The 115,343-nt window shown below is 41.2% G+C and carries 89 protein-coding genes, 14 pseudogenes and 1 riboswitch (2 of these 104 cut by a window edge); of the genes and pseudogenes, 6 read left to right on the top strand and 97 right to left on the bottom strand.

The annotated features are described in order from the left end of the window. Positions 1 to 1,247, bottom strand: the 5' end (the start) of a protein-coding gene (locus NQ503_RS05805) for a DUF3849 domain-containing protein (protein WP_242650176.1). The gene continues 1,921 nt to the left of window position 1, outside the view; 1,247 of the gene's 3,168 nt are visible here — the first part of the coding sequence; the start codon lies at positions 1,245 to 1,247; its stop codon lies beyond the left edge, outside the window. A 150-nt stretch (positions 1,248 to 1,397) separates the two neighbouring features. Here NQ503_RS05805 and NQ503_RS05800 point away from each other — a divergent pair, with 150 nt between their 5' ends. Genes NQ503_RS05800 through NQ503_RS05790 form a run of 3 tightly spaced genes read left to right on the top strand, consistent with a single transcriptional unit; the run spans position 1,398 to position 5,291 of the window. Further along, complete coding sequence (locus NQ503_RS05800) at positions 1,398 to 3,299, top strand: tyrosine-type recombinase/integrase (protein ID WP_005421650.1); 1,902 nt, start codon at positions 1,398 to 1,400, stop codon at positions 3,297 to 3,299. After that, entirely contained in the window at positions 3,296 to 4,264 is a 969-nt protein-coding gene (locus tag NQ503_RS05795; protein ID WP_005421651.1) for a tyrosine-type recombinase/integrase, read from the top strand. Before NQ503_RS05800 ends, NQ503_RS05795 begins: the two co-directional genes overlap by 4 nt. Beyond that, a complete protein-coding gene (locus NQ503_RS05790; protein ID WP_005421652.1) occupies positions 4,254 to 5,291 on the top strand; it encodes a tyrosine-type recombinase/integrase in 1,038 nt (345 codons plus the stop codon). Before NQ503_RS05795 ends, NQ503_RS05790 begins: the two co-directional genes overlap by 11 nt. A gap of 52 nt (positions 5,292 to 5,343) precedes the next feature. On the opposite strand, the pseudogene NQ503_RS05785 reads toward NQ503_RS05790, so the two are convergent. From NQ503_RS05785 to NQ503_RS05635, 28 genes and pseudogenes are all read right to left on the bottom strand, one after another. After that, positions 5,344 to 6,087: pseudogene (locus NQ503_RS05785) on the bottom strand (ArdC family protein); the annotation flags it as partial. 54 nt (positions 6,088 to 6,141) lie between these two features. Continuing rightward, a pseudogene (locus NQ503_RS05780) lies at positions 6,142 to 7,230 on the bottom strand (DNA methylase); the annotation flags it as partial. After that, positions 7,223 to 9,079, bottom strand: a complete 1,857-nt coding sequence (locus NQ503_RS05775; protein ID WP_001820670.1) for a recombinase family protein — start codon at positions 9,077 to 9,079, stop codon at positions 7,223 to 7,225. The pseudogene NQ503_RS05780 and the gene NQ503_RS05775, both read right to left, overlap by 8 nt. Before the next feature lie 54 nt (positions 9,080 to 9,133). Further along, positions 9,134 to 9,325, bottom strand: a complete 192-nt coding sequence (locus tag NQ503_RS05770) for a hypothetical protein (protein WP_001820669.1) — start codon at positions 9,323 to 9,325, stop codon at positions 9,134 to 9,136. Positions 9,326 to 9,396: 71 nt separating this feature from the next. After that, positions 9,397 to 9,627 (bottom strand): YdbC family protein, encoded by a 231-nt coding sequence (locus NQ503_RS05765; RefSeq protein ID WP_001206986.1) that lies wholly within the window; start codon positions 9,625 to 9,627, stop codon positions 9,397 to 9,399. A gap of 45 nt (positions 9,628 to 9,672) precedes the next feature. Continuing rightward, positions 9,673 to 10,527, bottom strand: a complete 855-nt coding sequence (locus NQ503_RS05760; protein WP_000743700.1) for a ParB/RepB/Spo0J family partition protein — start codon at positions 10,525 to 10,527, stop codon at positions 9,673 to 9,675. 8 nt (positions 10,528 to 10,535) lie between these two features. Next, positions 10,536 to 11,501, bottom strand: coding sequence for a MobV family relaxase (gene mobV / locus NQ503_RS05755; RefSeq protein WP_001820668.1), 966 nt, complete (start codon positions 11,499 to 11,501; stop codon positions 10,536 to 10,538). Positions 11,502 to 12,018: 517 nt separating this feature from the next. Continuing rightward, a pseudogene (locus NQ503_RS05750) lies at positions 12,019 to 13,051 on the bottom strand (AAA family ATPase). Between the two features lie 154 nt (positions 13,052 to 13,205). After that, positions 13,206 to 13,680, bottom strand: a pseudogene (locus NQ503_RS05745) (RNA polymerase sigma factor). An 83-nt stretch (positions 13,681 to 13,763) separates the two neighbouring features. Further along, entirely contained in the window at positions 13,764 to 14,189 is a 426-nt protein-coding gene (locus NQ503_RS05740; protein WP_000323895.1) for an RNA polymerase sigma factor, read from the bottom strand. Positions 14,190 to 14,283: 94 nt separating this feature from the next. Next, entirely contained in the window at positions 14,284 to 14,793 is a 510-nt protein-coding gene (locus tag NQ503_RS05735; protein ID WP_105116765.1) for a sigma-70 family RNA polymerase sigma factor, read from the bottom strand. 490 nt (positions 14,794 to 15,283) lie between these two features. Continuing rightward, positions 15,284 to 15,454 (bottom strand): cysteine-rich KTR domain-containing protein, encoded by a 171-nt coding sequence (locus NQ503_RS05730; protein WP_004614788.1) that lies wholly within the window; start codon positions 15,452 to 15,454, stop codon positions 15,284 to 15,286. Positions 15,455 to 15,508: 54 nt separating this feature from the next. Continuing rightward, entirely contained in the window at positions 15,509 to 17,428 is a 1,920-nt protein-coding gene (tet(O), locus tag NQ503_RS05725; protein ID WP_000691758.1) for a tetracycline resistance ribosomal protection protein Tet(O), read from the bottom strand. A 366-nt stretch (positions 17,429 to 17,794) separates the two neighbouring features. After that, positions 17,795 to 18,169, bottom strand: coding sequence for a TnpV protein (locus tag NQ503_RS05720; protein ID WP_001129922.1), 375 nt, complete (start codon positions 18,167 to 18,169; stop codon positions 17,795 to 17,797). Beyond that, positions 18,150 to 24,934, bottom strand: a pseudogene (locus NQ503_RS17880) (DEAD/DEAH box helicase family protein). Before NQ503_RS17880 ends, NQ503_RS05720 begins: the two are co-directional and overlap by 20 nt. 198 nt (positions 24,935 to 25,132) lie before the next feature. Continuing rightward, positions 25,133 to 25,234 carry a putative holin-like toxin gene (locus NQ503_RS05695; RefSeq protein ID WP_015524590.1) on the bottom strand — a complete coding sequence of 34 codons (102 nt, stop codon included), beginning with the start codon at positions 25,232 to 25,234 and terminating at the stop codon, positions 25,133 to 25,135. Between the two features lie 130 nt (positions 25,235 to 25,364). Beyond that, entirely contained in the window at positions 25,365 to 25,835 is a 471-nt protein-coding gene (locus NQ503_RS05690) for a helix-turn-helix domain-containing protein (protein WP_044925916.1), read from the bottom strand. 63 nt (positions 25,836 to 25,898) lie between these two features. Continuing rightward, entirely contained in the window at positions 25,899 to 32,636 is a 6,738-nt protein-coding gene (locus NQ503_RS05685; RefSeq protein WP_005426555.1) for a SpaA isopeptide-forming pilin-related protein, read from the bottom strand. Continuing rightward, positions 32,626 to 34,728, bottom strand: coding sequence for a DNA topoisomerase 3 (locus NQ503_RS05680; protein ID WP_044925917.1), 2,103 nt, complete (start codon positions 34,726 to 34,728; stop codon positions 32,626 to 32,628). The genes NQ503_RS05685 and NQ503_RS05680 overlap by 11 nt, the downstream gene beginning before the upstream one ends. Before the next feature lie 48 nt (positions 34,729 to 34,776). Beyond that, on the bottom strand, positions 34,777 to 36,276 hold the full coding sequence (locus NQ503_RS05675; protein ID WP_005426557.1) for a CD1107 family mobile element protein: 1,500 nt from the start codon (positions 36,274 to 36,276) through the stop codon (positions 34,777 to 34,779). Then, positions 36,260 to 36,508 (bottom strand): DUF4315 family protein, encoded by a 249-nt coding sequence (locus NQ503_RS05670; protein ID WP_021652602.1) that lies wholly within the window; start codon positions 36,506 to 36,508, stop codon positions 36,260 to 36,262. The genes NQ503_RS05675 and NQ503_RS05670 overlap by 17 nt, the downstream gene beginning before the upstream one ends. Before the next feature lie 12 nt (positions 36,509 to 36,520). Further along, positions 36,521 to 39,361: a CD1108 family mobile element protein gene (locus NQ503_RS05665; RefSeq protein WP_049940438.1), complete on the bottom strand. Its 2,841-nt coding sequence runs from the start codon at positions 39,359 to 39,361 to the stop codon at positions 36,521 to 36,523. 27 nt (positions 39,362 to 39,388) lie between these two features. Further along, positions 39,389 to 41,770, bottom strand: a complete 2,382-nt coding sequence (locus tag NQ503_RS05660; protein WP_005426561.1) for a VirB4-like conjugal transfer ATPase, CD1110 family — start codon at positions 41,768 to 41,770, stop codon at positions 39,389 to 39,391. Between the two features lie 55 nt (positions 41,771 to 41,825). Then, a complete protein-coding gene (locus tag NQ503_RS05655) occupies positions 41,826 to 42,254 on the bottom strand; it encodes a PrgI family protein (RefSeq protein ID WP_005426563.1) in 429 nt (142 codons plus the stop codon). Between the two features lie 14 nt (positions 42,255 to 42,268). Continuing rightward, positions 42,269 to 43,141, bottom strand: coding sequence for a VirB6/TrbL-like conjugal transfer protein, CD1112 family (locus tag NQ503_RS05650; RefSeq protein ID WP_005426566.1), 873 nt, complete (start codon positions 43,139 to 43,141; stop codon positions 42,269 to 42,271). Between the two features lie 4 nt (positions 43,142 to 43,145). Next, a pseudogene (locus tag NQ503_RS05645) lies at positions 43,146 to 43,229 on the bottom strand (Maff2 family mobile element protein); the annotation flags it as partial. A 90-nt stretch (positions 43,230 to 43,319) separates the two neighbouring features. Next, entirely contained in the window at positions 43,320 to 44,990 is a 1,671-nt protein-coding gene (locus NQ503_RS05640) for a recombinase family protein (RefSeq protein ID WP_005426567.1), read from the bottom strand. Continuing rightward, complete coding sequence (locus NQ503_RS05635; protein WP_003533377.1) at positions 44,991 to 45,188, bottom strand: hypothetical protein; 198 nt, start codon at positions 45,186 to 45,188, stop codon at positions 44,991 to 44,993. Between NQ503_RS05635 and NQ503_RS17605 the strand changes: the two genes are divergently transcribed. Then, complete coding sequence (locus NQ503_RS17605) at positions 45,162 to 45,401, top strand: hypothetical protein (RefSeq protein ID WP_021682886.1); 240 nt, start codon at positions 45,162 to 45,164, stop codon at positions 45,399 to 45,401. The two genes, NQ503_RS05635 and NQ503_RS17605, sit on opposite strands and share 27 nt — an antisense overlap. 28 nt (positions 45,402 to 45,429) lie before the next feature. Here the strand turns inward: NQ503_RS17605 and NQ503_RS05630 are convergent, their stop codons facing one another. The 7 genes from NQ503_RS05630 to NQ503_RS05600 all read right to left on the bottom strand — a co-directional run bounded on the left by NQ503_RS05630 (position 45,430) and on the right by NQ503_RS05600 (position 50,642). Next, a complete protein-coding gene (locus NQ503_RS05630) occupies positions 45,430 to 46,767 on the bottom strand; it encodes a virulence-associated E family protein (protein ID WP_044925918.1) in 1,338 nt (445 codons plus the stop codon). Beyond that, on the bottom strand, positions 46,736 to 47,380 hold the full coding sequence (locus NQ503_RS05625) for a CHC2 zinc finger domain-containing protein (protein WP_020994021.1): 645 nt from the start codon (positions 47,378 to 47,380) through the stop codon (positions 46,736 to 46,738). The genes NQ503_RS05630 and NQ503_RS05625 overlap by 32 nt, the downstream gene beginning before the upstream one ends. Before the next feature lie 66 nt (positions 47,381 to 47,446). Then, a complete protein-coding gene (gene mobQ, locus NQ503_RS05620) occupies positions 47,447 to 49,027 on the bottom strand; it encodes a MobQ family relaxase (protein WP_005426572.1) in 1,581 nt (526 codons plus the stop codon). Between the two features lie 184 nt (positions 49,028 to 49,211). Next, positions 49,212 to 49,433 carry a DUF4318 domain-containing protein gene (locus tag NQ503_RS05615; RefSeq protein ID WP_002596507.1) on the bottom strand — a complete coding sequence of 74 codons (222 nt, stop codon included), beginning with the start codon at positions 49,431 to 49,433 and terminating at the stop codon, positions 49,212 to 49,214. 393 nt (positions 49,434 to 49,826) lie between these two features. Next, a complete protein-coding gene (locus NQ503_RS05610) occupies positions 49,827 to 50,123 on the bottom strand; it encodes a DUF3847 domain-containing protein (RefSeq protein WP_002594808.1) in 297 nt (98 codons plus the stop codon). Then, complete coding sequence (locus NQ503_RS05605; RefSeq protein ID WP_003533392.1) at positions 50,116 to 50,457, bottom strand: DeoR family transcriptional regulator; 342 nt, start codon at positions 50,455 to 50,457, stop codon at positions 50,116 to 50,118. The genes NQ503_RS05610 and NQ503_RS05605 overlap by 8 nt, the downstream gene beginning before the upstream one ends. After that, positions 50,454 to 50,642 (bottom strand): hypothetical protein, encoded by a 189-nt coding sequence (locus NQ503_RS05600; RefSeq protein ID WP_025544156.1) that lies wholly within the window; start codon positions 50,640 to 50,642, stop codon positions 50,454 to 50,456. The genes NQ503_RS05605 and NQ503_RS05600 overlap by 4 nt, the downstream gene beginning before the upstream one ends. A gap of 483 nt (positions 50,643 to 51,125) precedes the next feature. Between NQ503_RS05600 and NQ503_RS05595 the strand changes: the two genes are divergently transcribed. Continuing rightward, positions 51,126 to 51,932, top strand: a complete 807-nt coding sequence (locus NQ503_RS05595; protein ID WP_005426578.1) for a helix-turn-helix domain-containing protein — start codon at positions 51,126 to 51,128, stop codon at positions 51,930 to 51,932. A 108-nt stretch (positions 51,933 to 52,040) separates the two neighbouring features. On the opposite strand, the gene NQ503_RS05590 is transcribed toward NQ503_RS05595, so the two are convergent. The 37 genes and pseudogenes from NQ503_RS05590 to NQ503_RS05405 all read right to left on the bottom strand — a co-directional run bounded on the left by NQ503_RS05590 (position 52,041) and on the right by NQ503_RS05405 (position 91,602). Further along, on the bottom strand, positions 52,041 to 52,658 hold the full coding sequence (locus NQ503_RS05590; protein ID WP_227116248.1) for a hypothetical protein: 618 nt from the start codon (positions 52,656 to 52,658) through the stop codon (positions 52,041 to 52,043). Between the two features lie 52 nt (positions 52,659 to 52,710). Continuing rightward, the gene (locus NQ503_RS05585; protein WP_005426580.1) at positions 52,711 to 53,088 is read right to left on the bottom strand and encodes a TnpV protein; all 378 of its coding nucleotides are present in this window, start codon (positions 53,086 to 53,088) and stop codon (positions 52,711 to 52,713) included. Further along, positions 53,048 to 53,320 (bottom strand): helix-turn-helix domain-containing protein, encoded by a 273-nt coding sequence (locus tag NQ503_RS05580; protein WP_002593556.1) that lies wholly within the window; start codon positions 53,318 to 53,320, stop codon positions 53,048 to 53,050. The genes NQ503_RS05585 and NQ503_RS05580 overlap by 41 nt, the downstream gene beginning before the upstream one ends. A gap of 154 nt (positions 53,321 to 53,474) precedes the next feature. Then, on the bottom strand, positions 53,475 to 53,633 hold the full coding sequence (locus tag NQ503_RS05575; protein WP_005426591.1) for a Maff2 family mobile element protein: 159 nt from the start codon (positions 53,631 to 53,633) through the stop codon (positions 53,475 to 53,477). A 241-nt stretch (positions 53,634 to 53,874) separates the two neighbouring features. Then, a pseudogene (locus tag NQ503_RS05570) lies at positions 53,875 to 54,675 on the bottom strand (VirD4-like conjugal transfer protein, CD1115 family); the annotation flags it as partial. A gap of 41 nt (positions 54,676 to 54,716) precedes the next feature. Next, the gene (locus NQ503_RS05565; RefSeq protein ID WP_004845310.1) at positions 54,717 to 54,875 is read right to left on the bottom strand and encodes a transposon-encoded TnpW family protein; all 159 of its coding nucleotides are present in this window, start codon (positions 54,873 to 54,875) and stop codon (positions 54,717 to 54,719) included. A gap of 142 nt (positions 54,876 to 55,017) precedes the next feature. Continuing rightward, positions 55,018 to 56,889 carry an AAA family ATPase gene (locus NQ503_RS05560; RefSeq protein WP_004845308.1) on the bottom strand — a complete coding sequence of 624 codons (1,872 nt, stop codon included), beginning with the start codon at positions 56,887 to 56,889 and terminating at the stop codon, positions 55,018 to 55,020. Then, positions 56,886 to 58,382, bottom strand: coding sequence for a MobQ family relaxase (gene mobQ / locus NQ503_RS05555; protein ID WP_004845307.1), 1,497 nt, complete (start codon positions 58,380 to 58,382; stop codon positions 56,886 to 56,888). The genes NQ503_RS05560 and mobQ (NQ503_RS05555) overlap by 4 nt, the downstream gene beginning before the upstream one ends. After that, positions 58,348 to 58,707: a DUF3847 domain-containing protein gene (locus tag NQ503_RS05550; RefSeq protein ID WP_004845305.1), complete on the bottom strand. Its 360-nt coding sequence runs from the start codon at positions 58,705 to 58,707 to the stop codon at positions 58,348 to 58,350. Before NQ503_RS05550 ends, mobQ (NQ503_RS05555) begins: the two co-directional genes overlap by 35 nt. A gap of 383 nt (positions 58,708 to 59,090) precedes the next feature. Continuing rightward, positions 59,091 to 59,699: an ATP-binding cassette domain-containing protein gene (locus tag NQ503_RS05545; protein WP_002593328.1), complete on the bottom strand. Its 609-nt coding sequence runs from the start codon at positions 59,697 to 59,699 to the stop codon at positions 59,091 to 59,093. Next, positions 59,696 to 61,660: a bacteriocin-associated integral membrane family protein gene (locus NQ503_RS05540; RefSeq protein ID WP_004845300.1), complete on the bottom strand. Its 1,965-nt coding sequence runs from the start codon at positions 61,658 to 61,660 to the stop codon at positions 59,696 to 59,698. The genes NQ503_RS05545 and NQ503_RS05540 overlap by 4 nt, the downstream gene beginning before the upstream one ends. Before the next feature lie 215 nt (positions 61,661 to 61,875). Next, a complete protein-coding gene (locus NQ503_RS05535) occupies positions 61,876 to 62,220 on the bottom strand; it encodes a TnpV protein (RefSeq protein WP_004845299.1) in 345 nt (114 codons plus the stop codon). Next, positions 62,217 to 65,255: a DUF4368 domain-containing protein gene (locus tag NQ503_RS05530; protein WP_044926015.1), complete on the bottom strand. Its 3,039-nt coding sequence runs from the start codon at positions 65,253 to 65,255 to the stop codon at positions 62,217 to 62,219. Before NQ503_RS05530 ends, NQ503_RS05535 begins: the two co-directional genes overlap by 4 nt. 119 nt (positions 65,256 to 65,374) lie before the next feature. Further along, entirely contained in the window at positions 65,375 to 65,857 is a 483-nt protein-coding gene (locus NQ503_RS05525) for a PcfB family protein (protein ID WP_044925928.1), read from the bottom strand. Between the two features lie 124 nt (positions 65,858 to 65,981). Further along, positions 65,982 to 66,788 carry a hypothetical protein gene (locus tag NQ503_RS05520; RefSeq protein ID WP_005426603.1) on the bottom strand — a complete coding sequence of 269 codons (807 nt, stop codon included), beginning with the start codon at positions 66,786 to 66,788 and terminating at the stop codon, positions 65,982 to 65,984. Then, a complete protein-coding gene (locus NQ503_RS05515) occupies positions 66,785 to 67,159 on the bottom strand; it encodes a helix-turn-helix domain-containing protein (protein ID WP_005426605.1) in 375 nt (124 codons plus the stop codon). Before NQ503_RS05515 ends, NQ503_RS05520 begins: the two co-directional genes overlap by 4 nt. Before the next feature lie 162 nt (positions 67,160 to 67,321). Further along, on the bottom strand, positions 67,322 to 67,609 hold the full coding sequence (locus NQ503_RS05510; RefSeq protein ID WP_015541255.1) for a DUF6809 family protein: 288 nt from the start codon (positions 67,607 to 67,609) through the stop codon (positions 67,322 to 67,324). Further along, positions 67,575 to 67,961 (bottom strand): DUF6050 family protein, encoded by a 387-nt coding sequence (locus NQ503_RS05505; protein ID WP_005426609.1) that lies wholly within the window; start codon positions 67,959 to 67,961, stop codon positions 67,575 to 67,577. The genes NQ503_RS05510 and NQ503_RS05505 overlap by 35 nt, the downstream gene beginning before the upstream one ends. After that, entirely contained in the window at positions 67,958 to 69,037 is a 1,080-nt protein-coding gene (locus NQ503_RS05500; protein ID WP_044925930.1) for a DUF6017 domain-containing protein, read from the bottom strand. The genes NQ503_RS05505 and NQ503_RS05500 overlap by 4 nt, the downstream gene beginning before the upstream one ends. 22 nt (positions 69,038 to 69,059) lie before the next feature. Continuing rightward, the gene (locus tag NQ503_RS05495; protein WP_259893452.1) at positions 69,060 to 69,626 is read right to left on the bottom strand and encodes a ParB/RepB/Spo0J family partition protein; all 567 of its coding nucleotides are present in this window, start codon (positions 69,624 to 69,626) and stop codon (positions 69,060 to 69,062) included. Between the two features lie 81 nt (positions 69,627 to 69,707). Further along, entirely contained in the window at positions 69,708 to 71,519 is a 1,812-nt protein-coding gene (locus tag NQ503_RS05490) for a reverse transcriptase/maturase family protein (protein ID WP_044924620.1), read from the bottom strand. A gap of 677 nt (positions 71,520 to 72,196) precedes the next feature. After that, positions 72,197 to 72,553, bottom strand: a pseudogene (locus NQ503_RS05485) (ParB/RepB/Spo0J family partition protein); the annotation flags it as partial. Next, positions 72,546 to 73,322: a ParA family protein gene (locus tag NQ503_RS05480; protein ID WP_005426615.1), complete on the bottom strand. Its 777-nt coding sequence runs from the start codon at positions 73,320 to 73,322 to the stop codon at positions 72,546 to 72,548. The pseudogene NQ503_RS05485 and the gene NQ503_RS05480, both read right to left, overlap by 8 nt. A 23-nt stretch (positions 73,323 to 73,345) precedes the next feature. After that, positions 73,346 to 73,522 carry a hypothetical protein gene (locus NQ503_RS05475; protein ID WP_005426617.1) on the bottom strand — a complete coding sequence of 59 codons (177 nt, stop codon included), beginning with the start codon at positions 73,520 to 73,522 and terminating at the stop codon, positions 73,346 to 73,348. Continuing rightward, a complete protein-coding gene (locus NQ503_RS05470; protein ID WP_005426619.1) occupies positions 73,522 to 73,980 on the bottom strand; it encodes a DUF6075 family protein in 459 nt (152 codons plus the stop codon). The genes NQ503_RS05475 and NQ503_RS05470 overlap by 1 nt, the downstream gene beginning before the upstream one ends. Positions 73,981 to 74,374: 394 nt before the next feature. Next, positions 74,375 to 75,281 (bottom strand): annotated as a pseudogene (locus NQ503_RS17740) (site-specific integrase). A gap of 135 nt (positions 75,282 to 75,416) precedes the next feature. Then, positions 75,417 to 75,626 (bottom strand): MerR family transcriptional regulator, encoded by a 210-nt coding sequence (locus tag NQ503_RS05460; RefSeq protein WP_044926021.1) that lies wholly within the window; start codon positions 75,624 to 75,626, stop codon positions 75,417 to 75,419. 5 nt (positions 75,627 to 75,631) lie between these two features. Then, positions 75,632 to 76,438, bottom strand: coding sequence for an ATP-binding protein (locus tag NQ503_RS05455; protein ID WP_005426633.1), 807 nt, complete (start codon positions 76,436 to 76,438; stop codon positions 75,632 to 75,634). Continuing rightward, positions 76,438 to 76,965 (bottom strand): replication initiator protein A, encoded by a 528-nt coding sequence (locus NQ503_RS05450; protein ID WP_005426635.1) that lies wholly within the window; start codon positions 76,963 to 76,965, stop codon positions 76,438 to 76,440. Before NQ503_RS05450 ends, NQ503_RS05455 begins: the two co-directional genes overlap by 1 nt. A gap of 944 nt (positions 76,966 to 77,909) precedes the next feature. Further along, positions 77,910 to 80,960: a DEAD/DEAH box helicase gene (locus NQ503_RS05445; protein WP_005426639.1), complete on the bottom strand. Its 3,051-nt coding sequence runs from the start codon at positions 80,958 to 80,960 to the stop codon at positions 77,910 to 77,912. Then, positions 80,957 to 81,763 (bottom strand): annotated as a pseudogene (locus NQ503_RS17925) (Hachiman antiphage defense system protein HamA). The gene NQ503_RS05445 and the pseudogene NQ503_RS17925 overlap by 4 nt, the downstream one beginning before the upstream one ends. Before the next feature lie 14 nt (positions 81,764 to 81,777). Further along, the gene (locus tag NQ503_RS05430) at positions 81,778 to 83,265 is read right to left on the bottom strand and encodes a hypothetical protein (protein WP_005426647.1); all 1,488 of its coding nucleotides are present in this window, start codon (positions 83,263 to 83,265) and stop codon (positions 81,778 to 81,780) included. Positions 83,266 to 83,268: 3 nt separating this feature from the next. Further along, on the bottom strand, positions 83,269 to 85,245 hold the full coding sequence (locus NQ503_RS05425) for a site-specific DNA-methyltransferase (protein ID WP_005426649.1): 1,977 nt from the start codon (positions 85,243 to 85,245) through the stop codon (positions 83,269 to 83,271). After that, positions 85,245 to 85,451, bottom strand: coding sequence for a hypothetical protein (locus tag NQ503_RS05420; RefSeq protein WP_005426651.1), 207 nt, complete (start codon positions 85,449 to 85,451; stop codon positions 85,245 to 85,247). Before NQ503_RS05420 ends, NQ503_RS05425 begins: the two co-directional genes overlap by 1 nt. Then, positions 85,451 to 88,321: a DEAD/DEAH box helicase family protein gene (locus tag NQ503_RS05415; protein WP_005426652.1), complete on the bottom strand. Its 2,871-nt coding sequence runs from the start codon at positions 88,319 to 88,321 to the stop codon at positions 85,451 to 85,453. Before NQ503_RS05415 ends, NQ503_RS05420 begins: the two co-directional genes overlap by 1 nt. A 73-nt stretch (positions 88,322 to 88,394) precedes the next feature. Then, positions 88,395 to 89,285, bottom strand: coding sequence for a Fic family protein (locus NQ503_RS05410; RefSeq protein WP_044925932.1), 891 nt, complete (start codon positions 89,283 to 89,285; stop codon positions 88,395 to 88,397). Between the two features lie 520 nt (positions 89,286 to 89,805). Continuing rightward, positions 89,806 to 91,602, bottom strand: coding sequence for a DUF4209 domain-containing protein (locus NQ503_RS05405; RefSeq protein WP_242999625.1), 1,797 nt, complete (start codon positions 91,600 to 91,602; stop codon positions 89,806 to 89,808). A 428-nt stretch (positions 91,603 to 92,030) separates the two neighbouring features. Here NQ503_RS05405 and NQ503_RS05400 point away from each other — a divergent pair, with 428 nt between their 5' ends. After that, the gene (locus NQ503_RS05400) at positions 92,031 to 92,252 is read left to right on the top strand and encodes a hypothetical protein (RefSeq protein ID WP_005426657.1); all 222 of its coding nucleotides are present in this window, start codon (positions 92,031 to 92,033) and stop codon (positions 92,250 to 92,252) included. Positions 92,253 to 92,696: 444 nt separating this feature from the next. On the opposite strand, the gene NQ503_RS05395 is transcribed toward NQ503_RS05400, so the two are convergent. The 24 genes and pseudogenes from NQ503_RS05395 to NQ503_RS05285 form a co-directional block, all read right to left on the bottom strand. Next, positions 92,697 to 93,938: an IS256 family transposase gene (locus NQ503_RS05395; RefSeq protein ID WP_118045231.1), complete on the bottom strand. Its 1,242-nt coding sequence runs from the start codon at positions 93,936 to 93,938 to the stop codon at positions 92,697 to 92,699. A 185-nt stretch (positions 93,939 to 94,123) separates the two neighbouring features. Further along, positions 94,124 to 95,371, bottom strand: coding sequence for an IS256 family transposase (locus NQ503_RS05390; RefSeq protein ID WP_005426662.1), 1,248 nt, complete (start codon positions 95,369 to 95,371; stop codon positions 94,124 to 94,126). 138 nt (positions 95,372 to 95,509) lie between these two features. Further along, positions 95,510 to 95,866 carry a CGGC domain-containing protein gene (locus NQ503_RS05385; RefSeq protein ID WP_005426663.1) on the bottom strand — a complete coding sequence of 119 codons (357 nt, stop codon included), beginning with the start codon at positions 95,864 to 95,866 and terminating at the stop codon, positions 95,510 to 95,512. After that, positions 95,863 to 96,651 carry a sirohydrochlorin cobaltochelatase gene (locus NQ503_RS05380; RefSeq protein WP_005426664.1) on the bottom strand — a complete coding sequence of 263 codons (789 nt, stop codon included), beginning with the start codon at positions 96,649 to 96,651 and terminating at the stop codon, positions 95,863 to 95,865. The genes NQ503_RS05385 and NQ503_RS05380 overlap by 4 nt, the downstream gene beginning before the upstream one ends. A gap of 22 nt (positions 96,652 to 96,673) precedes the next feature. Further along, positions 96,674 to 97,447 carry an ABC transporter ATP-binding protein gene (locus tag NQ503_RS05375; protein ID WP_005426665.1) on the bottom strand — a complete coding sequence of 258 codons (774 nt, stop codon included), beginning with the start codon at positions 97,445 to 97,447 and terminating at the stop codon, positions 96,674 to 96,676. Further along, positions 97,444 to 98,529: a FecCD family ABC transporter permease gene (locus NQ503_RS05370; RefSeq protein WP_005426666.1), complete on the bottom strand. Its 1,086-nt coding sequence runs from the start codon at positions 98,527 to 98,529 to the stop codon at positions 97,444 to 97,446. Before NQ503_RS05370 ends, NQ503_RS05375 begins: the two co-directional genes overlap by 4 nt. A 1-nt stretch (position 98,530) precedes the next feature. Next, a complete protein-coding gene (locus NQ503_RS05365) occupies positions 98,531 to 99,523 on the bottom strand; it encodes an ABC transporter substrate-binding protein (protein WP_005426667.1) in 993 nt (330 codons plus the stop codon). A gap of 118 nt (positions 99,524 to 99,641) precedes the next feature. Continuing rightward, positions 99,642 to 99,838, bottom strand: a riboswitch (cobalamin riboswitch). Positions 99,839 to 100,107: 269 nt separating this feature from the next. Further along, positions 100,108 to 100,384 (bottom strand): annotated as a pseudogene (locus tag NQ503_RS17735) (restriction endonuclease). Positions 100,385 to 101,841: 1,457 nt separating this feature from the next. Further along, positions 101,842 to 101,982: a helix-turn-helix domain-containing protein gene (locus tag NQ503_RS17730; RefSeq protein WP_242999629.1), complete on the bottom strand. Its 141-nt coding sequence runs from the start codon at positions 101,980 to 101,982 to the stop codon at positions 101,842 to 101,844. Next, a pseudogene (locus NQ503_RS05350) lies at positions 101,977 to 102,315 on the bottom strand (SDR family NAD(P)-dependent oxidoreductase); the annotation flags it as partial. The gene NQ503_RS17730 and the pseudogene NQ503_RS05350, both read right to left, overlap by 6 nt. A 154-nt stretch (positions 102,316 to 102,469) precedes the next feature. Then, on the bottom strand, positions 102,470 to 102,628 hold the full coding sequence (locus tag NQ503_RS05345; RefSeq protein ID WP_005426676.1) for a rubredoxin: 159 nt from the start codon (positions 102,626 to 102,628) through the stop codon (positions 102,470 to 102,472). A gap of 90 nt (positions 102,629 to 102,718) precedes the next feature. Next, positions 102,719 to 103,108 (bottom strand): annotated as a pseudogene (locus NQ503_RS17725) (desulfoferrodoxin family protein). A gap of 27 nt (positions 103,109 to 103,135) precedes the next feature. Beyond that, positions 103,136 to 104,092, bottom strand: a complete 957-nt coding sequence (locus NQ503_RS05335; protein WP_005426679.1) for an L-lactate dehydrogenase — start codon at positions 104,090 to 104,092, stop codon at positions 103,136 to 103,138. Between the two features lie 15 nt (positions 104,093 to 104,107). After that, entirely contained in the window at positions 104,108 to 104,650 is a 543-nt protein-coding gene (gene rbr, locus NQ503_RS05330; protein WP_005426680.1) for a rubrerythrin, read from the bottom strand. A 42-nt stretch (positions 104,651 to 104,692) separates the two neighbouring features. Continuing rightward, positions 104,693 to 104,764 (bottom strand): annotated as a pseudogene (locus tag NQ503_RS17720) (rubredoxin-like domain-containing protein); the annotation flags it as partial. Positions 104,765 to 104,872: 108 nt separating this feature from the next. Continuing rightward, positions 104,873 to 105,280, bottom strand: coding sequence for a Fur family transcriptional regulator (locus tag NQ503_RS05325; RefSeq protein ID WP_005426682.1), 408 nt, complete (start codon positions 105,278 to 105,280; stop codon positions 104,873 to 104,875). 285 nt (positions 105,281 to 105,565) lie between these two features. Beyond that, positions 105,566 to 107,488, bottom strand: a complete 1,923-nt coding sequence (locus tag NQ503_RS05320; RefSeq protein WP_005426684.1) for a hybrid sensor histidine kinase/response regulator — start codon at positions 107,486 to 107,488, stop codon at positions 105,566 to 105,568. 297 nt (positions 107,489 to 107,785) lie between these two features. Continuing rightward, positions 107,786 to 107,953 carry a hypothetical protein gene (locus NQ503_RS05315; protein ID WP_005426692.1) on the bottom strand — a complete coding sequence of 56 codons (168 nt, stop codon included), beginning with the start codon at positions 107,951 to 107,953 and terminating at the stop codon, positions 107,786 to 107,788. Further along, positions 107,937 to 109,214, bottom strand: coding sequence for a response regulator (locus NQ503_RS05310; protein ID WP_259893449.1), 1,278 nt, complete (start codon positions 109,212 to 109,214; stop codon positions 107,937 to 107,939). Before NQ503_RS05310 ends, NQ503_RS05315 begins: the two co-directional genes overlap by 17 nt. Before the next feature lie 11 nt (positions 109,215 to 109,225). Further along, positions 109,226 to 110,809, bottom strand: a complete 1,584-nt coding sequence (locus NQ503_RS05305; protein ID WP_259893448.1) for a transporter substrate-binding domain-containing protein — start codon at positions 110,807 to 110,809, stop codon at positions 109,226 to 109,228. A gap of 219 nt (positions 110,810 to 111,028) precedes the next feature. Then, a complete protein-coding gene (locus tag NQ503_RS05300) occupies positions 111,029 to 112,282 on the bottom strand; it encodes an RNA-binding domain-containing protein (protein ID WP_044925934.1) in 1,254 nt (417 codons plus the stop codon). Positions 112,283 to 113,476: 1,194 nt separating this feature from the next. After that, positions 113,477 to 114,244: a carboxymuconolactone decarboxylase family protein gene (locus NQ503_RS05295; RefSeq protein ID WP_005426701.1), complete on the bottom strand. Its 768-nt coding sequence runs from the start codon at positions 114,242 to 114,244 to the stop codon at positions 113,477 to 113,479. 28 nt (positions 114,245 to 114,272) lie between these two features. Then, entirely contained in the window at positions 114,273 to 114,743 is a 471-nt protein-coding gene (locus tag NQ503_RS05290; RefSeq protein WP_005426704.1) for a flavodoxin, read from the bottom strand. Positions 114,744 to 114,869: 126 nt separating this feature from the next. Continuing rightward, a protein-coding gene (locus NQ503_RS05285; protein ID WP_005426706.1) for a LysR family transcriptional regulator crosses the window boundary here: on the bottom strand, positions 114,870 to 115,343 show its 3' portion. Its footprint extends 405 nt past the window's final position; 474 of the gene's 879 nt are visible here — the last part of the coding sequence; the start codon falls outside the window, past its right edge; the stop codon is at positions 114,870 to 114,872.

Genomic DNA, 115,343 nt, shown 5'->3' with positions numbered 1-115,343 from the left:
TGTTCCGATACGATAATCCCTGCCACATCTGAACCATACTCATCATGTTCCATGAAGAAAAACTTCTCCCCTGCATACTCTCTTTCATCCACCGTATGCCAGGTTCCCGCATGTCCATCTGCTTCAAATCCTCTGGTATCTGCTGTAATGGTAACTTCCGCTTCATCTAACGCCTGTTCAATCTTCTGCATCCGGATCTCTGCCCTTGCCATATCAATAAAACCATCTAACACTGCTGGATGGCTTTCTATCACATAATCCTGATTCAGATTCTTCCCCTGATTGATATTTTCCGGGATTTCGATATGTTCTGCCCAGTCTTTGTTCTGCCTGGAAAATCTGCCGTCATAAGAAAGTTTCCGGAGCGTATTTGCCATAACAAACGTCATACGTTCTTCTCCAAACTGCTCTAACACTTGCGTTGCGGCATCTTCCTCTAAATGCAATCCGTCAAATTTTAATGCGATCGCTTCCTCGATTGCTTTCTTACAATCAATGTTTAACTTTCTGGAATCCAGATAGGCATCTACATCCCTTTCTTCCATTGCCTGAGCAAGTGTTCCTTTATAGACTGGGGGATAGGCTCTGGTATGATTATTTTCCAGCATCTCCATTCTCTGCTGTACAAAGTCCGGAAGTTCCTCAAAGCCGAAAGAATCCACATAATAAGCCTTTGTCTCCGCCGTCCGGTTTATAACTATGACGTCGCTTACCGATAAGGAATGTCCATGAAAATCGTTCGGGCGGTTGATATTAAATCTCTCAAAAATATCCTCTAATGTAATCGTTGGTGTCCACGGAGCCGCATACACCATCCTGTAGTCTTTCCCCTCAATGGTATAGCCTAATTTTTTAGCCGATTCAAACCCCATAAACTGATAAGTATGCTCTCCGCCCGTATCCATCTGATAGATTGCAAAACGACCGCTTTCTCCATGAAAAAGCAAAGTTTCATCAATCATTTCCGCACTGTCCTGTTCCAGTTTTTCTTGTCTGGTGGCAGATGCTTCTTTTTCTTCATATTGCATGGTATTTTCTCTTTCCAGCTCATGCATCTGCTCCTCAATGTTCCCAATGATCTCTGCAGATGTTTTTCGGATGGTATCCATTGATGCTTTCAACGCCTTCATATCCCTGCTCTCGCACCAGCTGGCGATATAGGTAAACGAATATTCTGAAGTATCCAGACCAAAATGGTTGCAGACTATGTAAGCGATACTTTCTGCTTCAAATGTTAATGTTTCCATTTGAAGCTTTATACCCATGTTTTTATAATGTTGATCTTTTAAATTATTTTCCATAAATCCTCACTTTCTTGTAAAAAAGATGAGCATTATCAGATATGCTATTATCAGGTTTTCCCCTCGAATGGGAAGCCGGAAAGGAGCGCATTTGATATGCAAATAAACTATTTAGATGCTATTTCATCAGTTCTCAATATGATGAAACAGCCAGACAGTGCATGTAAAAATATAGACATGCACAGAACCTGTTATACTACACTCTTCAAGTACCTGATGGATAAGGGCATTCCTTTTTCAATGGATGCCGCACTGGACTGGCTTGAGATTAAAAAACGGGAAATTTCCTATGAGACGTGTTCTCAATATAGAAATGCCCTGTTCCGCCTCGAGCATTACCTGCTCTTTGGAGATATCAAAAGTTCTTTCTGCCGCTCAGAAGACAGTTTTTTCTGCCGGAGCGGAATATCGGAATCCTTTTTTCGCCTGACATATGAGCTGGAAGAATACTATGCGACCACACAGAATCCCTGCTATTACCATACGTATTCTGTTGCCATCAAGGAGTTCTTCAGGCTTGCTACTTCCCTGGGAGTTACAGAGCCGGAAGCAATAACCATAGATACTCTTATCGAATACTGGAATACTTACTGCAAATCCTGTAAATCTCTTGCCAGACGTCAGAACGCCGTATGTGCCATGACAGCACTTATGAAATATCTTCACCGCAGAGGTGATGTGCCAGAGTGTTACCAGCGGGTTCTTTTTGGTGAGAACGTTGAAATACTGCTTGAGATGAGACTTTCTAAAATAGGTACCGCATTTCATCCGAGTATACCTCTCGCTCTTAAAGCTGATGAATATCTTGACGCTTTGGACGATTGGAAATACATGGAATCATCAAAAGCTGTTTATCGCAATGATTTCACATGGTATTTCATGTTCCTGGAACTTAACCATCTGGAACACTCGGCAGAAACTGTGACATCATGGATAGATATACTCCCGGATTGCCCGAATCAGATCAAAGCCAGCAGTTCCGGATCAGCTCGTCGTTCACACACTATCAGAATGTTTGAAAAGTATCTCCAGGGCATAATGGAATCCAATATAATCGCTGAGCCGATGCGTGCATCTGATCATCTTCCATCATGGAGCAAAAGCATCCTTGATGGTTTCATAGAAAGCCGCAGGCGGGATGGAATGACCGATAAGACACTTACCATGTGTAGGGCAGCCGGATGCAGTTTCTTCAAATATCTTGAAGATAATGGAATAGATAATCCAGTCTCCATAACACCCGATGTGGTTAAAGCATTTCATAACCATGATGTCCACTCGACCCCGGAAAGTAAAAATGCATATGGAACCAAGCTTCGTCAGCTTCTACGGTACATGGCTGACCAGGATCTGATTTCACCAACACTTTCTTTTGCAGTATCTGCAAGCTGTGCGCCTCATCGCAGCATAGTTGATGTTCTGAGCGATGCTATGGTCGAGAATATATATGAATATCGTGAGAAAGCTTCTACTCCCATGGAGCTCAGGGACACAGCCATGGTCATGCTTGGACTTCGAATGGGTATCAGGGGAGCAGACATCCTAAAGCTTCAGGTAAATGATTTTGACTGGAAAAACAAAACTGTTTCCTTCATTCAGCAGAAAACAAGCAAAGCAATAACGCTTCCAGTCCCAACGGATGTAGGTAATTCAGTATATAAATACATCATGAATGGACGTCCGGAATCGGCTGTCACAGGCAACGGTTATATATTTATCAGCCATCAGGCACCATATATTCCGCTTAAAGTTACAACGGCGTGCCGTGGAGCTTTAAAAAGAATACTTGCTGAATATGGATTTGAATTATCTACTGGTCAGGGCTTTCATATGACACGAAAAACATTTGCCACAAGAATGCTTCGGGCAGACAACAAACTTGACGATATTTCCAATGCTCTCGGACATGCACGTCAGGAAACAGCAGAGGTATATCTTGAACGTGACGAAGATAAAATGAGGCTCTGCCCTCTGGAATTTGGAGGTGTTTTATCATGACATACATTTTTGAGAGCGGTCTGGCACATCATATCGAAGGACTTATACAGCAAAAACGAGCTGATGGATATGCCTATAATTCCGAAGAAAAGCTATTAAAACGCTTTGATACCTTTTGCGTACAGAATTATCCGGAACTGACAACAGTCACCTATGAAATGGCAGCCAAATGGTCAGAAGCCAGACCGGGCGAAGGAGATGCCTATCATAATCGCCGTATGTCGATGGTGAAGGTGCTGAGTGAATATATCCTTTCCCTTGGTCAGGAAGCATACATTCCTAATTTTTTCTGCAAGGCTTACCGTCCGGTTCTTTACATTCCATCAAAAGAGGAAGTTAAGGAACTGCTACAGAAAATGGATATCCGCACGTCTCATAATTCAGAGCAATTTAGACTCGATAGAGAATGCAAGATTCTTTTTCTCCTATATTTTTGCTGCGGTCTGCGTCTGTCAGAAGGGCGATTGCTAAAATGGGAGCACATAGACCTGGATAAAGGAATCCTTACTGTCCTTGGCTCAAAGGGTAACAAAGATCGCCTTGTATATCTTCCGCAGGATAGCCTTCCGGTACTTAAAAACTATAAAGAACGTCAGGAAATGCTTTTCCCCGGAATTGACTGGGCTTTTCCGGGAAAAGATCCACATAAGCCTGTTTCGTGCTCTGGAGTAGAATCGAGTTTTAACCGCCATTGGGCCATGCTTCCGGTTGCCAGGACAGTTGATAAACATCCGACACCCCACTGTTTACGCCATGCTTTTGTAGTAGAGAGATTTAATGAGTGGATGCATCAGGGAATTGATACAAACACTATGCTCCCATATTTAAGCAGATACCTTGGACACAAAAGTCCTGATGAAACGTATTATTACTATCATCTTGTAGAAAAGGCATTTGATACTATCCGAGAGAAAGATTCAGTGTCTGGAAAGGTCATTCCGGAGGTGATTCCCTATGAAGAATAAATCAGCAAAGATATCGACTGACCAGCTGTTCTTTTCTCACACATGGAACTTTCTAAATGTTTATTTGGTAAAGCAGGTCGGACGCAGTCAGGCTACAGCAGAATCCTACAGAGATTCCCTTACAATATTTAAAAACTACCTTGTAGGTGAATTAGGTAAATCCATAAGCACCTTTCAGTTTTCTGATTGTACCAAAGAATGTATTTATAATTTCAGAGAATATCTGCTTGCAAATGGCAGCCAGCCATCAACTGTAAATGTAAGAGTCGCGGCTATCCGTGCCTATCTGAACTATGCCTCGGATATGGACATATCAGTCCAGTCAGTTGCCCTGGCGATCAGTCAGATCTCACCATGCAAAACCATTAAAAAGGAAAAACCTATTTTGTCCGATGATGCACTTGCTGCAATACTGTCTGCACCGCCGAATACGAAATTCGGTGTACGAGACCGTGCTATTTTGATTCTTCTCTACGATACAGCTGTAAGAATCAGTGAGCTGCTTAATATTCGCCTATGTGATATCGCAATGGAATCAAAATATCCAAATATTTTCATAACCGGCAAAGGTAATAAAGAAAGAACCATACAATTAACAGCTAAAGCAGTCGAACACCTTAGGGAATATATACGTGTATATCACAGTAATTCTTCCAAAGAAGCATACTTATTTTCCACAACAATAAAAGGTGTAACAGACAGGATGTCCGTTGGAAATGTCCAGCGGATTATAAAAAAATATGCAGCTCTGGTCAGTGAAAAAGGGGTTAGTCTTCCGGATTCGGTTCACTGTCACATGTTCCGCCGAACCAGAGCCACAAATCTTTATCAGGATGGAATCGCCATTGAGCTGGTTTCTACAGTGTTAGGACATGCCAGAACTGATACAACCAAAAGCTACTATGCAAAGCCATCTGTTGAACAGCTTAGAGACGCAATGGAATCTGTTCCAACACCTGTATCTGATGAAGCACCAATGTGGGAGGGTAACGAAGATGAAATGGCAAGACTTTGTGGATTGCGCTAACGAATAATGCACATCTTTTAGTAGAAAAACGTCTTATTTCTCAGCATTCTTTAAAATGATTAACATTTTGGAATGCTGAGTATAATGCTTCCACTTCCTTTGTTGTCTGGTCTTTTAAGACGCCTTCCGCATCCATTACTTCCCGGTCATGCAGCAATGCGTGGCTCACTTCATGGACTCCGGTTTTCATCGTCTGGACATTACTCATATCTTCCTTTATCGCAATATATTTTTCTGTCTGGTGATAATAGCCTTTTGCTTCCCCTTCCACATTCATCATGCGGATCGGTACAGGAGAAATATTCTGCAATGCCTGCATGAACGTATCATAAAACTGTACACTTCCGGTAAGCTCCGGCACCTCCAGTTCTGCGATCGGTTCTCCCTCTGTCTGGCTGACATCAAACACTGTCGTTATGCGGAATCTCGGTATCACCATCTCCACAATCTCTGTTTCCGGCTGTCCATCATCCCCAATCACAGGCTCTTTTGTTACCGGGTCGATCTTTTCAATCTCCTGTTTCTCCCGGATCGGTGCTGGTGCAATGATCTGGATTCCTTTCTCTCCACGTTTTACATGACGGTTAAACTTCTTCTGCCATGCCTGATACCCTGCCACCAGTGTTGCTTCCGGTTTCTGCATGGTGATCAGCAGCGTGTTATTAAAGCTGTAATTATGGAACTTTGACATGGTATTCAGATATTCGGTATATCGCTCCGATGTAAAGATTTCCTTTACTCCCTGCTCCAGCCGTTCCGATATTTCTTTTAACTGTTTTTCTATATTATTTGCCATAAACAAACCCTCCATTTTATGTCCCCGCCAGAGAAAACTCTGACGGGAAATCTTTTATAACTCCTGTTCGTGTTTTTTCTTTGCAGCTTTCTGTACAGGTGGCTGTTCCGCTGTATTCTGCTGTGCCTTCTCCTGCTTTAAGCGTTCCAGAATAGATGGCTTATGGATTCTGTCTGCTGTTTCCGGAAGTTCTTTTTCTTCTGCAGTATCCCTGCTATCTGTGCTACTTCCTTCTCTGCCAATATCCTCATCTGCCATAATCGTCTCATTACCCTTTTCATCCATGTTCAGCAATGCATTTAACTCGGATAACCGTTCCATCTTTTCATTCAGCTCTGCTTCTTTCGGGAATGGTTTCTTTACCTCTTCCTGTGCAGTAGCAAGCTGCTGTTGTACGGTTTCCAATTTCTGCTCACTTTCCGTCAGCTTCCTGTCAATGGAAGAAAGGGTGTTATGGATACGCTGCATATTTCCTACCGGGTCTTTTCCGATCTCCAGCTTATAAGAGCATTTTCCTTTGACCGTCAGTTCAAACGCATTGGAGAACATATTGTAGGAAGCGGATAACGTAAACCCATGATATTCTCCGACCTTTCCGCCGGTGCTGACGGTTTTTAATCCTGCACAAGCAGCGATCAACGCTTCGCCTGCTTCTTTCTTATCTTCATAAAGGACATTCCCTACCGTCATGACAAACGTGTCATTGTCCTGTAAATCCACGCTTTTTACTACCTGGGAATCTATCTGCATCCCGGCAATCCGCTCTTTCAATGCACTGATCTGTACCGGGAAATTCTTTGCAATATCGGATTCCAGACGATAAATCTGACTGGTGTGGTTTGCCTTTAGAAGTTTCAGCTTACTCACCTGCACATCCAGATCCATTTTTTCCTTAATGTACGGATTACCTGTAGCAAGAGCCTTAATCTCGGCATAGGACAGTGCCGTATCATCCACATCTTCACAAGCTCTGACCGGGGATTTACTGGTCATGATCTGGCTGATGAACTTCTGCTTATTCTCCAAAATCTGCCACATATACGCATCAAAAGTATTTTCCGTCACATACCGGAATATCTTTACTTTGTCATTCTGGTTTCCCTGTCTTAAGATACGTCCTTCCTGCTGCTCCAGATCAGTCGGTCATTTTTTGCGGACAGTTCATACATGCTATCCTTTTCTGTTCTCTGCTCCTGCGTTTGCTCTCGTTTGATTTCTCCCTCCGTATCTTCTTGGCACAAGCAGGACAATACCTTGATGCACCAGAGCCCGGGACATATTCAACGCCGCACACCGTACAATTTTTAGCGGGCATTGCTGCCCACCGTTTTGTAGGTATGATATGTAATTCATCGACAAAGCCGATGAATTTATAGTAAATCTTGATTTCCTGCTTCACTGTTCCGTCTGCCATCTTCTCACGCTCCGAAACAAGTATCTTGTCTATGAGTGCGTTTATAACTGTTGCATCCAGTTCTTTTAAGCCTTGATAATTTCGGATAAGGGCGAGGAAGTCACGGATTCCCCGTGATTTCTCGTAGCTTTCATTAAGAGTTTCCGTCACCTCTTTCAGCCTTGCTTCAATTTCAAGCTGCTCTTTCTGGTATTTCCCCGACATCATCTCAAAATTCCGCTCGGTAATACGCTCCATGACCTTATCCTCGTAGAGAGAGGAAAACAGCCTGTCCAGTTCCGCAAGGCGTTTGTTCAGCTTCTTACGTTCTTTCTCTAATGCTTTCGCCCTGCTCTGGTCTGTTTCCGTGAGCCGCTTTTCTATGGCCCTGACCGCCTTTTCATCATTCACTGCCATATCCGCAAAACAGTTGATGTCGGCAAGAACGGCATTGAATAAATCCCTTGCTTCTATATTGTGGGCACTACACTCGCTTCTTCCGTTTCTTGCATAATTATTACATGAATACTGTACACAGTCGATAATCTCTGGGCGTTTCCTCCTGTGTACGTTCATTGCCCGCAGAGCACATCCGCAGTCCACACACTTGATAACGCCTGCAAAAATATTTACAAATCCTCCCTTGTTCTGTGGAAGCCTACGACTTGTAATAAGCTGTTGGACAATATCAAATTCCTCCTGCGTGACTATTCCCTCATGGGTATTGGGTATCACTTCCCATTCTTCGGGCAGCTTAGAGGGGCGTTTCTTGCTTTTCATATTGGCGGCAATCCGTTTGTAGCCTACAAGATTTCCCGCATATATCGGGCTTCTTAAAATGCTCCTCACGCTGTTCCCACTCCAAATATAGCGTTTGTCCTCGTTCCCCTCAAAATGACGTTCAAAGCCTGTTTCGCCACGCTCCGCCGCATAAGCGGCAGGGCGTAGGATATGCTGTTTATTAAGATGTCTGCAAATTTTGGCAACTCCATTCCCTTTTAATGCAAGGTCGAATATCTCTTTTACAACATGTGCCACTTTATCATCTATCAGCAGATGGTTGTGGTCGGCAGGGTCTTTGATATAGCCATAAGGGGCGGTAGTTCCCATGAATTTCCCCTGTTGAAACCTCGCCCGATATGCCGATTTTATCTTAACAGATATGTCAGCGGCATACATTTCGTTTAAAATGTTGCGGAAAGGCGTGATGTCCATAGCAGATTTATTCAAGGTATCTACGCCGTCATTGACCGCTATATACCTCACGTTATGCTCTGGGAAGAAAACTTCCAGATATAACCCACAATCAAGATAGTTTCTCCCCAGACGGGATAAATCTTTCGTAATCACGCAGTTTATCAGACCGCTTTCAATGTCTTTTATCATATTCTGGAAACTTGGTCTTTGGAAATTTGTACCAGAATAACCATCGTCCACATACGTTTTTGCTATGTGCCATCCCTGCTTTTTCACATAATCCGTGAGGATGGATTTCTGTGTCGCAATGCTCGCACTCTCGTTATCCGTACCATCGTCTTTAGATAAGCGGCAATAAATGCCGACTAAATAGATTTTCTTTTCTTCTTTGATTCCTGCCATACTGTAAAACCTCCGTATCTGTCCTATCTGTTTTCATGTCCCATTGCGTACATTCTAAGCGGACAGCCCCTCATTGTCGAAGGTGTCGCCCTCGGCAATCTTCTTCCGAATATCCTCGGAGATAATCGGGACAAACGCTTCTGTAACGGTCTGTGTGCCGACATATTCACGGCTGATTATCATCTGCACTGGTGCTTTTGGCACGATACGCTTTCTCTTTTTATCTGCTTTCTTATCCTCGCCCATACTTAAATCTTCCTTTCCAGACAGGGCAGGGAAGAGTTTGGAAATGTCCCCGCCCTGCCAATCAGATACCATTAATCCTCGCTGTTTAATTCTTTCTGTAATGCTTTAAGGAGTGCCGCCGCTTCATCAGCGTTCAGCGTGATTCCCTTGCCGCACTTTTCACGGTTCGGGGAAAAGCTGCGGATGTCATACTTCGGCTCTTTCCCATTCCATGAAATGAGATTGATTTCCTTTGTGTAGCCACTGTCGCCCGTAGACAATACTGCGATTTCCTTTACGATTTCATACTGGATTTCTCTCATTCTCCATACCTCAACTCTCTGTATTTACTTCCCGAAAAAAGAAGATTAGCGGCTGTCACGGTTGCGTTTCCTCTGCAACTCACGCTCCAAAAGTTTGATGATGGTTTCCTCCATCTGCTTCGGCGTTGTGTTCTTCGGAAAGTATTTTTTCAGCTTGCTTGTGTTGATTTTCAAGGTTTCTTTCTGGTTGCCCTTTTCCTCCGTCATAATCGCAAATATCGTATCCATGTCAAGCCGCCCGCTCTGGCTTAACTGTTTCATCCGCTGTGCCTGTGAGAGTGAGGGCGTTGCTTCTTCGCTCTCCATCGTGGCAAAGAGGTTTTCCTGCTCGTCTTTCTTCAAGAAGGACAGTTCCACCGCAGGCGTGAGGGCGATTTTCCCCTCGTCCACCATCTGCAAAATCGGCGGTATCAGTTCCGTCAGGCGGATAAAACGCTGCACGGTCATCCTGCCCACGCCGAAGCCCTGTGCCACCTTGTCGTCCGTCCGCAACTTCGTCACAACTTGTGACGAGGTTAAGTCTGTGCGGAAACCCTGCCGCTTCATGGCTTCGGATTTCATCTTGTAAGCAAACGCCCGCTCCGATGGCAGGATATTCTCACGCTGCAAATTGCTGTCTACAAGGGTGATGATGGCTCGGTCACGGTCTAAGGGCAGGACAAACGCAGGCACGGTATTTATCCCTGCAAGTTCAGAAGCACGGACACGCCGCTGTCCTGCAATCACTTCATAACCGTCCCCGTCCTCTTTCGGGCGTGTGATTATCGGCGTGACAATGCCAAATTCCTTGATGCTTTCCGCTAACTCTGACAGTGTTTCATCTTCTGCCACATGAAACGGATTGTCGGGGAACGGGTACAAGTCTTTGGTCTTTAACACCTTAAAATCCTGTTTCTTCATTCACATATCTACCTTTCTTTCGCTCTGCTTCTATGATTTTTCTGCAATTCTTCCAACACTTCGGGCGGTATTTTTGACAGCAGCCGCCCCATCTGCTCGTTGGTTCTCTGCAATTCAAATATCTTCTGATTCGCTTTCTGCACCTTTAGTTCCTGCTCGTACTTTTCATCACGCATACGCCCCGCATAGTCTGATTCCTGCCCAATTCTCTCTTTCAAACTGTCGATATACGCCTGCTGTTTCCCGATTTCCTTAGAGAATTTCTCCACGTCTGGCAGCCATGCAGAGAGTAAATCTAACGCTTTATCCCTTTTCTTCCCTGCGTTAAAGGCGTTGATGTCGGATAGGGCAGACACGATTTCTTCATACTGTTTATCAAGCCTGCCGCCTAATTTATAGAGCCATGTGGGGACGTGTTTCCGCTTGGTTTCCATTGAGGACTGCCCCCGTTCAAGCTGATTCCACCGTGAGGACATCCGCTCATGGTAGGCGGTCTGCCACTCGGATAATGATTTCTGGTTGCCTAAGATAGCTTTCGCTGACAGCTTATTGTCTGGCGTAATCGGCACAAAGCAGAGGTGCATATGGGGCGTTCTCTCGTCCATATGGACGACAGCGGAGAGGATATTCTGCTTTCCAACACGCTCCGAAATGAAGTCAAGAGCCGTCTGGAAATACGCTTTTTGTTCTTCGGGCGGTAACTGGTTCATAAATTCTGGTGAAGCTGTGATGAGCGTTTCCACCATCATCACGCTGTCTTTCCTTGTCCTGCACCCCGCTTCGGCTACCATGCGGTTAATCTCTTTCTTGTAGGTGTACTTTGGTGGTGCTATGAGATGGTAATTGTTTTTAGAGCGTTCCATATCTATATCTGGGTTGCTTTTGTAGGCTTCTTTCTTCCGCTCGTTGTGGCGTTCACAAGCCGCAACGCCGCCCGCTTTTCGTTTCTGGAAACGCAGGATTGCATAAGGCATAGGCGGATTCCTCCTTTCTTTCGGCGGGTGACCGTCCTTTGGGGTGACAGCGGTGACGGTGGTGACAGCAGTTTTGGGATACCCCCTGCCGACTGCCGCAACTGTCACCCTCACCCCCTGCATGACGGTCATGTCGATGATGACGGTGTTTTTGGGATACCCCCCTCGCAAGAGCCGTCACCGTCATGCCGCCATTCTTTTATCCGAAGCCGTAAGGCGTAGGATAGCAGGGCACAGCCCTGCCTTAAGGGAGTCCAGAGGGAACGTCTGGCACACGACTTTGCAGGGCAAAGTGTAGTGTGTTACACCCTGTAAACGCAGTCGGAAAAATCGGAATGATTTTTCTGACCGCAGGGGTGGTTTTACACGACCGAAAAGGGCGAGTAAATCTCACGCCTGCATTTTGCGTTTACGGGGTGTTCTCCCGTAGGGATGACAGCGGCAGGGTATCCTAAAATCACTGTCACCACCGTCACTGCTGTCACCCGCAGGGCAGAGCCGCCAGCTTTACATGGCTTTAAGCGTCAATGACAGTAACAGGGGGGTATCCTAATATCGCTGTCACCACCATCACCGCTGTCACCCGCCCTCCTTGCAAGGGCAATCCGCCTGCCGTCTTTCCTGCGGCTGTACTGGTAGCAGATACGGTTCTCGCTTAAAAATGTGGTGCGGTATTCATTCAGCCATTTCGTAATCACCGTGGGTATGGTTTCCGTTTCCCCCATAGCGGCTAACAGTTCCGTTGCCGTGCCTATCCATTCTTCCTTATCCCTCATAAAATCCACCAACCGAAAAAGGACATCTGGTATCGTTTCTTTCGCAAGCTGCTCCTGCGTTTTCCGCTCCACAAGCTCCCAACGGCAATCACGGAAACGCAGCGTGTATTCCTGATAAGGCGTGTCCCTGCCCGTCACATACAGCTTGGCGGTGTCAGACGCACGTTTCTCCTTTTCCAGAACAAAGGTAGCGTCCGCACTCCCCGTTAATCCTGTCGTCCCAGACACCTTGTTGAACACGTCGCTGTCATTCTGCTTTCGGATGTGGTGTACGACAATGACCGCCAGAGAGTGCCTGTCGGCAAAGTCTTTGATGAGGGAGATGTCCCCATAGTCGCTTGCATAGGCATTGTCTTTTGAAGCTGTACGGACTTTCTGCAAGGTATCAATGACAATGAGCCTGCTGTCTGGGTAATCTTTCAGATAATCTTCAAGCTGCACGATAAGACCGTCTGACAGCTTGCAGCTTGCCACGGCAAAGTGGAGCCGCCCGCTTGCTTCGTCCGTCAAACGAAATAACCTGTCCTGTATGCGGCAGAACGTGTCCTCAAGGCAGAGGTAAAGCACATCGCCCTCCATTGTCGGCATATCCCATAAAGGGATTCCCTGCGACACGCATAAGCATAGCTTCAGCATGAGCCAGCTTTTGCCTATCTTCTGTGAGCCGCAGAACAGCGATAAGCCTGTCGGGATAAGGCTGTCCACCACAAAGGATGGTTTCTCAAGCGGTTCATAAAGGAGCGTTTCGGCGTTGACTGTCTGTAACTTCTGCATGGCTTTCCTCCTTTCGGGCGGTGTCTTTGTTTTCGTTGCACATAGGCGTTGACCTCCTTAAAAATAGATTTACTCCCACGGAAAAAAGTGAGAGTATGTAATGCCGCCAATCCCACACAAATAAAAAACAGATTTCTTTTTCGGGCGGTGTCGGTCACGGTTGGAGATATTTCTTCAATTTCCGCCTTTACTTTCTCCTTTGCAATCGCAACAGATTTCTGTATTGCCGAAGCGGTGCAATGCTCCATAGCGGCGATTTGGTAAAAATTGAACTCATACTCGTAGTAGAGCAGGAAACGCCGCCTTTGTATCTCTGGAAGGCTCCCAACCGCCTTATAGAGCGTTTCATTCCGTTCTTCCTCAACCATGCGTTCATCAAGGCTCTTAGGCACACGCAACGCCCGTCTGTAAAGGGTTTCGTCCCATACCTCGTTAAACTCCCTGTGCCGCTCGTCCCATTAGAAAAGATTCCTGTTCCTGCGCTCCATCTGCCGAAACTCCATAAAGAACTGTTCCGACACTTCCAACTCGTGGGATTTGCCCTGCCCGTCCTTAAAGCTGATAAAATACCTTGTGCCGCTTTCCGTGGATTCCTCCCGAAGCGTGTATGCCTTAACCCTGTATGCCATCCTGTTGTCCTCCTGCAAAAAATGAGTGAGGGGATTTCCATCCCTCACCCAGTAGCCCGCAGGATGGCAGGCTGTTTTAGAAGCTATAAAATTTTCCGCAGCTTCTTCCGCAGATGGTCTAACCTCGCATAGATGGCACCAGTCGTCAAATGCACAAGCGGGGCAATCTCCTTTGTGGAATACCCCTGCATTTTCAGCAGGACGATTTTCAAGGTACGCCCGTCCACCGTGACTAATACTTGATAGAGATTTTCGCTCTCAATCTCTTCCAGTAACTCCGCAACCGTACCCACTTCCGCCTGCCGCTCCCTGCCTGCCATGTCCTCAAGATATTCCGCAACGTCATTCGTCCATCGGTAAAACCGCCTGTTGGAATTGAAGTCTGCCCTGTCCGCCATGCGTATCTGCTCAATGGTCGCTTCATCAACGCCGCACTCACGCAGCAGCTTTTCCTCCGCTTCTTTCCAGATACGCCATTTCCTGTCCTCCCGTCCGTGGTTGTATGCCATTCTTACTTCCTCCAATCAGAATTGATTGAGAGGGCAGAGAAAAGCCCCCTCATCTTCCCAAAGGAAAAAACAAGGGGGCTGAACGCCTTAAATTTTAATTTTCTATTATCTTTCTTAGTTTTATTAGGATTCTGGCTTTGCGTTTGTTTACAACGCTCTGGGTTATGCCCAACCTCGCCCCGACTTCACGCTCGGAAAGTCCGTCAAAAAAGATTGCCTGTATCAGCTCCTGTTCACTATCCGACAGCAAAGGCAGGGCGGCTTTCAGCCTGTCCACCATGACCGCATTGACAACGGTTTCTGCAATGTCCACCGCTTCATCAGTGATAAAGTCCAGAGGATTCCCCTCGCTGTCCGTAAATCCGTCGAGAGATAGCAGTCTATTCTTTGTATCTAATTTTTGCAGATAACGCCACCGTTCCTTGTCACGGTAGAAGTCTGTGTATTGCTCCCTCACGACTTCAAGCAGACAGCCTTGAATGGGGATAAACAGCTTGTCCATATAGGTCTGGTCGGATTCCCTGCAACGGCAGAACTCCGTGTAGGATAATTCCACATAGCCGCCACTTTCTCTGATATATACCTTTCTTGGTGCATATTTCACCATAAATACCTCCCATCTGAATTTTTGAAATGTAAAAAATCCAGATGGAGAGGCGGAGAACGACACCGCATATCAGAAACAGCCCTACGGCACTTTCCAACAAAAATCGACAAAAGAAAAACCGCAAAGGCTCTGTGACCTTTACGGTTATAGGAAATAGTAATTCTATTGTATGGAGATTGTACTTCTACTTTCAAGGTGAGAAGTACCGTTGCACTGGCAGAAATTTTTTTAACTGGTTTCCTGCCGTTCTCTGATATGCTATGTATTGATAAATTTTGCTTCGTATGAGCAGATAGATAACTGCCCGAAAAAAGGACATAAAAAAATCCCTCCAAATTTAAAAACAAATTCAGAGGGTAATTTAGGGTATAACAAAATAACCCACCCGAATATCGTTTTTTTTATTTGGTGAGTTTGTTCTTTCAAATACGAAACAAAAAGAGCCGATGATTCGTGAATTGTTCCACAATTTCATCGGCTCTGCGTCTTAAGCGTCTGGCTCTTTGATGACAGTTATCTTCAAGTTGTCAACTTTAATCAATCTTTCTTGTCTGCATTTTGGACAATAAAGGGGATAATTCTCCAAAACAGTGTCCTTCCTAATTTTATTACGGGTTTTGCTCCCACAAACAGGACACAATATCCATTCGCATTTCATCATAATTAGTCTCTAATCCTTTCAAATCTCATTTTATATGACTTTTGCAAGCTGTTAAGCTAACTTGTGGAACATATGCCGAACCTTATCTATACGGCTATTCGGGCGGCGGGGTTGGCAAATAAATTTACCAATAGCTGGCTGGTATCCTTTTAACTCTGTCAAGCAGACTCCCTGCCCATTTGTGAAATAAGTTAAATCGTTCCTGTATTCTTGAATACATCTAGCAGGGATTTCTCCTTTCAGAATGACCTCGTCATTCTTTATCTGAGTACTTACAATATCTGCACAATACCTTGGAGCATCATGATACGCCCGTGAGAGATATTCCTGCGGTGCATAAATTTCAAAGTGGAGATATGGCTCTAATAGTTCTGTCCCTGCTTTTTTTAAAGCCTGCTCCAATACGATAGGGGAAAGCAGCCGAAAGTCTGCGGGGGTACTTACAGGACTATAATACAATCCATATTCAAAACAGATTTTACAGTCTGTCACTTTCCATCCATACAGCCCCTGCTCGCAGCCATAAAGAACCCCCTCCATAACCGCATTTTGGAACGATTGATTTAAATATCCAAGTGAAACTCTGCTTTCATACTGCACTCCGCTTCCAATAGGGAGCGGCTCTATGGACAACCCGACAGAAGCCCAGAAAGGATTTGGCGGGACTTCTATGTGGATGGTATATTCTGCTTTTCTAAGCGGTCTTTCCATATATATAACAGTAGGCTCTTTTATTTCTGCCTCCACATGATATTTTTCCTCAAGGATGGCACAAATGACTTCCATCTGCACATTCCCCAAAAAAGAAAGTATAATCTCATGCGTTGTAGTATCCACATAATATTTTAAAAGAGGGTCGCCATCTGAAATTTCTGTAAGTGCCCCAAGCAATATTTCCCGCTGTTCAGATTTCTTTACTGCAATCGTTGTTTGGAGCATAGGGAGAGGATTTTCAATAAATTTTCTCTGCGGCAACAGTATTTCGTTCCCCAAAATACTGTTTAGCTGCAAAACATCATTTGGTAAAATTACAATATCACCAGAGCAGGCTGTATCGGATGAATATAATTCACCGTTTGTCGGAACACACATCTCTGTGATTTTTATTTTCTCTTTTTCAGATATTCTAATAACATCCCTCAAATGCAATGTTCCGCTATATATACGCACATAAACAAAACGCCGCCTTTTCTCTGAATATTCAATCTTAAAAACCTGCCCGCATAGTTCAGATTGACCTTCAGGCGTTGATGAATAAAATTTACTGGCAATTACTTCTATAAGCTGCCGAATCCCCAGATTGTTTTTAGCGCTTCCGTGATAAACGGGAAATAACGTTCCGTTTTGGAATCTCCTGTTTTCTTCCTGTTCCAGTTCTGACATTTTAAACGGTTTCCCTGACATATATTTCTCTAATAGTTCATCGTTTCCCATAATTACCGCATCCCACTGTTCCATATCGTCATTGTCCGTTACATTTATATGGGGATGCTGCCCAACCTTTTGCTTCACTATAATTTCCGAAGAAAGCTTTGCTTTCATTTCCCGATATACCATTGGCAAATCAATCCCCTCTTGGTCAATTTTATTGATGAAAAAAATTGTCGGAATCTTCATTATCTGTAGTGCATGAAACAGTATACGGGTCTGTGCCTGTATGCCATCCTTTGCAGAAACTAATAATACTGCTCCGTCTAATACGGATAAAGAACGGTATACTTCCGCCAAAAAATCCATATGGCCTGGCGTATCTATAATGTTGACTTTTACATCCTCCCACTGAAAAGATGTCACTGCTGTCTGGATAGTGATTCCCCTTTGACGCTCCAAATTCATTGTATCTGTCCTTGTTGTGCCTTCATCTACGCTCCCTAGTTCTGCAATTGCACCACTGGTATACAATAAACTTTCCGTTAATGTTGTCTTTCCTGCGTCAACGTGAGCCAGAATGCCTAAGTTAATTATTTTCATGTGATTTTCCTCCTATCAACACCCAAAAAAGGGCATAAAAATACCCAGTGATAAATACTCCTATCACTGGGTAAATAACTCCAATAGCCCCAAAACACTTATATGTTTTCGGGCATATAAAATTACATGATAAAAGTATTCTTAAACTGGGTACAAAAAACTAAGCCCCATATTAAAAGTGAAACGGGACTGCTACTTTTTGTTCCCACTATCAAATTGACAGTTTATTTAAGAATACCTTGCCGCATATTTATTAACTCCTTGTATAATACTGAATCTAATTATATTCCTTAACCCTTTATTTGTCAAGCTGACAAACTAAAGCAGAAAAAGCGGCAGGATTTCCCCCTGCCACTAATCATCTGTTTATGCAAAAATAATTTCCTTTTCCACAATCTCCCTCGCACAAGCCCTTATGTTATTGAGGCATCCTGTCCATTCTAAGGCGTTTTCTGCCTTTAGCTGTTCCGTTATGCCCTGTGCCTGTTTCATACCCTCTATGAGCCTTTCAAAGCGTTCCTGTGCCTGTCTGTTGATGTCGGCAAGGTAGGCGTTTAGCCTGCCGCTTGTAAGAAGATTGGTGTATGTAACTTTACGGTACTGTTTTAGATAATCTAAATGCCGTTGCCCCCAGATGCCTATTGCCTGTTCTTCTTCGGCGGGTACAGTTAAGCACGGTATCAAATAATCCCCTTGCCTTTCGTATTTGCCGCCCAGTTCCTCAAATAATGATTTTGCCATTGTCTGTTACCTCCACATTCTTTTTTATTTTGAATGTCCGCAAAATCCGTCCTACATCAGACGGTTTCCATGGACAGTCAAGGTGATGGAGAGCAATCAGTCTGTCCTGTACGTTGGTACCTGCACCGAGTTTTGGAGTGGAACCCATCAGGATTCTCACCTGTCCAGCCCGTACCTTTGCAAACAGTTCCGCTTTCTTTGCCTCCGTGTTGTATTCATGGATAAAAGCAATCTCTTCTTTCGGGATTCCCCTGGCAACCAGTTTGTTTCGGACATCATCATATACATTGAAAGTCCCATCCCCTTTTGGAGTAGACAAGTCACAGAAGATCAGCTGTGTTGTCCGGTCTGCTTTTCCCTCGTCCCATACCTGAAAAGCATTTTCCACACAGGTATTGACCTTGCTTTTTTCTGCATCCGGAAGGAGTTCATTTAATAGCCTCTGATCCAATGCACATTTTCTTCCGTCATTGGTAATCTTGAGCATGTTGTCCACCGTTGGATTCACAAGACCGGCTCTTACTTCTTCCGCACGTTCCGAAAAGGCACTGACCATTTCCTGCTGTTCTTCACTTGGTTTTAAGACTTCATTGATAAACTCTGCTTCCGGTACAGGAAGATTCAGCATATCCGATGTCTGAATATCCGCAGCTTCCTTAAAAATGGAGATCAGCTCTGGAAGATTAAAAAAACGGGCAAACCGTGTTTTCGCACGATAGCCCGTTCCTTCCGGTGATAATTCGATTGCGGTTACTGTCTCCCCAAACGTTGCCGCCCAGGAATCAAAGTGTCCCATACCCATACGCATGAGTGTGTCATACTGAAGATAACGCATGATAGTGTAAAGCTCGGTCATACTATTTGATACAGGAGTACCTGTAGCAAAGGTGATTCCTCTGCCGCCTGTCAGTTCATCCATATACCGGCATTTCATAAACATATCCGAACTTTTCTGTGCATCCGTCTGTGAGATACCCGCCACATTCCGCATTTTTGTATACAAAAAAAGGTTCTTAAAACTATGGCTCTCATCCACAAACAGCCGGTCTACACCCAACTGCTCAAAAGTTACTACATCATCCTTTCTAGTCTGGTCATTGAGTTTCTTCATCCTCGCCTGCAGACTCTTCTTTGTTTTTTCCAACTGCTTGATGGTATAATTCTGCCCTGCCTGATGTGCCGCTTCTTCAATGGAAAACGTAATATCTGCGATCTGATCTTCCAGCATGGCAATCTGCCGTTCTCTTGAAAGAGGGATTTTCTCAAACTGCGTATGGCCGATGATCACGGCATCATAATCCCCTGTCGCAATACGGGAACAGAACCGTTTTCGGTTTGCCGGCTCAAAGTCTTTCTTCGTTGCCACCAGGATATTTGCTCCCGGATAGAGACGTAGGAAATCACTGCCCCACTGCTCGGTCAGATGGTTTGGCACAACATAAAGATTCTTTTGTGAGAGTCCCAGCCGTTTTGATTCCATACCGGCTGCGATCATCTGGAACGTCTTTCCTGCTCCTACGCAATGAGCCAGTAACGTATTATTTCCATACAGCACATGAGCCACTGCGTTTTTCTGATGCGGCATCAAGGTGATCTCCGGGTTCATGCCGACAAACTGAATATGGCTTCCATCATATTCCCGTGGACGGATGCTGTTAAATCGTTCATTATAAATCTTACAGAGATCTTCCCGTCGGTGCAGGTCTTTAAATATCCACTCTTTAAATTCCTCTTTGATCAGCTCCTGCTTCTGCTGTGCCAGCATTGTTTCCTTCCGGTTTAATTCCCGGTGTTCCCCCTCGGCATCCTGTACCGTGTCATAAATCTTGGTATCTCTAAGGTTTAAGGCATCTTCCAAAAGACGGTAGGCATTGGCTCTCTGTGTTCCATAAGTGGAAGTGACAAGGGCATTTCCGTAGCTGTCCACATTCTTTCCCATAACATTCCATTGTCCGGTCACTTCGGCATACTGGACTTTGACCTTGCTCCCTACATAATATCTTGGTGTATGGAATGTCTCTGCCATGAACTGTGTGATATAGTTCTCTGAAATCCAGGTTGCTCCAAGTCTTGCCTCAATCTCTGACGCATCCAGATCTTTTGGCTGTACCTGCTCTAAATACTGCACATTCACCTGATATTCTGGGTGATCTTCTGCAAACTGTTTGGCGATCTGCAGTTTCTCTCTTACATTTCCAGAAAGATATTCGTCCGATGGCTCCCATTTTTCACTAATCGGATTCTTAAAGATTACCCCCGCCAGTTCTTCGGTAAGCTTCTCTTCTGTTTTCCCGGAAAGCTGTGCCATATAGGAAAGGTCAACGCCTGCCCTCTCACCGATAGAAACCGCAAGTGCTTCACTGGCAGTATCTACAGAAGTTACCGTTTCTGCCCTGCGGATTGTCCTTTTGGTAAAAATATCCGCTTTCCGTTTCAGTTCTCCCTTATCATCCAGAAATTCCAGAGAAGTCAAAAGACAATAGCTGCTGTCCTGGCTGAATGCCCGCTTATTGGCATTGCTGCTGATAAGACCATATTTTGCTGTAAAGGCATCATATTCTTCATTGAGTTTTTCCTGCAGCTTTGTGATCTGTTCAGCGCTTCCCTCTTCCATTTGACACTGGATCAGTTCATTCGTAACATCACGGATCTTCACCATCCCTTTGACACGTTCCGCTGTCATTGCCGGAAGCTCCATGCGGTTCATCACAGAATTTTCCCGGTAATAGACTTCATCATTCACTACGGTAAAACTGAAATTCTTTACCTCCGGGTCTGCCGGGATAGAGACAACATCCTCCTCCAGCTCTGTATCCGAAAGTTCCAGTTCCGTGATCGTGCCATGGATATTCTGGACGGCTTCTTTTAACTGTTCTTCTAAGGTAATTCCTTCTTTTGGTTTTACGGTCACTTCCTGCTTTCCATACTGGGTACTTTCTGTAGTAAACTCACCAAGCACCATTTCCGGATGCTCTGCAAAATAAGCATTGACTGAATAGCCTTCCTGTGTTTCCTTTAGATTTAACCATTCCGGTTCCTCAATGGATGGGATGCCCTGTCCCTTTTCTGGAAAAACAGAATATCAGAAACAACGCTGGTATTGGCATTTCTCTGGAATGCATTATTCGGTAATCGGATGGCTCCAAGCAGTTCTGCCCGGTTTGCGATATACTGTCTCACTGCCGGATTCTGCTTATCCATCGTTCCACTGGAAGTTACCACTGCAACTACGCCGCCCGGACGCACCAGATCAAGGGATTTTGCAATAAAATAATCATGGATCATAAAATGATGCCGGTCATATCTGCGGTCACTGACCTGATACGCCCCAAATGGAACATTGCCTATCACACAGTCGAAAAAGCTGTCCGGATAACTGGTTTCCTCAAATCCCTGTACTGCAATCTTATTTTTCTGGTAAAGCTGTTTTGCGATCCTGCCCGAAACCGGGTCAAGTTCCACACCATACATATTGGCTTTGCCCATACTCTCCGGGATCAGTCCCATAAAGTTACCGACACCACAGGACGGTTCCAAAATATTTCCCTGTTTCAGTCCCATATTTTCCAGTACTTCATACATACTTCGGATCACGGTCGGGGACGTATAAAAAGCGTTTAAGGTCGATGCCCTTGCTGCACTGTATTCTTCTGATGATAAGGTATTCTTTAATTCCAGATACTCATTCGCCCAGCTGCTGTTACTCTCCTCAAATGCCTGTGGGATGCCACCCCATCCAACATAACGGGATAAGATTTCCTGTTCTTCGGGTGTTGCCAGACGTTCTTCTTTCTCCAAAGTCTGTAACAAATGGATGGCTTCCATATTTGTTTTATACTTTGCCTTCGGACCGCCTGCACCAAGGTCATTATCCTGGATACGGAAGTTGTGTGGTTCTAACACAGCTTTTTCCTGTTCCTGACTTTCCGGAATATCTTCTTTGGCAGTAACCTCTTCCTCTTCTATTTCCTCTACATCTGACATATCTACTACGGTCGGTTCTGTTACCGACTTAGTATCTAAGAAATCAAACATGGTCATCTGATGACCAGACGGCCCCGCAAAGGATGGTTCTGCTTCCGGTGTTGGGAATATTGTGTAAGTCCCCTCTACATACTGATGAAGTTCCGAAAGAAGTTCTGTTTTCTGCTGATAGTTTGTCCCATATGCTTCAAAATCCAATGGCAGAGCTGCCAATGCCGCATCCATCTTCTGTAACAGTTCCTCTGTCTGCTCTGTTCCTTCCAACACTGCCATCAATTCTGCTCTCGACACATCCCCAAAAAAGTCATTGGTAAATGATCTGTCTATTCCTTCCGGAAGACGAGCATAAAAACTAAGTATCTTATTCGCCATCTGTTCCCGTTCATACTCCGACATATGGACATAATCTTCTGCCTGCAGGAACTGGTCATTCTTTATCAGATAGGATATTCTATTGGCAACTTTCTTCCAAGATAATGAAATTGAAGTATATGGACTATTATCATCACCTCTTGCAAGAAGCAGTCCTTTCCTATCATAATTTACATAAAACTCATCTACATCAGGCAGTGCATGAATCCTTTTATTGGTTCCATACTTTTCTTTAATAAAATCCGTTCTGGATTTTTCATTTTCATTTAACAAATAAAAAGAATAAGTTTTGAGCCTATCTTTTGAATAAGGGCCACCCCTTGCGAGAAAAGCATCTATCTCATCCTGGGTAATGAACATCTGATGTTCTTTCCATGCAAACCCATCTCTTGCCTGATAAGGGATGACCTCCGCAGCAAACTTCTGAAACTGCTTTGAGATATTTATCGGATTATAGTGATGGAAACGCATAAGAGAGCTGTCCATTTCATAGGCTTCTGCCAGTGCATCCAGTCTCTCATTCAGTTCCGAAAGCCACTGGGGATCTTCTATTTTTTCTTCTAAATAATCCGTGATCTCTGGATAAATACTGCGAAGATGTGGTAAGTCCTCTTCGTCAAAGACAATCTCCGCTACTCCTTCTGCCATATCCCCTTTCATATAGGCAAGAGCCTGGGCGTGTTCTTTTACTGCATTACTTCTTGCCGCATCCAATACAGACTGTGGTGCATATTCACCCTGGTCTAAAAGCTGATGGATACGTCCGCTGACATCCTCCCATGATAAAAATGCCTTATCTAAGATATGGTCTGTAACCGTATGCCCCACTGCGATCTGCATCCCAGTTTCATCAAACCAGACTGAATATTCATTTCCATCAATCTGAAAGCCTTTTCCACCTTTACGGTATTCACGCTTTACAAACTCCGTATATTCCTCCGGTGTCTGTTCGCTCATGAAATTATAGATGATCCGGAGCTGGCTGGCTTTCCGGTTTCCTCCTGTCCGTAAGATCTCATCAACAACTTCCTCTGGAATCGGGATTTCTCCGGCATAAAGGGCAGCTGCCCTTTCCTCGATCTGCCGTCTTTGTTCATTTGCGGTTGGATATTCGGGCAAAGATAAAGCAGAGGCGATCTCTTCCTCTGCTTTACTCAATCCATCTTCTCTTGTATCTTCGACTAACTGTATACCAATTCCGTCAAGATGCTCTCTTCCGCTGTTGCCATCAGTGCGTTCATGTGTGCTGTCCATGCCATCGGATCTGCTTCCTTGTCCGGTGCCGGATTCTTCTCCAGTAATTTCTCCATCTGGCTGTCCATTCTCTCCTGTGCTGCTTTCTCGATCTGTTCCAGATGGCTGTTCAGCTTCCCGGTTAGGAACAGGCTCTGATAAAGGCTGTTCTTGTGTTCCTTCAGAAATGTCCTCCGCAGCATCCCGTATTTCCCGATCGTCACTTCTTCCTCTTCGACGGTCAGATTCGGAAACAGGTAATCTCCCTTGCGATGATATGTCAGTTCCATAATCGGTTCCTCCTTCATTTTCAATATTTTCTTCTTTTTTCGTTTCTGCATCCCGGTTTTTAGTTTCACGCATTAACGTGGTAAAGTTATTATAATTCCTTTCCTTTGAAATTTCAACCTCTTTTCTCGCTTCTTCCAGAGAAATTTTATGTACAATTCTTCCAATATCGATCAGAATACTCTCACTGAGCTGACTCACTGCATTTCCAAGGAATGTAAGGGCAGACAGATGGTTGTAATCTGTGATGTGCATGAAATCCTCTTCTTCCAGAAGTTCCATTGGCTCAATCCCACATCGTCTGGAAAGCATATAGTAAACACTGTCTGTTACCAGCTGGCGGAAATCACTGCGGATCGTCACCTCATCCAAATCTTCCAGATAAGTATTTTCTACTGCATATTCCAATCCATCCAGATATTCTTCCAGATTGTCACTGACCATCTCCCTTGCGACCGCCATCAATGCGTCCTGCAAGGTTGCCGTATCCTTTTCTTCCAGACCATAGACCTCTTCCAGATGCGTAAGGATCTCTTCTCTCTGGTGTTCCTGCATCTGCCACAGATACGGGCTTCTGCCTCCGGCTACCATGTGGGTGTCCGAAATATCAAACACATAACGAAGTTTGGTGTTCTGCCAGGTTTCATCAAACAGGGCAATTCCTCTTGCACCACGATTTACCCAGCGTAACATCTTTTCATTCCATAGTTCCAGTGATGCACAGGCTGTTGCGTCTGGACGCTGTGCATGGATCAGAAGCTGGTCTGAAAAAGAATACCGATATAACCTTGATGCTGTGTCCATATAATCCATCCAATCCCCTGGCGAACTGCTCACTGATACGGCATGTTCCTGTATCAAGTTTCGGATGTCCTGTAGTTTAGACATTTAACTTCCCTCCTGTCAATAAAAAACAGCCTACTCTTTTTAGAATTGGCTGCATAAAATGTACTTTACTTTTCGGAGAGAAAATGCTATATTCTAATTGAAAAGAGTAACCGCCCACAAGGTGGATGCTCCTGGATTAGGTTTTAATTTATTTTGCTCTCAAAGAGAGCTGCCTATCCTGTTGGCAGACAGGGTAGGCTATTTTTTTCGCTTGTTGTCCCTATTATCCAAATAGGCAAGCAAAGCAATCAGAAACGTACCGCCTAAGAACAATAAGCTCAAGACTTCGTATGTATCCATTCGCTCCACCTCCCTTCTTCTGTATCCCTTAACGGGATCTGAAAATCCAGGAGGTTTTTACCAACCCTGTACACGGTTACTCCAGTAATATTCTAACAGGTAACTCTCCGCAAAGCAATTCCTTTTTACTTCATACGGTTTTATATTCTGTTTTTCTCTTATCCTCTGGCCAATGCAGTTTCCATTCCAGATATTCCTCTTCTGTGATTCTTCCATCGCCCAGTTTCTGCTTTTTCCCCATCCATTCCTGCAGATAAGACATTGTTTTTTTATCCCTCATTGTGATTCCAACTGTTTCACTTTCTGAATCATTTAGCAGGAACAGATGAAAAAGCCCTCTATTTTCTTCATCCATCCAGAATAAAGTTTCCATTAATTCGTCCATTGTCGCAATTCCAGGACTTAAAAAATTTCGGACATCAACTTCCAATATTTCTGCTATCCGGATAAGCGTTTCCTGCTTCGGTGTACGCTGTCCACTTTCATATTGGGCGATTCTCACATCCGCACTACTTTCCCCATATCCTAATCTGCGTCCCAATTCCTTTTGAGTTATGTTGCGAAACATACGGATTTTTCTTATTCTTGCTCCTAATTTCAATTTCTTCTCCTTTTCAAAATGGGGCTGTGCAGTAACCACAGCCCCAGAACACTATTTATATTATCATTTGCGTTTTCTCTTAACTGTCACTACAGTTCCCAGACATCCTGCTGATACTGCAAGTGCCAGCACAAAAATAGCAATATTTGTATTATCTCCTGTTTTTGGTGAATTGGATACAGAAGCCGCATCAGAACCATGGGAACCAGGAGTGCTGACTCCCTGGTTTTCTGATGTTTCCGGAGTGTCTTTTTCCGGAGCTTTCTTATTTGTCAGATCCAGAGTATATTCAATCACAGGAGTACGGTCATTGACATATTCAAACTGAATCTTATGCTCGGTTTCATCAAGCTGATAGCCATCCAGTGTTTTTGTTTCTTTCAGGATATATGTGATTGCTTTTTTATACTGCCCATTCTTAAAAGTCGCAATCGGATAATTCTTTGATTCTGCATGACCAGCACTGTCTGTTACCAGAGTTTCCAGAACTTTACCTTTGCTGTCACAAAGGGCAAATTCTACACCTTTCATTGGCTTCTTGGTATCTTTATCCGTTTTATTTAAGATTACCTTGCCCATTGCCTGTTCATCTTCCATTTTGGCTCCCTGAACATCTCCGGTGTCCTTAACCTCAAATGTCACTTTATTTGCCACAATATAGCCTTTCGGTGCTGTTTCCTCCAACAACGTATAAGTGCCGACTGAAAGTTTCTCTACATAATGGGGCTGATCACCAGATGTCCAGCTTTCCATAACTTCCTGGTTTTCATTAAGAATATACAGTTTAGCACCTTTGACCTCGCTGCTTCCATCTGTCATATCAACTTTACTGATCAGAATTTTTGTTGTATCATCCTGCATTTCTACTTTCTGTATATCTGCAGTATTTTCTACTACAAACGTAATGGATTCTGCAGTTGCATAACCATCAGCAGGAATTGTCTCTGTTAATGTATATTTCTTTCCAACTTCCAGTTCCTTAATGATGTGTGGTGTGCTTCCGGAAGTCCACTCATCCACAACGTTTCCCTCTGAATCGGATACTTTCAGTTTTGCACCTGGTAATTCTTCCCCGGTTGTAATATCTGATTTTGTGATTTCAAAAGTAGTTGGCTCATCTTCATAAGTGAACTCAAAGGATACTTCTGCAACCTCTTCTCCCGCATAAGCAAAATCAAATTCCTTGATTTCTTCTGTTGTCACAAATCCAGCAGGAGCCTGCACTTCTTTTACATAGTAGTTGCCATTGATTGGAAGATCTGCCGTAAATACAATCCTTCCATCCTGATCCGTAGCTTTCTGCTCGATCATGGTATCTGCTTTCAGGATTACTTCGCCTTCTGCATTTAAAATATCATTCTTTGTATAAAGTGCAAATACTCCGCCTTCCAGAACACGGTCTGTATTTTTTTCTTTCTTAACTACAGTTACTTTTGCTTTTTGGCGGTTATTCTGCCAGTCCTCATCATAAGTCACAACCGGAGTATTCTGATCACGATAAGTCAGATCAACCTCTCTGATTTCTCCATCCAGAACATATCCATCCGCCGTCTCTTTTTCCTTTACATAATATTTGCCTAAAGGAAGATCTTCTGATCTTGCATATCCAAGAGCATCTGTCGTAATTGTTGCTACCAATTCGTCCTTTTTATAATAATCACTGCTTTCCCCATCTGCAGCCTTGATATCCTCCGCTGCATAAATTTCAAAAGTAACATCTTTCAAAGAACCTGTAACATAGCCAAATGCTGCGTCCATGCCGCCTGCCAGCATATCTTTCCAGGTAACTTCCTTGACAAATTCACCTTTTTTATTGATGATGATTCGTCCAACCGGAACAGCATCCTTCATTTCTACTTTTTGAACATCTGCAGTATCAGAAACTGTAAATTTCACTTCCTCCGCCTGCAGATAACCATATGGTGCAAACTCTTCCCGAAGTGTGTAGGTTTTTCCCACATGGAGTCTTTTTATTACATGAGCTTTTCCTTTTACAGAAGTCCATTTTTCTACTTCTTTTCCGTCTGAATCCAAAACCGTCAGTGTTGCTCCGTCAAGTTCCACACCTGTTGTAATATCTGATTTCGTAAATTCAGTTGTTGTCGGCTCATTCTTAAAAACGGTTTCCAGTTTTACTGTTTTTACTTCCTGTCCCTGATATTTCGCAGTCACCTCAATCTGCTCATCTGAAGATACAAAACCATCTGGTGCTGCCAGTTCTTTTATATAATAAGTTCCAAATGGCAGATCCTGCTCAAAAACAGTTTTTCCATCTTCACCTGTTACCGCTTTTGTAAGCAGTTCGTCTGCTTTTACCAGTACCTTATCCCCTGCTTTTATATCCTCTTTTGCGTAAAGACCAAACTCTGCTCCAGAAAGCCCTTTCTCATTTTCAGCATCTTTTTTCACAACTGACACTTCTACTTTCTGGCGGTCATTTATAAACTCTGCACTCTGTGAGATCACTGGTGTATTCTGGTCTGCATAGACGAAAGAAATCTTCTGTTCTTCTTCATTTAATACAAATCCCTCCGGTGCAGTCTTTTCTACAACTTTGTATTCTCCTAGAGGCAGATTATCAAGCTCTGCTTTTCCGGATTCATCCGTTGTCAGTTCTGCAACTTTTTCACCCTTTGCATATTTCAGGATTCTTTTTCCTGTATCATCTTTCTGGAAATCTGCTGTATAGATATCCTCTGCAGCATATACTTCATATACTGCACCGGAAAGGTTTTGAACTTCATACCTAAAATCATTCTTATAGGTCGAAAGAACCTCTCCTTTTTTCTGTACAGTGAGTTTTCCTTTCACCGAATGGTCCTCATATACCACTTCAATGACCGCATCACCTGAAACCGGATCCGTCTGATACAGGGTATTGGTATCCACCTGTATTTCGACATAATTTTTGTTAATGGTATAACCGTCCGGTGCTGTTACCTCTTCGATTCTATAATGACCAATTTTTAAATTCTGAGGCAGTATCAGATATCCATCTATATCTGTGAAATATGAGGTATGTGTAACAGTTGTCGGGTATGTAGTTACCTGCTCTACATATTTTTCATGATCCATATCATAAATTTTAAACTCTGTTCCCGGAATTAAAACTGATTTTTTAGTCTCATCATCCTGTTTGATGATTTTCAGTTTTGCAGAAAATTCTTTGTCCAAAAGAACTCTCCATGTCTGCGGCTCTGTTGGTTTATTCTCTGTAATCCGGACAATAAAATCATCTACAGGTTTGTAATTATGGGGTGTTGTAGTTTCTCTCACCAGATATGTTCCATATGGAATTGCAATGGATTTTACATAACCTTTCTCATTTGTAAAAATTTCTGTTGCTCCATTTTCACCGATCACAACCGGCTCTGCAGAGGAAAAATCATAATTTCCATCCTCTTTTACCACCAAAGAAGATACCAAATATGCACTAAATCCAGCTCCGGATAGTAATGCAGCATCTGTGTCTCCATTATTGGCAGCTTTAATAAGTTCAAACGGCTGTTTCTTCACCGTTTCCAGTGAGGTACACTCTTTTTCTACAACCGCTGTCAGATCACCTTCATCACTGCATACAAGATCATATTCATGCTCGTCTGCCAGATATCCTACGGATGGGGTAATTTCCTTGATGTAATACTCTCCAAGATAAAGATTCTCTATCCTTGCTTTTCCTTCTTTATCGGTAGTTAGCGTACCAATCTGGCTTCCGGCTTTATAAATAACGCCTGTCTTTCCATCTGGATGGGTAATGTCGTTTCTTGCATAAAGTCCATACACCGCATTTTCCAGGGAAGCATCTCCCTGTGCCTTATTTTCTTTTGTCTCGGCATCTTTTTTATTCAAAGAGATTGCAGCACTGACCCTGTCATTCACAAAAGTATGACTGAAAGAAATTTTTGCCTGTTCATCATTGGTATAACTGAATTGGAAAGAATAAGTATCTTTCTCATTTCTGACATAACCAGCCGGAGCCTGGACTTCTTTTACATAATAAGAAAATCCCACTGGAAGATCTGCTTTAAATGCTGCTTTTCCATCAGTACCAGTAATTGCAGTCTCAATCAGAGCATCTTTTTTTACTGCTACTTTTCCATCCACAGTTTTCATATCCTGCGCTGCAAACAGAGCAAAATGCCCTCCGGATAGTGTATTTTCAGTATCTTTGTCTTTCTTTATCACCTGCACCACTGCTTTCTGACGGTCATTTGTAAAGGTAGTCTCTGAGAAAGCCGCTTCTGCAGTCTGCCCTGCATAAGAAATGGTTACTTTTTTTGTTTCTTTTGCATTATAAAAATTTTCCGGGGCCTGTGCTTCTGTTACATTATAGCTTCCAAGCGGAAGATTCTTTACCGTTACAGAACCGTCCTCACCTGTGATCAGATTTTTCGCTACTTCTGCGCCTTTTTTGTAAACTGTTTTTCCACCTGCTGTTACAATATCCTCGGCAGCATATACGTTATAAACGGCTCCTTTCTGACGGCGTTTCTCGTACTGGAATGAAGTTCCATTTTCATCAGATACAGCTCCTACAAAAACTTCTCCCTCTTTATAAACGGTCAGATTTCCTTTCTGCTCTTTGTCCGTTACAGTCTGTTTGGTTGTACTGCCAACTACTAATTTCACTCCATACGAAGAAGCCTGGACAACATAACCTTCCGGTGCTGTAATCTCTTTTAAGTAAACAGTATCCTGTGTCTTGGTAAGAGTTACACGTGAAGAACCATTGCTGTCTGTTGGCGGCATCTTAACAATCAGCTTTGTGCAGGCGTTATCACTATATACCCCATACACGGCTCCAGCTAGATTTTTTCCAGTATCTCCATCTTTCTTTGTAATTTCAATAACTGCTTCTTCCGGCCAGTCAACTGTAATCTGCAGGTCAGAGGAATCTGTATAGTAGCCAAAACCAATGTCCTGTGAACTCTCCAGTTTTAAAAGCATTGCATGGAAATCCAGGGGAAAATTGGAAGTGATCGCATACTTTCCTTTCAGACTGCCCATATTGGCTGTTGTAGCTACAAGATGGAATTTCTCTCCACCCTTTACAGTGACATTTCCAGATGCCGTTTTTCCTGTGGTTTCATTAACAAGGCTTACTCCGTTCTCCAGATGAATGGTAATGGTAAATGCTTCATTTGCCTTCCAGGTAAAACTTTCAGTTTCCTTTCCCGTTGCATTAACGGAAAGTCCTGGAAGAAGTTTCATTGCTGTCGGATCAGGCATTTTAGCAAGAGCTGCTTTAATCTCTTTCAGCATATTTTTAGCGGTTGTAGAAAGCGCACCTCCAAATCCGGATTCGCCATCATATAAATAGTCAACCAGGTAATGCTGCATGGCTCTTGTCTCAGAACTGCATCCATATTTTTCCATAATGGATTTTACATTATATCCATTGAATGTATGTCCCCATCCTGGACCGCCATATCCATAGAATAAGGCTTTTCTCAAATATTTATCATCTCCGCCTTCATCCAGTTCAACCATATTTTTATATGTTGTCCCACTTGGAGGTGACTGCATGGAGTGCTGCATACAATACGCATTTACTGTATAAGTCTTTCCGCCTGCTTTGTAACGAACATATTTGTAGCTGTCATTTCCACCCTGTCCCATAACTGTATCAAACGGATGAAGCTGGCCATCTGAATAATAGTAATATTTATTTGCTTCAATATTTGTTGCATCATCCCATGGAGTATCGGTTGCAAGTAACATGATACCGTTTTCTGCCTGATCCATGGAAACACTTAGATCAATGTCATCTGCTGGCATTTCAAAACTGAATTTATCCGATTCTTCGTGATAAGTCACCTCAGAATACAATAAATCTTCTGTATTCTCTGTCTGGTTTGCCTGTACTTTTGTTGTTCCTACTGCAATTAAGCTGCCTTGCGGCATATCTCCGGAAAAAACAACGGTTTCTCCTGGCTGATACTGTCCATCTTCATGGTTCAGCTCAATATGAAATTCCTCTCCACGAACAATATTTACCTGATAATTTCCATCTGCATCTTCTGTTTTCTCTGTTCCATCTGTAAAAGAGTCGTCTGTCGCCTCTGGCATTTCTTCCGGATCTGTATCTGTAATTTCTTCAAATGTGCTGTCTGTATCCGGATTATCATCTATGGCAGGTTCTTCTGTTGAAACTTCCTCAGACGGGTTTTCCGGGATTGGTGTATCTATTGGCTCTTCCTCAACCGGAATTTCTGTCGGAGTTACTTCTTCATAGATTTCATCCTCTGACGGAATTTCTACATTTACCTCATCCTGCACAGGTTCTTCACTCTCTGCAGTGCCTATGGCTGGTTCCTCGCCTTCTGCTTCATTCTCATCTTCCTGGTTGCTTACAGATTCCTGATTCTCAGATTCAGCAACCTGCACCACCGCTTCCTTTACAATCAGCTTACGATTGATCTGATAAATTGGGTGGCCACTTACTGGCTCTACATAATAAACAGCTTTGTATGTATCTTCGTAATCTGTTGTAAAGTCCTGCTTTTCCTCATTTTTTGCCTCATGGAAAGTGATCTTCACCTTTTTTTCATCTGGTATTTCCAGTCCGGTAAAATCTTTCTCCACTTCAAAAATACTGCCTGTTTCCAGTTCCAGATCTTTTGCTTTTACCACCTCATCTGCATCAAGTTCATTTTTTACCGCTTCGTATAACGGTGGCTCTTCTGGCACTGGCACTACATCTGCCGCATAGGACAGTATTGGAGATAGCATTGTAGATAACACTGTAAGCATTGCCAAGAATCCCGACAAAAATCTTCTCATATTTTTTTTATTCTTCATTCTTTTTTCCTTTCTTCCGTTCCGGGAAAATCAACTGAAACTTTGGATTTCCGGTTTCTGAAACCTCCATCTTTATAGTTGCTTCATACTTCCTTTTTGTTTTCTCTGATACCAGATCTTTGAAATGCACCTGCTTCTCACTCAGCAGCTTCCTGACAGTTGCTTCATCAAGTGTTTTTCCTTGACTCTCAAAAAATCGGTTATTTTTCCATAAAGTAAAACTGCAATCACTTCCTGAACAATAATAATTTCTCTTTCCCACATAAACCTTATTGTCGCATCTTGGGCATTTTCCAATTTCTTTCCGACCATCTGAAAATAGTTTCTGGTATTCTTCCACTGGCTGTCCATTATCACTTACCAATTTGGTAACCATTTTTTCAATTTCGAAGAGAAATTCTTCTACATTTTTCTGGCCTCTGGAAATCAGTGTCAGATCATTTTCCCATTCTGCTGTAAGTTTTGGTGATTTGATCATTTCCGGAAGAATCCTGATCAGATTTCTTCCATCTGCTGTAGGTAATATCTGCTTCTTTTTACGCTCAATAAAGCCTTTCTCAATCAGTTTTTCAATAATCGCTGCCCTGGTAGCCGGAGTTCCAAGCCCTTTTCTCTCTGCGTCTTCTATCGTATCCGAGCTTCCAGCGTGTTCCATGGCACTAAGGAGCGTATCCTCCGTATAATGTTTCGGCGGTGCTGTAAAATGTTCACTAAATTTTACAACAACACATTCAAATACCTGTCCTATTTTTATATCTGGAAAATCACTTTCCTCCTCTTCTGGCTTTTCTGCATTTTTCCCATATGATTTAAAGAACCGTTCTTCCACTTCTTTCCATCCATATTGGAGAACATTCTTTCCAGATGCAGTAAACAGTTCTCCATGACAGGAAATTTCAGTCTTAATACTCTCATATATGTATTCCTGTTCCGATGCACATAATAACTTTGATGCAATCAGCATGAGAATTTCCTTTTCTCCACCCGGAAGTGCTTTTAAATCCATGTTTGTAATTTCTACCGTTGGTATAATTGCATGATGATCTGATACCTTTTTACTGTTCAAAAGTCTCTTTATATCTGGTTCTGAACCCTTTATTGACATTTCAGGAAACATACTATTTACTGCCCCGACAACCAGAAGAGCATTTTCTTCCATATCATCTGTAAGATATTGGCTATCCGTCCTTGGATACGTCACCAGTTTCTTCTCATAAAGGCTTTGGGTATAGTCCAAGGTTTGCTGTGCCGTAAATCCAAGAAGACGATTTGCTTCCCTCTGTAATGTGGTCAGATCATATAATTTCGGCGGCTGTACCTTTTTCTTCTCTTTCTTTACTGAAAGAATCTGTGCAGTTTCATCCTTCATATCCTCCATCATCTGAACGGCAGCACTTTTCTCTTTTATCCGGCTGCTTACAGCATCCAATCCATCCATCAGAAGATGAACCAGATAATACTTCTCTTTCTGGAAGTTCTCGATGCTCTTTTCCCGTTCCACCAGCATTGCAAGTGTAGGTGTCTGCACCCGACCTACAATCAACCGATGGTGATACAGTACCGTAAACAGTCTGGTGGCATTAATTCCTACCAGCCAGTCTGCTTCACTTCGCGCCACTGCAGAATAATAAAGATCATCATATTCATGTCCATCTTTCAGCTGCTGAAATCCTTCCAGAATTGCTTTTTCCTCCATGGAAGAAATCCACAGTCTTTTAAAGGGAAGTTTACATTCTGCCTGGTTATATACCAGACGGAAAATCAACTCCCCTTCTCTTCCTGCATCTGTTGCACATATAATTTCTGTGACATCTGCTCTGTGAAGCAATTCCTTTAAAATCCGAAACTGCCCTTTGGTACTTTCTTTGATCTGATATTTCCAATTCTCCGGGATCATAGGAAGTGTCTCATATCTCCATGCTTTCCAGTCATCCCGGTACTGATCCGCACTAGCCAGTTCAATCAAATGCCCAATACACCAGGAAACCAGATATTCTTTTCCTTCCAGGTAGCCATCTTTTACGTTTGTGGCATGAAGCACCTTCGCAATGTTTCTGGCTACGCTGGGTTTTTCCGCAATTACAAGCTGCAATTTTCAATCTCCTTTCTGCACCTGTCGCTGTAATTAAGTGAAACAAAGTTATTCCTCTGATTCTTCGTCTTCTACTTCACCTTCCATTTCATATTCTTCTAATTCTTCATCATCCTCACGAATTGTATCTTCTTCCTCCTCATCGTCGTCCTCGTCCTCTTCATAATCAAAAGAAGTATTTCTTCCTTTCATAAATTTCCAATAATAGTAAGCACCACAAACTCCTGCCAGAACCAGCAGCATTAATAAAATCGTGCCGGAATTATTGCTTTTCTTCTCAGGTTCTTCCTTTTCTTCCGGTATGATCGTAACTTCTGGTTCCGGTGTCTCTGTGATCTTCTCTGTTTCAAGTGGCAGTGCGGATTCTGCAATAGCCTGGTTCTGTGGAAGTGTGACCATGTTGGTATCCGTAAAGTTCAAAAGATCATTTTCGCCTACCTCTGTAAGAAGATAAACATTTTCATCCGTTTTATCCTTATCTACAATCAGATAAAAAACCTTATCACTTTTTGTCTTGATCGTATAAAATTCCTTTCCCCCTTTGTCCTGAACTGTTCCTGTTGTCATGCCGGAAGCAGAACTTTCTCCCTGCACCCGTCCGGTATCTGCTTCTGTATCCGTTTCATTTCCTGTGTTTTCTGGTTCTGTTGGTGCAGTAGCAGTCTCGTTCGTTGTCTGATGTTCCGTTACGGTTGCCGTAGCACTGGTGGGCTTACTTGCAGTTCCATCGGCTGGCAAAGAAGCTGCATTCTGCTCCGTTCCGGAAACCTCTGTATTCTCTTTTACTGCATCTGGATTTTCATAATAAGGGTTTCCTACTTTATAGATCTCTGACATATTTCCTGCTTTGTCTTTTGCCTGCAGGGTAAAGTATTCATAGGAAGTATCCGCTTTTTGCAAACGGACATTTAACGTATTATTCGTCAGTTCTGTGAATTCATTTCCATTGACATACAAAGCAGCAATTCCCGATTCCGCATCAACTCCCTGCACGATCAGTATCCCATTCTTCGCAGCCGCAATAATAGTTGGTTTGGTTTTATCAAAACACTCTATGTAACGATTCTGCTCATAAGTATTTCCATTCTGATCGGTAACTCTCACATAAACACTACAATTAGAAGAGATGGATACTTCCATATTTCCGGTTATGTCTGACCATCCTCCATTTTCTGAAAGTCTTGCTTCTACTTTTGCAATAGAAAAAGCACCTGTATTCTTTGTATCTTCCACTTGAATTTTTACGGTTGCCGTATCTGTCTGCCAGCCTTCGGGTTCTGTAAAGGTAATCCCTACTTCTGGTGTTTCCGTCACATCATTTCCTGCATCTTCCTGTGCCTGTTCCACTGGATCTGCATGAATTTCAACTTCTGATCCATCTGAAAAATCAACATCTTCCGGGCTGCTTTCTTCTGATGATTCCACTTCTACATTATCTGCCCATACAGTCAGACTTCCGGGCGAACTATAAAAGAAAGCTCCTGCCGGAAGTCCTGCTAACGTAGCTGCGGTTAAAAATACAGCTGCTCTTTTATGAAATTTCTTCATTTTCTGTCTGCTCCTTTTCTCTGGTTTCCAATATCTTTTTTTGTTCCTCCTTGCTGATATCAATCATCAACTGAAGTTCCTCTGCGGAAACTCCATTGCTTCGGATAATTTTCAGATACTCCATATCCTCTGCCTGTTTCTTCTGTTCTTCCAGATCCCTTGCTTTTTTCTGTAGCTTTTCAATCTTAACGTAGGTTCTTGCAAGTTCTTCTTTTATTCGTTCAATGTTCAAATACGCCCCTCCTTATGGCCTGCCAAAAGCATAAAAATGAGACTGCCAGTATGCAGAATTAATGGACGTATACTGAATTGGATTTCCACAATGGATCATCTGTCCATCTCCGGCATAAATTCCTACGTGGGTAACCGGCTCTCCCGCATCATACGTCCCAGTGAAAAAGATAATATCTCCTGGCCTTGCTTCTTCTGGTGATACAGGCATACAAATGTCATAAATTCCCTGTGCAGTAAGTCTTCCCATATTGCAGACACCCGAATTGGTAAACACATAGCTTACAAAACCAGAACAGTCAAAAGAAGTCTCCGGGCTGGAACCGCCCCATACATACGGCATACCAAGATATTTGTCTGCTTCCGCAAATAATCTCCGCACAGTCTCATCATCATAACTGCCGCCTCCACCATACAGCCCGCTATCTCCGGTACTGATATAAAAAACAGGATTATAATATTCCCCATCTTTGACCAGTTCCAAATATAACTGGCTTCCGGTTGCACTTCCTGTACTTCCCGTTGTACCAATTACAGTATCTGTTGTTACTTCCTGACCATTTGCTACCGAAATGCTCTGCAGATAAGCGTATTTAATCTGCACACCTTTTTTATCCTGCGTAACTACATAATTTCCAAAAGTTCCGCTATATCCTACATCTACAACAAAACCATTCATCGCTGACTTCACTTCTGTCCCCTGTCGTACATTAACCGTCACACCTCTGTGAAGTTGTGTCTGCCCGGTTCCATTGTTTACAGAATACCCATAATAGGTACTGATATAGGCATACCAGTTTAACTCAACCGGAGTTTTATATGTCTGTAAATTTCCTCTGTTGGAATAGACCTCTTCATAAATTTCCTGCTCATCCTCTTCCATTCTGGACAGAATAACACTTCTAAGCGGTTTTGCCTGAACAGAAACATTCAGTACATCTGCAGTTACTGTACGGGTAACTTCCACAGAGTTCTGATTGCCCTCTGCCAGAAAACATTCCCAGGTCTGATGACCATGTGCCTCAGCTACTGCGTGATTATCATAATAAACATCAAACTGGACACCATACTGGGCAAAGTTTCCAGTATCTTCTACGGTGTACTCAATCCCATTCATCACTACTTTCGTCCCCATTGGAAGAAATGGGTTTGCAGCATCAACCGCAAGCGTATGATTAGCCTGTGGCATTGCCCCTGAAGCAGTTGGTCCTCCACTCCACACGCCACAGCAGATAGGACAGTTACAGTATCCACTGGTCACAACATTTCCCAATGACTGCCCTACCTGTATTGTAGATGTTTCCTGCCGGGTTTCACTTTTTTCCTCTACGGTGATTCCGTACTGTAAAGAAAAAATTGTTTCCAGTTCTCCTTTTATCTCATCAAACTTAAAATCCCCATACCTGGCAGTCAGATAACTGATCAATGTATGGGGATCATGGCCGATTTCACCAATGTTATATCTGTATTCATCTTTTCCTGGATACCGGGCTTCCATCTGGTTTATTTTCTGTTGAAGACTGGCTTCCAACTGCGTATAATACAACTCTGCTTTTTCAATTTCGTCCGGATCCGCAATGTAACTGGAAGCGATTACCGTAGAAATTCCATTAGAAAACATAGCCGAACAGGAAGCAAATCCTGTCATTACGGAAAGAAGCAAAATCAATAACAACCCCATTGAGATCAGAGTAGTTACATTTCTTACAAATACTTCCTGTGCCTTTCTTGCAATTTTAGTAGCAAGATTTACTGACCGGATTGAGGTGTCTTTTGTTTCTTTTGCAATCTTCCCAGCCCGGTATGCCATCTGATACTCTCGCTTAATCCTCTGCTTCTGTATTAATTTTCTGATCAGCTTTTTCTGCATCTCTGGATGTTCTTCCAGATATTTCTGATATTGATACCTGGATGCACTCTTCCAGGCTCTTTGCTCTAAACGGTTTTCTTTATGTATCTGACTGCGGTTCTTCCGGATATTTCTACTGCTATGTTCCTGTAATATCCACTCACCTGAACGCACCAGCTTATGTGCTGCATCTACAGCACTGTTTTCCTCTTCGTCTTCGCCTGCTTTCTGATATACTGCATTTTTTAATGCTTTCTTTGGAACAGAAGACAAGGTTTTCTTTTTACCATCCGTTTTCCCTGTTTTTTTGTCGAAATATAAATGGTACTTTACCTTTGCTTTCTGTTCCTCATTTGTTTTCTTGGTATAAACAGAATCTTTCGGAATTTTGTTCTGCCTCTCAGCTTCCTGTTTTCTTGCAGCCTTATCCACTTCCTGATAAGTTTTTATTGTTTTTCGGCTATATTTCTGCTTTCCTTTTTTTCGGTTTGTAGAAACATCATTCTTCTCTGCCTGAAAATGTCCTCCATCTGTTTCAGCCGAAGTTTTCTTTTCTTTCTTCAGACTTCCATCTGTCTCCAGTTTTCCAAACTGCAGTCTCTGCTGTTTCTTTTTCTGTCGCTGATACTGGCTCCTGTGTTTTTCTTTGCGCTCACGTATTTCTACCGCTGAATCCACAGATACACCTGCAGGCTTGTCCCGATATCTGTACCGTCCCTGTGTTTTTCGTTTTCCCGGAGGACTGTTTGCAGCCTCTTCTTTTTTGGCAGGATTTCCCTCCTGAACTTTTTCGGAAAATTGTTTCTTTTCAGCTTTTTTATGAGAGTTTTTCTTCTTTTCAGAAGTAATAAATGCCTGTTCTACATCCTTCTGTTTATAAGGCAACTCCTGATCGCTGTTTGTAACTTTTCTGGTCTCCTTTGTTGCAAGATTTTCCTCAACCAGACCATTTCTGGTCATACGGCTGACTTTCTTCTCTTTCGCCGTATATTTTTGTTTTCCCAATGTACCTCACCTCTGCTTTTTTGTCCGTTAAGTCTGAATCTCATCCGGTTTAGTACTCATCAAAGCATAGGTTCTGGTATCCTGCGGATATCTGTCTGCAAAAGGTATGATTACATTTCCGTAAAAAAGCAGCCCTTCTCCTGCATTACTGTTATTTACAAAAGAAATCTGATGCTTGGAAATATTCAATTTCTCCGCAAGGATCTTCTGATCCCCGCTGTGCTGATTTAACATCAGGATAAAATCACTGTTTCCCACAATACTTTCTACTGCCAGAGAGCCAAGAAAATCTGTTACATTCTGACTGATTCCTGTAATGATTCCACCCCACTTACGAAATCTCTTCCACATTTCAATAGAATAATTAGCAGTCTGTGGCTGGTTCAGCAAAAGGTGAAATTCATCCACATAATAACGGGTTGATTTCCTGCGACTGCGGTTCTGTGATACTCTTGTCCAAACCATATGCTGGACAATCAACATCCCTGCTTTTCGTAGTGTGGTTCCAAGTTCCCGGATATCAAAGCATACCACTCTGTTCTGCGTATCGACATTACTTCGATGGTTAAATACATTCTGCGATCCTGTTACATACAACTGCAGACTGTTGGCAATGTTCTGTGCTGCTGGTTTATCTGGTGCATAAAAGTTCAGACGTTCATAGAAATCCTGCAGAGTCGGCATATTTTCCGGTTTTGGATCATTGTAAAGATATTTTTTATAAATGTCTTTTACACACAGGTCAATCATGGAAACCTCATCACCATTTAATTCTGCATTTTGAGGTTTCTTCATAATGACCTCGCAGAAAGATGTGATAAACTCTGCTTTATCAGCAATAATGGTATCAATATCCTCCACATCGCCATTAATCCTGTATTTCTCCGGATGATAAATAACATCCAGGTTCACTTCCATAGGATTGATGTAATCATTACTTTTTGCACTGATTTTAATAACTTCACCATTTAAGGCATTTACCAGCGGAAAATATTCTCCCTCCGGGTCACAGATAATAATGTCATCGTCTGTAATCAGGAAAACATTGAGAATTTCTCTTTTCGTTGCAAAACTCTTACCGGAACCAGGAGTACCCAAAATCAGGCCGTTAGGTGTTTTCAATCGTTTCCGATCCACCATAATGAGATTGTTTGACAGTGCATTTAAGCCATAGTAAAGAGCTTCACCGCCTTGGAAAAGTTCCTGTGTGGTAAACGGAACAAAGATTGCTGTAGAAGTCGTAGTCATAATTCTCTGTATTCCAGTCTGGTTCATTCCCAGTGGTAGTGATGCCACAAGTCCCTGTTCCTGCTGATATTGAAGTCTCCGTATATTGCAATTATATTTCTGGGCGATTCCTGCAGTCTGATACACAATATTGTCCAGTTTTCTCTTATTGTCCGCTGTATTCATCAGCAAAAAAGTAAGTTCAAAAAGTTTCTCATTCCTGGACTGGATTTCATTGAGCAATCCCTCCACATCCTCTCCGTATGTAGAAATGTCCGTTGGAATAATATCCATATCATATCCGCTTCTGACCGCTTTCTTCTGTTCTTCAATTTTCATTTTCTGAATATTTGACAGCGTACTTTTCAGGCTTTTAATAGCTGCCTTGGGATCAATTGGACGCAGGTGCATATTGATGATAAGATTCTCTTCCAGATCCAGCAGATCTGCCAGCAGTTTATCCGTAAGTTCTGGTGATGTAATCTGTAAATATGACACGCATCCAAAAGTCTGTCCCATCCGAAAATAGCTGTCATTGCGAAAATCAAATCCGGTAGGTGCAATAAAGTCTTTTGTCTGCAGACCTGTTTTTGCAACCATCCCATAATGGAAATGGAAAGATTCTTTTGTGTCCATATTCATCACATCATGCAGAATTTTCAGACGTTCTACCCCATTTAAAGGCTCTGCCATGGCTCCCATCACCTTAAAATTATTCAACACACTGGCTTCAATTCTCTCCAGCCTGGATTTTGCATTTCGCAGATTATCCGCCTTAATGGAAAATGTAATATATTTTGTTTTTACAAGCCCATTATTTCCTTTGGAAAGCTGCATTTTCAACATATCCGAATATTCTTTCCGAATATCATTGAAACAGTCATCCTGCTCTGGAATATCAATATTTTTTGCATACTCATCAAAATTCACCTGTTGATTAAGAAATGTAATTTGTACCTCAACAGAGCTGTCAAATGAATTCAGGAACTCACAATAGTTCTCAAAAATAGCCGCTTTATCATCATTCTGCGCTAACTGGTAATTTATATCGTAGAACTGCACCATCTTTGAATAATAGTTATCATCTGTCCTGCTGATACCATCCTTATATATTTCCTTATATGGAATCGTATCCTGCGCTGTAAAAGGCTTCCTCTTCTTCTGATTCTCCGCTTTTATCATCCGAAGTTCTTTCAGACGCTTTTTTTCTTCTTTCGTAAGTCCGGTTTTCTGTTTCTTATTTTTTTCGGTCTGCTTTTTTAAGGAAATGGAACGGATTTCTCGCTTCCCTGGCTTCTTTTGCCTTTTTCTCAAGCCATGCACCCTCTTTCTCTAATTTATCGTACTCTATAATCCGGTCATATAAGTTTTGGGAACGATAGACCCTGATTCCAGGTCTTAAAAATTTCTGCCGGATAATGTGAAGCAATATTTTCTCTGCTGGAAATCCATCCTTTTCATACATTGCAAAAAAGAAAAATGGCAGCATCACTATGATCATAAGCGTTGCTGCCACATCTGTTCCCAGTCCTGCTTTTGTCAGCAAATAGACCGGAACACCACAAATTCCTGCCAGAGAAAAACATATAATTTGTCTTTTAGTTAAATTCAGTGCTAATTTTGTCTTTATTTTTGAAAAATCTTTCGGCACTGGAACATATGCCATATTCTTGTTTCCTCCTAATGTGCATTGAAGATTGATTTTGCCAGGGAACTGGTCTTAAACAGGCTGAAACATAAAATAACTGTATATGCTGCAACTGACCAGATAGCTGTATGAAGATTATCCGCAACTGTAATAGCATTTACCAGAACTGCATAAATCGCAACACATACCATCATAAAAAATCCCTGGAATCCCAACGCTAATAATGCCTTCACGTAATTATTTCCAATACTTCCCCATTCCCTGTTCGTAAATGTTGAAAACGGAATAGGTGCCACAGAGACATAAAGATATATTTCTATCATTCGTCCATATAAAATGACGGTAATCAGGACTGATATGATTTTTAGACATAAACTGACCAGCATCGTTTCCAGACCAAGCCCCAGTAATTCTCCGATTCCCATATCTTCAATCTGCGTTTCAAGAAGCGTTTTCAATGCTTCTGTAACATCAATAGATGCGGAACCGGTTATCATACCGCCAGCATTGGATACCACATGATTCGCTACATCAAAAATTGCCATCGCAATATCAAAAGTATGAGTAACCAGATATACCGCTACCCACATCTTAAAAATGTATTTGAAAAACATAAACGTATCCGTATCGTGCATATTGTTTTTTTCCATAATCATGGAAATCAGCTCATAACACAGTACAAATGTAATAATCATCCCCGCAATGGGGACAATGACATTATCCGACAGATTTTTTATCATGGAAAAAATGCCACTGTTCCAATTTTGGGGTGTTTTCCCAACCTCTGTAGCAATCGTTTCTACTTTGGTATTTACATCGGTGAACATGGTATCCAGGTTTGATGTGATCCAGCCTGTTAGCAGATCCTTTATGAACTCTGTTATTTTTTCGGTTATTCCACCCATTTATTTATCCAAACAAAGTTGCAAGCTGTGGAATCAGGTTTATTCCAATCAGTACGATGCCACCGCCCGCCATCAACTGTTTTATCCCCAATTAGGTGTAAAACTCTGCTCGATGGCGGGCGGCGGCGTACAAAAAATCTATATGGTGTTTTTTAGAGAACCGTCCCGGCGGGACAGGTCAGGCAGTGACCTGTTCCACCTCCGGGATGGGTTTGAGATTAAAATGAATTTCGATAGAAATGTGTCTTGTTTTATCTTCGTCAATGCGTTCATGCACGACGATTTCTTTGATTAAGCGGTTAAGGGTGGCTGCGTCCAGCTCTGTGATGTTGGCATATTCCTGAATGGCTTCCACCCATTGTTTTGCGTCATTGGCAAGCTGGACTTCATCAGACAGCCGCTTTCTGCCCTCGGACACTTTTGCTTTAAGCTCCGTCTGCTCGGTCTGTGTCTTTTCCAGCATGGTGTTGAAATTCTGCTCACTGATACGCCCTGCAATCATATCCTCATAAAGCCGCATGACCATTTTGTCCAGAACCTCAATCCGTTCCTCGTCCCTTGTAAGGGAGCGTTCCATTGCTTCCCGCTGTTCCCGCTGCTCTGCTTCACAGGTATTGGTCAGGCGGTCGGCAACCGCTTCCCCGTCCATCAGGGCAGCTCTGGCACATTCCCGGATTTTCCGCAGCACATGGCTGTAAAGGGTGTCATAGTCAATCCGGTGCTGGGTGCAGTGGTTCTTTCCAAAGGCGTTGTAGGTCTTGCAGGAATAAATCCGCTGGGGATGTTTTGCGTTTGTGTAGCGTACCGTCAGCGACTTCCCACACTCGCCGCATTTTAACAATCCGGCAAACAGGCTGATTTCATCGGTCTGCCCCGGACGCTGGCGGGATTTCATCTTGTTCTGCACAATGTCAAAGCTCATGCGGTCAATCAGCGGTTCATGCTGTCCCTCCACCACAATCCAGTCCTCCGGCTTCTTTTCCCCAATTGTGCCGATTTTGAAACGGTAGTCTTTTTTCTGGGAAGCAATCGCACCGGTGTAGACGGGATTCATCAAAAGGTCTTTGATAACGGAGAAGTCCCACATATACCGCCCGTTTTCCGGGTCTTTCTTTTCCCATTTGGTTCGGGTGTTGCGAAGCCCCCGTTCCCGGTTCCACCATGTGGGGCAGGGGATTTTTTCTTCCTCCAGCCGTCTGCGGATATAGTTCGGACCATGACCGTTCAGGGCATATCCGAAAATCAGCCGCACAATCGGGGCGGTTTCCTCGTCAATGAGCAGATGGTTTTTGTCCTCCGGGTCTTTCCGATACCCAAACGGGGCAAGACACCCGGTAAACTGTCCTTTCTGCGCTTTCAGAAGATAAGAGGAATGGACTTTCTTGGAAATATCCTTGCTGTACATCTCATTCAGGATATTCTTGAACGGGGCGATGTCGTTGTTATCCCGCAGGGTGTCGATACCGTCATTCATGGCAATATAGCGGACACCGTTTCTTGGGAAAAAGTCCTCAATCAAATGCCCGGTTTGCAGATAGTTACGCCCCAGTCGGCTGAGGTCTTTCGTGATGACAAGGTTGATTTGCCTGCGCTCAATAGCTCTCAACATCCTCTGTAAATCAGGACGCTCCATATTAAGACCTGTGAAGCCATCGTCCTGATAGACTGCCACAACCTCCCATCCCTGCTTTTCGCAGTATTTTTCCAGCATATCCCGCTGGTTGGCGATACTGGCACTTTCGCCTTGCAGGTCATCGTCCTTTGACAGCCTGCAATAGACCGCCGCACGATAGCCCCCGGCAAGTGCCGAACCGATTGTTCTGTATTCCATTTCGTTCATCATAGCCATTTACCCACACAATCCAGACGGTATCTGGCTCTTTTGAACCTCATCTTCATTATAGCCTATATCTTTCTTTTTAGCAAGATATTCTTTTGTATTTATTTTACCGTATTTCTGGGAAATCAGGCTGACGAACACATCGGTTGCGTCCAGTTCCCCGTCAAATACAGTGGTCACATGAATCTCTGTTTTGTTTTTTGCCATAGGCAGTTATCCTCCATACATGAAAATAGCCAGACAGAGGGTGTCGGCAACGAAGTCCGGCAACGGGCTTCAAAAGACCTTGCAAACAATCTCAATCTGGCGATGGTTACTATTTATACTTTTCTTTTATTTTTCTGTTGTTTTGGTTGTTATAAGGGAGAAAAGCCCGGAAATAAGGGGTTTTCCCCGGCAACCGGCTCGGCAACGGGATAGCAACAGGGGGTGCAACGGGCGGTCATTTTCAGAATGGAAGCTCCATCTGTTCTGTGACCTCCACAAAACCATCCATCGTTTTTTCAGACGGGTTGCCGGAGTCCGTTGCCGGGTTTTCACGCTCCCAGCCCTTTTGTCTGCCATATTCGGAAAACATTCTTGGGTTCGGGAAGTACCGCCAGCCGGTAATGCACTGGTTCATAATCTCGTTGATTTCCCGGATTTCCCATTGCTTCGGCTCGTCAAAGGTGTGGTTCAAGGCTTCCTTGTAAAGCTGCTTGGAACAGACCATGCTCCCGGTGTACTTATCAAGATACGCCTGTATCATTCCGGCTTTGGTGTCCTCCGGCATAAAATCCCGCTGGTGTTCTTTGAGATACCGCTGCATGGTGGGGCTGAAAGCCAGCTTGAACCTGCCGCTTCGGTAAATCTCCATAGCTTCTGCCCACATCTGCTCGATATAGGCTCTGGAAGCGGCTTCGTCCTCCAAAATGTGAACCTCCGCCTGCTCCGGGTACACCATGACCGGGATAAAACGGCGGTTGCCTGAACGGTCAAGGGGCAGGAAGTCAAGGGCATTGGAAGTGCCGCCAAACACGCACTGACGGGGGCGGTCTGCCGGGTGGGTTTCATAGGGTATCTTGTAAACCTCTTTCTGCCGGCTTAAAAACGACTTGATTTCCTCAATGCTCTTGGCGTTGGCGGTTGCCATCATTTCCGACATTTCGATAATCCAGTGACCTTGCAGCTTACGGTACACATTGTCATCGTCCAGCTTCCGCAAATCATCGGAGAACCACTCGTCCCGGACTGCCAGCAGACGGAAGAAGGTGGACTTGCCAGCCCCCTGACCTCCGACCAGACAGAGCATGATTTCAAACTTGCACCCCGGCTGAAAGGCTCGTGAGATAGCGCCCATCAGGAACAGCTTCAACGCTTCATAGGTGTAATCATCTGCGTCAGCTCCCAGAAAGTGCCGTAGGCAGAAGCGGATTCGCTCTGTCCCGTCCCACACAAGGGAACTTAAATAATCCCGGATGGGGTGGTACTTGTTTTCATTCGCCACAATCCCGATGGCGTTATCAATCTTTTTCTCATTGGTAAGCCCGTAGGTTTCTTCCAGATAGAGAAGCAGATATTTCATGTCCGTATCGTTTAAGGCGGTGCTGTCCCTGTGGAAGCCGATGGGCTTTATGATGTCCTTGCGGTCGGTCAGGATGTTGTATGCGATAGCCCCGGAAAGCAGCGGGTCACGCTGGAATACGGTCAGGCAGTTCCGTATGCTCTGACGGACACCGCCTTTCTCGGTGGTTTCCAGCCCCGCCTTGATTTCCTCAATGCTCTGGGGCGGCTGCATGGCGTTCATGGTGTTTTTTAGTTCTTGCTGCGTCTGCGGCTGCAAGCTCTGCCATTCGCTGTTCAAGCTGTATCACATCCTTTCCGTATTCCGTAATCAAAGCCGCTTTTTCCTCTGTTTCCCCGAACAGCAGCACATCCAGCAGATATTCCACATGGTCTTGCTTCTGTAAGGCTTCCACAAACCGGGGATGAAAGACTTCCTCCGGGGAGTGCGGGGCATATTCCTTTCTCCACACTCGGAGTAGGTGGAGATAATCGGCAAGAATACGGAAGCAGCGGTTTTTTGCTTCCTGAAACTGTTCCTCCGGGGATTTCTGCCGGGGCTTTGGCTTTTTTGCTTTTCCCGGCGGTTTCCAGTCCTCATAGGAAAGCCCGAAGTCCTGTGCCAGCTGTACGGCGGCTTCTTTCTTTCCCAGCCCATACAGGGCGGCGGCAAAATCAATCACATCCCCATCCGCACCGCAGCCGAAGCAGTGGTAACGCCGATCCAGCTTCATGCTTGGGGTTTTATCATGATGGAACGGGCAGCAAGCCATCCCGTTCCGCCCTACATGGATTCCATAATGCTCCGCAGCCTGTCTGGTTGTGACGGACTGCTTCACAGCTTCAAATACATTCAAATCTATCCCTCCTTGAAAAAAGAAAAAAACACCTGACATTCTCTGATTGAAAATGGCAAGTGCCTGTTAAAGTTCCATATCCTGTTGTCTGTGTTTCGCCTGTGCCGGGGCGGTTCTTTGTGCTTTTTTCTCGTCTGCCTTATCCTGCAAGACTTCCTTGATGGGCTGCTTCTTGGGCGGCTCTTTGCTTTCCTCTGTGCCGGGTGTGGCTTTCCGTACCCAGTAGCGGATGTCCCGCAGCTTCTTCAAATCAGCCTGTACCTCGATCAGAGGTGTTTTCAGGGCTGCAATTTCTTCCAGAAGCGTTTCCTGCTCCTCTTGCAGCTTCTTTTGGGTGCTGTCCTTATCGTCCGGGTGCTTGGCAAGGTAGGCGGCGGCTTTCGCATACCGGGCAACCTCCGGGTGTTCCTGGTTGAATTTCTCCTTTGTTTTCTTAAAAAATATCTTCTGGTACTTCTCATAGACAGGCTTACATTCCTTGCAGTCTGTCCGGGCAGAAAGCAGTCCGTCAATCACTTTGCTTCGGGCTTCCTTTGGCTTCATCTGACTGCGGTAATCTGCGGCTGATTTCCCGGAAGATTCCAGAAAGGCTTCCAAGTCCTCCACAGTGGAAAGCCCCTTTTGCCGGAGATAGGACAGGGCTTCGCTGACTGCCTTTAAGTCCTGTGAAGTCCCCCGATTTTGTCCAGCCCTCGTCCAGTCCTTCCGTTCTTCCTTTCGTATCTCCATATATTTCATCAGTAGATTTGGAAGAAGTGTCGCTTCCTCCGCCGCCTTTTGTGCAAGCAGTTCTTTCCGTTTTTCTCCCAGCTCGGTAATCCAGCCTTTGAGGTTTTGGATAAGCTGCCGGATGGACTTCATCAGGCGGTTGGCGGCTCTGATTTCCCGGTTCAGGTTGCCGATATTCGTCTGGATACCTCGCTTTTCCATCTGCCGGACAGCAGCACCCTCATGGACAGTAGGGATAATATCAAGCCCCTGTCTGGCATAGGAACGCAAGTCCACACGCTCCGGGCGATCATTGGCTTCCAGATAGCGGTTCTGGATGACCTCCCATTCATGCCGCCAGATTTCACAATACTTCTGGTCGTTCCAGTCCACCGTATCCTCCTTGTGGCTTTTCCACCTGCCGGATGGCAGCTTTATCCGTTCCCCGTTCTCGTCAAGGTCATAAACCTTGCGGCTCTTGGAAAGCCATTTCCCATGTTCGTCCATTGCCCTCATAGTGAGCAGGACATGGGCGTGAGGATTGTGTCCCGGCGGGTGGGGGTCATGGATGGCAAAGTCAGCAATCATGCCTTTGGAAACAAACTGTTGCTGGCAGAACTCCCGGACAAGGACAGCGTACTGGTCGGGCGGTATCTCTCTGGGAATGGTAAGCACCCACCGCCTTGCAAGCTGGGAGTTCCATTGTTTCTCCACAGCTTCGGCGGCGTTCCATAAAGTATTGCGGTCTGCATACTCCGGCGTGGCATTTGCCGGGAGCAGGATTTCATTGTGGACGATACCTCGCTTTTCTGGGTAGTGCTTCACTTCTTGGTCGTATTCACAGAACAGCTTTTCGCCGCTCTGGTAGGCAGCGGCGGCAACCGCAGACTGCTGTTGGCTACGCTGAACAATCGAGATTTCGTTGTGTGGACAGGGCATTTCGTATCCCTCCTTTCTATGCTTGGTGGATGGGGTGGCGTTTTACCACCTCATTTTGGGCAGAAAAAAAGCAGGAGACCTTTTTCAGATTTCCTGCTCGGTGTGCCGCTGTGTAAGCGGCGGGTATTTAGTTGTGAAAGTTCGGGACAAGTTGACCCGATGTGTGTAGAATAACAAACTGGATTTATTTTTCTTTACATTTTATGCCGTAATTTCCCCTACTACCATTTTCGTAGCCCCTATATATTTCATATCTTTTTCCATTTATCTCCACTTCGTCATCGTTAATAAATGTATAAGACTTACCATTTTCTTCACAATACTTTGAAATTGCTTCCATAGTTTTTGCAAGAGTTGGGTAATTGGCACTATCCTCATAAGGAACCCAAAAAGCTTTTTTAAACATATAAAATACCTCCTTCTAATTTGTTAAGTAATCCACGAATTTTCAAAGCGTTATAAAATAATAGTATCATACAGCTTCGCAAAAATCCACTTATAACTTCAAACTTGTCGGCTGGGAACAGCTTGCAACGCAAGGTGTCCCCAGATGGCAAGTCCACAAAAGGGTAGCTGGTGGTAGCCAGCGCAGGGGAAGCGTAGCGTCCCCTGTATGATTTGGAGCAGACCATGACTGCGGAAGCCGACATTCTGTCGGCTGCTGCGGCATTCGCCGAGTGAATATGCAAGCATATTCGTTCGGCTCATTGCTCGCACAAATCACAGCCCTCCGGCGAGGAGCCTTCGGAGAACGCAATGCACCAACCTCTGGGTGGTGTATAATTGCGCCCTTAGTAAACTAAGGGGTTTCCGGCTTCTCCCGTTCCAGCAGTTTTTTCAATAGTTCCTGCGTGTCCTGCCTGTGAAAAATGAGTTTCAACAACAGCATGACATCATCATCTGTCAGGCGTTCCGGCTCTTGCAGAAAACTTTCCAGCATACCGCCACGAGTACAGAGCCGGTGCGTCCGTTCCTTTCGGGTAAGCTGCTTTAACTGGTGCTGCAATGCCTTTTCATCATTGATGGCTTTCCGCAGTTTCTTTTCGCTTTTCTCCAGCTCCCGGTTGAGCTTTTCCAGCTTTGATGTATCAGGCAAGGGCAGCGTCCTCCTTTCCCGGTATCAGCACATAAATCCGGTTTGGTTCTCCCACGCCCTGACGCACCCGCATGATAAGTCCGGCGGTTTCCAGTTCATTCAAAGAACGCTTGACCGTCATAGAGCTGCGGGACAGGACTGCGGCAAGGGCTGTGACAGGGAAGCAGACAAACAGGATTCCGTTCTCGTCCTCCTGCCCTTTGGATAGCATAGCGTCCAGCATCCGGCAGTACATGACCTTTGCGGTGCTGCTGACTGGAAATCCTGTTAACGCTCTGGGAAAGGGCATACAGAGCGGCAATGGTGTGTCTATCGTCATAAATTCAAAATTCATTCTGTGTGTTCCTCCTTTTTCTTTGCTCGTTTGGATAAATAACGGGGGCAGTCAACCACAACCGCCCGGAAGCTCTGCTTGCACCCATGCTGGCATTTCCGGCATAATTCGTTGTAAGTGACACGCCCCCGGTCATTGAGGTAAAAGGAAAGCTCATGCTTCCTCTTTTTGCTCATTCTCGGCATATTGCGCTTCCTCCCGTTTTAGTGTATGGTTTCGGGGCGATTTTCGGCAAAATTACAGCCATAGAGCCGCTTAAAATCTCCCGAAGTATCAGCGATAGGGTAGACTGTCCCCCTATCAGATTGTCGTGTTTCGGTATCATTTCGGTGTCAGTTCGCCAGTTCTCCCCGGTGTCGTTCCTCCCCTGAATCTCACAGCGGCGTATCGCTCCCTTTGGTACGCTCGTTTCGGTCAGGGTTCCTCCACATCCCTGCCAAAAGTCATGGCACTACATCGCCGGGGAAGCATATCCCACACAGGCTGGTCATTCGATTGGAATAATCCATCGATGAACTACCTGTATCATAGAACATTTTTGTGCCCTGTGCCGTATGTCCACAAAGTAGGAATTAAGGGTAAAAATCAGAAATTTCCACGATTACGGAAAGTGTGATATAATCCAGATAAGCGGCAGCAATGAAACCGTTGGAAGGGAGCGTGCACCCATGAAAGGAGCAACAAGCATACAGGAACGCCTTTGGGAACTCCGCAAGGACAAAGGCTTAAATCTGGAAGAACTATCAAAGCTGACGGGCATTTCCAAATCAGCTCTTGGAAGTTATGAAAAAGAGGATTTTAAGGAAATCAATCATGGCAACCTTATCACGCTGGCAGACTTCTATGGGGTTTCCGTTGATTATCTGCTGTGCCGGACAGAAAACCGGGAGCAGATCAACACACCATTGACGGAGCTGCATTTGAATGATGAGATGGTTGCACTTCTGAAAAGCGGTCGGATTAACAACCGTCTGCTCTGCGAACTTGCCACCCATAAGGACTTTATCAAGTTTCTTGCGGATATTGAGATTTATGTGGACGGGATTGCTACCATGCAAATCCAAAACCTCAATGCCCTTGTTGATACCGTCCGGCATGAAATCATTGAACGGTATCGCCCCGGCGAAGATGACCCGCATTTGAAGGTGCTGCAAGCTGCCCATATCAGCGATGATGAGTATTTCAGCCACATGGTTCTGGATGACCTCAACCTCATTATCCGGGATATTCGGGAAGCTCACAAAAAAGACAGCGAAAGTGCTCCCCAGACCACCGTTGCCGATGAACTGAAAGAAAATCTGGAAGCGGTCGAAAATTTCAAGGGCAGCCGTTTGGAAAAACTGGCAATGCTTTACTGCAAGCAACTCGGTATCAACTACAAAAATTTATCGGAAGAAGAATTTCGCTGGCTGATTCGGATTCTCCAAAAATCAAAGAAAATGGGAACACCTATCAGCCAGAGGAAAAAACGGTAACAAAAAACCGCTGTTGCATGGTTGTGTTGGCTTCCATGTAGCAGCGGTTTGTGCTGTGGTTATTCAGTTGAAATTTTGAAGTGGTAAGTTGTATATTATAATTTCATATTACCATGGAAAAACAAAGTAAAATACCAAAGCACTAATTACCGAAGCGATTAGAAAAAGCTTCTTACTTTTTGCTTTTTTATAGAACATGAAAAGAAAAATTAGCACTCCTATTACATCCATCAATAACTGAAATAGGAATGTATGATGCCCTAAAAAGTAAATAAAAATTACAATTGCTTCTGCGGCTAAAGCACCTACTGGCAGAGAATATAATATAGAATTAAAAATATGTTCTTTATTCCAGTAATATAAGATAAACGCTGCTATTGCACAAGGGATTGAACAAATAGTAAATATCATAAATAGTGAAGTACGAAAACCACCAGAAAATAAAGGTATGAATGTTCCTAATATTGCTTGTAATCCATAGAAACTCAATGTCATTCCAAACATATATAAAAACGAACTAATCCCTGCACAAATGTTTGAAGTACTTGCTAAAACAATGATGGTATTGGTAATAATCCAAAATCCCAATAGTGTTTGAATTGACGAAAAACTCCATAATGTATCAGCTGGGCAATAATCTGTAAGCCTGCAAATACATCCGACTAAAATACCAACCAAAAAAATTGTTATATAGGATTTCATACTATGGGTTAAGGTTTTGTTCATAAATTTCCTCTCCTTCAGCTTTCAGTTTGTAATTGTCATTCTGACATACCGTTTATGAATAAACCATCTCATGCAAAATAATTTCTTCTGCCCGGTTGTGAATGTTATTGCAACGCTGCACCCATTCCATTTGACAGGTACGCTTCAATTCCTCGGTCACGCCCTCGGCAGCTTTCATCTGCTCTATGATGGTGTCTAACCGTTCCTGTGCCTGTTCGTTCAGGTCTGCAAGATATGTCCATAACTCCCCGGTCAGTGTCAATGTGTTCAATCGGGCTGGGTGGACTTCTCTTAAATATTCCCGGTGCATCCGTCCGTACTTTCCGATAGGGCGGGGTTCCTCCGGCAGTTTCAAATCCGGGATGTAGTAATCTCCGACAAGGATATAATCAATTCCGTTTTCCGTTATTCTTGGTTTCAATTCGCTCATGTTCCTTACCTCCTGTGGAAGCAGGCTCGTCTGGTACTAACTCAATCACATCGGTAATCTCACAATTCAGCGTTTCGCAGATACGGGCTAATGTGTCCATGCTGATGTGCTTTCCCTCTTTGCTCATGTTGGCAATCATATTCGTTGTCATACCAGCGGCAAGCCTTAAATCCTCTTTCCTCATATCACGCTCTAACAGTGTGTGCCAGAGTGGTTTATAGCTGATGTGCATATTGTTTTCCTGCCTTTCTATCCATACCACCGGGGCGGCTGCCCCGGCAGGAACTTTTCTCTTATTATAACACCAATCTTGTGAAATCACAATTTATTCTTGTATCCTGCCGCTGATACCGTCTGGATTGGCTTTTCCTTTCTTTTTGTTCCCTTTAATTAGCCATGAACTGTTTTATTCCTTGTGACTTTGCACCCGGATTGTCTGTTCCATATCCTTCCAGCAGATTGATCACTCCCCAGGCTGCAAGTCCGGCTCCGATCGCACAAACCAATGTTTTTAAGGTCGTAATTGCCGTTGTAAAAAATGCCATAAGTGTACCTTTGGAAAACTTACATTTTCCAGTCCTTTCTTAGATTTTTTCCAGAAATGGAAGAAAACACTATATAAACCCTGCCTTTTGTGCTACACTAAGCATAGGATTTTCTACTTGGAAAATTCCTCACACGTACAGTCGGTATATTCATTTTCGTCGATGGATACCGACTGTTCCCTTTTTCCAAATTATTCATGATTTCCTCCCATGATCCACTTCCCGACAATTTGTCGAGAAGTTACATCTGATACAGTTCCACTTCATCCTCTGGTTTCAGTATCAGATTAGTACTCAGATATTTTTCAATATCAAAGGTATTCTTTTTGTCATAATCGGACAGATATTTGTAATTTTTATGTTTGCAAATATCGTATTTATTTGAGAAAAATGGTCTGACACCTCTCACCTGCAGAATACATTTTCCTCCGTCCATAACTGCTATTTCATCCTGACTCATCAACTCCTTTCCTGTTTTCTGGTAGTTCATTCCATAAGACCGCTGACTGCCTCTCGTATCCGATGTGTTATACAGATCTATGGTTTCTTTTCCCAAAATCTCCGCTATTTCCTTTAATGTCGTTTTTTCCTTTCCCCCCAGGAATAAGGTCGTATCACAGTTCCCTTCGATGGTATCGGCATTATCCTTATAAATTGCCTTAAGCTGAGACTTTGACTGCAAAATAATAGAAGCTGAGATTTCCCGGCTTCTAATCGTAGCAATTAATTTTTCAAATTTAGGAATTTGTCCGATGTTCGCAAACTCGTCAAGGAGACACCTCACATGAATTGGAAGTCTGCCTCCATATACATCATCAGCTCTGTCACAGAGCAGATTAAAAAGCTGTGTGTACATAATAGAAACAATAAAATTAAAGGTATCATCGGTATCTGAAATAATGACAAACAATGCAGTTTTCCTGTCACCAACCAGATCCAATTCCAGCTCGTCATAACTCATAAGCTCCCGCAGTTCCGCAATATCAAAGGGTGCGAGTCTTGCACCACAACTGATTAGAATAGATTTTGCTGTCTTACCAGAGACGAAAAGTCAAGGACTTTTTCATCAAATTCACAAAGAAGTCACATTTTGCGGACTTCCTCACGGAGCATACGCTTGATTTTGTCCTCCATTGTCTCTTTTGCGGTCTGGCTGAAATGGACACGGACGATATAGGTGGTCTTGCCGATCTGCTTTCTGACAGTCGGGCAAGTGGCGGTGTTGGTTGCGGTATTGTTCATTCAAAATCCTCCTGTAAATGAAAAATGTCCGGTGACGGTTCATCATCGGGCGGTGTCGGTATGAGGGAACAAGGCAAGGCGGCAACATTAAGGTATCTATAAAAACCTTGCCGTCTTTGCCACGCTTGCCGTGTTCCTGTTGTCAGTTTCGGAGATAGCAGACCCATGCTGTGCCGTCTTTCTCGGTCACAAGTCTGTCCCCGATACGGCTCTTTGCCGTTCTCATGGTGCGTGAGGAAATCCCACGCTCATTGACCGTCTTTTCCAGCTCTGCGCTTGGCATACGCTTTCCGTCTGCAAGCAGTTCCAGAATGAGCATTTGCGCCTGTGCGGTCTTGCTTTCGGTCTTGGTGTTGTCTGCCCCGGCAAGAAGCTCGTCAGCGGTAATGTCATAAGCCCCTATCCACTCAAAGCCTTTCTCGTCTCCCAGAGAAAAGGCAAGGGACTGTCCGGGCGGCGCAAGGGAGCTTTTCTCATGGATAAGTACCCTTGTTGTGGGGCTGTCCTTCAGCTTGCCGATAAAGAGCAGACTGCGGACTGCCGCCGTAATGTCGATAGACCCTAATCCCCGGTAGGTGCTTTGCGTTCCTGCGGCTTTGTTGAGGTGTCCGATCAGCACGATAGCGCACCCGGTAGCCTGTGCAATGTCTCCCAGACTGCGGAATATCGGGCGCACCTCGTTTGCCCGGTTCATGTCCACATCTGCGCCCAGAAACGCCTGTACCGGGTCAATGATAACCAGCCTTGCGTTGTTTTCCCGGATTGCCCTTGCTATGCGTTTATCGGCAAGGGTCAGTGGTGTGTCTCTATCGTCAATGACAAGCACTTTTTCAAGGTCTGCGTCTGCTTCCATCAGCCGGGGCTTGACGGTATCGCCCAGACCGTCCTCTGCGGTCTGGTAGATGATGTTGAAAGGCTCAAGGGTCTCCATACCGGGTAAAGGCTTTCGGTTGGTGCAAGCCGCCGCAAGACGCATGGCAAAGTAGGTCTTGCCCTCGCCGGGGTTGCCCTGTATAATCGTCAGCTTTCCAAAGGGGATATACGGAAACCATAGCCAATCCACGCTCGTCAGCTCCACATCTGCCATACGGAGCATGGGGACAGGCTGGGCGGTGGGCAGCTCTCGCAGCGTGATTGTCTCGGCTATGAATTTGCGGCTGGGAATGTCCCCTTGCTGACGGAGAACATCGTTCCAGTCTTTCCTTGCCGGGACAAGGCGAATGACGGCGATCTCGCCGGGAATGTCCTGTGCCAGCCGGGTGCAGGCTTCACTTCCTGCGGTGTCGCTGTCAAGGCAGAGGAACACTTTTCGGGTGTCCTTGCGTTCAGAAAGGAAACGGTCAAGGGCTTTGCCTGAAACGCCGCCCAGGGCAAGGTAGCTCCTTGTCCGCCAGTCCTGCGGATAAAGGCAGATAAAGGACAAAAGGTCAATCGGTGCTTCAAAGACAAAGAGCTGGTTGCCGTTTCCCTCATAGTGGAACGGATAGGATTTGTCAGACCCGGCAATGTCCTGTCTGAATGGGTCTGCCGTTCCTCGCACATGGGCGTATCTCGGCGTACCGCTTCGGTCTCTGCCGACAAACACAACATTGTGCCGCTTTGCGTCCTCGTAAATATCCCCGGAAAGAAGAAAATCCTCAACAAGCGTTTTGTTGAGGCCTCGGCTTTCGCAAAGATATTGAATTGCTCTGTCGGCTGTTCTGTTGTGCAAGGGCAAGTGGAACGCTGTGGGCGGTGCTGTGGTGGCTTCGGTCTGTCCCTCGCCGTTTTCGCCTGTCAACATCTGGACAGCTTCGGGAAAGGACTTGCCGTAAAACTCCATGACGAAATCAATGGGATAGCCGCCCTTGCTCTGGCTGTGGCGAAACCACTTGTTTCCCCGGACGGTCAGGCTGTCATGTTCTTTCCAGCGGTATTCCCGTCCGCTTTTGATAAGCGTCTCTCCCTGTGTGCGGAGAAAATCTTCCAGACTGACGGCGTTTGCCCGGTCAATCTGCGCTTGGGTGTAATTCATCGGGATAGTTCCTCCTTTTTCTGCCGTGTTTGGGGTCGATTTTGGAGCTTTTGTTCCTCTGTGCGCTCGTTAAATCGGGCGGCAGTACCTACGCATGACTTAACCTTCCAAAGGCGATGTAAATCGTCTCTGACGGTCTTAAACTCGCCATAGGTGGTGTTGTGCGCCTGTTCCAGCTCGTCATACTCTTCGGTCAGCTTTTTCATATCCACCTTGCCGTCCGGGAACTCCCCGGTCAGCTTGCGTCTGGCGGCGTAGAACTGTTTCAGTTCCGCTTCATGCTCTGCCTTGTACTTGGCTCTGGGCTTCTCAAACTTGATTTTCTGCAAGCCGTCATAGACAGGCTTCAAGCTCTGGAAAGCAGCAGAGCTGTCATAGAGCTGCTTAATTGCTTTCATTCGGGCGGTCTGTTCGTCCAGCGTTTTCTTCAAGCTCTCTGTGGCAGCACTGTGTTCGCTGACACGGCTTTCCAAATCTTCAAGAGTGTAAATGCCGTTTGCCCGGAGATAATTGAAAGTCTCGTTCATCTCCTTTAGGTTGCTGACCTTGCCTTTCTGCGAATACGCCCCGGCTCTGCGCTGGGTGTAATAGGCGTTCAGCAGCGAAACAAGGTCGGGTGCCTGCGGCTTGGCAAGCTCTGCTTTTGCTTCGGCAATCCAATCGAACAGGAGAGCGATTTTCTTCTTGATGTCACGGATAACGGCATTGGTGGCTTTGATCCAGCGGTTGAACTCGCCTTTCTCGGTGCGTATGCCTTTCTTCTCCATTGCCCGGACGGTTGCGCCCTCGTGGACGGTGGGAAGAAGCTCCACGCCCTGACGCTCATAGCTTCGGTGGTCGATACGAACGTCAAGCCCCTTTTCCGCAAACTTGCCATTGCATAGCTCCGCCCATGTCTGCCGCCAGTATTCCAGCGTTTCGGGACTGCCCCAGTCGGTAGTGGGAACGGCATTGAAAACATACTCGCCGTTCTGGTCTCTGATACGGTTGCCGTCCTCGTCCAGCTCATACACCCGGCGTTGCTTTAGCCCCCATTTACCGTTCTGCTCAATGGGACGGATAGGGCAAAGAACATGGAAGTGTGGGTTTGGTATGCCTCCGTCCTCTCTGTCCGGCTGGTGTACGGCGAAGTCAACCACCATGCCCCGGCTCACAAAGTTTTCTAACAAAAATTGCCTTGCAAGAGCGATGTTTTCCTCAAGGGAAAATTCATTCTGCAAGGCAATGTCAAAGCTGTATGCAAGCTGGGCGTTCTTTCCACGCTCGGCTTTTTCCACGGCGTTCCATAGGGTCTGGCGGTCTGCGTATTCGGGCGGTGCATAGGACGGCAGGAGAATATCGGAGCAGATCACGCCGCCCTTGCGGGTGTAGTCGCTGTATTCGCCGTAATACTCGCTATACAATCGCTCCCCAGCACGGTAGGCGGCAGAAGCAATAGCGGACTGTCCTGCGCTTCGCTTAGTCTGCGTGACGCTCAGATGAAATAGTGCCATCGGCTTTCAACTCCTTTTCTCTGTTTGCTTGGCTGATGTGGGTAATCGCCATGTGACGGACGGCTCGCTGGACTTCGGACAGGGAAAAGATGTGTTCCATCAGCTCTGTCATTTCGGTGCGTGTGAGATCTTTGACCTCCGGGGCAAGGCTCTCAATCGTGCCGCCCAGATTGCAAAGGCGGTGTGTGCGCTTGGTGCGTTCACCTTTCTCCAGATACTTCTTTCTATTCTCCAGACGCTCCAGCTTGTGTTGTTCCTGTAAAAGCTGCGTCTCGGCTCGTTCCTTTTCGGCTCGGAGCTGTTCAAGGGTTTTCGGTTTTGTCATTGTGATTGACCTCCTTTTTTTGATTTTAGGGATAAAAAAAGACCGTCAACTTTTCGCATAGTGCGACCAGTCAACGGTCTGATTTTCGGTATTCATTTTTTCAAACTTGCTGGCGGCGAACAGCATTTCATGCTGTTTGCGGACGGCAAGTCCACAGGGGATAGCCGCATTAGCGGCGCAAGGGGGTGTAGCCACCTTGACGGAACGAAGTGACGCAACTTTCTCGGTCGGGCAGTTTTCTTCTGCTGACAGAGAATGAAGCTCCGCAGGACGCACATACTCCCGATAGGAGAGTATAGAAGTGCGCCCTTTAGTTCCTAAAGGGATTTTCTTCTGACCCAAATTATATAAAATGTAGATCAAGACATTTCTAAGAGGTACTCTCAGATTTTCACAACATAAGGTTCATCTTCAATAATACCCTGATCGTGGGTAACAATGATAACCGTTTTACCTTCTTCATTGAGTTCGTGCAATAACCTCATAACAATATCTCTATTTTTCTTGTCAAGTGAGCCAGTAGGTTCATCTGCCAAAACAACAGAACATTTTTTCATCATAAGACGAGCTAAAGCAACTCTCTGTTGTTCACCACCGGAAAGCTGATAAACTTTTTTGTTAACTTCCTTTGATAACCCCACACGATTAAGAGCTTCTTTAAGTGATACTTTAGTTCGGCTTGATTTTTTAATCAAACTTAAATTTTCTTTAACTGTCTTATTTTCAAGCAGTGCAAAATTCTGAAAAAGAAACCCCACTGTATCCGCAAAAAAACTGTTTTTATTTTTAAGCCGGGTAATATTCAGCCCTTCGATTATGATACTGCCGCTATCCGGTTTTTCGATACCACCAATCATATTGAGTAAAGTGCTTTTTCCACTGCCGCTATCGCCGCTGATTACTACAAAACTTCCATCCGGAATTTCTAAATTAAAGTTAGAGAAAATTATTTTCTCTCCAAATGCTTTATTTAAGCCACGAATTATAATCATAAACATCCTCCCTTCAATGACTTTGAGATATTTGTTTTTTCAACCCACATAATATTTGTGAAAATGATTGCCATTTCAATAATGGTGAGCAACGCTCCAATCAGTAAAGCAATCCCGACACTTGCGTTAGATATAAAAATTGAAACAATGCAAATCAATATCACAACGGCTATATTTTCTAAGAGATTAACGGAAATAAATCTTTTGTGCCTTTCATAAAAGCGATAGCCCAAAACCTTTTTGAGGGAGATTTCCATCGCATTAAGTCTAAATTCCATTTTCACTTCAGATATGATGATAGCGATATCTAACAGCAATACTAATACGCAAAGAGAGCTTATAAAGCCAATCAGTTTCACGAGGAAACTATGACTATAAATGTAATCCTCTCCGACATTCGTCAGCATAAAATAGTGTGAACCAAGCTGTTCTGAATATTTTTTCGCAACACTGCGAATTGTGCTTTCATCGCATCCGTAGATTACCTCACCATTATATGTTCCTGTTTCGATATAACTTCCATTTAAAGCAACAGCCTCATTTGCCTGATAAATCACAATCGGATTTGTTACTCTTGACAATCCGTCAATAGCCTCTTCTCTGTTCGAATTGAGATAATAAAATTGTTCTCTGCCAGAATATTCTTTATAAACAACACGCAGTTCTTCTGCATTTTGGGTAAGAGAACCAATTTCCTCTTTTGCGATATCTTTGTATGATTCCGCATTTCTTCCCTTTGGCACGAAGACCACGATATCCTCTTTTTCATCATCTTCAGTAAGCATATCAGAAAACCCTTGTAGCATATCTCTGGCATTATGATTTACAAAAATATAATTATCCGTATCGCTTATCCGGCTGCCTATGCAGACCACCGGATTTATCGTGTTGTATTCATTTTCGTAAAGGTCATTCCAAAATTTGCTCTCTTTGGATTCCTCCTCATTTTCTTCAAAAGGAGGTTCAATCTGCATAACTCCAAAATAATAATCATTATAATGATTTTCTAAAAGAGTAGTGTTTGTAAGTAAATTACCTTGAATGCTACTGAGATTTGTAGTTATTGTAAAAATTGTCATAGCAGTAGCAAATACTTTAAGACCGTTCAGAAGATAAAACATACCTTTTTTATCTGAAGCATTGGCAAAGGCTTTTTTTACATCAAAGCGGACAAAAGCAGCATAAGGAATTACGGAAAGAACTGCTCCGGCACAATACACTGCCAAAATGAGATGATCTTCATACGCTCCCGATATAAATTGAGAAACAAGCAACTTTGCTAAGACGAATAATGCAGCATATGAAATCATATCAGCCACTACAGCTTTTAGAGCAATCACAGCAGCATTTTCGCCCAGAGAAGCTCGTACAACTACTTCCTTTTGCCTGCGTATCACCTCAATCATATTAAGTACAATCATCAATATGGCAACCAGGCCCCAAACAATGAACATCATATCAGTTTCGGTTGATTGCCAAAACTCTGGCTGCGATATAGAATATTCTTTTGCCAAATCTTGATATGTGGCAATAATGTCATCATCATCACCGATATAGCTGACCATTATTTCCTGTCCATTGCCTGTGTTTTTTGCTTCTCTAAAATCTTCAAATTCTATTACGGTGATTCCACCTATCAAAGCCGTATATGTTTTTTCCTCAATATCCATTGTGCTTTTAAGACTATCCCGAACAACGGTATCATCACCATAAATATAAAGTCTTGTCTGATAATTAGAAACTCTCTGATTAAAAGTCGAAAAAATATGAACACCATGCTTCTCAGCTGTATCTTCTGCATTGGCTAAAAATGAATCCATATCGTCATTAGTAGTTGTGTATCTGGACGATAAATAATAAGCACCATTAAAGTTCCAGAGCATATTTTGATATACTTCAGCTTGCATAACAAAAGCAAAAATAATCGTAATCAACAGCAATATATTTCTTATATGTTTCATTTGAAATTCTTAAACCTCCTTTGAATAGGTAACAGACACACGATTGCCCAAAATACTAATATGGATTTTTTCATACAACCACATTCTCTTGTTAGATTCTAATTTTCCGTTTTCTTTATTCGCATAAATTGTACCATAAAACTCGTGAACAATTCTACCGCAACTTTGGACTACATGAGAAAAGTCCGAACAGTTTTCTGCCCGGACTTCCTCGCTCAATCATAAATCAATTCCGCTTTCACAATCTCCTCTGCCTGTGCCTTGCAAGCGTTCATCTGCCGCACCCATTCCATTTGGTTTTTGGCTTTTAGTTGCTCGGTCACGCCGTTTTGCTCTGCCAGTGACCGCACGATCAGCTCCATGCGGTTTCGTGCCGCTTCGTCAATCTCGGCGCAATGCTCAAAGAGCTTGTCGGATAGCACCAGCTCATTGAACAGTATCGGACGGTGCATTTCCAGATACGCCTTGCGAAGTCTGCCGTAGTGTCCGAGGGGCTTGGTCTTGCGGATAACGATGTTCGGGATAAGATAATCGCCGTTCTGTGTATAAGTGATATTCATGCTGTTTGTACTCCTTTCATCGGCTCTCTCTGCGGTAAACTGCTGACAGGGACGAACACTCCCTTTGCAATATCCTCCGCACGAATAGCGGCTTTCTTGGCTTCGATTTCTGCCTTTTTTCTCCCCTTGATTTTGTCCTCGTATCGCTTCTGCGCTCCGCTGGCTTTCCGCTTCAAGTAGTTCTGGTGGAGCCTGTCCTTGCGTTCCTCACGCTTGCGGATTTCCTCTAATTCCTCCGGGGTAAGCTCCACTTCGCCAAACGCAGGGGGAACGAAACGACCCACGAAATTGAAGTAAATCTCGACCTCCTGTGTGGTCTGAATACTGCCCTTGCGGTCACGCTCATGCACAAGGATTTTCTCGATAAACTCGTTGAGCATAGCAATGGTCAGCTTGTCGAAGTTCTCATATTTATCAATCAGAGCGATAAAACGGTCAGCGTCCTTTTCGTGCTTCTCATAGCTCTTGACTGCCTTTTCCAGAACAGAGATTTCAGCGGTAAGCTCGGACTGTTCCTTTTCGTATTGAGCGTCCAGAGTGGCGTATCTGCTGTCGGACAGCTTTCCTAAAATGTTGTCCTCATAGATTTTACAGAGCAGGACTTCCAGCTCGGAAACTCTCTGCTTTGCGGTGGCAAGGCGTGTCCGCTGTTTCTTGACCTCTGCCGTCTGCTGGCTGGACTGCGCTTCCTGCACCACACGGACAAACTCGGCTCGGTCATGCTTCGCATACTCGGCAATGGCTTTGAGCATTTCAGAGACAAGGGACAGTACCACATCTTCATTGATACGGTGCTGTGTCGTGCAGAGCTTTCCAACTGGGACTTTGCTGTATTGGGAACAGGTATATTGAGAAATACGCTTGCCGTTGTTGGTACGGTGGACATACATCTTGCCGCCGCAATCGGCACAATAAAGCAAGCCTGTGAGGGGAGCCGCTTCGCCCCAGCCGTCCGGGTAGCGTCTGACATTCCCACGGATTTTCTGCACAAGGTCAAAGGTCTGCTGGTCAATGATAGCTTCATGGGTATTCTCGAAAATCGTCCATTCGTCCTCCGGGACATAATGGCTTTTCTTGTCCTTGAAGTGCTTTCGGGTCTTGAAATTGATGGTGTGTCCCAGATATTCACGCTTTTCAAGAAGGTTGCAGATGGTGGAAGAACCCCAGCCGTACACATCTTTGAAAGTCTTATTCTTGTTCACGCCCTCGCCGTGCTGGGCAAGGTAAGCGGACGGAATGAGGATTTTTTCTTCTTTCAGCTTGCTGGCGATCTGATACGGACCGTAGCCCTCAATCGTCATGGCAAAGATACGCTTGACCACCTCTGCGGCTTCGGGGTCAACCAACCATTGGTCTCTGGCTTCGTTCCAGAGATAGCCGTAAATGACTGTGCCTGTGAGGTGCTTGCCGGACTTGCCTTTGGACTGGAAAGTGGAACGGATTTTACGGCTGGTGTCTCTGGCGTAATACTCGTTCATAATGTTGCGGAAAGGGGTAAAATCATCGTCCCCTCTGGCACTGTCCACGCCGTCATTGATGGCGATAAGGCGAACGCCACGCTGACGCAGGATTTCCATAATCTGACCGACTTTCAGATAGTCACGACCCATGCGGCTCATGTCCTTGATACACAGGTACTCCACATTCCCGGCTTCCACTTCTTTCATCATTGCTAAAAATCCGGGACGGTCAAAGCAGGTGCCGCTAATGCCATCGTCCGTGAAATGGACAATGTTTGTAAAACCCTGCCGTGCGGCGAACTCCTCCAACATTGCTTTTTGATTGGATATGGAGTTGCTCTCACGCTGCTGGTCATCATCTTTGCCAAAGTCATCACGGCTCAGTCGTTCGTACAGAGCAGTGATTTTCTCGTTTTTTCTCATAACTTGCGCTCCTTTCTTCGGTTTTAGGTTGTGTGTTCTAAGAGACTTCCCAACCGCTTGATTAAGAAGTCTTTTAGAGCATACAACACCGGCAGCCAACTTGTATTTTTTGTACTGCCTTACTGCAAAATGGTTCGGGTCTTTCTGCTCCAGCTCATCAAACATCAGATCTACTGGATTCTTGAAATTCTCATCATCTTCCCTGGCTTCTGACACATTGATCATTTCCAACAGAGTATTAAAATTCTTTTCTTCTTCCCTGCCTTCATACCAGATATAACCAATCAGGGCACAATAATAGAGTTTTTCCGCCTTTACCCAAAAATCCTCACCTGATTGCTGCCCTTCACCTTTGGTATTAGCAATAATGGTTGTTACCAGTTTTAGAATATCTTTTTCACTGCGGATATATACAAATGGATTATAGTGCATGGATTTTTTGAAATTAATTGTATTCAAAACTTTGATTTTATATGGTTCGTATATAACTTTTCCCTCTTTGTCCCGCACGATTTTTCCATTCTCATCCGTCATCGGACTGCCTTTTGCCAGCATACTGCCAACCTCCAGAAGCACAGTTCCCTTTGGATCAGTAATCACATAGGAGCTGTGCATCTGCATAATGTTAGGCTTTACAAAAAATCTGGTTTTTCCAGAACCGGAACCGCCAATTACCAGAATGTTTTTATTCCTGGCGTATTTCGGATTCTTTGGTCTGCTTGACATAGTAAGACTCTCTGTTTCTGTGAGAATAATATTATTTTCAAATTCAGGATCAGCATATGGTCGTATATCTTTTTCTGTTCCCCATCTGGCAGAACCATACTCCACACCCAGCCGATATTTCCTGGCATTTTTCGTGCGGTAAATAATAATAAGCTTTACAGCCACGCCGCCTGCGATTCCACACAACAAATCTATATGATTCAAACTTGGCCAGAGATTCTGAAATGCCAGTTCAAAATAAGTAATGGTATTCATAAATTTATCCCAGGAAGTTGCTCCGGTGTTTACCCGATACAACCAGGCAATCTTATTGAAAAAATAGGCAAACATCAGATAGGGGAAATTAGCTAAAAACAGCTTTTTCTGATCTGCCCTCTTCAATTCACTTACCTTGTCCGTAATCAGATTTTTCACATCTGCAAGCATTTTTCCTGGGATACTCTCTGAGGAAAAAACAGCTTTTCCAGATATTTTTCTCTTTTTCGGAGAGCCTCTGATATGCTGAACTTTTCCTCTTTTCTTCTTATGCTGCTGTTTTTTCTCAGTCATAAACTCTGCCCTCTGTCTTTCTGCTGTTCTCTTGCTCGTTCTCTGTTCTTTCCTTTAGACACAGCATCCTTAAAGTGCATAAGTTTTTCCATAATAGATGGCTTATCCTTTTTGTTCATCTGGACACCCAAATATTTCTTAAATGCCAGATTCATCATTTCTGTATCCTGCCCTTTAAAGAACACATAGTAGGTCGGTGGCTTGGTCGAACTGTCTTTTTTCAAGGCAAAATCTAAACGGTATTTTTTCGCCACACGCTCAAAGGACTTGATATTTCCATCTGTGATTTCAATATTGGATAAACCAGAACCCTGGCTTTTCAATTCTTTGTATGACTGTTTTCCAACCTTATAAGGATTCTTTCCCTTTTGCTTCTGTCCTGACAGATACTTCCGCAGCATATTTTTTAACACGTCGGCAGTCACTCTTGCAGTTTTAACCGACAATGCGATTGTTTTCTGTGTAACTTCTTCCTGCAATTTGCACGCCTCCTTTCGATTCTGATCAGCAAATTACGGTGGTACTAACAGATGGGGGAGATATATTTTCATTGGAATTTGACTCCTTTCCACTTCCCGACAAATTGTCGAGAAGTCATGGGTTTTAATTTTTCACTGTCTGCTTCAATAAATAAATTGTGCTGAACTGCACATATAACTTTTCTTCTTCCCAATCCATCTGATCCATCAGCAGGCATTGAAATAATACATCTACATCCTGCAATTTATAAATCCTGTTGCACGTTTCTGACAAACCTTTTAATTCCGGAATCTCTTGCATCGCATTTCGTCTGTGCATAAGACATTGCAAGTATAATGCTTCAAGATGTTTCTGGCTGAAAATAAGTGCTGTCGTATCCTGTTCATTGACTGTACATTTACGTTTTTCTAACTCTTCTTGGGAAATGTCCAGAAAACACCGGATATTTTCGACATATACATCACCATCAAATGTTGGATGCTTTTTCTTAATCCATCGTTTTGCCGCTACCTCCATATTCTTTCTGTCTCGATCAGATCTGGCACTACGGAAATTCAGCCTTTTGCCCATTTCTGCATAGATATTACTTTTCACCTGCCGCTCTGCCAAAGCTGCGTATTCTTCATTGCGAAAAAAATAATCTAAAAGTTGGTTCATCTTAGCCTGACTATCTACCAAATGATAACATTCCTCGGAAAACCCCAAACCTGCAAATGCAACTGGCGCACTTCCTTTTTTGATTTCTTTTTCAATTACTCTTAAAATGTCTCTCTGGGATTCCATTTCTCGGTTTCCTCTCTCTTCTTCATTTTTCTGATTCTTTTCACAAATCATCAATAAATTTTCATCTGCTCTTTTCGCTGTCAGTGTCAGTGAATAACAAACAAAGATCAGCAACAGTGATACCAATGCACTTCCAACACCAATCATAAAAACTTTTCCCCCACCAATACATGAAGCAATCCGTCCCATTTAAAAAACGGACTGATTTTTTTCAGCATAGCAATCAAGTCCGCTTCATTTTCTATTTCAATATCCAAAAATTCTATTACACTAATTTCAAGTCCATCCGCAATTTTCTTTAATTGTTCTACTTTCGGCTTTCGTATGCCTATTTCATACTTCCGAATTGTATTCACATTAATTCCTGTTCGTTCTGCAAGCAGCTCCTGCGATAGCCCTCTCTGTTTCCGAAAATAACGAATCTTTTCATTTATCTCCATGTCTTTCATCTGTTGAACTTCTCGACAATTTGTCGGGAAGTTGTTCCCTTTCCCAGTTTTCTTTTCCTTCATATCCATACATAGATATTTCCTCATCCAATAGCCTTGCAACCATAAAGCAACAAGACAGCAAAAACAAAAGCACTATTCCTGCCATAATAATAATTATCAAATCAATCACATCTCATTCTCCTATGTAAGCGGTACAGAAAAAGCAGCCTTGACAGACTGCTTTTTCAATCACCATATTCTATTTTTGTTCTCATGTAAAAAGGCTTCCGAAATTGTGCGAATCCCAAACGCTAATCCATCTATGTAAGCGTCTCTCTGTTCTGTTTGTTTAAGATTTAAAGTATATTCCTTGTAATCCTCAAACATTGCCTGCAGATCCGGACTCATTAGACTTATCATTTCCTTTTCTAATGTTTCACACAGTTCCTTTGTCTCTTCATAACTTTTACTTTGTGTCTCACATTGATTCATTGGATAAATGCTATAATACAATTTTTCCAGTTGCTTTTCGCTCATTTTTGATCACCATTTCTTTCAGTCTTTTTATGATCCATATAATTCCAGAAATGCCGTTTTTTAGCAAAATGCCTGCTACAGCTAATAATCTCCAGGCAAGAACCCCTATTCCAATCAAACTTCCTACCATCAGTTTAAGTACCACCAAACCAAGCATTTCCCCTGTCCCCACATTTCTTGGAACGACCAACAAAAACATTTTCTGGATTCCGAAAGGTATTCCCACAAAAAGCAATAATTTTCTCCAGTCTAATATTTCACCATTCATGCACATAGGGTGAACAATTAAGCAGATAATCATAGCTATTGCACCAGGAATTATCAATTTTGTTATAATTTCTTTTCCTCTCATATGCCACCTCCGTACATATCATGATTTACTTTTGCCTGGTAATAATTGCCTATTGTCGTTATTGAATTCATAAGACAGGTAAGCAAGTACGCTTTTATGTTCTTTACTTCCCTGGTATTCTCATGCAGACAGTCAAGTACATACTCTATGTGGCTTTCTTCCAGCAACAATAATCTGCTTTTTACGAACTGATATGGGTATTTCACTCCACTGATCGTAATATTCTCCCGTTCTATGCTGATTGTTTCCACAATTAGTGCCACAATTTCATCCAACTGTTGCTGTTCCCCCAGTCTGCATCGTTGTACAAGACAGTCATATTCAATATTTCTTTTTACAAGTGCAGTATTCATCTGGAATAACTCCATCTCTTCCATCAAATCCATTGACTGCTGTTCGGAAGAATCTGAAAGATTGATAAGATCAGTATTACTTCTGTCAGTATTACTAATATCAGTATAATTATAATTAGTATTATTAGGGTCGGTTTTTCCGACTTCTGTAGTTCTGATTTTTCGACCACGATAAGTCGTATTTTCCGACCTCTTGAAGTCGGTTTTTCCGACCCCTTGAAGTCGATTTTTCCGACCACGATAAGTCGATTTTTCCGACTCCGATAAGTCGACTTCTTCGACCTCTCGATTTTGTTGAATACTCTCTTCGGATTCATCATTGTTTTTAACATCTTTTGATGTCCTTAAAATAAAGTTCTTTACATAAATAATATCCGGTTTACCAAATCCTTGTTTGACTCTTTCAATTAATCCGATTCCCTTTTTGGTATCCAGTTCTGCAAGCGTTTTCATTGCTTTATCTCTTCCACAATTCATATACTGAATAACCTGTTCAACAGTAAAAATAATATAAACCTTACCCTCTTCATCAAACCACTGATGTCTGATAGATAAAGCCATTCTGTCCAGCATCAGCCCATAAAGAACCTTTGCATCGCTGGACAGATTACGGAAATATTCATCTGTGAATAATACTTTGGGAATACGGTAAAAAGCAAACTGTTCCGATTCATAATCGTGAAAATAACCAAACTCTATTTTTGTGCTTTCGGATTTTGCCATTTTGCTTTCCCTCCTTCCCTCGTTATTGGCTTTTCTTCCAGTTATCAAGCAGTTCATAGATAACCTGTTCAATCTGTTCTCTGTTATATTCCTTTGGAAAATACTTTCGTATTTTCTTTTCAGTTAAAGTAACTTTTCCTGTCTCTGTTTTCTTTTCATTCAGAATAAGCTGTACCGCTAATTCTGTCAGATTACCTTCATCGCTGTATTGCTTCAGTTTTGTTGCCATTGAACCTGTAACAGAGCTTGCTCCAGACACTATGCAGTCTTTCACCCAAATCTGCTCCGTTTCTGATAAATAGGTTAATGAAACACCTACTGTAAAATTAATCTTTCCTTCATCCAACAATTTCAGCAATTCCGGAATAAGACAGGTCAAGCGTATGTAACGCTGAACGGTTCTTCCACTGTCACCGGCAGCCTGTCCAACCAGATCTGCACTGTCAACAGAAGCTGCGTTTTCGTCTTTTATGCCCTGATGTTTTACTGCATCCATCTTCATCTTATAAGCATATGCCTTTTCGCTTGGAAGCAAATTTTCTCTCTGTATATTGTAGGCTAAGACCACAGCGCCTTGCCTTGTCTCCAAGACAGGTTTCCATAGCCTCGCCCCGAAACCGTACGTACATCTCTCGATGTATACGGCTTCCCATTTACCATAGTCTTTCAGTTATTTCGTGATTTTGGCATAGCAGTTCGGACAAACTGCAAGTGTCTTGCGACGCTTAGCCAACATAATAGTATTCCATTCATTGTCTGCTTGGATTGATTTCAATGATCTTACATGGTGCATGCATATATCACCTGTGTTTTCACCACAAAGTTCACATACACCTAGCTTAATCCTTGTCCTCAGATAATTCGGATTATCATATTTGACGTATTGTGGCAATAAGTCAGGCTCGAAACCGCATGCATAACGTTTCTTTTTGAATCCGTCATGATAAAACTCGCAGTATCTCAATCCCTTCTTTGTATTGTATGGAACCATGAATATCCCGTTTTTGCGGTACTTTCTCTGTATCTTATAAACACTCTTTCGATATTTCAGTCCGAAGGTTTTGTACATGCTATATTCCAAGATAAATGCAAAGTTTTTGATGACTGTTGCATTTTCGGCAATGGAATAATAATTGTACATTCCTCTGATTTCCGCATTTACTTGCGACACTATTTCCACGTCTGTCATGTGAACCATATTTCCTCTGTGGTGTGAATCCCATATTTCCTTGCCATTTTTGTCATACCTAATCCTTAGAGCACCATACTCCGTCAATTTACCTTGCCATTTATCTCTTGGGGCGTACAATTTAATTCTGCCCGTATGAGTTTTTCTTAATTGATGCTTTGAGTCATACTTAAGCGCTGAGTTCTTTGCGGTGGTGATATCATATCCAAGAAATCTTGCTTTATCTTGACTATGTGTTATCTTGGTCTTTTCTTCGGACATCTCAAGATGCAGAGTATCCTCGAGAAATACTCTGAATTTTTCCTTGATTTCAGATGCATCCTCGAATGAACCTATGACTCCAATTAGAAAGTCATCCGCATATCTACAATAGACCAGACTTTTGTATTCCTTATTGTTTGCTCTCTTGCTTGGTAAACTGTGCATGTAGTTAATAGCGTCCTTTTGCAGCCGCAGAGCTTCCTTTCTTTGTTGCTCATTCCAATTTTCCCAATTTGCTCGGTTTTTTCTTCTGATGTAGTATAATTTGCTTGCTGCCCTTTGATACTCAAGGTTTTCTTTTGATTTACCTTTATTGAAGCTTTTCTTTAAGTTTTCCGCAAAATCGTCCAGCTTCGACAGATATATATTTGCCAATATTGGACTTACTCCTGAACCCTGAGGAGTTCCTGAGAAAGTGCAGTTATAAGCCCATTGCTCCATGTAGCCTGCCTTCAACATTTTCCAAATGAGAGCCAAGAAATTTTCATCCTCGATTCTCTCCCTCAGAATATTCACTAGCACATGGTGGTCAAAGCTATCAAAACAGGCATGAATATCACCTTCTACAAACCATGTGATTCCGGTGAATTGATTCTGTATTTGCTGTAAAGCCGAGTGACAGCTTCTTTTAGGTCTGAATCCATGAGAGCAGTCTGAGAAATTTGGTTCATATATACTCTCAAGAATCATTTTTACAACCTCTTGTACTAATTTGTCTTCTGTTGATGGAATTCCCAATGGACGCTTCTTTGTGCTGTTTTTCTTTTCAATATACACTCGCCTTGCGGGATTCGGCTGATAGCTGAAACTCCTAATGCTTTCGATGAGAGCACTTATTCGCTTCTCGCTCATACCATCTAGGCTTTTGCCATCCACACCAGATGTCATACTTCCTTGAGATTGGCTTATATTCTTATAAGCTAGAAAATAAAACTCTGGGTTGTATAAATTCCGATATAATCTTTTAAATTTATACTGTTTGTTTATTGCTTGTTCTGAAAGACTTTTCAATACCTTTACTGGTTCTCTCAATGTCTCACACATCCTTCCTCGTTTTAGTATTGAATGATAAACTGCCGTCCTTCGCCATGTGGGCGTTATTATTCGCTTCCGATTTTACGGCTATCCTTGTCAATCCAAGGTCCTCGAACTACTACGACGGCTCCGTTACCATGCTGAATATTCAGAGTCATCTCTCTTGCTTTTTACACTTGAGATTTTTCACCTTTCGGCATTACTCATAGCCACTTGGGCATTTCAGTTTAGGTAATCCCCGTTTAGCTTCATTGTGATAAGTTGTACTATTATCGGTATGGGAGTTTTCGTCATTTTCCATTACTTATGGCTGGCTTACGTTGATTATCCCGCGGATTGCAGACAGCAAAATACTAATCCGCCAACGTACCACCGTAACATCTTCCATTCGGTGTGGAGATGGTTAGCTCCAGCCTCTGACTTTCCTTCAAGCAGTTTAGCCTTCATCCTTATATAGTACCTTTCGCCTCGACACTCAGTCGCAGCTTGGAAGATTCGCTGACTTGTGCCTTTACAAACGTGCTGTTGTCCCCTTCATGTTTCCACTCGAGGTTAGTTGTTGACGATAAGATTGTGTTTTTTGCACTTGATAATTTTTCTTATTACTTTCTCATAGTAAAATCACAATGACCCACGACAATTGGGTGTCCACCCCAACCGCCTTACGGGCGCACAGAATCCACCATAACGATTACGGCTTCATCATCGGTATAGTTCCGTATGAGTACTGGCATTTTACTTTTTCCAGCCAGTTCGCAACCACGTTTTCTCCTGTGACCAGCAATCAGTTCATATCCTCCCTCTGCGCGAGGACGTACCAATGCAGGATTTAAGATGCCATAATTCTTGATACTTTCTACTGTTTCAGCCATTTTTTCATCATCATTTACATGAAATGGATGATTTCTAAAAGGATGTAACTCATTTAATGGCACTTCAACAATCTGATTAAGAGTATTCTGTTCGGCTTCATTGATTCCAAGCAATTCATCATAAGAAGTAAGCTGAATTTCTTTCTTAGGTTTACGCATGATTCAGCACCTCCTGGACAAGTGCTTGATAACTGTACGCACCTTTTCCTTTTGCATCGTAAGAAAAAATACTGACACCTTCTGATGCAGTTTCGGCAAGAGCTTCTGTTCTTGGAATTGTCTGATCAAAAATTATAATCTCTGCTCCATAAGCATCTCGTACTGCCTGCTTATTTCTCTTTGAATTATTATAATGACTGCTGTCCATTGTAAACAGAATCCCTTCAATCTGTAAATCAGGATTAAATCTCTGATGAATGCCTTTCACAACTTTCAGTAATTCCATGAGACCATCTGCCGCATAGTATTGAGGCTGCACCGGAATCAAAACGCTATCAGCTGCACTTAACGCATTAATTGTCATCATTCCCAACGAGGGCATACAATCAATCAGGATATAGTCATAATCATTTTCCAAAAGTTCCAGATATTCTTTTAAGACTTTTTCTCTGTCCTCTACCGTAAATAATGACATGTCCATTCCTGAAAGAAGTTTATTAGATGGAATTACATCTATTCCTTCCTCATGGTGTAAAATTGCTTCCCTGGGATCAAATTCTAATCCCATAATGATATTTTCCATCATTGTTTTCAATGTTACCCTTAAGTTCTTTGGAAAACCAAGTCCCATTGTCAAATGTCCCTGTGGATCAGCATCTATCAGCATTACACGTTTTCCAACCTTAGACAGTCCTACTCCAAGATTAATAGTGGTTGTAGTCTTTGCTACTCCACCTTTTTGATTTGCGATTGCGATTATTTTGCACATGATATAATTCTCCTGTTTTTCTACTATTTTTTATTTACATTACTTTTTTCAATTTCAGCATAAGCTCTATAATATTTGCTCGTCCCTTTATTGGAATAAAGTTCCGATAATTCCATAACTTCAATTTTAGGATGACGCTGCAGGATTTTCTGAAACCATGCAATATCATTTTTTGTTCCCATCAGTCTCACTTTCAGCATTAATCTATTCCTCCAAGCATGGCATGTAACTTTTGATTGTACACTACATATTCCGGATAACGGATCTGTATTGCCTGCCAAAAATATGGTGCATATACACAGCAGAAGATATCCTCTACTGTATACTGTCTGCACTCGTTTACCTGTTCCTCTGCATCTTCATAATCCCAAACGCTTGGCGTGCTGTTACAGTACAGATTAAATGCCATCCTTACCACTTTTAAGCTACCGCTTGTCTGCCATCCTTCATGTAAACATTTCGTTTTAACAGACCCCGTTTTAAAATTATAAATTCTGTCAGCATTTTTTCTGGTATCTCCATTAATACCCAGGCAATAACACAATGCCTTATGGTACACATCCTGATACCGTACTTCTTGTAATTTTTCATAGTAGAATTTTTCATGTGCATCACTGATAAAAATAATGTTTTCTGCTCCTAACGCTGTACTTTTCATTTTGAACCTCCTTGAAATAAAAAAGGACCTTACCAATTGTTCTACCAATTAATAAGGTCATACTATATGTTACTTTTCTAAATTCGTGCTAGGGATTCCTCTTTAGTAAAAACTTAGTAAAACATCCCTACTGGTTCAAAAATATACTGTAAAATCAAGGTTTTTCAGAATTTTGCTAAGGTAGTGCCGTGGCAGATAAAGAGCACTTTTATCATTGTTGCATAACCTCGCATTTCTTAGTTTTTCTTGGTATTTCGGGCTTTGTAAGCCTTTGTAAATTTTTGCTTTCTGGCATAACCTGGTTTATTTTCGCATAATATCGTCCGCAAAAGGTGTAAAATAAGGTGTATATTTTTCTATTTTACACCTTGCTATTTTCAATTAAAAATCGTAATTACACAACCTGAATCCGGGCAACTTCTTCCCTGGCATCCTCAAGATTTACATGCGTATATGTATTCAGCGTTATGCTGATGTCTGAGTAGCCCATCAAATATTGCAATGCTTTTGGATTCATTCCGGATTTTGCCATATTTGAACAATAGGTGTGCCGACATACATGCGGTGTAATGACAGTCATCTGCGCTTTGTAAGTATTATTATATTTCTGAATGATGTGTTGAAAGTAATGCTCCCAGTGCAGAGAATAACAAATACTTCCGTTTTTATCAAAGTATAAGAATCTACTTTTTCCATCTACCATAGGCTCTGCTTTGGGCGGGTTCCGTTTTTCTATTATTTTCCGAAAGCATTCCTCTACATCCGCAGTCATAGGTATCTTTCTCGTTCCACTGGTTGTCTTAGTCTCTTGAATATAATATCCAATTTTTGATTTTTTCTGCAATTGATGATCGATGTTGATCGTATGCTCCTTGAAATCAATATCAGAAATCGTTAAACCACAATTTTGCATCCGAAATCCGAACCGTATCAATCCTTCTTTTTCCAAATGGATCTTTCTTCAATAAATTGATAACTGTTCCATATCCCGCAACTGTAGTAGGTCTGACACCGGTTTTGGTTGATGTATATTTTTCAACCAGTTCCAGTACTATTATATTCCCGCCATTTGTTGCAATCTGCTCAAAATGATCTGCCTGGATTTTCTTTTCCATTTCCCGAAGTGATGATGTGCGTCGTTTTCCTTTCGGAGTTGCATCGTTACGATCTAAGCGCCAGCTATATACGCAGCGCTCCTTTCCCATCTCATCGACATACTTAAATCGATATCTGCCATCCGATAACTGCATTTCTCCATTGTGTAATATACGTCCTCTATGATCTCTCCTTTTTTCACTCATAATATTTTAGTCTCCTTCATCAAATGTTCATTTAACTTGGAAGACCGTCTCGGTTTATTCATTATACCACAAGACCTTCTCTTCGCTAAGATAAAATGAACATTATTTTCATTACTATTTCTTCTTTTCTGTTACTTAAACTGTACTGGCTGTATCCAGATAATCTTCAAACAATTTCCTTTTAAATCGGATATGACAACCTACTTCCAAAATAAAATCTGCTCCTTCATTTTCGCCTGCGATCTGTCTCAATCTCTTTTCTCCAATTCCATAATATTCTGCTGCTTCGGAAACATTTAAAGAATATTTTTTCCAGACAGGTACTGTTTTTTCTATATGATTCATTCGCATTACTCCTCCCCTTTGTTTGTATTCAACAACGTTTTTGCTTTTTCCATTTTCATACTTGCAATTGCTTCTCGTTTACTTGCGCCTCCAACATACATGGGTGTACACATTTCCAAAATACGATCATAGATACGCCTTTTATCTAACATCGTCTCGCTTTTTATTTCATTCAGCGGAAGATTGGTTGTAATAATCAAAGGTCGTCCTGAACGGATCCTGCGGTCTATGACGCTAAAAATAATTCCTAACGCATATTCTGAATTTCGTTCCACACCAAGATCATCAATAATCAAAAGCTGATATGAAGCCAATGCATTGATATATTCCGTTTTGTCTGCCAGCGGAAATATATCATCGATAATGGTATTGAAGTTGGTCATCTTTACCGTTACCTCCTGCTTTAGAAGTTCATTGGCAATGCACCCGGCAATAAAACTTTTCCCAGTACCAACCGGTCCCCAGAACAAACAGCCTATATGATTTCTTTTCATTTCCTCCCAGTTATCAACATAGCTTTTTGCCTTATGCATTACTGCATCTGACATATCTGCATTCTCAAATGTCCACTCTTCCATCCTGCTCTCGTCAAAACAGATGCTCGTATTTCTACTGACTAATTCCCGGTGTTCTTTGTCTTTAAAATATTTTTGTTCTTCTTCATACGCTTTTCTGTCACAGGCACATTGCCTGGAATGTTTCTTCATCCCCATAAATCCACCCTCAGGAAAAAATGCTTCTTTCGCTTCCCCACAGACTTTACAGTATTGCAAACCATCACTGCCTACACATACAGTATCTTCTTCTCTCATCACAAACTCTCTCCTTCCCCATAGCAATAATTTACTTCATGATATTTATTTCTTTTATATTTCTCAGTTACTTTACTAGGTGCCACATTTCCGACTCCTGTACAGCCATTTTTACGACCAGATGAAGGTTGCTTTTCCGACTCTGTTGCAACCATCTTTTCAACCGCCTTATCGTCAACCGGCTGTAAACCTATCTCATCAGATGGAATTTTTACATATAAATGATTGGGTTTTGAAAAACCACCCGATCTGCGAACCAATAGTCCCACATCATCTAATTCCTTCAACGCTGTTTTTACAGAAGATTTGCATTTATCGATTTGAACAGACAATTCTTCTATTGGAAATATCAGATAAACATTTCCATACTTATCTATCCAGCTATTCTTTCTCGATATCCGTACCCGGTCATACAAAATCATATAAAGAAATTTTGCATTTTGGGAAATGCGCAGCTTCAGCAAAAACTTTGGAAACTGGAAGTACTGAAGCATCTGCTCTGACTCCTTCATGTATTCATATTTCATTCTTTTCTCGCCTCATTTCTGTTTCTAACTGTTGTAAAAATCATTTTTATGCCGGCTAAAAAATGTCCTTACATATATTCAAAAGATGACGGGCATAAATACAGGTTCTTGATAAAAATTTTTTTATTTTTTCCTGTCCAAAATACCCTTACATAAAACGAAACGCTGAGAGGCATTTTTACAGCCCCCTGATGAAAATTTTTTTATTTTTTCGGTTAATTGAATACTTAAAAACAAAAAAACACTCACCCATTCCAGGTGAATGCCTTATCAAAATTTCCTTATTTTGTTGTCTGTGACGCTTACTCAGAAACGTTTGCGTGTCTGCTAAAATGTAATTGCCAGCAATTATATTTTCACGTGGGTATGGGGACGTAACCCCATCAAGTCTGCTACTCGTAAGTAATACAAAATTGTCAAAATGACAATACTGTTTTACACGGGTGGATCTTGCTCTGGTTGTAACGCATGAATTCATACAATAATAGGCTCAAATGGGCACTTTCACCATTTGAGCCTATATATTATATGTCTTTTGGATAATAGCTAAAAAAGTAGCTGTCTAGACTGTATGTTTTTAACATAGAATTGATTTTATGGAAGACAACATGTATTTATCCATAATGTCATTGCATCATTTTTACTTTCGACACCAGAATCATCAGTCATCATTCAATTCACATAAGCCATTCTATAGCCTAATAAATTATGCTTTCTTTTTCGTTCATGATCACGAGGCTTTTTTCGTTTAAATTGTACGATTATACACTCTTTCGCCGGAAGTTCACTTGTTTTAATACTTAATCTTTTGGAATATCTGATGGACATTGTACCCAAGTGTCATCCTCACCAAATTGACAGATCTGCTATTTCTAATTTCTTGTGTAAAAGAAATTTCTATTTTTAATGCACATTCAGCAATCTGTAAATACAGTATGCTACCTTTATTTCATCAACACAGATAATCTATCCTTGAAATATTCCGGATACGAATCAAGACAACTAAAGATTTCTTCACTATGAGCTTTCAACATATTAAGTATCTTGTCCGTTCCAATATTCGCATCAGATAAAATTTGAGCTAATTCTATAGCTAATAGACGATCATTAAAAATACTCTCACAAATAGAAATTGCTGTCATATTTGGAACGCCATATTTTACTTTCTTTTGTAACAATGTCAAGATGTTCCTTTGATCAACTTGCTCCTCATTTTCTCCGTCAACTTCTATCAGATCACAGATATTGCCGATAAGAAAATTCATTTCATATGAGATTCTTTTATTACATAATGATTCTACTTCTGCAATTCCAATAGTTTCTTTGTTGTTAATTTCCATTGGAGTCTGGCCATCAATCCATTTTTTACAAATGCTTTGTATATGCTCTTGGTATCTAAAGTCTCCACAGATTTGCAGATACAATTCTGCAATAACAGATAACAGTTCTGTTTCTGTATATATCTTCTCTGTAAGTTCATTCTGAACAATCCATTCCTCTATTAGAGAAGACAAACCTATTCCTGACATTGCATTAGAATATCTGCTCAATTTTTCAACAGAATATTGTTGAATATTCTCTTCTATCTTCTGAAAAACTTTAATCAGTAATTCTTTCTCTTTTTCTGTTGCAATAGCATACGCCAATGTATTTGTACAAATATCCACAATACTTTTCTTACTATCATTGACCAATGTCTCTGCGGAACGTACTAAACACAAATAATTTTCTATATTTGATATAATATCCTGACGCAATAATATTTCCTGCACAATCAGATTTTGTGTTCTTTTTGGATTGGTTTTTAAGTATGCTTTTTCTAACTTCTTTGCGTAATCAAGCAAGAAATCTCTTTCGTCAAGGTGATCTATCACTATATCAATAAATTTCTCACCACTTACGGTCACATCATAATCTATGTTAAAATCCTGGACTAACGAAAGAATAGAACTGCCACAAGGTTCTGTCAATTTTGTATCAAATAGCTTCACGCAATCATTCCATAAATATCCTCCACCATTTTTCCAGTTGGTACGGTTGTCGTATATTTTGCAATCCGTAATAATAATACTTCCTTCTGTGTATATACCTGCTCGTGCTGTTCTACCCATCAAGTTTTGAAAATCTCGAGCTTTTACTAATTTCAATCCATTTCGAATGCTGGTAACCAATAAATATTTTATCGGGATATTCACACCCTGTGCAAGCGTCGATGTACACACTACGCAAGAAACATATTTATTCTTCAATGCATGTTCAACAACAAGCTTAACTCCATTTTGAAGATTAGATGAATGAGGCAAAACACCCAATTCCGCTGCTTTCGTATAATAATGCTCTGAACCATAATAGCTTTCTATAAATCCCTTGATTTTGGAAAGCTCTGCTTGATTTGTATTATCTTTTAATGCTTTCAAATCATAGTTTCGCTTATCCAAATTTATAATTCTTTCAAATACCGTTTTCATTGAACGTTGCTGCCCAAGATAGATAGCAACACTGCCGTTATGACACAACTTTATTGCATTATAAATGGCCACATCTATAGATGATGATAAATCTGGAAAATATTTATTACTTCTTTCTCGGGGTAACTTCTTCAATTGTTCAACTCGAAGGATTCGGGGAATATAATAATCTTCATTTGATTTATCATCAGAAAAGAAATGAATATCCCTTTGTGTCGATGAAAATCCTATTGATTTAGGTGTAGATACAATTCTATCATCTGTCGCCAAACAACCTCTATCCTCAAACAACCACTGTGCAATATCCCCTGAATTTGGCAATACCGCAGATAGCAAAACCAACTGCTGTTCGCTCGTTATGTTCTGACGTATATGTGTTACTAATAACTCATATGTTGCACCTCTCCCTCCATCATCAAACATATGACCTTCATCAAACACAAATAAATCTATAGCACTTAAGAAAAACGGATCATGATGTAATACATAACTCAGTTTCTCTGGCGTACATATTAGTATCTGCCGTTTAATATCTTCTGAAAACAAGTTCCAAAAATCATTTTGAAGTACATCAGAAAACTGATTTATCGTGACATCATTTCCAAAAGCTTTGTACATATCCATTGTTATTTCGTTGCACAACGCTCTTAATGGTGCCACTATAATAGCAATATTCGCTCGTTCAGATAAAAAAGCTGCTCTAATAATTAGTTCAATACTTCTTGTCTTGCCTACCCCTGTCGGAAGTTGAACGATAGAACTTTCTCCACGCAACAATCCCTTTTCGGCTATTAATCTTTGTGCTGGCCATAACATCTTTATTGACATCTTACTTTGTAGATATGACTCCCATTCTTCATCCAAGATACCTGAACTACTCGGCAAAAGACTCCATGACGAATTTTCGCACGCCACAATAATAACTGCCACTAATATATCTACATAAAATATACTATCCGGATCTCCATTCTCATATATTTCATTTCTATATACCCATAAGTTTGACTTTAATGCTTCTAAAGACTTACCCTTTCCAAAGTAATCCAAGAAAAAATTATTTATTCGCTCATAGGTATCTATAACTCTCAAATATGGCAAATACACTCCACCCAGAAGATAATTATAGATATTCGTCAACAATTTCTGCGGAGATCGCTCCTCATCAATTAAATCAACTACTCTTGCTGCCAACACTTTAGCACTACCAAAATCCTTTCGTAGGAAGTAGGCAGATGCTCCAGATAGCAAAAAATCCCAATCATATTCTGGTCTATCTTTGGACTTAAAAGCTGAATCATAATATTCTGCAGTTGTAATCAAAAGTAACTCCAGCTCTTTTAATTCGTCATGATTATTTTCTATAATGCATTCTGAGTATCGTGACAGCACATAAGTTGTTGGATACGATAATTCATTAGAATTCAGCGGAAAATGTGGATACTCCTGCTTTGAAACATCATATTCTACCATTTTAGCCTTTGCTTTTTGATATTTTAACATTAAGCCTGCATTTTTCCCAAAAATCATTTACAACACCTCTGGTAAATGTTATGAGCCAATTCCATCAACTTTTTACCATGTACATAAAAAATCAGTTCATTTTTTCTAATTTCAAGTTCTTCACCAGAAAAATCTAATTCTATGGCATCATCTACGTTTTCACGACTACTAACTCCTGCAGCTACATATGTAATACGATAATTATTATCTGGTTTAAATAAGAATCTCTTTACCTCTTCTGCCTCTTCTATTTTGCCCAGTTCTTTTAATCGCTTTCTGCAGTAGTTTACTGATCTTGCTAATCGATGCTCATCTTTTCTGGAATCGATAATTGCATTTTTGATTGGTATGTACTCCGTATTAGAGAGGGTAGCTTTAACTTCTGCTGCTACCAATTCATCTTTATCATTTGGAGTTTTATCTTCATTTTTGTACTTATATGCAATGACATCAGTGCCTTGTTGTGAATTGTTTTTTCCGGATCTGTTCTTCTATTTATATCTCGGAACAGAATACTGATGAACAAACTCTAATAAATCGGAAATTAAAATTTCTGTTATGTCTGCAGAACGTACCGTAGCTCCCAATTCTTCTCCTTTTTGTGGAATTACATAATCATGCAAATACTGTTCAACAGTCATTGCATTGTCATCTGCGTCTTCTTTAAGTTCAGTATCTTCTATGTAATTTCTTCGAATGTGCAATGCCCAGTCATCAAGAATACTTTCATCATCTTTATAATCAATTTTATAGCATTTTAGCGGTATGTCATCTTTAATTACAATACCAGTTTCTTCAACTATCCAATTGATGTATTGTGGCTTTTCCATGTAGTATTCCTTTCCTAACTTTTAACCTTTATACAGCCTTCAACAACATCCGGATTATTCTTAGATGTGATTTTATATGGTATCTCATCAATCTCATTTTTCACAAAAAGAATTGTCGGAAAAGCAACAGTTGTATTGTGTTTTATGTAATCCACTTTAAGCTTTACAATATAATTATCTTCACTCGAATAGAATGAATAACAAAACACATCTTTTATCTCATCAGTGAAATCATCACTATAATCCGGAACATATCCTGGCAAACCATATGGACGTGCTCCATGCGGAGTTCTTCCATTTTTCTCTGATTCTGAATATTCAATATATTCAGATGTGCCTTCAATTCCGAACAAAATACTCATATCACAATCTGTAAGCAAATATCCCATCTCTGCATTATTAAATTTAGGGAATTCACCTAATGTAAGCAAGGATTCTTTTGGAACTTCAAACGTAATTTCAGCATCTTCGTCGATGGCCTTACCACAATTTTGAATTGCTAATTTAATACAATTCATTCCAGAAAACGCTTTCTCAACCGGAGCCCATTCCAAAGCTTTAGAAATAGTTTCATGCAATTTTTTGATTTTCCAATATTTCTGCTTTTCTTCGGACGTTCCATTCAACTTAGGACCACTGAGTGGATTTGATGTTAAAGTATCTTTGTTTAAATTTCCAAGTTCAAAAAAGAAATCGGACAACTCACACTCCAGCTGTTCAGCCGCAGCAGTAATAAACTCTTTCTCATCTTCATCTATGTCAACAGGGCTTGTAAATACAGCAAAAAAAGTATTAGCTGTAGCAGATCTACCACCTACATTCATATCAGAAATCTCCTGATACATCTTCTTAATCGAAGTAATGTATCCTTTCATGGTAATCTCTGCATTTAACACGAATGGGCATACCACCGCTTCTTCAGTCAATCTTCCAGTTTCGTCAATACCTAATAACTTTAACTCCGAACGATATTCATTGGCTGTTTCACTTACCCTCTTTTCTGTCAAAAAATGCATGGAAAGATGGGCAAAAAACATCTTTTTAAATTCTTCGTCGGATGAATAAGTGAAATATATTCCTTTGTCTTTATATTTGTCACGGAATGCTTGTATTTTCTCATAGCCGTCACCATTTATTTTTGATGGTGGGATAGGCTTATCCGAAAAATACATAAACACTTGTTTTCCAGATTGAAGCATAATTTCAATTTCTTCTTCTGTTCCAGAACCATACTCATCAGTAGGTGAGCCAAATCTTGTCCAGAAAATCGCAACTGCTGCATCACATTTATTTACAAACTGCTCGTTAAGTAATGCCTGTGGTTTTCCTCCAGACTGAGCATAAGAACTCTTACTCCAATGGCGAGTTTTTATTGTGATTCCTAAAGTTTCAGCATATAATTCATTAAACTCATCTACTGCAGCTTCAATCAATGTAACTTCTTCCTTAATATCACCTGGACAAGAAATCAAAAGGTTATACAATGTCACATTTTGAGCCATTGATTACACCTCCCAAACAGTTTCATCCCCACAAATATTACGAATTTTAAGGCGGAGAGGTTTCTTTGTGCTGCGGATGTAACCATCCCAGAACTCCTTGGTTTTATTGCCCTCTACGATAACATAGCCATTTTTATCAATCTTGATTTCACTATCAGAATGCCACTCACCACCAGTCGCAGTGCAATCCAAGCTAAGGAATTCAATAAGTTCCAAGCCTTCTTCACTGATTTCAATCGGTTTATACGGTTTCTTGGCAGAAGAATTAAGGAATGCTTTCTGATTGAATTCTGCAATTTTAGACAACACACGATCACTCATAAATTTATCAATAGCAACAGCATATCCGCCTGCAATTTCTTCTGCATGGAATTCTGCATAATCACCAATGACAACATCATCAAGAATTGATTTAAGATCACGCAATTCAATTTCTACAGTCGTACTGTCATCTTCTTTGATGAAATTCATAATCTCCACTTCATCAGTAATGTCGATATAGTAAACAATAGCCTTTTTAATATCATTATCCAATTCTGGAATCGCCTGATGGATAATACGGTTCATAGTCACTTTATCAAGAAGTTTTGATGCACTATCCATTAAGTTTGGCACGTAAACAGGAATTGTACCAAGCTTGCTGTCAGAAATAGCACCTTCCCAGAAAGAATCAAGGGAATCTTCATTTTTTAGACCTGGAATCAAGGACTTGATTTTATCCATTGTCTGAACCGGATTACGATAAAGTTGAACTCCATCTTTAATTTCAAGCACATCAAATTCTGAACCATCAGAAACGAGACGGTCACGAGTTGTCTGGATTGAATTAAGTCCAATATCACTTGTAATAAATTTTCGGTTTAATTTATGAGAAACTGCTGCTGTAACTCCACTGCCTGCAAAGAAATCTGCGACTATATCATTTTCGTTGGATGATGCACTAATAATACGTTCTATCAAAGCCTCCGGTTTTTGTGTCGCATAATCCACTTTTTCATTAGCCTGAGAATTGATTGGATTAACATCTAACCACATTGATTGTGCGGGCATACCAGGCAGTTCATCTAAATATACTTTCGACCTAATACCACCATTTTTAGTGATGTGAATTCTACCTTCTCGGTCCATTCGTTCCATTGTTTCAAGCGGCATTCTCCATAAAGAACGATATCCTTTATATTCATAGTCATAACCGCCGCCTTGTAAACCTTTTGCCGTGAGGTTACCACTATCCCATTTTCTTCCATCAGGATCAGTTCGTGAAAAGCGGGCTATATAGGATTCATCGTATGGTTGATAAACAGTATTGAAAACATATTCTGTTTGCGATTTAGTATAAAAATAAATACAATCAAAATTATTGCCATAAAATTCTGCATCACTATGAGCCGTCGCTCTTTTCCATATTATCTCGTTTCTGAAATTATCCTCTCCGAAAATTTCATCTAATAAGATTTTAACATAGTGGCCTATATGATAATCCAAATGAACATATATTGATGCAGATTCACTCATAACAGACTTAATTGCCATAAGATTTTCATACATCCAACTAAGGTATTTTTCTTTATCCCAAATATCCCCATACATCTTTTCTTCAAAAGCTCTCAATTCATCAACATCCAGCTCTTGTTCAGCCCGTGCAATAACTTCTGCTACTTTCGGATTTCGACGAATATATACTTTCTTTGCGTAATCGGCACCACTTGCAAATGGTGGGTCAATGTAAACAAGGTCAACTTGAATGCTTTGCTCTTTGAGATAGGCACAGGCAGAAACACATTCTCCACGAATAACCATATTACCATCGGAGTTTTCGCCCACAGTTTCCTTTTTTTCCATTTCATACAAAGGCATACCACGCTGAATTGTCATTGAAACATCGTCAGCGCCTTTGTATCTCAATATTCTATTAAAATTTCCAAGCACAGCTTGTCCTTCCACCGGCTCCGGTATAAACGGTACATATTTAATTGGCATTATTTGATTCCTCCGTTTTTCATATAACTTACAAATTGTTCAAAAGAAATTGCCATACTATATGATGTTATAAATTCTTGTGCCAATTTTGCTTTTTGTATGTCATTCAATTCGTCTAATGCCTTAATAAAATCAAGCAATTTATTTTTTGCATTAGTATATTTATCATCAAACTCTATGCCTACAGTAGGTCTAATTCCATTCATTACTCTTTCTCCTTAAAAAACTCACAGATTTTCTGATGTGTCTGTGTCAATCTATCTTTTTCTGGCAACGTATCTTCCAAATACAGGTAATCAAAACGTTCATAACCATACGCTGCATTATTCTGTTTTGAAAACTCTGTTTCCATAAAATTCTTCTTATCTTTAAAGACTGGGTCTTTTGCATAAATCTGCCCTTTGGTTTCCACAACAATAACCTTATGGATAACGCCATCTTTTCGTTTAATGATAAGGAAGTCCGGTGTATAAATACCAATGTAACTCCATTTTCCACCAGTTTTCTTATAACACTTGATTTTAAACTCTGTCATAGCACGGTCGCCATTGTAATACACTTCCAGACCTAATTCTTCGATAATATCGAAAGATAGAATCTCTTTTAAAAATGTTTGTTCAAAACCACTATCTGTACGATATGGCAAGTAGTGAAACGAACGATTTTTATTTGGGTGAGATGTTACATGCTGTTGCAATTCCAAAACAATTCTGTCATTTCCAGTTTCTATGGCGAGATCAATTAGCTGCTGTGTTTTTTTATCGACTTTCAATTTCCCCTTATCATCAGCCATTATATTTTCAACAACATTCTGTCTTGGATAGTAGTTATCCAGATTATCTGCATATACCTCAGAAGTAAAATTCGCAATATTCAACAAATTGGCTTCTTCTGGTATCAGTTCTTCCGTTGTATTGAAATCCGTTTTGTCACAAAAAGCTTTGCGAATATTGGCTTCTATCAACTTTTTATTGTACTTCGAACTGAAATATCGTGAGCCACCTTTTTCGTATGTGATTTTTTCATATACTACTTTTAACTGCTCTGTATATGCATTTAATTCTGCCATGGAAGGTGTTCCAAATCCACTTCTCATAATGCCATAAATCCAAGAATTAAAGGTTGCATATTCTGTACCATATTCAGCATCATCCACCTGGATACTGATATTATTTACATTCATAGAAAGATCTGTTGTTTTGATAATATTACCTGCAATTTGCGCTGAATCAACAGATTTTTCAATAGAAACTTCAGGATTTGCCTTTTCAACAGTAAGTGTATCATAGCTGATTTTCAGCTGATAAAACTCTACTTTAGGCAACTTTAAATAAGCCGTACGATTATAACGTTTCAAAATAGTCTTACTGTTGTCTGCAGAAGAAAATTCTTTAAGCGAAATATGGTGCTGCCGCTCAAGCTGCATATTTAATTTTTCGGCATTGCTTTCATTCAAATATATCAGCGCCGTTTCCTGACCGTTTTTAATCACCTGACGCAAGCATCGACAAGATGTCTGTAATACCATCTTGGTTGGGCAGTCTCCTTCTTGAGAAAGAATAATACCTGTAAGACTTCGACAGTCCCAACCTTCTTTACCAATCTGCACAAGCAAAACAATACGAATTTTAGAAATAGATTTATCCAAGATATCAAACTGCATCTGACTATCAGCCGACATCTTATACTGTTTATTTCCTTTGTGGAATTTAAGTATAACATCAGTACCAAGGCCATATTCAGCTACAATACGGGATACCTGTGGATATACTGTTTCTTCTAATTTTTCGATAGTACCGCAATAAATACCCAATTTAGCTGTTAAACCATCTGCATAAACAATGTCTTTATAAGTATCAAGAAATTCTCTGACACCCTTTTCAATAATAAGGCTGCTATCTGCAATATCTGCAATTTTTACAACTGGACGTTTTAAGAAATTTCCTACACCGTCTATAAGTGGATAGTAATACACAATATTTGTGATTTCAGCTGTACCAATAGACAATGAATCTACAACTTTTATTTTTTCAACTTTGTCTAAATATGGAGTACCAGAAAAACCAATTACAGAATTGACTGTATGATTCTGCGCCCATCTTGTAACTACAGCACGAAGCTTAATTTCATCACTTACTGCATGATGAACTTCATCAATAAAGATAGACAATGATGGTAACTTACCAATTAAATTACGAAGTTCATTTGCCTGTCGGTCTTTATCGTCCTCGCTTTCTTCAAACATATTTATCTGTCCCTGTTTTTCCTGAATACGCTCAAGAATTACTTTTTCCGCATTAGTAACAGCAACAAGACCAAACAACTCAGAAAGCGGCTGATGATTAGCGATTTTCTGAACATTTGGATTTTTTGTCTTATTTGATTTTTTTGCAGTTTTGCTTTGATCCAATACTTCAAAAGAAATCATCCTCTTGATGTCTGTTGCTGCTGGCTCCGGAAGAATCCATGATGGATTAAAGTTTTGTATTGTTTTAAGACTTGGAACCACTGATGATTTCAAACCTGATGGTGCAAATATGATAAAGTTATGTGCAAATGACGGATTTGTTGGCTCGTTATAAGCAAAATATAAATCCAAGTAAATAAATGCCGCCATCAAATACGTTTTACCTGCACCCATAGGAAGGCTAAACAGATAATCCGTATAGGAAACACCATAAAACGCATTACGAAAGAATTCATTATAATCAATTCCCGTTGGATCTTTCTTTATCTGTTTTTCCAATTTTTCAGATACCTGTTCACCTTTATCATTTTTCAAACATGCATATTCAAATAATGCCGCAGCCGCTGGGTTCTGAAACAAATATTCACGAGTAGATTGTGACAATTCTATCTCATTCAAATCAATAGAATTAAAGAATCCCTGTCTAAACAGCTGTGTCAACGGCTTACATTCACAGGCAATTTTTAGAAACAGATATACCTTAATAGCCTCAATCTGAGCATCACGCATCTGCCCTGTTTTCTCTATATACTCAATTAAGTTTTTAACCGTACACCGTTCTGATTCATACCATTGTGTACACTTATTTTCTATCATTTTATAGAACATGTATTTACTCCCGTCTTTAAAATGTATATTATTATTTTTTCTCAAATCGCAAATTTTTCACTTTGAATCACGTTTAATATGCAATTCTAAAATAATCCAAATATGCCTTGTACTTATCCTGTGCGGTCAAACAGGTATCTGTCAAATAACCTTTCTCATTGTTCCACTCTTTCAGTCCACGGTAGTAGAACATCTTCAGATTATCCTCAATGATAAACGGAACGATATTATATTTCAGACATTCCTTAAACATAATTAATCTGCCCACACGACCGTTGCCGTCCTGGAATGGATGGATCCGCTCAAACTTCACATGGAAGTCAAGAATATCCGCAAAGGTCTTTTCTTCTTTGGCGTTGTATTCCGTTAGCAATGCCTTCATTTTATCGGCAACTTCTTCCGGAAGGACGGTATCCATGCCGCCGACTTCATTCGGAAGTTTCTTATAATCGCCGACAGCAAACCAATCTTTTCTGGAATCACTGGTGCCATTCTTCAAAACCAAGTGAATTTCTTTAATGAACTTCTCCGTCAGAGCTGCTTTTGCGTGATCAATAATCACATCAATGCAACGGAAGTGATTTGCTGTTTCAATCACGTCATCCACGTTCAGCACTTCTTTTTCTACACCGATGGTATTGGTTTCAAAGATATATCTGGTCTGATCGTGCGTCAGACGGCTTCCTTCCATATGGTTAGAGTTATAGGTCAAGTCAATCTGTGTCTTATGATAAATCCCGCCGGAGTATTTACTTGCCTTCTGCTCTTTCAGAATATCCAACAACGTAATCGGTTCTTCTTTTCTTTTGTTGGTGCGCTCCGGTTTCTCTGCGTTTTCTGGAATGTTCCATGTCTTACCAGTGAGAAACGCACCGTTCACACGCCCCTTTGCACAGTAATTTCTAACACTGCGTTCTGACATATTCCATTTTTTTGCTATATCAGCAACTAAAAGGTATTTCATCTGCCATCCCCCATCCATTATAAATCAAATCCAAACTTACTAATCTACTGACTAGTATATCACACTATCGGCAAAAACGCCATCTATTTCACCTGTTTATTACACCATTTTTAGCCGGTATAACAACTGTTTCCTAGTCGAATAGCTTTATTAAAACGGATGCTATAAATAGCTAATATTCTTTCAAAGGATGAATTTATACCTTATATCGTCTAATAAGTTTTACTTTCATTTTCGTACATGATCACGAGGCTTTTTTCGTTCTAATTGTGCGATTATATGTAAAAGGCGTAGGATTTCTCCCACGCCTTTATATTATTTCAACTATTCCGATCCGGTCTTTCAAAGGTATAAATTCTACACTTTCCTCCAAGAAACCCAATAAAATCAAAGCTTTTGCTCCGTTCCTTAAACATTGCCATGGCAAATGAAAAGTATTTTTATGCAAGTTGTTGCGGGCTGTTAGTAGTAAAGTTGGTAGCAAAACAAGCTAGAGTTACTACTAAGGATTTTCGCAATATTACTTAACTACTTTGAGTGCGTCCTTATCTGGCATTTCAAAATGCTTTAGCTTTTCACTTTTTTTTAATATCTGATAACAGGAAGATGATGTAAGCGAAAGTAACTTTATAACTGCCACACCAAAATATAGACAAACACCTGTAGAGCAAGCATATCCACTTATGATGCCATGTGCAATTTCATTTCGTATATTGGCACCAGATTGCTCGTTTAGCAGCCCTCTAAATGTAAACAAAATATCATTATCATAACAATCTAATAATTCTGGCAAAGAAAAAATTGAACTTAATACCTTTTCCATTGACGAACCATCATTTTCCAATGTTACTGTTAAGCCGCCAACCTCTCGTGCAATATTTCTAAAAAGGTTTTCTACCTGTGGTGCAAGGATGTGTAATGCTTCATAATAATCTCCGTTCAAAAACATATATAATCCGCTTTGAAAAATTCTTTCTCTTCCATCTGGAATAATTGGATTATCTTTTACCAAAAACTCCACCATAGATTTATTCATAACAAATTTATCTCTTATTATAAGCAAAGCATTCTTCATCCAAATATCACCCGTGACTTTTTGCTTTTCCAATGCATTTTGATACATATGTAGTTCCATAAGTTTCGGATTTTTTTCTGGATCATGAATATCAAGTGGTGGTAATACCAGCACTGTTTGTCCTTGGGCATTTATTAAACTCTTGCCAAACAAATGTGAAATCGGGTTATCTTTAAATTCTTCTATTACACGTTTTTTAATATCCTCCTGCTTTTCAAACACAAACATTTGAGTCAGCCGAATTACACATTCCTCAAACGATAGCCCTTCCATATTAACTTTAAGATTGTCGACAACACCTTTAATATCTAATTCAATAGAAAACGGCACCATTATTTTGGGGATTTCTCTCTGAATTTCAACAAGCCTTTTATGAGTAGTTTCTGCCTTTTCCGGCTCTCCATTATTCCGATATAATATTATTCCTTTTTGAAAAAAATTAACAGCTCTTAACGCTCCTTGTATATCCTTCTGAAATATTTTCTCAGCAAATTTTATATAATAATCTGCCAACAAAATATTATTTTGCGTTGCTTCTTCTTTTCTCTGCAATTTAAATAAACATTCCTCTTTTAACTCATAAGCTTGTTCTACCTTTGCAATATTATCGTTGTTTTTTTCAATCAAATCATCTAATACTTTCAAAATTACCGATACGTCAAAATACTTTTGTTCAAAGAACAATTCCATTACTCTCAATGCAAAAAAGCCCTCTGTACTTGCTGCCCTAGTATCTATAAACTCCTTAAACCACTCTTGTATTTCGTTATACAATGTAGTTTGCTTTGTTTGCGCCGAAATACACACTGCTCTGCGAATCATATCAAGCGTACCAATATTATCTTCGTCCTTATACCACAGCTTAAATAATTGCCAATACGCATCTGCTGCAATTTTAGCTGCATCAAATTTCTTTTTCTTAGTCCACAGTAGATCTGCAATCAACGCACGTAAGCTCAAAGGTATTTTATCCAATTCCAAATTCTGCAGCACCAAATAATCATCTTCAGATATATCATCTATCGAAAAAGTCCGACTACCATCGGACATTACAAACATTGGATGAAATTCTATTCCTTTATTATAAATTTTTGTTCCTAGAGAAGATATATTCCTCAACAAATCAAAAATATGTTTTTCGTTCTCATCTAATTCTTCCCTAGCTTCTTCAGTAAACAAATTGACCGACAGCGAATGTCTTCTATTCACTACAATTTTATTCAATAATTCATATATATTCATTATCTCATCTCCAAATCGCAACTTATCCTGTATCATATTATATCGTCATTTTCCCCTCTTTTCCACAGAAAAAACGACCCAACTAGTATTGTTTGATTACGTGTGTAATCTACCATTCTAGCACCACCATTTTCTATCAAATCCATTGCCGAATCCCTTCATTCTGTGTATACTGTAATCAATAGATAGGCTATATATCTATCATGTGAACTGACACATAAAATCCGAACTTCGGATGCCGGACAGTTGACGAGCAACAAAAAATCAGTCATGAAAGGAAAGTGTCATCTGTTTCGACAGAAAGCTCTTCTTTTTTAATTTATCTTGTCTAAACGTATACGAGTAAATGTTAAATTGTAAGTACCAAAACTTTGGTTGATTTTTGATAGTACTTGCTATTGAGCATTTATATAAGGAGGAAAAAGAATATGGATGAATTAGTAAATCTTATGGAACAGATTCTTGCTGAATTACAAGAAATGAATTCTAAATTGGATGATATAAAAGGATATGGATCAGATAATTCCATATCAGATTTGGCAGATAAATTGAATGATATAAAAGGACTTGGACCATATGATTCACTGACAGATGTTTGCGATAAAATAGAAAGTTTGGAAACAACTATTACACTGGGAGATAACTATTAAATATTTCTGAGAAGGAAAGATTTTTTAGTATATCGTGATGAACGGTGGAATTGCAAATAATTGCAAATTATTCTTGAATTATAAAACGCAGAATAGAAATAACGAAGAGGCGATTATTGACTAGGTATGTGCAGATTTGTATTGGATAAAAAAGAGTTGAGTATTCGATATATTACATCAAGGGTACAAGAAAAATGTAAACGCTCTCGAGAGCGTTTCAAGTTTTGTGTAAACAGAAAAAACTGATATAAGATAGGTCATTAGTTATCGAGGACAGAACCTGTGAGACTGTGAGAAAAAGTCTGTAAATAAGATTCTTCTATGATATGCAAGGGTGGCAAGCCTGAAAATCAGGCTTCTCACCCTTGTTTTATATATAACAGTTGTTGAATGGCATGTCAAGAGCAGGCGGTTTTCCGCCCGTCTTATTCGCCTGTTTATTCGTTACTCTGGGAGGCGTCCTTCGTACATAATACTCAGTTCACCATACACCTGTGCCCAGTTGCGGATCGTACTGGTCCATTTCTTCGTAGCTTCAAATGTGGCAAGATACAGTGCCTTTAATAGAGCTGTATCGCTTGGAAATACGCTTCTCTGGCGATTCAGTTTCCGGTAGGTAGAATTCAGGGATTCAATAGCATTTGTAGTATAAATCACCGTTCTGACCGTCGTTGAAAATTTAAAGATCGGCGAGATTGAGTCCCAGTTATCCTTCCAGCGCTTCATGGAATTCGGATATTTCGGTGTCCATTTTTCTGTTACACGCTCTAAGGCTGCCAGAGCTTTCTTTTCATCTGTGGCCTGATAAATGGTTTTCAGATCCGTAGCGAAGGCTTTTCTGTCTTTATCTGGGACATATTTCAACGTGTTTCTTACCTGGTGTACAATACAGCGCTGGTATTCCGTCTTTGGAAAAGCTGCTGCGATCGCTTCTTTGATTCCGGTTAAACCATCGGCACAGATGATTAATACATCTTTGACACCACGATTTTTCAGTTCATTCATAACGGAAAGCCAGTATTTTGCGCTTTCGTTATCGCCAACACTGATGGTTAAAACTTCTTTTTTTCCTTCCGTGTTGATTCCCAGAATCACGTAAGCAGCAAGCTTTCGGATCACGCCATTATCCCTTACAGAATAATGGATTGCATCAATGTAGAGAATGGGATAGACCTCGTCCAGTGGCCGGTTCTGCCAGTCTTCGATCTGTGGCAGGATCTTATCAGTCACATCAGAAATAAAGCTCTCAGAAGTTTCAAAGCCATAAATATCTTCGATGGTTTCGGAAATCTGCCGGGTAGTCATTCCTTTGGCATACATGGAAATGATCTTCTGATCAATATCGGAAATATCTTTCTGACGTTTTTTTACAACCTGTGGTTCAAACGTTGATTTGCGATCCTGTGGCACTTCGATTTCCATCGAGCCATACCGGCTGTTGACCTGTTTCCGCTTATAACCATTGCGATAATCATCATTATCTGAGCGTTTGGATTTTTCGTAACCAAGATGATCATCCATTTCAGCTTCCATCATTTCCTTAATGGTGCCGCCTAAAAGATCCTTGAGCGCATCCTGAATGTCTTCTGCAGACTGGATATCGTACTCTTCCAGGAGCTGATGGATGATGTTTCGTTTTCCTTCTGTCATTTGTACACGATGTACAGGTTTCTTTTGTCTTGCCATAATAAAAGGCCCTCCTAATGATATTTATTGTATCATAGAAGAACCTTATAAACATTATTTTACAGAAAAAGTTTCATACTCTCGAACCTGTTTTTCAGGGTTCTGTCCTTGTTTGTATTATAATGCAGTTTTAAGGCATGTCAAGCAGGACTGGCTGTGCCAGCCCTGCCTAGCATGCATTCTGCTTATAACCTTTCCAATCTTTCTTCGAAGAAAATTTCCAGCTGAGAATGGATCTGTCCCCAATCCTGACGGTGTCCCGTCCATTTCTTGGTGATATCTATCATGGCCAGATACAGCATTTTCAAGAGACTGTCATCGGATGGAAATACCGTCTTGGATTTGGTGACTTTCCGGAGCTGGCGGTTAAATCCTTCAATCGTGTTCGTGGTATAGATCAGACGTCTGACAGCTTCCGGATACTTAAAATACGTTGAAAGATTTGCCCAGTTATCTTTCCATGACTTTGCAATCTTAGGGTATTTCCCGCTCCATTTTTCGTCAAAGCTGTCCAGTTCTGCCAATGCAACTTCTTCTGTAGGAGCTGCATATACACGCTTCAGATCTGCCATAAGTGGTTTGATCTCTTTGTAAGAAACAAATTTCATGGTATTCCTGATCTGATGGATTATGCACTGCTGGATCTCGGTCTGGGGAAATACTGCTTCAATTGCCTGTGGAAAACCGGTCAGTCCATCCACACACGCAATCAATATATCTTCTACGCCCCGGTTTTTCAGGCCATTCAGGATGGAGAGCCAGAACTTGGCACTTTCATTTTGACCAACATACATTCCGAGGACATCCTTACGTCCTTCCATATCGATCCCAATCGCAATGTAAACAGCACGTTTTACAATCTGCCCCTCATTACGGGCATGGAAATGGATCGCATCCATAAATACAACAGCATACACACTTTCTAATGGCCTTTCCTGCCATTCTTTTACTATTGGCAGGATCTTATCAGTGATCCGGCTGACAGTACTGTCGGAGATCTCAAGATCGTATAATTCACGCATGTAGCTTTCTATATCGGCAGTAGTCATTCCTTTTGCGTACATGGAAATGATCTTTTCTTCCATGTCCTGCATAATCGAATTCTGATACTTCTTTACAACCTGTGGTTCGAAGTCACCTTTTCGATCCCTTGGAATATCAATCTCCATATCTCCGTAACTGGTATGTAACGTTTTCTGGGAATGTCCATTCCTGGAATTATCGGTTTCTTTATTTCGATAATCATATTTGGAATATCCCAGTTCTTCATCCAGTTCCTGATCAAGGGCGCCTTCCAAAATGATAGACATCATATCCCGCATAATGGAATTAACATCTGTTCCATCTTTTACTTTTACATTGTTTTCTTTCAGGTAGTTTCCCATGAGTTCTCTAAGCGCTGCTTTTTGTGGTGAATCCTTTTTTCTTGCCATAAAATAAACCTCCAAACTGAGTAATTCTATCTTACATCAGTTTGAAGGTTTACACAAACTTTGGGATACTCCCTTCCAGACAGACTATTTTCCACAATCTGCCTGGAAGTTTCCCCTATACGATTTCTCTATCCTGTTTCAGGATTCTCTGTGAGTTCCTCTTACCACCTGGATTCCCCTGGATTCTATCATCTCACAGATTTTGGCAATTCGTGGGCACTCTTTTTTCTCCCTGTCCAGACGACAGGCTCCCACATGCACTACCTTAATTTCTTCGCTGACCAGCCTATCTATTTTTTCCAGAATTTCCTCATCTACATCCGGTTCTTTGGGATTTACACTTTTGCATCCATTACAGGTCATCATTGCTCCCAGAAGTGTGTCCGGAGAATATCCATCAAAAAAGTCACTGCGATTCTGAAAGGCCTTCAGGCATCCCACTCTGGCACATACATTATTGGAGTGAAGGCAGGTCAGTGTTCCAATTTTAATCATACCGCTTCCCTCGCATGTTCCACAAAGAGTTTTCGAATACTTTCATATTCCCCCAGTCCTTTCAGAACTGTCTGCACTTCATAACCAGCTTTGCTGATGATATTTTTCCAGGAGTCTTCTTCCTCTCCTGCCATGTCATTTTTCGCATGGTCACCGGCAACGATCATAAACGGTGCGATTACCACTTTTTTTACCCCGCATTTTCCAAGCTGTTTCATGACCTGGTCAATTTCAGGATAACCTTCCACAGTTCCTACGATCACATTTTCATATCCCATATCCTTGAATCTGTAATCCAGTGCGGCATAAACGGCATTTGCGTAGTGCTCGGTTCCATGCCCCATAAGCACAAGTGCCGTTTCCTTATCCTTAATTACAGGGAACTCATCTGCAACCGCTTTCACCACATACTCATTATCTTTTTCTGTTGTAAGTAGAGGAGCTCCGAATTTCACAGACTGAAAATGATCTGCATACGCCAGAACATCCTTTTTCATAAGATCATTTTCCACACCGTTCATTACATGAGTAGGCTGAATGATCACATCTGTAATTCCATCCTTTTTCATACGCTCCATTGCTTCTGCCACATTGTCATAGTGAATATGATCTCTCTTTTCAATTCTGGCGAGAATCATTTTGCTGGTCCATGCGCGATAAATTTTACAATCTGTAAAAGCAGCTCCAATTTCTTTTTCAATCGCATCAATGGTCACTGCTCTGGTATCTTCATGACTGGTACCAAAGCTGACTACAAGAATTCCTTTTTTTGCTGTATCGCTCATTCAGCTTTCCTCCACTTTTTCTTTATTTTTTCACATGCAAAGGATGGTATGTAACATTCAGCATGCCGTATTCATCCTTTTTTACAGTTGCATCTACTTCATATAACATATGTATAAAATCTTCTGTAATGACTTCTTCTGGAGTTCCGCAAGCCACCAGACGACCGTTCTTCATGGCATAGATCCGGTCGCAGTATGCTGCTGCAATATTCAGATCATGCAAAGCACCGATCACAGTGACCCCAAGACTTTTTACAATATCCAGAAGCTGGAGCTGGTATTTGATGTCAAGATGGTTGGTAGGCTCATCCAGGATCAGACAGTCAGTTTTCTGTGCCAGAGCTCTTGCCAGAATGATTCGCTGCTGCTCACCGCCAGACAAACTTGAAAAAACACGGTGCCGATAGGGAAGCATTTCCACTTTTTCCAAACATTCTTCCACGATCTTATAATCCTCGGCATTATCCCGTTCCATGGTTTTCTTATGAGGAGCCCTTCCCATCATTACAATTTCCTGTACGGAAAATTCAAAATTATAGTAGTTGTGCTGGGACACCACTGCCAGTGCTTTTGCAGAATCCTTTACCTTATATTCGTTCAGCGGTTTTCCATCCAGCATGATCACACCGGTATCTGGCTTCAGTACACGGTAAATACATTTCAGCAATGTACTTTTTCCACTTCCGTTTGGTCCTATAATTCCTACAAATTCCTTTTCCTTTATGGCTGCGTCAATTCCCTTAAGAATCTCATTTCCGCCAAGCTCCACATGGATATCAGAAGCTGTCAGTTTCATGATTTCTCACCTCCGAATCCATAAGATCTGCGTACCAGCAGATAAATAAAGCAAGGTGCTCCGATCATGGATACCAGGATTCCGATTGGGACTTCACTCTTGGGAATAATGATCCTGGAAGCAACATCTGCCCAGATCAGGAAAATGGAACCGCTAAGTGCTGACAGTGGAAGCATTTTCTTGTGATCGGTTCCAAAGAACATTCGTACCACATGAGGAATAATGAGTCCTACAAATCCAATGATACCTGCGGAATATACCACAAAACCGATCAACAGTGCTGTCACTACAAGATACACCTGACGATATCTGTGCAGGTCAGTTCCTAATGTGATGGATACCTCATCTCCAAGCAGCATCATATTGAGAATACGGCTCTGGGTGCAGAAAAACAGGGTTGCTATAAAAACGCAGGGAATAATCACAGCCAGATTTTCCCATTTCGCACCTGCCAGACTTCCCATCAGCCAGAAAGTAACTGTCTGGATTCCATCTCTGTCGCCCGCAATATAGACAACAAAGTTTGAAAATGCACTGCACACACTTCCAAGTGCTGTACCTGCAAGCAGAAGTCGGACTGAATTTGCCCGGCCTCCTATATTTGCAGTGATCTGTACCAGTACAGAAATAAGGAAGGCTCCGATAAATGCGCAGATTCCAATAGAGTTGGAGCCAAATACGGCTCCAACTCCAAGAAAGATTGCCACTGTTGCACCAAGAGATGCACCAGAGGAAATACCCAGAATATACGGATCTGCAATCGGATTTTTCACAATGGCTTGCATTATCACACCTGCAACTGCCAGACCCATGCCAACGGCTGTTGCAAGAAGAATACGGGGAAGGCGGATAAACCACACAATATCAGACATGGCTCCTACACCATAAACCTCCGGATCCCCGATTCCAAACACTTTATACAAAATTACACTATACACATCTTTCACAGAAAGATCTACAGAACCAATGGTAACTGCAGTCAGAATGGATATCACCAGAAGCACAGTCAGTAATATCACCGCCAGCACATAGATCGGCTTTCCATGAAAAATTCCATTTTTAAAATCCGGTTTTCTTTTCATTTTATTCGTACAGATCCGGATATAATGCTTTTGCAAATGTCATAATTCCGTCATAGGTTCTGACACCGCTGCAGTATACTTCATTCAAGTTTACAGAGAATACTTTGTTGTTCTTAACTGCTGAAAGGCTCGCATATGCAGGGTTATCTGTAATATCAGCGATTGCCTCATCAGCTGTCATAAATCCATCATAGTTGATCATGAATAATACGTCCGGATCAGCTGCGATCAGATCCTCTGCACCAACGTTTTCAGAGTTCTCTGCACCAAGCTTCAGCTCTGCACCAAGTGTCTCCGGAATATTTCCGCCAAGTGTCTCTGTTCCATATACACGGAAGGAATCTCCCTCATCCTCAAGAACTGCTACGGATAACGGGTCTGTTCCTTCTACATGCTCTTTTACTTTATCAATCTCACCCTTCATCTGATCAACGATTTCCTCTGCCTTGTCTTCGCAATCAAAGATCTTGCCAAGGTTCAGGATATCCTCATATTCGTCTTCAATTGTACGTGGGAACTCAGAAGCCGGTCCCTTTGCAGCACTGTTCAGGGACATGTATGTATTTACATCTCTCTCCTGCCAGAAGCTTACATCAGAAAGCCAGTCATCATCGAAAGAAGAATACCATGCCGCAATAAAATCAGGCTCCATTGCAACAACTTCCTCTTTGGATGGCTTGGTATCCATATACTGAATCTTGTCAAATTCATCTTTTAAATCCTCACGCACATCACCGTCCAGACCGCAAGCAGCTACGATCTTATCACCGAGACCAAGTGCCAGAAGCTCTTCGATATTGGAGTTTGCATATGCAAATACTTTCTCCGGAGCTTTCTCAAAAGTCATTTCAATCGGTTCGTTCTCATAATTGTAGGTTGTGATTGTTACGGGATAATGGCTGTCTCCATCCTCCGCAAATACAGTTGTTCCCATTCCCAGGCTGAGAATTCCTGCCAGACATAACATTCCTGCTACTGTTTTCATGTTTTTCATGCTTTTTCTCCTTATTTTTTCTTTTGTTTTTTTGCTTTTAAAAGAAAAAAGTCCGCTTCCATAAAAAAGCGGGCATCACAAAAAAACATGATACGAAAGACAGCACTTTACACGGAAGTTTCTTTCTATGAACCAAGCAGGTTTCCTGGCTTACAGCTTAAATCCCCATTCCCTTCTCACATAAAAATGCAATGGATATGAATGTGGCATAACTGAATACAGTGACCGGATCGTTCAGGATTCTCACCTGATTCCCTCTTCTGAAAATAGTGTAAATTTTATATATTTTTCAGCACTTGGCACATTTATTCTTTTAAGCAAAGCTATTATAACTTACGCTTTAACCAAAGTAAAGAATTTTCTTTAACAATATTTTTGATAATTTTACTTTTTTGTATTTGCTGGAATTCCCAGAGGTTGACCGCCCCTGCCGGGGGGGATAAAGTTCGCGCACCACTCATATAGCATGTCTTGCAATCCATAGAACATTGAATTACATTCGTGCTATTCACAGAGAGATACAAAAGATGACATACACAGCACTCTTTCCTATGATTGTTGAGGAAATATTATCCCTTAACGCCTTATCTCATCACCATATCAAAAAGACTCTGATAACTATCCACGACATCAAAAACAACGCTGTCACTACTGATAGCCTTAAAGTCTTCCCGTGCGCAGTGTATCTTAGATTCCTCAATCGAACGCAGCTGCATAGAGGACATAGAGCCCTTGGTTTCAGCTGCAAAATAAATATGCTTTACCTTTCCCCTTATAGAAAGTAATTGCCCAGTCAGGATTATAATTTCCTACCGGTGTCGAAATATAGAATCCATTCGGCAAATCAGTAAATACCTTCATACTGTAATACTTATCCAAAACGGCATAAGTAATGTGCTTGATAATGGCTGCTGCCTTTTCCTCATTAATGAGTGCAACTGCCTTGATAATGAACTCTTCAGGATTATCTTTAAACTGATTAAAAACAGTCTTTTTGATACCACGCAGAATAGCAATAACATCCTTACGAGTCAACTTTGTCTCTTCCACCAGTTTGCCAACCAAATCATATTTCACGCTACTATTGACAGGAATCCGTATCTGCGTACCGTAAGCAGAAGTTTCCTTTGTAAAGGCAGCTCCACATTCCAAAGCTTCTTTCGATTTACTTTCTTCCATTGCACCTGATTCAATCTTGAAGAAAATCTTAGCAACTATCAGCTTAGCATCCAGAGAAGCTATTGCATTTCGGATCAGTTCATCAATATCAAAATCTACGATATAAATAGACTTTACATTTATCTTTGACCAGAGCGCTTGAAACTCAGGCATAGCAAATTTTTCTTCATTAACCTTAAGCTCAACATTATTACCACGAGCATTTTCCGGCTGCACTGCCCTCGGGTTGTAAACCGAATCGATGAGTTCCACAATGGATGCTGCAAAATTATTCACTTCTTCAGCAATTTGTAAAATGCCATTGAATTTGTCTTCGTAGTATTTATCAGTCAATACACCCTTCTTATCGATATAGCGATTAATTGTCAAATCATACATGATGGCATAGGCAGTATCCCTATCAACCACCTGTTCATGACCATCCAAATCGTTGATGACCTTTCCTACAAACAAATCAGCTGTAATAGTACGTGGCCGATCTGCCACATTCTCTGCGATTTCACTCTGTAAACCTTTCGCAAAGGAATCATAACTTTCACTGGCAATGACAGTCAGAATGTTGACATTATGAACATCATTTCCCAAAGCATTCGCATCCTGGCGTTCACCATCCTGGTTGACGCACAGACGTAGACCACGATCAACCTCCTGACGCTTACGAATATCACTGCCGCTCTGTTTCAGTGTACAGATTTGAAAAACATTCGGGTTATCCCAGCCCTCACGTAACGCTGAATGCGAGAAGATAAACCCAACGGGGGAACGCTTCGGATCTCTGTCCAAAAGCAGCTCTTTGTTTTTCATAATCAAATCGTAGGCGTCAACATCATGGGTAAAACAAAAGTGTTTATCCCAGATACAACAAACCAGCTCTCGGCGGAATTATTGATGAGCATATATTATTACGGATCAGGGGATTACAGGATACCGAAAAATTAGAACATTTAGACGTGACATATTTTGATGAAGCCAAACAAACTCATCTTCAGGAAGTACTTGACGAATGCCAGATAAAAAAATACCGTCTGATAAAGTGCCAGGACTTTAATTTTCACATTTAATCAAAAAGGACTACATTCTTATATCACAAGAACTGTAGTCCTTTATTTTTCTGCATTGGCAGTAATAAATGCTCACAATTATTTATTTTCCGACGGAATATATTCCAACAGGTCTTCTATTTTACAGTCTAGGGCACAACATAATCTTGCTAAAACAGCCGTATCTAGCCTAGTCACACTGCCTTTACAGTACTGATTCAGCTGTACATTTAGATCCATGACTTTATCAAAAGTCTCCTCTGTATAATCCATAAATGAGGTGTTTTCTGAAATTCCTGCATTATTTACCAGTACATCGACGCATCCATATTTTTCAATTGCCTCTTTAAAAGCCTTTCTGACAGACTCCATGCTTGCAAGATTTGGACTAATTCCAGCAACTATTGCATTGGGATATTTTTCTTTTAATTTATCTACAGCAGTATCTGCCGATTACTTTGAACTTGCCGCCAATACAACTGTAGCGCCTTCCTTCAAGAATTTATCAGCTGTAGCAAATCCTATGCCACAGCTTCCACCCGTAATGATTGCAATTTTATCTTTTAATCTCATTTAGACTACCTCCTCACTTAGTTTCTAGCCACATTATAAGCAAAAGGTAGATTATTTTCTGTGATATCATCATAAAATATCGCAATAAAAAACCCTGTTGCTCACGCACCAGGGTTTTGGTTTATCCATCCGTATTTAACAAAAGATTAGGCTTCTATTCAACTTCTGAAAACTCATCTTTTCCAACATTACATAATGGGCATTCAAAATCTTCCGGAACATCTTCCCATTTTGTTCCTGGTGCAATACCACCTTCTGGATAGCCCTTCTCCTCATCGTATTCCCATCCGCAAACATCACATACGTATTTCATTCGTTGTTCCTCCTTGTAAATATATTAATACACAGCCTATATTACTGTTATATTTGTGTTGTTCTGTAACCTTAATATGTATAAATGCTTTTAGCATTTCCATAATCCATGCAGGTTACAATATGCATATACTTCTTCTACCTGTTCACCATCGCAAAGACAAATACCTGTTCACCATCGCAAAGACAAAAATCTGCTACCGGCTCCTACCCTGGATTTAACTGTTTTCTGTATATTCCCTGGTTTGTATTTAATGTAATCCACTCAATGAAATGCTCTTCAATCATTGGATGTTTTGTCTCTCCGAACACGACATGAACATGACTGCCTTCTATCGTATATACAGGTACATGCTTCTCGACAGCAGCATCTGTCACTCCGGCTTTTAATTCCTGCATAGGTTCCCCGCAACAAATTACAGGTACACCCTTATCCTTTACCTTTTCAACAATGCTTACAAATATAATACCTTACTTCCATGCCTTTTTCTCCTTTCATGTGTAAAATTTATAATTCAATTGTCTCCATAATCTTTTTCAATGAATCTGCAGATTCCTTAAGCTTTAACGCTTCCTCACCACTTAAATTAATAGGTATATCAGACTCAATACCATCTGCACCTACAATAGCTGGCATACTTAACGATACTCCGTCAATATCATATACTCCATGAATCATGTGTGATACAGGAAGTATTGATTTTTCATCTCTCATAATCGCTTCGCAGATTCTTTTTACAGACATTGCAATTCCATAATATGTAGCGTGCTTTTTGTTTATAATCTCATAAGCACTGTTCTTGACTGCTGTAGCTATTTCTGCCGTGTTTTCCTTGTGCTTGTAATGTCCACGCATTTCACACATTTCACTTAATGGAACACCAGATACATTGGCTGATGACCATGCTACAACTTCGCTGTCTCCATGCTCACCTACTATAAATGCATGAACACTCCTGCTGTCCACAGATAAATGCTCACCAAGCTTATATCTTAATCTGGCACTATCTAACACAGTACCCGATCCAATAACCCTGTTTTCTGGAAGTCCTGATAACTTTATGGCTACCTGAGTCAGGATATCTACCGGATTCGCAACTACAAGCATGATACCTGCAAAATTTCTCTTTGCTATTTCAGGAATGATTGACTTAAATATTGCTACATTTTTATTTACGAGATCAAGCCTTGTCTCTCCCGGTTTCTGTCCCGCTCCGGCAGATATGACAACAATTGCAGCATCAGCCACATCATCATAATCTCCGGCATATATTTTCATCGGACTCGCAAATGGAATACCATGACTGATATCCATCGCTTCTCCTTCTGCCTTGTTCTTATCTACATCGATAAGGACAATCTCTGTAAACAAGCCACTCTGCATCAGAGCAAATACCGATGCAGAACCAACAAAGCCACAGCCTATCATTACTGCTTTTTTTGAATTAATCACTTTCTTCTTCATAATAATCTCATCTCCTTAATAATTCTCTTCATGTACTTCAAAATAGCTCTGTGGATGATTACATACCGGACATACTTCAGGCGCCTTAGTTCCTACCACAATATGTCCGCAGTTACGGCATTCCCATACCTTAACTTCGCTCTTTTCAAATACCTGTGAAGTTTCAATATTCTTAAGAAGTGCACGATATCTTTCCTCATGGTGCTTCTCAATCTCACCTACTGCCCTGAATTTTGCTGCAAGCTCAGGGAATCCTTCTTCCTCAGCTGTTTTAGCAAAGCCATCATACATATCTGTCCACTCATAATTTTCGCCTTCTGCCGCTGCCACCAGGTTTTCCTTTGTATCACCAATTCCTGCTAATTCCTTGAACCACATCTTTGCATGTTCTTTCTCATTATCTGCAGTCTTTAAAAACAACGCTGACATCTGCTCGTAACCTTCCTTTTTCGCTACAGAAGCAAAATAGGTATACTTATTTCTTGCCTGTGATTCCCCTGCAAATGCCTCCTGTAAATTCTTCTCTGTCTGTGTTCCTGCATATTTGTTTGCTGCCATCTCTTTTACCTCCGTTTTCTTTACTACTTTTTCAAAATCTGATGCCGGGTGCTTGCACAAAGGACATATAAAGTCATCTGGTAATTCCTCGCCTACATATTCATATCCGCAAATTCTGCAACGCCATATTGTCTGACTGTCCTCTGTTTTTCCAACCTCCTGTGGCTTAGGCTTAATATTATTCTGATAATAATCATATGTTACTGAAGGAACATTGCTTTCCTATCCATGCTGTTCCTCCTTTACCTTCTCCCTGCATTTCGGGCAAATGCCTTTAAATGAAATATCATAATCCACAAATTCAATTCCATGAGTGTTATGAATTCTTTCCAGCAAATCCGGTATTTGATCCATATCCACATCAAAAATTTCACCGCACTTTATACATCTTACATGGTAATGATTTTTCAATGTAAAATCAAATCGGTTCGGTCCATCCGGAACTTCAACCTTTCTTAATGCACCTTCCTCTACCAATATATCAAGATTTCTATATACAGTTCCTTTTCCAATTGTTGGATATGCTTCTTTTATAAATTCATACACTTCATTTGCCGTAACGTGTCTTCTCATTTCGTAAACGGTATTTCTTACAAGATCTTTTTGAATGGTATTTCTCCTACTTGTCATTCGTCCTCCTTATTAGGATTAGTTCTTAATAAGGATTATATACCACTATTATCCTATTGTCAATAAAAATAGTAATAATTCTCATTATTATAAAAGTTGCCAAACTGAGCATCTTTTACCTGAATAACTATTTTATTTTGCGTTCAAATACATATTCTGAATCTGAAGATAAATCAGACCTAAAAAAAGAGCTTCAGGATCTGGGCGTTACCAAAATCCCTAGCTCTAAAAAAGGGAGTATCCCAAAGAACACTGACTGCAAAATCAGTGTCCTTCTTTCTTCCTTTACATATATTTCATAATAGTCGGCAATAATACATTCATATCTATTGGTTTTGCAACATGATCATTCATGCCACTTGCCAAAGCCATCTTCTTATCTTCTTCAAACGCATTTGCTGTCATTGCAACAATTGGAATCTGCGATTTGTTACCGTCTTTCAGTTCTCGAATTCTCCTGGATGCTTCATATCCGTTCATAATCGGCATCTGAATATCCATCAGAATCAGACTGTAGTAATTTTGCTTTGCTTTGTTAAACATATCAATACATTCAACGCCATTCTCCGCTCTTTCTATCATGATTCCCTCTTCCGTCAAAAGTTCTGTTGCAATTTCTGCGTTCAAGTCATTATCTTCTACCAGAAGAACCCTTTTTCCTTCCAGTTTTTTGATATTCAACTGACCGTCTGCATGTTTCGGATTCCTTTCTTCCTCATTTGCTATTTTTAATGGAAGCGTGATTGTAAAAGTAGAACCTGCTCCCGGTTTGCTCTGAACTGTGATCTTGCCATTCATTAAATCCACCAGTTTCTTCACGATTCCCATGCCAAGTCCGCTACCTTCTATTCCGCTGTCTGACGAAGATCGTTCCTGTGAAAATGATTCAAAAATATGTTTTTGGAATTCTTCTGACATTCCGATTCCGTTGTCTGCTATGATAAGCTCTAATACACTCCAACCTTCTTTTTCGCCGGGATATTGGTTCAATGTACAGCTTATGTTACCGCCTTCACCCGTGTATTTCACAGCATTACTCAGAATGTTAATCGTAATTTCAGATGATCTTGCATCATCCATATACAGGTATGGATATCGAATGTTTTTATTGACTTTTAGTGTTTGATGTTTTTCTTCTATCGGTTTCCTAAACATATCAATACATAAATCAAAGTTTTTAGAAACATCTGTTATTGTTTCATCCAGCGTTGCTTGGTTGTTTTCGATTCGTGCTAATTCAAGAATGTTATCAATCAAATGCAGCATTTTCTTTCCGCACAATAATATTTTTTCAAAGTAATCCTCTAATATAGTTGGCTCCTTTAAATGTTTCTCTCCCAATTCTGCATATCCAATGATTGCATTCATAGGGGTACGAATATCATGAGACATATTAAACAGAAATGTTGATTTTGCTTTATTAGCTGAATCGGCCAGTCTTGCAGCTTCCTGCAACAGTTTTTGCTGTTTCTGCTCATTTTCTTTTTGCTTCTTATATACAGAATATCCACAGGTACATAATATTAACAAAATACACGCTGTAATGCATCCCAGTACAATACTTAACTTATTCGTCTTCTCAACCATTCCATACGCTTTCTGCATATCCATTTCTATGCAGAAAGCACCTATCACTTCATTAGATTCATCATCCGCTGTCACAGGATAACAGGCTGTAAAAATAGGTCCCCATGTTGTATCAACAATATCCTGAGAATATACTGTTTTTCCAGAAAGTGCTTTTTCTATATAAGGAACCATCTCCTTTTCAATCGGATCTCCTGGATGTCTGACGTCACCAGCCGATGGATCCAGTCCGTCTACAACGTAAATCAATCTACCGTCTTCATTTCTGGTTGCTGTGTAAATATATCTCGTAGAATTCAGCGTTCTGATTTCATTCATATATGTCGACATATTCTTGAATAGTTCTGTATTCTCATCAGCTTTACTTTTTATTTCATTAAAATCTTTTCGTCCCAGTCTGTCATTTACCAGCTTATGAACCGCATCTGCACTGGAAATATCTCGTTCTATTTCTGTTTTCAGAGCAGTTTGGGTATATGCTTGTTGTAAAATAAAAGTATATGCAACAACAGCCAAAATCACCATTGCCAGAAGGAGTACCAACCGTCCCTCAAAAATTTTCCAATGATTTACCGGATTTTGATCTTTTCTTTTTTGTTTTATATAGTTATTTTTCATCATCGTATTTCACATGCCTTTTACCTAATTTTAATTTAATACAAAACGCCTCAACTCTTCACGTATTTTGCAAACATGGGTTACATTTCCAGACTCATCCCTTTTTTTACAGTAAAAAGCATCCTGTGCCAACTGCCATCACATATACGGTATTCTGTGGAAATGCATTCTTCCGCCTTCAATCAATTCATGCTGGTTAGGATTCATTTTTTTACATTGGTCCCGTCATTTATATGGAGAATTTCAAAGGAACTGGTATTTAATTCAACATAATAGACAGCCGTAAAATCTGCACATATCTTATCCAAAAGCCGTCTTTCCGCCATCTGTTCTTCCAACGTACTTTTCAGTTTTCTGTTCCTCATATGTACCATTACAGTTAGGATAAGAAGCAGAACGATCAGCACAGTTATAAAAAACAAAACAGTCACAGACTGCGGTTGCCTCATAATCATTTATGACAGGCATTTTGCTTTCTCAACTCTTCGCTTATGGTCTGCTTAATTTTTTCATCATCCAATGGCTTTGCAAGATGTGCGTTCATTCCTGCTTCCATACACTTTTCTGCATCTTCCCTAAATGCATTTGCAGTCATAGCAATGATAGGGATTGTTTTTGCATCCTGCCGTTCCAGGGATCTTATTGTTTTTGTGGCAGTAAGCCCATCCATCACCGGCATCATGATATCCATTAAAATAACATCGTATGTTCCCGGTTCGGAAGCTTCAAAATGCTGAACAGCTTCTAACCCATTTTTCACTGTTTCTACTTTAGCCCCATTTTCCGTCAGCATAAATTCTGCTATTTCCGCATTCAGCTCATTATCTTCAACCAATAATATCCGGACACCTGATATATCTGCATTGAAATCTTCTTTTTCTTCCGGCCGTGCATTCGTATCAATTTTAAATGGAAGTATTACAGTAAAACAGCTTCCTTCACCAAGCTTGCTTTCAACTGTTATGATTCCGCCCATCTTTTCTACAAGTTGTTTCACAATAGGCATTCCCAGACCTGTCCCATTATAATCAGAACGTGGGGAATTATCTGCCTGTACAAATGGAGTAAACAATTCATTTTTTATAAATTCTTCTGACATTCCAATTCCATTATCTTTTATTTTAAATTCACATGTCATGTGATCTTCTGATCTTTCAATCGTTCTCATACTCATGTAAATAAAACCATTCACCTTATTGTACTTCATACTGTTTGTAAACAGATTCATCAATATTTTTTTCAGATGAACTGCATTGCTCCAAACATATATACCACTGTAATCATCATGTTCTCCTATAACATGAAGTCCTTTTTCTTCTGCCTGAAAGTATAGTGACTCCGTGATTTCCTGACATACCTGATCCAGATTGATGGATTCATCACTAAAAACCACGGTATCCGATTCTAACTTTGCCATATCCAAAACATCATTTACCAATGATAATAGCAGTTTCGAAGACTCATTTATTTTATTCAGGCAATCTTTTGTCCGCTCACCATCATTTCCGCTTTTTTCAAGAATTGTAAGCATGCCCATAATGCCATTGATCGGTGTCCTGATGTCATGAGACATGTTATTTAAAAAGGAAGTCTTAGCCTTATTGGCACTCTGTGCTTCTACAAGTGCATTTTGTAATTCCTGCTGTTTTTCTTCAAGCTCCTGATTCAGCTTCAATGCCTGCTCAGCAGACTTCTTGGATTTTTCTTCCGCACGTTTTGATTTTTTCAAAGAATCAAGAATTATACACAGAACAACGAAAAAAAAATTCCAGCGATAAGTGAAACTGTCAGTAAATTATCCTGAATAAACTCCTTCGCTGTAACTTTTCGTGAGGAAGCATTATACGAAACTACTGCACCTGAAAATTGAGTTGTAGGCATAGATGTCAGTGTTTTATTCAGAATGGACAAAAGAACCGGTTCTCCCTGCTGAATAGCAAATGGAACATCAGCTTCTTTTGTCAGGAAAACACTATGAAGCTTATTATTTTTCAAATAGTCTGAAACAGTACCTGAATTGCTTACAATACAATCCGTCTCCCCTTTCTGCATTGCTTTTACTGCTGCATCTGATGTTTCATATTCCACAACCTTCCATTGCGGATAATTGTATGAAAGATATGCTTTCAATGTAAAATCATCTTTTTCAACGGCAACTGTATTCTCTTTATTTTCATCAAAAGAATCCTTTGCCGTAATTGCTGCCATATTGAGAGTCAATAGCGTATCCGACAAAGCAAATCCATTTGTTTCTGCAAAGTATGGATTCTGGTTTGCATGAAAAATCAGGTCTATTTTTCCATCCTGCAATGCCTGAAGCAGTTCACTTCTTGTATTATATCCATTTAATTCAAATTCCAGAGTCTGACCTTGCAGACAATTTTCTGCAAGATCCACATAATCTGTAATAACACCTGTCAGTTTACCTGTTGATGGATCTACACTGCTGATACCTCCATCCTGATTCAGATACCCTATCCGGATTGCACCATGCTGCCCGATCCACTCACTTTCTTCTTTTGAAAGAAACGAGCTGCTCTGTGCAGAAAGATAACGCCTGTAGAGATCATCTGTGTAAAATGGGTTGTCATCCTTGATTCTGCGCATAGCACTATCCAGTGCTTCTTTGATATCCGGACGTTCTGGATTTATAACGAAATAGATTTCTGTCTCTCCAATACTTGTAAGCGGTGAAATATCCGATTCTTCCCAACGGGATTCTTCTACCGAAACAAAGCAGTCAATTTCATGTTTCGACAGTTTGTCCATAACTTCTGCGGTATTAGAAACATTGACATGCTGCATATGCAGACTATACTTTAACTCCCATTCGTTAAGCACATCCTCCGTTATATTATCTTTAAACACACCAATATTTTTTCCCTCAAAAGAATCCAGATTTCCTGCTGTAAGATCCATATTGGATGCATCCGTATAGATGTAATATTTCTCTTCCCCCATAGGCATATCGGAAAAAAGCATATTTTCAGCACGTTCGTCTGTATAGGAAATGCCACCAAGAATATCAATCTCTCCATTTTCCAACTGTGTAAAGCAGTTTTTCCAATCACTTGTTATGTATTTATATGTCCATCCTGCATAACCTGCAATATCTTGAAGATACTCATAACCATAGCCGCTTCTTTCTCCCTTTTCATTGACGGTATTATAAGTTTCTTCAAAAGAGCCTACCCGGATAACATTGTCAGAGTTTTCTTTGGCAAATGTAGGAACGGATAAAACAATAAAACATATAATTGTGCAAAATATAAAGTAACAAAATTTGAAATTTCTTATATTCTGTACTAATTTGTACTTTTTCATCTTTCTCCCACCCTCCAGGCTACAGTCGCTTGCTTGCTTACTTCCAGATTTTAATTTTACATTCATTAATGTTCAATACCCCACAACATTTTTATAGATATCTTTGCGACAGCTTCTGCTGTACTTTTACTATAATTAAACTCTACAGCCAATTTCCTTTATCCACTCATTTTTTATGATGTTCCAAGCACTTGATCCAAGACAGAAAGTCGTGTCGCATCACTTAATGATATATTTTGTTCCTCTGCCTTTTCCTTCAACTGCAATCACACCCTTTTTCTCCATAGCTTTCAGTAATTGTGTTGTTTTTGATTTGCCAAATGGGACATATGGTGCAATTTCACTTATTGGTTTCAGCATCGTCTTACTTAAAAATTTGTAAATCACTTTTTCGTCTTCGGTTAAATTGACATTCGTTTCAAATATCGGTAGTACAATTTTTATAGCATTTTCTGACACTTCAAATTCTGGTTTTATCACACTCTCTGCATACAGTTGTTTGATTCGTGTAATTCCTGTTCCAAATATCTCTACTAATCCCAGTCTGTAAAATACATTTGCAAGATTTCTATTTCTTAAAATAGATAGTTTACCTGATAAATATTCTTCTGCCGTTATTCCAGCCGGCAATCCACCAGGACACACTACTTCTATTTTATCATCAAACATAGAAACTCTGATGTGTGAATTAATATCCCATACCCTATGAATCAAAGCATTTGCAATTGCTTCTCTGAAAGCTGCTTCCGGTATTTTCTCTACCATCTTTCTGTCAGCCCCCTGTATTACTTCATATTGGTAATAATCTCTAAATACAGCAAGTGCTTTTTCATATATTTCTAAAACCGATATATGTTCAAACGTTACTCTTTTTTGAATAATACTGATATTCTCACCGAACTTAACAATATCAATTCCTGAAAAATGATTTTTATCTGCCAAAAGTCCCGCTGCATTATTATAACCATTTATATTGTCATACAGGTTCAATGTCTTTAAAGTATCTTGATTGAAAGTTTCAATGTAAATATTTTCTTTCAGTTTACACTGTAAAATTTTAAAAGATAGCTCCTGATCTTTACAAGGTAATTCTTCGAAGCTAATATTTTTTCCATCTAATACAAGCCTTGAAAATTCCAATGTATCTACCTCTATCGTTGCTGTATCATTTCGTTTGTATGCTTTTGATTTATATAAATACGGTTTTTGAAAACCACTTTTTACAGTAAGTTTTATCGTCTGGTCATTATTCTGTATTTCAAGTGTATAGTTTGGTTGAGGTGATATACTGTCATTGATTTTATTTTCGATATCCAGACAGGCCTGTTTTACATCTAGCAATCCTTTCACATTTCCATTATCATCAACCCCAAAAAGAATTGTTCCACCATTGTAATTCGAAAAGGCACTAACTGTTTTCAAAAAAGTATTCGTAATCGTTTCCTTGAATTCTAATATTCTTGTTTCACGCATAGTAATCGTTCCCTTTCCAACCATAATGATTATATTATATGCAAAAATGCGCAAAAAAACAATCGTATTTTTTTACGATTGTTTTTTTAATTGATTTTGAGTGTAGTATTATTTTTTGACCAACTGAATTATGACAACTTTTTTAATTATTCCGATTCGGTCTTCCAAAGGTATAAATAAGGTGTAAATTATTTGTTTCTATCTAGAAAATCCTATAAAATCTAGTCTTTATCGCCATACTTTAAATGTTGCCGTGACATACGAAAAGTACTCGAATCATTGTTTTTTCTCCTCTCAAACAGCCGTGAAATGCCGTATTTTGCAAGGTTTTATCAGCATTTCATGGCATCGTAGTTTTCTTCTCATTTACTACATTTTTTGCAAAAAAGTGCAAAATGAAGCAAATCACTTCCGTCTGTAGTAGTCAAATCGTAGTCAGTTTAGGGGGTGCAGACTACTGCTATCAAATTCCAGATATGTTTTAAATATCCCTATTAATTTCAAACAAAAATACATATTTCTCACTTAAGATATTTTTGACACAATAAAATATACAGGAAAATCCTATTCATCTCTTCTTTGGCATCAATTAAGCCCAGATGCGTATATACATTTAACGTAACCCCTATATCAGAATGTCCCATTAAAATCAATAATAATACTTCATCTTTAGAAACTTTTGAGGATCAGAATAATTATTTATTGGGATAAAAAAACGAACAGAAAAAATAGAATAGGACAACGGGTAAAAGAATTACGAAAGGCTCATAATCTTACTCACAAAACGCTCGCTGCCAAATTACAACTTGCAGGATATGATTTTAATGATCTGGCAATCCTGCGAATATCTTCTTGGTCTGACGGGCGCTCCTACAAAATAATTTAATTGTATTGCTACCCATTTATATGCTTTATATGCTAAACTATAGATAGATACTTCTGAACAACATACACTATTTATAAACCGTATGATGCTTTTTGCAAAATCACAGAATTAAGGGATGCACGAAGAAATGCAAGAATATAAAATTATTTTAACCTAGGAAGCGGAGGACGCACATACTTGCTAAAGTATATAAGTGCGCTCTTCCGCTTAAGCTCCAGAGATCTGTCTACTCAAACGGCAGCTCCTCATCTTCCTGCACACTCATAAATCCATCTTTCTCATCTTTGGAATCCATTTCATTCACCTTCCTATTGTAATTTCCCATATTCTTCATCACTTACCGGTTCAAGCCATTCATTAGAACCATTTTCGCCTGGAACCTCAATTGCAAGATGAGAAAACCATTCATCTGGTGCTGCACCATGCCAGTGCTTCACTTCTGCCGGAATATTAATGCAGTCGCCTGGCTTCATTTCTACAGCATCTTTACCTTCTTCCTGATAGTATCCTCTTCCGGCAACACATACCAGAATCTGCCCACCTCCGCTTTTTGCATGATGGATGTGCCAGTTATTTCTACATCCAGGTTCAAATGTCACATTGAAAATTCCAACCTGAGATGTAGAGATTGGTGCAAGAAAACTTCTGCCAGAAAAATACTGTGCAAAGCCATCGTTTGGTGCACCAATTGGAAATACCATCTCTTTTGCATGCGCACGCATCGCTTCCTCTTCGTATGGCAAATCTCCTTCGCCTGTCTCCCACACTTCCTTTGCAAGATTGAAAACAGCCCATGCTTTTGGCCATCCTGCATAAAATGCGACATGTGTGATCACTGCGGCAATCTCTTTTTGTGTTACACCATGATTTTTTGCATTTTGAAGATGATATTTTAAAGAAGAATCTGTAATTCCGGAAGCCATCAGAGCAACCACTGTGATAATGCTTCTTGTTTTTACGTCGATGTCCTGGTTATTCCAGTTTTCGCCGAAAAGTACATCATCATTAAAATGTGCAAATTCCGGTGCGAATTCACCAAGTGTATTTCTTCCTGCTGTCTGTATTATTTTTCGCATTTTCTGTATACCTCCATAGCACTGTTATTTATAAAGATTTTACCCACTCACTGATTTCCTGTTTTGTTCCACGGTTTAACAGGCTGCCTTCTGTGATAACTGCATCCGGTGCAGATGGCTGTAATTCCTTTACAGTATTCCCGAATCCACTTCCACCGGATGTTGCAAAGAGCACAATCTTTTTGCCACTGAAATCATAGGCTTCCAAAAATGTATTGACAATTGTTGGAGCTACATACCACCAGATTGGGAATCCCAGAAGGATCTCGTCATAAGAACTCATATCCATCTTTTTCTTCATAATCTCCGGTCTGTATTTCTTATCACTCATTTCCACACTGCTGCGGGATTTTTTATTCATCCAGTCAAGATCAGCCTTTGTATATGGAACTTTTGGCTCAATCTCAAATAAATCCGCTTTTGCTTCCTCTGCAATCATTTCTGCTACTTTTTTTGTTGTCCCGCTTGCACTGAAAAATGCGACTAAATTTTTACTCATAATAAAAATCCCCTTTCTTTGCGAATTTTTCGTATAAAAATAGATGTATAAGATTTGAATTTCTCTTATACATCTATTTTATACCTGATATTTTTATTATGTCTAATGCTTATATTGAATTTTGTTTTATGCCTGAAAAGCATTAATCTCCTCAATCATTTTACAGACTGCCAAAGAATATGGGATATTCCGTCTCCAGGCAATCACAGTACTTGTTGTGATTTCAGGAGAAATTCTTCGCTGTACAAGAATATCCTCCCGCCAATACTTTGCAGCACCTTCGATGGATACCGGATAGCCCAGTCCATTTGCTGCCATAACTCCGGCATTCGTTCCAAGATTACTTGTAAAAGCAATCTGCAGTTTCGAAAAGTCTTTTCCAAACCAATTGGCAAGTTCACTTTGAACATTTACTCTTTCCGGCAGGATCAATGGTTTTCCAATAAGATCTTCTTTTCTTATAAACTCTTTTTCTGCCAGCGGATCATCCGGCCGCATTCCAACACACCAGTGATCGCAATCTGTGATCCGGATATAATCCAGCCCTTCGGTGTCCACCGGCTCCATGAATAATGCAATATCTACAAGTCCTTTGTTCAT

Origin of the sequence: Blautia obeum ATCC 29174, from assembly GCF_025147765.1 — a bacterium.
Taxonomy (GTDB): domain Bacteria; phylum Bacillota; class Clostridia; order Lachnospirales; family Lachnospiraceae; genus Blautia_A; species Blautia_A obeum.
The sequence above is the reverse complement of the archived record's forward strand: the minus strand, read 5'-3'. Positions and strand labels throughout refer to the sequence as shown.

Bases quoted from the DNA above. Each gene is read 5' to 3' on its own strand.
- NQ503_RS05800 (WP_005421650.1), top strand. From the start codon at position 1,398: ATGCAAATAAACTATTTAGATGCTATTTCATCAGTTCTCAATATGATG.
- NQ503_RS05795 (WP_005421651.1), top strand. From the start codon at position 3,296: ATGACATACATTTTTGAGAGCGGTCTGGCACATCATATCGAAGGACTT.
- NQ503_RS05790 (WP_005421652.1), top strand. From the start codon at position 4,254: ATGAAGAATAAATCAGCAAAGATATCGACTGACCAGCTGTTCTTTTCT.
- NQ503_RS05775 (WP_001820670.1), bottom strand. From the start codon at position 9,079: ATGGCAGGAATCAAAGAAGAAAAGAAAATCTATTTAGTCGGCATTTAT.
- NQ503_RS05770 (WP_001820669.1), bottom strand. From the start codon at position 9,325: ATGGGCGAGGATAAGAAAGCAGATAAAAAGAGAAAGCGTATCGTGCCA.
- NQ503_RS05765 (WP_001206986.1), bottom strand. From the start codon at position 9,627: ATGAGAGAAATCCAGTATGAAATCGTAAAGGAAATCGCAGTATTGTCT.
- NQ503_RS05760 (WP_000743700.1), bottom strand. From the start codon at position 10,527: ATGAAGAAACAGGATTTTAAGGTGTTAAAGACCAAAGACTTGTACCCG.
- mobV (WP_001820668.1), bottom strand. From the start codon at position 11,501: ATGCCTTATGCAATCCTGCGTTTCCAGAAACGAAAAGCGGGCGGCGTT.
- NQ503_RS05740 (WP_000323895.1), bottom strand. From the start codon at position 14,189: ATGGCATACAACCACGGACGGGAGGACAGGAAATGGCGTATCTGGAAA.
- NQ503_RS05730 (WP_004614788.1), bottom strand. From the start codon at position 15,454: ATGAAATGCGAATGGATATTGTGTCCTGTTTGTGGGAGCAAAACCCGT.
- NQ503_RS05720 (WP_001129922.1), bottom strand. From the start codon at position 18,169: ATGGCAAAATCATTATTTGAGGAACTGGGCGGCAAATACGAAAGGCAA.
- NQ503_RS05695 (WP_015524590.1), bottom strand. From the start codon at position 25,234: ATGGATACATACGAAGTCTTGAGCTTATTGTTCTTAGGCGGTACGTTT.
- NQ503_RS05685 (WP_005426555.1), bottom strand. From the start codon at position 32,636: ATGAAGAATAAAAAAAATATGAGAAGATTTTTGTCGGGATTCTTGGCA.
- NQ503_RS05675 (WP_005426557.1), bottom strand. From the start codon at position 36,276: ATGAAGAAATTTCATAAAAGAGCAGCTGTATTTTTAACCGCAGCTACG.
- NQ503_RS05660 (WP_005426561.1), bottom strand. From the start codon at position 41,770: ATGATAAAAGCGGAGAATCAGAAGAAGAGGAAGCCTTTTACAGCGCAG.
- NQ503_RS05655 (WP_005426563.1), bottom strand. From the start codon at position 42,254: ATGGCATATGTTCCAGTGCCGAAAGATTTTTCAAAAATAAAGACAAAA.
- NQ503_RS05650 (WP_005426566.1), bottom strand. From the start codon at position 43,141: ATGGGTGGAATAACCGAAAAAATAACAGAGTTCATAAAGGATCTGCTA.
- NQ503_RS05640 (WP_005426567.1), bottom strand. From the start codon at position 44,990: ATGGCTATGATGAACGAAATGGAATACAGAACAATCGGTTCGGCACTT.
- NQ503_RS17605 (WP_021682886.1), top strand. From the start codon at position 45,162: ATGAATCTCTGTTTTGTTTTTTGCCATAGGCAGTTATCCTCCATACAT.
- NQ503_RS05635 (WP_003533377.1), bottom strand. From the start codon at position 45,188: ATGGCAAAAAACAAAACAGAGATTCATGTGACCACTGTATTTGACGGG.
- NQ503_RS05630 (WP_044925918.1), bottom strand. From the start codon at position 46,767: ATGAACGCCATGCAGCCGCCCCAGAGCATTGAGGAAATCAAGGCGGGG.
- mobQ (WP_005426572.1), bottom strand. From the start codon at position 49,027: ATGCCCTGTCCACACAACGAAATCTCGATTGTTCAGCGTAGCCAACAG.
- NQ503_RS05615 (WP_002596507.1), bottom strand. From the start codon at position 49,433: ATGTTTAAAAAAGCTTTTTGGGTTCCTTATGAGGATAGTGCCAATTAC.
- NQ503_RS05605 (WP_003533392.1), bottom strand. From the start codon at position 50,457: ATGAATTTTGAATTTATGACGATAGACACACCATTGCCGCTCTGTATG.
- NQ503_RS05600 (WP_025544156.1), bottom strand. From the start codon at position 50,642: ATGCCGAGAATGAGCAAAAAGAGGAAGCATGAGCTTTCCTTTTACCTC.
- NQ503_RS05595 (WP_005426578.1), top strand. From the start codon at position 51,126: ATGAAAGGAGCAACAAGCATACAGGAACGCCTTTGGGAACTCCGCAAG.
- NQ503_RS05590 (WP_227116248.1), bottom strand. From the start codon at position 52,658: ATGAACAAAACCTTAACCCATAGTATGAAATCCTATATAACAATTTTT.
- NQ503_RS05585 (WP_005426580.1), bottom strand. From the start codon at position 53,088: ATGAGCGAATTGAAACCAAGAATAACGGAAAACGGAATTGATTATATC.
- NQ503_RS05580 (WP_002593556.1), bottom strand. From the start codon at position 53,320: ATGCACATCAGCTATAAACCACTCTGGCACACACTGTTAGAGCGTGAT.
- NQ503_RS05575 (WP_005426591.1), bottom strand. From the start codon at position 53,633: ATGGCATTTTTTACAACGGCAATTACGACCTTAAAAACATTGGTTTGT.
- NQ503_RS05565 (WP_004845310.1), bottom strand. From the start codon at position 54,875: ATGAACAATACCGCAACCAACACCGCCACTTGCCCGACTGTCAGAAAG.
- NQ503_RS05560 (WP_004845308.1), bottom strand. From the start codon at position 56,889: ATGAATTACACCCAAGCGCAGATTGACCGGGCAAACGCCGTCAGTCTG.
- mobQ (WP_004845307.1), bottom strand. From the start codon at position 58,382: ATGGCACTATTTCATCTGAGCGTCACGCAGACTAAGCGAAGCGCAGGA.
- NQ503_RS05550 (WP_004845305.1), bottom strand. From the start codon at position 58,707: ATGACAAAACCGAAAACCCTTGAACAGCTCCGAGCCGAAAAGGAACGA.
- NQ503_RS05545 (WP_002593328.1), bottom strand. From the start codon at position 59,699: ATGATTATAATTCGTGGCTTAAATAAAGCATTTGGAGAGAAAATAATT.
- NQ503_RS05540 (WP_004845300.1), bottom strand. From the start codon at position 61,660: ATGAAACATATAAGAAATATATTGCTGTTGATTACGATTATTTTTGCT.
- NQ503_RS05535 (WP_004845299.1), bottom strand. From the start codon at position 62,220: ATGAATATCACTTATACACAGAACGGCGATTATCTTATCCCGAACATC.
- NQ503_RS05530 (WP_044926015.1), bottom strand. From the start codon at position 65,255: ATGCTTGCAGATGTGAAAAATCTGATTACGGACAAGGTAAGTGAATTG.
- NQ503_RS05520 (WP_005426603.1), bottom strand. From the start codon at position 66,788: ATGATTGGTGTTGGAAGTGCATTGGTATCACTGTTGCTGATCTTTGTT.
- NQ503_RS05515 (WP_005426605.1), bottom strand. From the start codon at position 67,159: ATGGATATGAAGGAAAAGAAAACTGGGAAAGGGAACAACTTCCCGACA.
- NQ503_RS05510 (WP_015541255.1), bottom strand. From the start codon at position 67,609: ATGAGCGAAAAGCAACTGGAAAAATTGTATTATAGCATTTATCCAATG.
- NQ503_RS05505 (WP_005426609.1), bottom strand. From the start codon at position 67,961: ATGAGAGGAAAAGAAATTATAACAAAATTGATAATTCCTGGTGCAATA.
- NQ503_RS05500 (WP_044925930.1), bottom strand. From the start codon at position 69,037: ATGGCAAAATCCGAAAGCACAAAAATAGAGTTTGGTTATTTTCACGAT.
- NQ503_RS05480 (WP_005426615.1), bottom strand. From the start codon at position 73,322: ATGTGCAAAATAATCGCAATCGCAAATCAAAAAGGTGGAGTAGCAAAG.
- NQ503_RS05475 (WP_005426617.1), bottom strand. From the start codon at position 73,522: ATGCTGAAAGTGAGACTGATGGGAACAAAAAATGATATTGCATGGTTT.
- NQ503_RS05470 (WP_005426619.1), bottom strand. From the start codon at position 73,980: ATGAAAAGTACAGCGTTAGGAGCAGAAAACATTATTTTTATCAGTGAT.
- NQ503_RS05460 (WP_044926021.1), bottom strand. From the start codon at position 75,626: ATGAATCATATAGAAAAAACAGTACCTGTCTGGAAAAAATATTCTTTA.
- NQ503_RS05455 (WP_005426633.1), bottom strand. From the start codon at position 76,438: ATGAGAGAAGAAGATACTGTATGTGTAGGCAGTGATGGTTTGCAATAC.
- NQ503_RS05450 (WP_005426635.1), bottom strand. From the start codon at position 76,965: ATGAAATATGAATACATGAAGGAGTCAGAGCAGATGCTTCAGTACTTC.
- NQ503_RS05445 (WP_005426639.1), bottom strand. From the start codon at position 80,960: ATGATTTTTGGGAAAAATGCAGGCTTAATGTTAAAATATCAAAAAGCA.
- NQ503_RS05430 (WP_005426647.1), bottom strand. From the start codon at position 83,265: ATGGCTCAAAATGTGACATTGTATAACCTTTTGATTTCTTGTCCAGGT.
- NQ503_RS05425 (WP_005426649.1), bottom strand. From the start codon at position 85,245: ATGCCAATTAAATATGTACCGTTTATACCGGAGCCGGTGGAAGGACAA.
- NQ503_RS05420 (WP_005426651.1), bottom strand. From the start codon at position 85,451: ATGAATGGAATTAGACCTACTGTAGGCATAGAGTTTGATGATAAATAT.
- NQ503_RS05415 (WP_005426652.1), bottom strand. From the start codon at position 88,321: ATGTTCTATAAAATGATAGAAAATAAGTGTACACAATGGTATGAATCA.
- NQ503_RS05410 (WP_044925932.1), bottom strand. From the start codon at position 89,285: ATGAAATACCTTTTAGTTGCTGATATAGCAAAAAAATGGAATATGTCA.
- NQ503_RS05405 (WP_242999625.1), bottom strand. From the start codon at position 91,602: ATGAATATATATGAATTATTGAATAAAATTGTAGTGAATAGAAGACAT.
- NQ503_RS05400 (WP_005426657.1), top strand. From the start codon at position 92,031: ATGGATGAATTAGTAAATCTTATGGAACAGATTCTTGCTGAATTACAA.
- NQ503_RS05395 (WP_118045231.1), bottom strand. From the start codon at position 93,938: ATGGCAAGACAAAAGAAACCTGTACATCGTGTACAAATGACAGAAGGA.
- NQ503_RS05390 (WP_005426662.1), bottom strand. From the start codon at position 95,371: ATGGCAAGAAAAAAGGATTCACCACAAAAAGCAGCGCTTAGAGAACTC.
- NQ503_RS05385 (WP_005426663.1), bottom strand. From the start codon at position 95,866: ATGATTAAAATTGGAACACTGACCTGCCTTCACTCCAATAATGTATGT.
- NQ503_RS05380 (WP_005426664.1), bottom strand. From the start codon at position 96,651: ATGAGCGATACAGCAAAAAAAGGAATTCTTGTAGTCAGCTTTGGTACC.
- NQ503_RS05375 (WP_005426665.1), bottom strand. From the start codon at position 97,447: ATGAAACTGACAGCTTCTGATATCCATGTGGAGCTTGGCGGAAATGAG.
- NQ503_RS05370 (WP_005426666.1), bottom strand. From the start codon at position 98,529: ATGAAAAGAAAACCGGATTTTAAAAATGGAATTTTTCATGGAAAGCCG.
- NQ503_RS05365 (WP_005426667.1), bottom strand. From the start codon at position 99,523: ATGAAAAACATGAAAACAGTAGCAGGAATGTTATGTCTGGCAGGAATT.
- NQ503_RS17730 (WP_242999629.1), bottom strand. From the start codon at position 101,982: ATGGATCTAAATGTACAGCTGAATCAGTACTGTAAAGGCAGTGTGACT.
- NQ503_RS05345 (WP_005426676.1), bottom strand. From the start codon at position 102,628: ATGAAATACGTATGTGATGTTTGCGGATGGGAATACGATGAGGAGAAG.
- NQ503_RS05335 (WP_005426679.1), bottom strand. From the start codon at position 104,092: ATGAAGAAGAAAGTGATTAATTCAAAAAAAGCAGTAATGATAGGCTGT.
- rbr (WP_005426680.1), bottom strand. From the start codon at position 104,650: ATGGCAGCAAACAAATATGCAGGAACACAGACAGAGAAGAATTTACAG.
- NQ503_RS05325 (WP_005426682.1), bottom strand. From the start codon at position 105,280: ATGACAAGTAGGAGAAATACCATTCAAAAAGATCTTGTAAGAAATACC.
- NQ503_RS05320 (WP_005426684.1), bottom strand. From the start codon at position 107,488: ATGATGAAAAATAACTATATAAAACAAAAAAGAAAAGATCAAAATCCG.
- NQ503_RS05315 (WP_005426692.1), bottom strand. From the start codon at position 107,953: ATGCCTGTCATAAATGATTATGAGGCAACCGCAGTCTGTGACTGTTTT.
- NQ503_RS05305 (WP_259893448.1), bottom strand. From the start codon at position 110,809: ATGAAAAAGTACAAATTAGTACAGAATATAAGAAATTTCAAATTTTGT.
- NQ503_RS05300 (WP_044925934.1), bottom strand. From the start codon at position 112,282: ATGCGTGAAACAAGAATATTAGAATTCAAGGAAACGATTACGAATACT.
- NQ503_RS05295 (WP_005426701.1), bottom strand. From the start codon at position 114,244: ATGCGAAAAATAATACAGACAGCAGGAAGAAATACACTTGGTGAATTC.
- NQ503_RS05290 (WP_005426704.1), bottom strand. From the start codon at position 114,743: ATGAGTAAAAATTTAGTCGCATTTTTCAGTGCAAGCGGGACAACAAAA.